The following is a 115,343-nucleotide window of genomic DNA, read 5'->3' as shown; positions in this document are numbered from 1 at the left end:
GTGGTGGTGCACGATGACGCCGGTCTGACCCGCGTCGAAGGCCTCGACGCGCGCACCGTGGCCTTCGACTCTCCCACCCTCGAGGAGGCCGTACGGGGCGCCGGTCACGTCGCCCTCGTCGTGGACGGCTCCCGGTGGACCGAGGACTCCGCCGGCATCCGCCTGCTGCGCGGCTGGCTCGAGGCCCTGCTGACGGTGGCACGGACACTCGACGCCGGCGGCCCCGCCCGCCTCACCCTCGTCACGACCGGCCTCACCGACCCGGACGGCGACGCTCCTTCACCCGGTGCATCGCTTCAGGGCGCGCTGCTCGGCGCCGTCCGCACTCTGCCCAGGGAGAGCACCAAAATCGGCGCCGCGGCCGTCGACCTCGACACGGCCGCAGGGCCCGGCCGGCTCGCCGCCGCCCTGGCCGAACCCTGCTCCGACGCGGTACCGCTCATCGCCCTGCGCGGCGAACGACGCCTGCGCCAGATCTACGCGGACGGCCCCGAGCCTGCCCCGGCCGCCACCGGCACCGCGTTCACCGACGGTGGGACGTACCTCCTGTTCGGTGGCGCCGGAGGCATCGGCGCCGAGGTGGCCCGCCACCTCGCACGGCGGTACGGCGCCCGGCTGCTGCTCGTCGGGCGCTCGACGGCCGGTGAGCGCACCCGAGCCCTGCTCGACGACCTCGCGGACCTCGGGGGAAGCGCCCGCTATCTGAGCGCCGATGTCACCGAACCGGGCTCCGTGGAGCGGGCCCTGGAGGTCTGCCGGTCCGCGTACGGCGAACCGGACGGCATCGTGCACAGCGTCGGATCGATCAGCCCGGCCCACCTTGCCGAGCTGAGCCCCGCCGGCCTCGACCAGGTGCTCGCGCCCAAGGTGTCCGCGGTCCTCGCCCTGCGCCGCGCCCTGCGCAACCGACCGGCGGGCCGGCCCGCCGCGCTCGTCCTGTTCTCCTCCGCCGCCGGACTCCTCGGCAGCGTCGGCGGACTCAACTACGCCGCCGCCAACGCCTTCCTCGACCACTACGCCACCGCCGTCGACGGGGACGCGGGTCTCACCGTGCGCACCTTCGACTGGGGCCTGTGGCACGGCACGGGGCTCGCCCGCCGCTACACCGCACACGTCAAGCGCGAATATCCCGGGATCACCGCATTCGATCCGGAAAGGGGAGTGGCCGCCTTGGAAGCGGGCATGTCCGGCAACCGACCGCAGTCCCTCGTACTGGCCGGTGACCCCGAGCCACTTCGCCCGCTCACCGCGCGGCCGGCAGCCGGCCCGGCCGCGACCCCGCGGGCGCAGGACGCCGCGCACCGGCTCGACCAGTACTCCCGCGCCGCGCTCGCCCACCGGATGACCGTCCTCGGCCTGTCTCCCGAGCTCGCCGCCCGGCCCGGCACCGACACGGAGACGGCGGCCCGACAGCTCGCGGCCGTCCCCGAGCACCGCAGGCTGATCGCCGCCGTCCTCGAACTCCTCACGCAGTACGCCGGATCGGGGCAGCCCGTACCCGAGGCGGCCGACCTGGCCCGCACCCGCGACACACTGCTGGCCGACCACCCGGACCTGGCCGGGCACATCACGCTGCTCGACCGGACACTGGAGTCGTACGGGCCCGTCCTGCGCGGCGAACTTCCCGTCCCCGCCGTTCTGTTCCCCGGCGGCGACCTGAGCGGAGTCACCGCCGTCTACAGCGGCAACCAGCTGTTCGACCCGGTCAACTCCGCCGCCGCCGAGGCCCTCGGCGACGCCGCCATGATGCTTGCCGCACCGCGTGTGCTGGAGATCGGCGCGGGCGTCGGCGGCACCACCGCCTCCGCGCTGGCCGCCCTCGACGCCCGCGGTGTGCGCGGCGCCGCCTACACGTACACCGACGTCTCCCCGGCCTTCCTCCAGTACGGGCGACGCCGCTTCGGCGACCGTGTGCAGCCGCGCCTGCTCGACATCGAGAAGAGTCCCGAGGCGCAGGGCTTCACACCCGCAGCCGTCGACCTGGTGGTCGCGAGCAACGTGATCCACGCGACCCGCGACCTGGCTCGCACGCTCGCCCACGTCGAGCAGCTGCTGGTTCCCGGCGGCCGGCTGCTGCTGGTCGAGATGGTCAACCCGGCCGCCGTCTACACCCTCACCTTCGGTCTGACGGACGGCTGGTGGAGCTACGTCGACACCGACCGGCGCCTCCCGCACGGCCCGCTGCTCGACGTACCGCGTTGGCGGTCCCTGCTCGAGGAGCACGGCTGGAATCTCGCCGAGGTGGACCACGTGCGTGACGCGCCGGGGTGCGTGGCCCTGTTGACGTGCCTGCCGCCCGGCGCCCCCGACGAGCCGGCGGCCGTGGCCGCCGCCACGGCCGCCGAGATCGCCGAGGGGCTGCGCGGCATAGTGCGGGACCTGCTCGGCGGGATCGACACCGATGTTCCCGGCTACCTGCCCTGGCAGGAACTGGGTGTGGACTCGCTGCTCAACATGGAGCTCGTCGAGGCGGTGTCCCGGCGGTACGGGACGGTCGCCGCGACCGTGCTGTTCGAGCACAGGACCGTGGACGAACTGGCCGCCATGCTGGCGGAGCGCGGCACGTCCCTGCTGGAGTCCGCGGCGCGGGCCGGTGCGGCCCGCACAGTCGCCGCGCCGCCGCCGGTTCCGGTCACCGCACCGGCTCCGCCCGCCCCGACGCCCGCTGACGACGACCCGTCCCTGGTGGCACGTCTGCTGAGCCTGGTCGGCGAACTCACCGCCCGCGACGTGGACCTGCTCGATCCGGACACCCCCTTCCCCGGCCTCGGCGTGGACTCGCTCCTCAACGAGGAGTTCTGCGAGCGGCTCCGCGTGATGTTCCCCGGGCGCACCTTCGCGGCGACGCTGCTCTTCGAGCACCCGACCCCGAGGGCGCTCGCCCGCCATCTCGCCCCCACCGCGCCCGTGCGCCACGTATCCGGGCAGCCGGACGGGCAAGTCGAGCCGTATGTGCCGCCGGTACCGAGCCCGGCCACGACCGAGCCGCCGCTGAAATCCGTCCCGCAGGCGAGGGCTGCCGAGGCCGCACCCCCTCCCGCACCCCGCGACCGCGGCACCGAAACCCCGCCCGTCGCCGTCGTCGGCCTGGCCGGACGCTATCCGGGCGCCCAGGACCTCGCCGCCTTCTGGGAGTTGCTGAGCGCCGGGCGCACCCCCGTGCGGGAGGTGCCCGCCGAGCGGTGGGACTGGCGCACCGCCCGCACACTGGGCGGCGGCTACGCCCGCTGGGGCTGCTTCGTCGACGGTACGGACACGTTCGACCCGGAGATGTTCCGGCTCACTCCGCGCGACGCCGCCCTGATGGACCCACAGGAGCGGCTGTTCCTGGAGATCGCCAAGGAGGCCTTCGAGAACGCCGGATACGCCCGGCGCTCCCTCGCCGGCACCGAGGGCGGCCCCCGCGTCGGGGTGTTCGCCGGCGTCACCGCCAACAGCCATCTGCTCGCCCAGCGCGACGCCCGCGCCGCGGGCGCCGACAATCCCGAGTACGCCGTCACGGCAGCCGCGTCCGTCGCCAACCGGGTGTCCCACGTCTTCGACCTCTGCGGCCCGAGCCTCACCGTCGACACCATGTGCTCGTCGTCGTTGACCGCACTGCACCTGGCCTGCCGTGCCCTGGCGGACGACGACGCCGATCTGGCGCTCGCGGGAGGCGTCAACCTCTACCTCCACCCCGACCGGTTCGCCGGCCTGTGCGCGCTCGGTATGCCTTCGCGCGGCGAGCACACCCGGGCGTTCGGCGCGGGCGGCGACGGTTTCGTACCCGGTGAGGGCGCGGGCGCCGTCGTACTCAAGCGACTCGACCGGGCGGAGGCCGACGGCGACACCATCCACGCGGTGATCCGCGGCACCGGACTCAACCACGGTGGCGGCACCGGCGGTTACACCGTCCCCAACCCCCGCGCCCAGGCCGCCCTGATCGGTGCGACGCTGCGCAACGCCGGTGTCGCCCCGTCGGCGGTCGGCTACCTGGAGGCGCACGGCACCGGCACCGATCTGGGCGACCCCATCGAACTGCGCGCCCTGGCCCTGGCGTTCGAGGAATCGGGCTCCGACGGACCGTTGCGCGTCGGTTCGGTCAAGTCCAACATCGGCCACGGCGAGGCGGCCGCCGGAATCGCGGGGCTCACCAAGGCCATCCTCCAGTTGCAGCGCGCCCGCTTCGTGCCGACCCTGCACGCCGAGCAGCTCAATCCGAAGCTCCCGCTCGCCGGCACCGGACTGCGCATCCAGACCGCCGCCGAGTCCTGGGAAGCCGGCGGACAGCCGCGCCGCGCGGCCGTCAGCTCCTTCGGTGCGGGCGGCGCCAACGCCCACGTGGTCCTGGAGGAGTACGCGGCGGGCCCGGCCGCTCCACCGGCCCGCGGCCCGGTCCTGATCCCCGTCGCGGCGCCGGACGCACAGCGGCTGGCCGTCACGGCCCGCGCGCTCGCCGGTGCCGTCGAAACACTGGCGCTCGACGACATCGCCCACACCCTGGCGACCGGCCGGGACCACGGGCCCCACCGGGCTGCCGTGATCGCCCATGATCCGGGCGAACTACGCGCCGCGCTGCGGGCGTTGGCCGAGGGAGCACCCCACCCGGCCCTGGTGACGGAGCCCGTGCCGGCCGGGGCCGACGCGGACGCCCGTGCCTGGGTCGCCGACGGCCGGTACTCCGGCCCCGCCACCGGCAGGCGCGTCCCGCTGCCGGCGACACCGCTCGCCCGGGTGCGCTGCGTGCTGCCCGAGAGCTCCTCGTCCCCGATGCCGCTCACGGACACGGTGACGGTGCCCGCCTCCCGGACGGTGACCGCCCGACTGGGTGGCGCGTCGCGCTGGGTGGCCGATCACGTCGTGGCGGGTGAGCCGCTGCTGCCCGGGGCGTTCCACCCCGAGCTCGCGTACGAGGCTCTGCTCGGTGCGGGCGAGAGTCCGTACCGCGCCGTGCTGCGCGACCTGGTCTGGCCGCAGCCGGCCGCCGGGCTCCCGATGACGGTCGTCACCGTCCTCGACGAGGCGGACGCACGGGGCTCGCGGCGCTTTTGCACATCCGTCGCCGACACCGTGGTCGCCCAGGGCTGGGCCGATCCCCTCGACGACGGCGAGGCGGCGGGCACGGTGCGGCCCGACCTGGTCTACCGGACCGAGGACCTCGACTCCCACCTGGGCGACGAAGGCCAGGACGACTTCTACCGGTCCTTCACGGAGCACGGTTTCGCCTACGGACCGATGTACCGCACCGTGCGTCGGGTCGCCGTCCACGGTGACGACATCACCTCCGAGCTCCGGCTCGCCGAGGGCGAGGACCCGGACGGGCGGCACGTCGTGCACCCGGCGCTGCTCGACGGCGCCTGCCAGACGGCCGCGTACCTGCTGCTCACCGAGGAGACCGGGGCGCCGCGCACGCTGCGCCCGCTCGCGGTGGAGCGGATGACGACACATCAGCCGGCCACCGGTCGCGCCTATGTGCATGCCCGCCGGGTACGGCGCGACGACGTGGCCGGCATCCACATCTTCGACCTGCACCTCATCGATCCGGACAGCGGTGACGTGCTCGTCGACGTGTCGGGCTTCCGGGTCCGCGTGGACGCCGGCCCGCAGCAGGACGCGCCACCGTCCGCACCCACCTGCACGGACGCGGGGACGGACACGCACGCGGACGGCACCACGGAGGCCGGTGCGGACACCCGCGCGCAGACTGGTACGGCCACCGCGGCGGACACCGCCTCCGAGACCACCGAGGCAACGTCTGCCGGGGTGCCCGTCGCCGGGTACCGCCTCGGCTGGCGGCCCGCCCCGGTCGACGCCGCCGCACCGGCCGGCCCACAGCCGGCGCTGTGGGTCGTCGGGGCCGCGACGCCCTGGAGCGAACAGGCGGCCGCCACCCTCTCGTTGGCACAGGCCGGCGACGAGCAGGTGCTCGCGGCCACGGCCGAACGCGCCGGGACGCCGGGAGTGGTCCTGGTCGACCTCACGCGGGGACTGACCGCCGGCGGGCTCGGGTCCGCGCCGCTGACCCCTGACGAGGTCACGGCGCAGTGGACCAGCTTCGCGAGCGGTGCACTGACCGGCGTGTTCGGGCTGCTGCGGGCGTTCGTGCGCAGCAGGGCCCTGGACGCGGCGCAGGTCCTGCTGGTGACGCGGGCCGAGGACGGCGGCGCCGCCGCGCCGTTCGTCCACGCGCTGCACAGCCTGGCGCGCACCGTCGCCGGCGAGACCGGCCGCTTCGTGCTGCGGCTGGCCACGCTCGACGCGGACGGTGCCGACCCGGCCGCCGGCGATCTGGTGGCCGAGGCGCTGCGCGGCGCGGAAGGCGCCGACTGGGTGCGACTGGGACCGCAGGGGCGCCGGGCGGCGGAACTCAGCCCGCTTCCGGCCACGGCACCTGCGGGTGCCGGCACGGCGGTTCCCGCGCTCGACCCCGACGGGACGTATCTGGTCACCGGCGGGCTCGGCGGACTCGGCCGGCATGTCGCGGCCGACATCCTGACCCGCGCACCCGGAGCGCGGCTGATCCTCGTCGGACGGTCGGAGCCCGACGAGGCGGCGCTTGCGGTGTTGCGCCGCACTGGGCACGTCACCTACCGACGCTGCGACGTCGCCGACGCGGACGACGTGGCCCGACTGGCCCGGTGGATGGAGCAGGAGGACGTGACGCTTCGAGGCGTCGTCCACACGGCCGGCGTGCTGCGCGACGGATTCCTGCGCGGCAAGACAGCCGAGGCGGTCCAGGAGGTGTGCCGGGCGAAGATCCTCGGCGCGCTCCGTCTGGACGCGGCACTCGCCGGGCACCCGATGGACTTCTTCGTCCTCGCGTCCTCGCTCGCCGCACTGGTGGGCAACCAGGGACAGTCGGACTACGCCTTCGCCAACGGCTTCCTCGACGGCTTCGCGGCCTGCCGCACGGCGTGGGGACGGGCCGGCCGCACCCTGTCCGTCGGCTGGCCGGTCCTCGAGGACGCCGGCATGGCGCCGCAGCCGGACGTCCTCGCCTACCTTTCCGGGGCGTACGGACTGCACCCGGTCGCCACCCGCACGGCCCTGCGCTCCGTATGGCCGCTGCTCGACCCGCACAAGAGCGCCCCGACGCCGTACGCGGCGCTGGTGGCCGGGGACGTGGCGGCCTGGGACCGAGCGCTCGACGTGCGCGACGCCGCGCCGGCCGCACCCGCAGCGCCCGTCCCTCAGGGGGCGCCCGCCGCGCCGACCGCCTCCGTGCCGGTGTCCGCGCCGACCGCACCCGCGCAGTCCCAGGCCTCGGCCGCCCCCGCCTCGGCCGTCCCCGCACCGCAGTCCGCGCCGGAGCCGCGCGAGGCCGCGCTGCGCTGGATCACCGAGTGCGTCGCCCGCACCGTGGGCCGCCGCCCGGGCGAACTCTCCCCCGGAACGCCCCTTTCCACCTACGGCGTCGACTCCATCGCCCTGATGCGGCTCGGGCGGATCCTGGAGGACGACCTCGGCCGGGTGCCGCTGTCCGTACTCCTGGACAGCATCGACCTGAATGACCTGACGGGCCGTCTGCTCGCCTCCCGTCCCGACCAGTTGGCCGCGCTGGCGGCCGGTTCAGGATCGGTGGAGCAGTCCGCGGCCACCGCCGGATCCACCACCGCCCGGTCCGCGCCGCAGCAGACGGGGCCTGCCGGCGCTCCCGACACGTTCCCCGCCGCTCTGCCCGACCGCCTGCTGGGGATGTGGGCCGCGGACCAGTTGGCCGCGCCGCACGCCCCGTACAACATCTCCCTGTCCTGGCGGCTGCCCGCCGACGCCGGCCGGGAGGCGGTACGCGAAGCCGTCGCCGAACTGGTGCGGCGCCACCCCGTGCTCGGGTGCTCGGTCCGTCCCCTCGACGGAAACCCGGCCTTCGTGCCGGCCGCGGACCAGCCCGCGCTCGACATCCGCGCCGTCGATGCCGACTCCCTGGAACGCGCCGTCACCGAGGAGGCCGACCTCAGGCTGCGGACCTCCACCGAACCCCTGCTGCGGGCCGTGCTCTGGGAGGTGGCCCAGGAGCGCCCTGTCCTGCAGCTGACCACGCATCACATCGCTGTGGACGGACACTCGGCCGATCTGCTGCGCCGCGACGTGACCGCCCTGTGCACGGCACTGTCCCGCGGCACACCGGCGGATCTGCCGGAGCCGGGCTCGTTCGCCGGGGCCCTGCGCCGCGAACGGGGGGCCGCCGTGGCCACCGTGTGGGAGCAGGCCGAGCACTACTGGAAGGCACGGCTGGCCGGAACGGCACCCGCCGGGGTGCTCTTCCCGGGCGGGGGAGAGCGGGCAGGCGCGGCAGGAACCCACCGTGAGTACGGTCTGCCGGGCAGCCTGTCCGACGCGCTCGGCGACATCGCGCGCGCCGCCGCGGTGCCGCGGTTCACCGCACTGCTCGGCGCGTTCGCCCTGACCCTCGCCCGGGCCACCGGCCACCGCTCGATGCTGATGGCCGTCCCCACGTACGGCCGGGGCTCCGCGCAGGACGAGGCCACCGTCGGCTGCTTCGTCAACACCGTCCCGCTGCGGATCGACCTGGATCCCGGTCTTCCCCTGGCCGACTGGCTCCAGGACCTCGGCCACGGGGTGCGCGAGGCACTCGGGCACGCCACGCTGCCCTATCCGCGGTTCGCCGCGCTGGGCCGCGCCGCGTACGGGGAGGAAGGCGTGCCGACCGTCACCCTCGCGTACCAGAACTGGGAGGGCAGCGGCGAGGAGACCACCGACGGCTGGGAACCGGTGCACCGGCGCGGCCAGCAAGGGCACTTCGACCTCGGCCTCGAGGTCACCGAGACCCGTGAGGGTGTCGACATCCTGGCCAACCACCGCACCGCGGTCCTCGACGGCGCCGCCGTCGACCGCATCGTCGACGACCTGCGCCGCACCGTCGACGCACTGGCCCACGACACCGGCACGACCGTCGGCGACGTGCTCGACCCGGCCGCGGGCACGCTCGTGTCGCGCTTCGCCGCGAGCGTGAGCCGCCACCCGGACGCGAACGCCGTCGAGGACCACCACGAGACGCTCACCTACGCCGAGCTCGACGCCCTCTCGGACGCGGTCGCCCACCGGGCCGACAGCGCCGCGGCGCCGGGCGAGCCCGTCGCCGTCCTGATGAACCGCAGCGCGCGGCTGCCCGCCGTGCTCCTCGGCATCCTCAAGAGCGGCCGCCCTTACGTACCGCTGGACGACTCCTACCCGGGCGAGCGGCTGGCGGCGGTGGTCGAAGGAGCCGGCTGCCAGGTGGCGTTCGCCGACCGGGATCTGGCCCCGCTGCTGCCGCGGCGACTGCGCACCATCGACCCGGCCGACGTCCAGGGTGCGCGGGACGCCGCCCGCACCGGCGAGCCCGCCGTACCCTCCGACCTGGCATACCTGATGTTCACCTCCGGCAGCACGGGCAGCCCCAAGGGCGTCGGCGTCACGCACGGCAACGTCGTGCACACCCTGGAGGCCATCGCGGCCACCGTCGGCATCGACCGGCGGGCGCCCGGCAGGCTGCTCGCCGTGACGACCGTGTGCTTCGACATCTCGGTCCTGGAACTGTTCCTGCCGCTGATCCTGGGCGGCACGGTCGTCGTCGCCGAACGGGCCGACGTCGTCGACGCCCGGCGCATGGCCCGGCTCCTCGACACCCGCGAGATCACCGTCATGCAGGCCACACCGGCCGGCTGGCAACTGCTCGTCGACGGCGGCTGGACCGGAGCGCCCGGCCTCACCGCGCTGTGCGGCGGCGAGGCCCTGCCGGGCAACCTGGCCACCGCGCTGACCGCCCGCACCAGTGCCCTGTGGAACGTCTACGGACCCACCGAGACGACGATCTGGTCCACCATCGCCCGTGTCACGGGTGAGGGACCGGTGCACCTGGGCAGGCCGATCGGCGCGACGGAACTGCTCCTCACCGAGGTCGACGGCCACCGGCCCCCTGCGGCGGGGGAGCCGGGCGAGCTGTGGATCGGCGGCCCGAGTGTGGCCCGGGGATACTGGCGCCGGCCCGAGCTGACCGCCGAGCGCTTCACCTCTCACCCGCTGCGCTCCGTCGGCGGCGGACGCTGGTTCCGCACCGGCGACCTGGTGCGCCACGACGCGCAGGGGCGGCTGCTCTTCCTCGGCCGGGCGGACAGTCAGGTCAAGATCCGCGGCCACCGGGTCGAACTGGGCGAGATCGAGGCGGTGTTGAGCGCGCACCCCGCGCTCGCCCGCTGCGTCCTCGCCGTGCACGGCGAAGGCCCCTCGGCCCGGCTCCTGGCGATCGCCGTACCGCCGGCCGGCGCGTCGCTGCCGAACCTGGACGAGCTCCGCGAGTTCGCCTCGGCGACGCTGCCGGCGTGGATGCTTCCCGACCGCCTGGTGGCCGCTCAGGCTCTGCCCCTGACGCCCAACGGCAAGGTCGACCGCAAGGAGGCCGTGCGGCTCGCCGCGCAACGCGCCCTGCCGGACGCCGGAAAGGGGCCGCAGGAGCCTGTCGCCTCGGCGGACCTCCCGGAGCCGTCCGCGGCACCCGCGCCCACGCCCGCCCGGACCGAGGCCGTGCGGGACGAAGTGCTCGCGCTGTGGCGGGAGTTGCTGGAGTCGGACGACATCCCGACCGACCGGAGGTTCTTCGACATAGGCGGGAACTCCCTGCTCCTCGGGCGGCTCTTCGCCCGGCTCGACGAGACCTACCCGGACACCGGCATCGAGCTCGCCGACCTGTTCGCCCGGCCCACCGTCGACGACATCACCGGCCTCGTCGCCGAACGACTCGCCCCCGCCCCGAAGAGCCCCGCAGCGCCCGGCGCCGCACCCGTCCGCCCCTCCCGCCGTGAGCTGCGGCGCGCGTTCCGACTCGGAGACGAACGATGACCCACGACGCCCCGGGAATCGACCCCGACGCCATCGCCATCGTCGGCATGGCCTGCCGGTTCGGGCCCGCGACCTCCGCCGAGCGACTGTGGAAGCTGATCGAGGAGGGGCGGACCGGCATCCACCGCTACACCGACGCCGAGCTGATCGGCTTCGGCCACGACCCCGCCACCGTGACCCGCGAGGAGTTCGTCCCCGCCGGAGTGGTCCTGGAGGACGCCGACGCCTTCGACGCCGAGTTCTTCGGCTACAGCGCCCAGCACGCGGAGTGGCTCGACCCGCAGCAGCGCCTGCTCCTCGAAGTCGCCTGGCACGGCCTGGAGGACGCCGGCTTCGCCCCCGACCGCACCGGGCTGCGCACCGCCGTCTACGGCTCCGTCGGCCAGCCGACCCTGCCCGCCGTGGGCATCACAGAGCTCGACGCGGCCGGAATGATCCGCTTCTCCTCCCTCGACAAGGACTTCGCGGCCAGCCGCGTCTCGTACAAGCTCGGACTCACCGGCCCCAGCCTCGCGGTGCAGACCGCCTGCTCCAGCGCTCTCGTCGGGGTGCACCTGGCCGCGGAGAGCCTGCTCGGCGAGGAGTGCGACCTGGCCGTGGTGGCAGCGGCGTCCCTGCACTTCCCGCAGGCCGGATATCTGGCCGCACCCGGCATGATCCTGTCGCCGACCGGACAGTGCCGTCCCTTCGACGACACCGCCGACGGAACCGTCTTCGGCAACGGCGGCGGGGCCCTGGTGCTGCGCCGGCTCGCCGACGCGGTGCGCGACGGAGACCCGGTGCGCGCCGTGCTGCGCGGCAGCGCCGTCAACAACGACGGCAGCCGCAAGATGGACTACCACGCGCCTTCCCCCGAGGGGCAGGAGGCCGTGATCCGCGAGGCGCTGGCCGTCGCCCGCACCGACCCGCACTCGGTCGGCTACCTGGAGACCCACGGCACCGGCACCCCGCTCGGCGATCCCGTCGAATTCGCGGCTCTGGAACGGGTCTACGGAGGCGAGCGCCCGCACCCGGCGGCCGTCGGCTCGGTCAAGTCCGTGCTCGGCCACCTCAACACCGCAGCCGGTATCGCGGGCATCGCCAAGGCCGTCCTGGCCCTGGAGAACGCCACCGTGCCGCTGCAGACGCCGTTCCACGAGCCCAACCGCGAGCTACGCGGCGCGGGCGGTCTGCGCGTCGCCGACCGCGGCGTCGTCCAGGGTGGCTGGCCCGTCCCGGAAGGGCCCCGGCGCGCCGCCGTCAGCTCCTTCGGCATCGGCGGTACCAACGCGCACGTGGTCCTCGAGGAGGCCCCACCGGTGTCACGACCGCTGCCCGGACAGGGTGACGGCGGCGAACCGGAGTGGATCGTGCTGTCCGCCGACACCGAAACGGCGCTGCGCACCCTCGCCGGTGACCTCGCCGGCGCAGTCACCGGCCTGTCTCTGGCCGACGTGGCGCACACCCTGCACACCGGCCGCAGCCGGCGCCGGGTCCGTGCGGTGCTCGGCGCATCCTGCGTGCAGGAACTCGCCGCATCACTGCGCGAGTTGGCGGACGGCGGACCCCTCGGCACCGGAGCCGATGCGCCCGACGGCTACCGGGACTGGGCGGCGGGCAAGGCAGGACTGCCGGAGCGTGCAGGGGCGGGAGCTCGGCGCGTGCCGCTGCCCGGCTACCCCTTCGCCCGTACGGTCTGGCCGCGCCCCGGCGCCGCGTACACCCGCACCGTGCGCCCCGAACAACCGGTCGCGGCCGACCATGTCGTGGCCGGCAGGCCGGTGTTGCCCGCCGCCGCCCAGCTCGACCTGGCTCTGACCGCCGCCCGCCGCGCCGCACCGGCCACGGTGGGCCTCGCCGACGTCGCCTTCGCGCGGCCGGTGGAGGTCACCGGACCCGTGACGCTGCGCGCCGTCGTCGACGGCGACGCCGTACGCGTCCTGTCCGACACCGCGCACGCCGAGGCGCGCCCGGTCACCGACGCCCCGGCAGCGCCGGAACGCATCGACCCGGCCGCACTGCGCGCCGCGTATCCCGACTCCGCCGAACCGGCCGACCTGTACCGGTACTTCGCCGATCACGGCGTCGTCTACGGGCCCGCCTTCCAGGTACTGCGAGAACTGCGGCACGGCCATGAGGGCGCGCTGGCCCGCGTCGTGACGAGCGCTCCGGCCGCCGGCGACACCCTGTGCCCCTACGTCCTCGACGGCGCGCTGCAGACGGTCATCGGGTGCGTGCTGCGCGAGGACCTGGGCGGCGAGACGTTCATCCCGTTCGCCGTCGACCGGCTGACCCTGCACGCTCCGCTGCCGCCCGAGGCCTGGGTACGGGTCCGGCCGGTCCGCCTCGCCGGCGGCGGGCGGCGGGTGCGCAAGTACGACGTGACGGTCACCGGTCCGGACGGTGTCGCCGTGCTTACGCTGGCCGGTCTGGCGCTGCGCCCCGTCCCGGGGGACGCGTCCGCGGCCGGCACGGCGGCCACCACCTTCCGTGCGGAAGGTGCCGCCGCCGCACCTCTGCTTCCGGACGGGGTGCACCTCTTCACCGCCGAGACCGTCCCCTTCGACGGCGGACACGGCGGGCTCGACCCGCTGGTCGTCATCGGTGAAGCACCCCTGGACGGGGCCGCCGTACGGCTGGCCGACCCCGCGGACACCGAGGAAGCCGCCGCCCTCGCAGGTGAGTTGGTCGCGCGGCTCGGCGAGGACACCCGGCCGCCCGTCGTGGTGTGGCCGCTCACCAGGGCGAGCGCCGGACCGGCAACCGATGCCGTCCGCCTGCTCGCCCTGCTCCGGGCTCTGCTGCGCCCGATGTCCCGGCGCGGAGCCCGGATCGTCGTGCCCTACACCGCCGACCCGGTCGACGACTCCGCGGCTGTCACCGGTCACGGCATCGCCGCGCTCGGCCGCTCGCTCGCCGAGGAGAACCCGCGCTTCGAACTGACCGCCGTGGCCCTGGATCCCGAGTCCGGTCCCGCAGCTCTCACCACCGCCGTACGCGCAGCCGTACGGGCGCCCGTGTCGCGGTGGCTCGGCGTCGACCGCGACGGCGCGCTCACCACGTCCGTACTGCGCGACGCCGAGGCACCCGCACCCGGCAGCACGCCGTTCCGCGCGGGCGGACGCTACTGGATCAACGGCATGGGCGGTCTCGCCACGCACCTCGCCCACCACTTGATCGACACCCGTGCCGCGCACCTCGTCCTCACCGGCCGCTCCGCCGTCGAGGGCGAGCGCGGTGCCGACATCGCCCGGCTCGCCGAATCCGCCGCGCGCAACGGCGGGTCGGTGACGTACCACCGCCTGGACAGTTCCGACCCGCAGGCGGTGCAGCACCTCGCGGACCGACTGCACGCCGAAGGGCCCGTGCACGGTGTCCTGCACTGCGCCGGCACGCTGCGCGACGCGTACGTCCTGCGCAAGGACACCGCCGACGCAGCCGCCGTGATCGCGGCGAAGCTGACCTCGGCCCGTGCGCTCGACGCCGCCACCGCCGACTGGGACCTGGACTTCTTCGTGGCCTACTCGTCGGTCTCCGGCGCTCTCGGCAGCCCCGGTCAGGCCGACTACTCGTTCGCCAACGCCGCCGTGGACGAGCTCGTCGCCCGCCGCGCCCGCCACGTCAAGTCCGGTACGCGTAGCGGCCGTTCGCTCTCTGTGGGCTGGCCCTACTGGGCGGACGGCGGAATGCAGGCGGGCGACGACGCGGAGCAGGCACTCGGTGAACTCGGCATGCGCCCGATGCCGTCCGACACCGGAATCGCCGTCCTTGAAGCACTGCTCGGCGCCCCCGGACACGACGGCGAGGCGAGCGCACCCGTCGTGCTGTGCGGCGATCTGGACCGGCTGCGGGAGTCGTTCCCGCTGCTCACCACCGGACCGGCCACCGCCCCGGCCCCTGCGGCGGCCACCACGGCCCCCGCACCGGTCCCCGCATCCGGCCCCCGCACCGATCTGCTGGAGGCGCGGCTGAGCGCCGTCGTCGCCGAAGCCACTCGGGCCCCGGTCGGTCAGGTCGGCGCGGACCGGTCCTTCGACGACCTCGGTATCGACTCGCTGCTCGCCATCCGTGTGGTCGAACTCCTGGAGCCCGATTTCGGACGGCTCTCCAAAACGCTCCTCTTCGAATGCCGCACCGTCGCCGAACTGGCCGAGCACCTCGCCGATGAGTACCCCGAGCGGTGCGCCGAACTCGTCGGCGTCACCGACACCGCGCCCGAGCCGCCGGCCGAGCCGCCGGCCCCGTCGAGCGCGTCCCGGCGAACCGGCCTCCGCGGCGCGGACGAAGCGCGCCGCGACGCGGGCGGCGACCGGGCAGGACCGCCGGACGCCGCGGGCAGGGACGCCGCGGATCCGGACGCCGGTATCGATCCTCGCGCGGTGGCCATCATCGGTGCCGCCGGACGCTTCCCCGAGGCCGACAGCCTGGACGAGCTGTGGACCAACCTCCTCGCCGGACGCGACAGCATCACCGAAGTGCCGCCGGAACGCTGGGACGCGGAGGCCCTGTACGACGCCGACAAGACCCGCGTGGACCGTACGTACACGAAATGGGGCGGGTTCGTCGCAGGCGTGGAGAACTTCGATGCGCCGCTGTTCAGCATCTCGCCGCGCGAGGCCGGAACCGTCGATCCGCAGTCCCGGCTCTTCCTCGAGTCCTGCTGGGCCGCTCTCGACGACGCCGGGTACACCCCGGACACGCTCGTCACGGCCGAAGACCCTGTGCACCGCAAGGACGTCGGCGTCTTCGTGGGCGCCATGTACGGCGAGTACCAGCTGCACGAGGCCGAGGAGCGGCTGCGCGGCAACCACGTGCTCGCCAACAGCGCCTACTGGTCCATAGCCAACCGCGTCTCGTACTACTTCGACTTCCAAGGCCCGAGCACCGCGGTCGACACCGCCTGCTCGTCCGCGCTCACCTCGATCCACCTCGCGGTCGAGTCACTGCGCGCCGGAAGCTCCAAGGTGGCCATCGCGGGCGGCGTCAACGTAACGATCCATCCCAACAAGTACTTCATGCTCGGCCAGGGCCGGTTCGCCGCCAGCGACGGCCGCTGCCGCAGCTTCGGCGCGGGAGGCGACGGCTATGTGCCGGGCGAGGGCGTCGGGGCGTTCGTCCTCAAGCCGCTCGCCGACGCGGTGCGCGACGGGGACCACGTTCACGGCGTGATCCGGGGAACGTCGGTGAACCACGGCGGCCGGACCAACGGCTACACCGTGCCCAACCCCAGGGCCCAGGCCGACCTCGTCACCAAGGCGCTGCGGGACGCCGGTTTGACCGCCGCCGACCTCGACTATCTCGAGACCCACGGAACCGGCACCTCGCTCGGCGACCCCATCGAGGTGCGCGGGCTGGCCTCCGCGTTCGCGCGGGACGGCATCAAGGGAGCGGGTGACCTGCCCATCGGCTCCGTGAAGTCGAACGTCGGGCACCTGGAATCGGCCGCGGGCGCGGTCGCGCTCGCCAAGGTGCTGCTCCAGATGCGGCACCGGACCCTGGTGCCCTCCCTGCACGCGACCCCCGCCAATCCCGAGATCGACTTCGACCGTGTGCCGTTCAGGGTCCAGCAGGAAGTCGCGCCCTGGACCACCCGAGAGGGCTCGGACGGGACGCTGCGCGCGGGCATCAGCTCCTTCGGTGCCGGAGGGGCCAACGCCCACATCGTCGTCGAGGGCCCGCCGCCGCAGGCGCCCCGCGTCGCCGAGGAGCCGCGGCCCGTGGTGGTGTTCCTGTCCGCGCGTACCGAGACGGCACTGGCGGCGTACGCTGCGGCGCTGCACGGCGAACTGGCCGCCGCGGCGGGCCGGTCCACGCGGATCGAGCTCGCCGACGTCGCGTACACCTTCGCGGCCGGGCGCGCCGACCTGGAGTGCAGGGCGGCCGTGCGGGCGCGGTCGCTGTCGGAACTGCGCTCCGGCCTGGAAGCCGTCGCCGCGGGGCGCCCCCTGCCGTGGCCGGCGACCGACGCCGCCTCCGACGATCTTGTACGGGTATGGCTCGAGGGGGGCCGGATCGACCGGGTCGTGGCATCGGCGGCCGGGCCCCGGGCGCGGCGAGTGCCGCTGCCGCACTATCCCTTCGAACGTGTCCGCTGCTGGTACGACCTGCAGATCGAGCGCCTGCACCGGCAGGGCCTTGGCACGACCGGAGCCGAACCGGCTTCGACGCGTGGTCACTTGCGCGACTTCGGCCGGGATCCGGCCACTGTGTCCGCTGCCGCCGCTCCCCGTACAGCAGCGCCCGCCCCCGAACCCTCGCCCGTCCCCGCACCTGCTCCGCCGCAGCCGTCCGCCCCTTCCAAGCCGCGGTCACAGTCCCCGCGTCGGGCGGCGCCGGTGCCCGCGACGAACACGACCACTTCACTGGAGATGTCATCCATGACGCGTGACCGCAAGATCTCGCTCCGGCCACTGGACACGGAACCCGCGCCTGCACCCGGACCCGCGCCTGCCCCGGCCGCACCCGCACCCGCCCCGGCCGCGGTGGCGCCCGTCCCGCCCGCCCCGGCCCAGAACGCTGCGCGGACCGGCCGGGTGGCCGAGCAGGTCGGTGAGGTCCTCGCCGAGGTGCTCTACATGGAACCGGGCGGCCTCGACCTGGAGCAGACGTTCCAGACACTCGGTGTCGACTCGATCCTCAGTGTGGAGTTCGTGGCCCTCGTCAACGCCCGGTTCGGTACCGACATCAAGGCCACCGAGCTGTACGACCACCCCACGCCGAGCGCCTTTGCGCGCCAGGTCGCCAAGGCCGCGGGGGACGAGCCCGCACAGCCCGCACCGCTGCCCGCACCGCCGGAACTGCCCGCACAGCCGGTCCGGTCGGACGCCCGGCCGGCCCAGGATCCCGCAGTCCAGGCGGCCCCTGCCGGCGGCGAGAGTGGCGCCGCCGTCCTGGAGACCCTGCGCGAGCAGCTCGCCGAGACCTTGTACTGCGACGTCTGGGACATCGACGTCCATGCCACCTTCAACACCCTGGGCCTGGACTCGATCCTCGGCGTCGAGTTCGTCGCCTTCCTCAACAGTGCCTACGGCCTCGACGAGAAGGCCGGTGTGCTCTACGACCACCCGAGCCTGACGGCGCTCGCCACGTACGTCGCGGCCCGACAGGCCCACGGCGCTCCGCAGGCGCCCGCGCCCGCAGTGCCGGCACCCGTAGCTCCCGTCGCGGAAGGGCAGATCAGCGCCGCCGACCTGGAAGCTCTGCTCGGCGCCGTGCGCGGCAACCAGCTCACCATCGAGCAGGCCCTCGCTCTGCTGCCCCAGCATTCCTGAGCACCACAACCGCCCGCCCACGAACGAGGAGCCGCCACCGTGAACGAAGCAGAGATATTCGCCCTCATCCGCGCCCAGCTCATCGAGATCGTGCCCGAGGCCGCCGACGTCGAGATCACCCTCGACCACAGCATGCGCGACCTCGGCGCCAACTCCATCGACCGCATGGACGTCGTGATCACCGTTCAGGACGAACTGGGCATCAAGGTGCCCAACGCGGAACTGACCCGGGCGAACGACCTGCGGTCCCTGGTCGAGCTGTTCAGCGCACACGCGAGCGCACACGCGTGAGCCGTCCACCCGGTGCCGTGGCCGTCACCGCCGCCGCGCTGCTCACTCCGCTCGCCGACGACCTCGACGGCTTCACCGCCGCGCTGCTCGCCGGACGCAGCGCCGTGACGCTGCCGGCCGCGGCGGACGACGGTGCCGAGCCGCTGGCCGTCGCCGCACTCGACGGGTTCACCGTCGCGGGCTGGGCTCAGCGGCATCTGGCGGACGATCCCGAGACGGCCGCCCGGCTGCGGAAGGTCGCCGGGCGTGCCGCGCTGCCGGCGCGTACGGCCGCATGTGTTGCGCTGCGGGCCGTCCGCGACAGCGGCCTCACCCGGGACCAGCTCGCCGAGGGCACCGCGCTGATCGTCGCCGGGAGCAACCTCGCCCTGGCCCATCAGGCCGAGACCGTCATCGGCCACGCCCGCAACCCCGGCCGGCTGCGCGCCTCGTACGCACTCACCCACCTCGACGTGGACGTGGTCGGCACGGTCGGTGAGCTGGCCGGCATCCACGGCGAAGGCTGGACGCTGGGCGGCGCGTCCGCCAGTGGCACTCTCGCGCTCGTCCAGGCCGCCCGCACCATCGCCGCCGGCTGGGCCGACCGCGTGCTCGTCGTCGCCCCGGTCGCCGAACTCTCGCCGGTGGAAGCAGAGTCCTTCCGGCGCAGCAGCGCCATGGCCCACGAGCAGTTCCGGGACGAACCCGCCCGGATGTGCCGCCCGTTCGACCGCGACCGCCAAGGCTTCGTCCGGGGCGAGGCGGCGGCCGCCGTCGTACTCGAGCGGCCCGACGCCGCCCGGGAACGCGGGGCGGAGGTACTGGCCGAGATCATCGGGCACGGGCAGCGTCTCGACGCGCGACGCGGCACCGCACCCGACGCCGCGGGCCAGGCCGCGGCCATGCGTGCGGCCCTGTCGACAGCCGGCCTCACGCCCGACGACATCGACTACGTCAACGCCCACGGCACCGGCTCGGTGCTCGGCGACGAGACCGAAGCGGCCTCTGTCCGCCAGGTGTTCGGCAGCCGCACCAGCTACCGGGTGAACTCCACCAAGCCGCTCACCGGCCACGGTCTCGCCGCCGCGGGGCTGATCGAAGCCGTGGCCGTGATCGGGCAGCTCCGGGCCGGGGCCGTCCACCCCAACCCGAACCTCGAACACGCCATCACGGACCTGCCGTTGGTGGGCCGCACCGCCGAGCCGCGCCCGCTGCGCACCGCCCTCAGCAACAGCTTCGCCTTCGGTGGCATCAACGCCTCTGTCGTCATCCGGGCCCAGCCCTGAAGCAGCCCTGCAGTTACGGAGAAGACCATGAAACAGGTTGGCATCGAAGCCATCAACGCCTACTGCGGTGAGACGTACATCGACGTCCCGGCCCTGTTTGCGGCCCGCGGCCTGGACGACAGCCGGATCGACAATCTGATGATGGCGCGCAAGAGTGTCGCCCTGCACTGCGAGGACGCGGTGTCCTTCGCCGTCAACGCGGCCAAGCCCATCGTCGACGCCCTCAGCGACGAGGAGCGCGACTCCATCGAGCTCCTGATCGTCGGCACCGAGTCCGGCGTCGACTTCGGCAAGTCGTTGGCCACCTACGTCCACGACTACCTGGGACTGTCGCGCAGCTGCCGCCTGTTCGAGACCAAGCAGGCCTGCTACAGCGGCACGGCAGCCCTCCAGATGGCCGCCGCCGTCGTCGGGGCCAGTCCTTTCGACGGGGCCAGGGCGCTGGTCATCAGCAGCGACGTCGCCCGCCCGGTGCCGCACACCTACGTCGAACCCAGCCAGGGCGCGGGTGCCATGGCCATGCTGGTCAGCGACAACCCGGTGGTCGCGGCCTTCGACCACGGCGCCAACGGCCTGCACGCCTACGAGGTCATGGACACCTGCCGCCCCGACCCGGAGCGCGAGGCCGGTGACACGGACCTGTCGCTGCTGACCTACATCGAGTGCCTCAAGGGCTCCTTCACCGACTACGCCGGCAAGGTCGACGGGGCCGACTTCGTGGACTCCTTCGACCTGCTCGCCATGCACACACCGTTCCCCGGCATGGTCAAGGGCGCCCACCGGGCCGCGCTGCGCAAGCTGAAGCGGGGCACGTCCCCGCAGGCGATCGAGGACGACTTCACCACCCGCCTCGGCGCGGCGATCCAGTACCCGCAGCAGGTCGGCAACATCTACGCAGGCACGGTCTTCCTCGCCCTCGCCTCCACCATCGACAACGCCGTCGTCGACCGTGAGCGCCGTGTCGGAGTCTTCTCCTACGGATCCGGCTGCGCCTCCGAGTTCTACAGCGTGGTCATCACCCCGCAGTCGCAGCGCACGGTGCGCGCCATGGGCATCCGTGAGGCGCTGGACGCACGCTACGCGCTGAGCACCGACGAGTACGACGAACTCCTCACGGCCACAGCGGAGTTGAAGTTCGGAACACAGGACTTCAGCTTCGACCTCGACCGTTTCCCACAGATCACCAAGGCACGCTTCGACGGCGGCCGCCGCCTGGTGCTCCAGGGCGTGCGGGACTACCACCGTGAGTACGTGTGGCTGGGAGGCGAGCAGGGATGACCGACGTCACCCTGACCCGGGCCCGCGGAGTCCTCCACGCCCGCCTCGACCGGCCCGAGTTGCGCAACTCCGTCACGCCGGCGCTCCTCGACGCCCTGCACGCGGCCGTCGACAGCGCCGAGGCCGACCCGCACTGCAGGGTCCTGGTGCTGTCCGCCCGCGGCGACGACTTCTGCGCCGGAACCGACCTGTCGGACGGGGTCCCGGCCGAGGTACCGGAGCCGACAGCCGGCGAACTGCCGTACTGGACACTCCTGGAGCGGCTCACCCGCACCCCTGTGGTCACCGTCGCCCTGGTCGACGGCCGCGCGAGCGCGGGCGGCGTCGGCCTCGCGGCAGCCTGCGACCTGGTGATCGCCGGGCCGCGGGCGCGCTTCCGGCTGACCGAGGCGCTCGTCGGCCTCGTGCCTGCCATGGCCCTGCCGTTCGTGGCGCGCAGGACCGGCGAGCAGCGGGCGTTCTCGGCCACGCTGCTCGCCGAGGACCTGGATGCGGCCGCCGCCGCCGACGCGGGACTCGCCGACCGGGCAGCCGAAGACGCCGAACAGGCCCTGCGGCACGTCCTGGTGGGGCTCAGCCGGGTCGACCGCCCCACCGCCGCAGCGCTCAAGGAGTACCGGGCCCGGCTCTCCCCCCGCGACGAGCGGCTCGGCCGCGACGCGGGCCGGGTCTTCCTGGACCGGCTCACCGACCCTGCCGTTCGCCGGCTGATCGGGGAGCGTGCCGCATGAGCGCACCGACCACCGAGACGGCTCCGCCCGTCGTACGGCTGTCCCGGCAGGGGCCCGTCGCCGTCGTCACCATGGACGACCCGGGCGGCCGCAACACGTTCTCGCCCGGCCTGACCGCGGGACTCGTCGAGGCGATGGAGCAGGCCGCCGCACACCCGGACACCAGGGCCGTCGTCGTCGAGGGCAGGCCCGAGCTGTTCTGTGCGGGCGGGACCCAGCGCGAGCTGGTCAACTTCGCCCGGGGCGAGGGGAGTTTCGACACCGACGACTTCTTCCGGGTCTTCGCGCGGTGCCCGCTGCCCGTGATCGCCTCGGTGCAGGGCCATGCCATCGGCGGCGGACTCGTGCTCGCCCTCTACGCCGACTTCGCCGTCTTCAGCGAACGTTCCGTGTACGCGGGCAACTTCATGAAGTACGGCTTCACGCCCGGTATGGGCGCCAGCCATCTCTTCCCGAGCCGGTTCGGCCGTGAGCTGGGGACCGAGATGCTCTTCACCGCCCGCAACTACCGGGGTGCCGAACTGCGTGAGCGTGGCGCCCCGGTCAGGATCGTCCCGCACCAGGACGTGCCGGGCACGGCGCGGGAACTGGCGCGGTCGATGACCGGCGCCCCGCGGGCGTCGATCGAGTTGCTCAAGCGGGAGCTGGCCGTACCGCTGCTGGCCGCGACGGACGAGGCGGTGGCCCGCGAGGCAGACCTGCACCGCACCTCGTTCCGGCTGCCCGAAGTGATGGAACGCATCGTCGGCGCCTACGGCACCGAAGCCCACTGAAGCCCCCACCGGCACGAGCCCCAGGACCGAAGGACGGCATGGACGGCATGGACGCGAAAGAGATCCTGACCCGAGTCAAGGACGGTGTGCTGGACGCCCCGTCCGCCGCAGCGCTGCTGCGGGCCCAGGCCGCCCCCGTGCCGGACCGGACCCCGTCCGCAGGCGTGGACGGTGCCACCGCCGCGGCCCTGCTGAGGGCGGCCGTCGCCGACACCGGCCCCGCGCAGCCCGCCCCGCCCGCGGGGGTGCCCGAGCCGGTCGCCGTCATCGGCTACAGCGCCCGGTTCCCCGGCGCCGACGACGCCGACGGCTTCTGGCAGCGGATCCTGGACGGGGACGACCTCGTCACCGAGGTGCCGGCCGAGCGGTGGCGCATCGAGGACCACTACGACGCCGATCCCGGGGCCGAGGGCAAGTCGGTCTCCAAATGGGGCGCGTTCGTGGACGGGGCCGACCGGTTCGACGCCGACTTCTTCCGGATGACCCCGCGCGAGGCCGAGCTCACCGACCCGCAGGCCAGGCTCTTCCTCCAGGAGGCGTGGCGCGCCCTCGAACACGCGGGCTCGCGCACCGGATCGCTCGCGGGAGCACGGGTCGGCGTGCACGCCGGAGTCATGTTGGGCGACTACCAGGACCTGATCGAGCGGGAGAGCGAGCATCGCCGGCTCGCGCAGGTCATGCAGGGCAACTCCCACTCGCTGCTCGCCGCACGCATCGCCTACCACCTCGACCTGACAGGGCCGGCCATCACCGTCGACACGGCGTGCTCGTCCTCCTTGGTCGCCCTCTACCAGGCCTGCCAGTCGCTGTGGCTCGGCGACGCCGACATGATGCTCGCCGGCGGAGTCACTCTCTACCTCACCGAACTGCCGCACGTCTTCATGAGCCGCGCCGGGATGCTCTCGCCCAGCGGACGCTGCCGCCCCTTCGACGCGTCGGCCGACGGCATCGTCCCCGGCGAGGGATGCGCCGTCGTCGTACTCAAGCTGCTGTCCAAAGCGGTGGCCGACAAGGACCCCGTACACGCGGTGATCCGTGCCGGAGGCCTCAACCAGGACGGCAGGACGAACGGGATCACCGCGCCCAGCGCCGCCTCGCAGGCCAGGCTCATCGGCACCACGCTCGACCGGTTCGGCCTCGACCCGCACGGAATCGACTACGTCGAATGCCACGGCACCGGCACCCCGTTGGGCGACCCCATCGAGATCACCGGGCTCAACGAGGTGTTCGGGCCCGCGGGTCGTCCGGCCGGCAGCGTGCCGATCGGCTCGGTCAAGGGCAACATCGGCCACACGTCGGCCGCGGCGGGCCTCGCCGGGCTGATCAAGGCCATCGGCGTCGTACGCACCGGTCAGGTGCCTCCCTCGCTGCACAGCACGGACGCCACCCTCAACCCGCAGATCCCCTTCGACGACGGCCCGTTCGCCGTGGCCACCGAGCGCGTGACGCTGCCCGCCACGGGACGGCCGCGGCGTGCCTCCGTCAGCTCGTTCGGTTTCAGCGGCACCAACGCGTATGTCGTGGTCGAGCAGCCCCCGCCCGTCCCTGCCACTGCGGCACCCGACAGGCCCGTACTGGTTCCGCTGTCCGGCCGCCGTCCCGGCGCGCTCGCCGACCGGGCGGCCGAACTCGCCGGCTGGCTGCGCTCGTCCGGCGGAGCGGACGCGGCGCTCGCCGACCTCGCGCACACCCTGTCGTGTGCGCGCGACCACCACCCGCACCGGACCGCCCTGCTCGTCGCCGACCGGGAGCAACTCCTCGACTCGCTGGACCGGCTGGCGGCGGGCGGGGACGACCCGCGGCGCGTCGACGCATCCGCCGCAGACGCGCGCGGCACCGGCTCCGACGCCCGGCGGGACGGTGCGGTGCTCCAGCACCGCGTGCTCGACCGGATCAGGGACGAGCCCACCAACCCCGGGCACCTGCGCGAGCTCGCCCGGCTCTACACCGCGGGCCACACCATCGACTTCGCCCGGCTGTGCCCGCCGGGCGGCCCCTGCCGCCGCATCTCCGTGCCGGGCTACGCCTTCGCACGCGACCGCCATTACGTGACGGAGCCGCCCGCCGTGAGCGGCGGCCAGGACACGCCCGCCTCGACCGGCGCCGGCGGGAGCCTCGACGACCTGATCCTGTACGCGCCCGGCTGGCAGGACGCCCCCTTGCCCGCAACGGCCCCCGACCCCGCCCGTGGACCACTGATCGTGCACGACGACGGACGGGGCGATCTGGCCGCTGCGCTGGGCGGTACCGGATTCGACCGGATCGACACGGTGCGTGCGACGGACCCTGACGCCGTCACCCTCGTGGTGCGTCTCGCGTCGGACCCGGATGCCGAGGCAGCGGCGTTCGCAGCTCTGCGCACGGCGCTTTCCGCCTTTCGCACCCAGCGGCTGACCGTGCTCGTCGTCACCGCGGACGCCCTGCGGGCCGATGCGGCGCGGGCCCTCGTGCAGACGCTGCGCCAGGAGAACCCGCGCCTGGACGGACGCGCCCTGCTCGTCAACGACGACGGAGCCGCGGCCGCACCGTACGTCAAGGCCGAACTCGCGGTGCCCCAGGCCGAGTCGGGGCATCTCGCGGACGTGCGCGGCGGGCGCCGCATCCGTCGTGTGCTGCGCGCCGCCGCCCTGCCCGAGCAGTCCTTCGTGCCACGGCACGGCGGTGTGTACCTGGTCACCGGCGGGATGGGCGGTGTGGGGCGGGTGCTGGCTCGCCGGCTCGCCGCGCGCCGGGGCATCCGGGTCGTGGTGTGCGGGCGTACCCCGTGGGACGAGCTGGATCCGGATCTGCGTCCGCCGGCGGACGGGGCCGGGGGTATCCGCTACGTGTGCGCCGACGTCACCGCGCCGGACGGGGCCGCCGGCCTGGTCGCCGGGATCCTCGCCCACGAGGGCGCGCTGCACGGTGTGTTCCACGCGGCGGGTGTGGTCCGTGACGCGTACCTGCTGCGCAAGACGGACCAGGACGTGGCCGCGGTGCTCGCGCCCAAGACGGTCGGTGCCGCCGCGCTCGACGAGGCGACGGCACGACTGCCGCTGGACGTCTTCGCCCTCTTCTCCTCGGTCGCAGCAGTCAGCGGCAACCTCGGCCAGGCCGACTACTCCTACGCCAACGGCGCTCTGGACGCCCTGGCCGAGCACCGCGCGGGACTGGTCGCGGCGGGGGAGCGGCACGGCCGCACCGTGTCGGTGCAGTGGCCGCTGTGGGACGTGCCGGGCATGACGATCCCCGCGCCGGTGCGCGAGGTCGTCGAGGAGCGTGTCGGTATGGTTCCGCTCCCCGCCGAGCAGGGGCTCGACGCCCTGGAACGGCTGCTCGGGCCCGGGGGGCCGGGAGTCGTGTCGGTCTTTCACGGACGGGCGGACGCCTGGCACGACCACCTCACCGAACTGAACCTGTTGCCGGACCGGGAGAGTGCGGCGCCGGCCGTGGCGGATCCCGCGGATGTCGCGTCCGCTGTCGTCCCGTCGCCCACTGAGCCGGCGACCGTAGCGCCGGCAAGTGTCGCCACGTCGGGCGGCGTTGAGCCGGACGGTCTGCTGGAACTGGTCTGCCGGACCGTCGCCGACACGCTCGGGCACGACCCGTCGGCGATCGGACCGCGCACCTCCCTGGAGGCGCTCGGCCTGGACTCGGTGATGATCCGCACGCTGGCGTCGAAGCTGAGTGCTCAGGTGGCCCCCATCGGCCCGGAGATGCTCTTCGGACTGCGCGATCTGACAGAACTGGCGGGCCACCTCGACCGGTTGGCCCCGCACCGAGCACCGGTCGCAGCAGCGCCCGGCCCGGTTGGCGTGTCCGCTCCTGAGCCGGTTGTCTCGTCCGCTCCTGAGCCGGCTGCCATGGCCGTCGAGCCGCCCGTACGTGACTCGGCAGCCGACCGCGGCACCGGGAGCGCCGGGAGCGCACGGGCATCGGAGAGCCGCGCAGACTGCGAGACCCGCGAGAAGCCCGACAACTCCGAGCAGGAGCTCCCCGTGGACCTGCCCGAAGACCTCCGTGACGCCGTCGCCGTGGTCGGGCTCGCCGGGCGCTACCCGGGAGCGGACGACCCCGAAGCGTTCTGGGAGAACCTGCTCGTCGGCAAGGACACCGTCGGCGACCTGCCCACCGACCGGTGGAGCGACGCCGGGGGCGTACGCGCCAGGGGGCACTTCCTCGACCGGGTGGACGCCTTCGACCCCGCCTTCTTCGGTCTGTCCTCGAGGGAGGCCGCCTTCACCGATCCCCAGGAGCGGCTGTTCCTCGAGGTTGCCTGGGAGGCGCTGGAGGACGCCGGACTGACCGGTGTCCGGCTCGAGGCACTGACCGCCGCCGACGGTGAACCGCGCAGCGTCGGCGTCTTCGCGGGCATCACGTCCGCCGACTATCCGCTGCTGGGCGCCGAGCGCTGGGCGGCAGGACAACGGGACATGCCCTCCGGCCACTACTGGTCGCTGCCGAACCGGCTGTCGTATCTCCTGGATCTGCGTGGTCCGAGCCAGCCGGTCGACACCGCCTGCTCGTCCTCACTCGTCGCCCTGCATCAGGCAGTTGAGGCACTGCGCCGCGGTGAGTGTGCGGCCGCACTCGTCGGCGGAGTCAACCTCTATCTGCACCCGTCCCGGTTCCGCATGCTGCGGCAGTCCGGGTTCCTCGCCGAGGACGGCCTGTGCCGCAGCTTCGGCGCGGGCGGTGCCGGGTTCGGGCCCGGTGAGGCGGCGGGGGCCGTCGTCGTCAAACCGTTGGCCCGCGCCGTCGCCGACGGCGACACCGTGCATGCCGTGATCCGCGGCACCGCCGTCGCCCACGGAGGCCGTACCAACGGCTTCACCGCGCCCAGTCCATGGGCCCAGGCCCGGGTGATGCGCCAGGCCCTCGAACGCTCCGGCGTGGATCCGGCCACCGTGAACGTGATCGAGGCCCACGGCACCGGCACGGACCTCGGCGACCCCGTCGAGCTGGCCGGTCTCCAGGAGTCGTACGGCCGAGGCGATGCGGCGGCGACGGCCTGCTCGCTCGGCTCGGTCAAGTCCGCCGTCGGCCACGGGGAGTCGGCCGCGGGCATCACCGCCCTCACCAAGGTGCTGCTGCAGCTGCGGCACGGCACTCTTGCGCCCACTCGGCACGCCGAACCCGTCAACCCCGGCCTTGATATCGCCGGCACCCGCTTCGCTCTGCAGCACGAGGCCGCGTCCTGGCCGCGGTTGAGCGACGCCGCCGGCCGTGAACTGCCGCGCCGTGCGGGCGTCAGCTCGTTCGGTGCGGGCGGAGTCAACGCCCACGTCGTCCTCGAGGAGTATCCGGCGCCGGCCTCCGGCGTCCGTGTCCCGCGACCGCAGGAACGAGCGCAGCTCGTCGTCCTGTCCGCGCCCACCGCCGCCCACCTGGCCGCCACCGCCGCTCGTCTGGCCCATTGGCTGCCCGACGCGGGCACTTCGCTCGCCGATGTGGCCCGCACCCTGCGCGAGGGACGCGCGGTGTACGAGCACCGCCTCGCCGTGGTCGCCGACTCCACCGCCCAACTCGCCACGGAACTGGCCCGGTTCGCGCAGGAGGGCACCGACTCCGTCGTGCTGCGCGCCGGCATCGCGTCCGCGGTCCGTACCCAGGCCCCGGAGACCGACGAGCTGGTGTCCGCGCTGTGGTGGGCGGACCGCCTGGACCGGCTGGCCGATATGTGGGTGACCGGCTGGGACATCGCCTGGACGGAACTCGACCCCGTGGCCGGGCGCATCGTGCCCGTACCGCCGTCGGCGTTCCTCAGGAGCCGGTACTGGCTCGGCGGCCAGGACACCCACACCGGCCAGGACACCCACACCGGTCAGGACACCCACACCGGTCAGGACACCGACATCGGTCAGGACACCCGGATCGATCACGACGCCGGCAGCGAGCCGGTAGCGGCCCCGGCCGCCCCCGTGGCGGGTGAACCCCGGCCCAGCGCACCGACCGCCGTCGTGGACACCACGGCGCCCGGGGCCGAGGGCCGCCGCGACCACCTGCCGTCGAGCCCCGGCGAGCCCCCGGCCGATCCCCGTCTCGCCCACATCGTCACGTTCGTCGCCGAACTGGCCGCCGGGCCCGGTGCGGAGGGGCCCGTCGAAACCGACAGGACCCTCGTCGAACTCGGCGTGGATTCCATCGGCGCGATGAACCTGCGCTTCGAGATCACCGAGCGGTTCGGCGAGACGCTGCCGCTCCAGCTGCTCAGTGAGTTCACCGTCGACGAACTCGTCGCCCACCTGTCCGCCCTGCAGAGCCAGTAGAGGGAACCGGAGACCCCAGTCATGCCGCAGACCGACCCCACCGCCCGGTTCGAACCGTTCCCTCTCACGGAGGTCCAGGAGTCCTTCTACGTGGGCCGCACGCTCGGTGGCGGCACCGGTCCCGGGACCCAGATCCACCTGGAGTTCGAGGCCGACGACTTCGACGCCGACCGTGCGCAGGCCGCCTGGAACGACGTCATCGCGGCCACCGACATGCTGCGGGCCCACGTCCTGCCCGACGCGCGTCAGGTGGTCCGGGAGGAGGTGCCCGTCCACCGGTTCGTCCGGGCCGACCTGACCGCTTGCACGCCCGCCGAACAGGACGCGGAGCTCGCCCGGCTGCGCCGCGAGGCACTGGCCGGATTCGACCCGCACCGCTGGCCGCTCTTCGCGATCCGCGTCGCCCACCTGCCACAGGGCCGTGCCCGGGTGCTGTTCACCGTGGACGAACTGATCGCCGACGGCCCGAGCGTGTCCCTGCTGCTTCAGCAGTGGTACGAGCGGTACGCCCACGGGACCGCCGTCCCCGAGCTCGCTCTGACCTTCCGCGCGTACTGCGCCGCGGGCACGGGCGCCGAGGTGCCCGCGGCCTCCCTGGCGTACTGGCGCGACCAGCTCAGGGACGTCGACCTCGAACGGCCGCTGCCGCTCGGGGACGGCGCCGCGGCCGGGCCGGAACACCGCAGGCTCGCGCTGCGCCTCGAGCCCGACCGCTGGGAGCGGGTGAAGGCCGCGGCCACACAGGCCAAGGCCACACCGACCGCCCTGCTGCTCGCCCTGTGCACGGCCGCCGTGCAGGGCGACGACGCCGCATCGGCACCGCTGCCCGTCGTTCTCACCACGTACAACCGGCATCGCGTGCACCCCGACGTGCCGCGCGTCGTCGGCCCTTTCATCTCCACGTCCGTCTTCGTCGCACCGCCCGCGACGGGGACGTCGGGCGAGCGGCTCGCCCTGGTGCGCGCCCGGCTGTGGAACGACCTGGAGCACGCGGCGGTCAGCGGGGTGCGGGCGCTGCGCGAGCGGGCGCGTGACGAGCCGGGACGACGCGGCCTCGCGGTCCCGATGGTCTTCACCAGCCTCCTCGGCAGCCTGAGCGCCCTGACCGGCGACCCGGACAACTGGGCCGCCCGCGTGGACCTGGAGGCGTCCGCCACGCTCACCCCCGGTGTCCAGCTGGAGAGCTGCGTACAGGAACGCGACGGGGCGCTCCTGGTCTCGTGGGACTTCGCACCGAACGCCGTGGACGAGGCCGGCACCGAGCGCGCCTTCGACGCACTGCGCTCGGCGCTCGAGGGGATCGCACAGGAGGGGACGGCCGCCTTCGCGCTGCCCGCCGCTCTCACCCGGACCCGTACGCACCCTGCCCCTGCCGACGACGCTGCCGCTGCCGACGAGGCGACCGGGGCCCAGGACGGCGATGCCGGCAGTCCTCTCCCGCTCACCGATGTCCAGTCGGCCTATCTCGTCGGCCGGATCGGTGCCCTGGGCGGAGACGCGCAGACACGCGTGTACCAGGAGTTCCTGCTCGAACGGCACGACATCGACGTGCTCGAGCGGGCCTGGAACAGGCTGGTCGCGCACCACCCCATGATGCGGGCCGCCGTCCACGAGGACGGCACGCTCACCGTCGCCCCCACCGCCTCCCCGTATCGCATCGCCCGCCACGACCTGAGCGCGGCCGCCGATCCGGGCGCCGCGCTCGCGGACGTGGCCGCGCGACTGCGCGACACCATGTTCCCGCTGGGCAGCAGCCCGATGTACGCCATCGAGGCCAGCACACTGCCCGACGGAACGGCCGTGCTGCACGTGGTTCTCGACGCGCTGCTCGCCGACGCCCGCAGCTTCGCGCTCCTGTTCAGCCAGCTCTTCGCTCTGCACGACGGCGACGAGAACGTCCTGAGCACACCGGCCGATCCGACCGCCCACCTGCGTTCACTGCCCGAACTGCGGCGCACCGAGGCAGGGGGGCGGGCGCGCGCCGCCTGGCGCGAGAAGTTCGCCGCGATGCCGTCCGGGCCCGGCCTTCCCGAACCCGCACCCGATGCACCGCGCGCCCACCGCAGGGCGCCCCTCGGATCGTGGAGCGCCCTCGCGGAGCGGGCCGCGGCCATCGGCGTCCCGGCCGACCTCGTTCTGTTCACCGCGTACGTCGACGAGTTGCGGGCCGAGCACGGGGCCGATGGCCCGTTCACCGTCACCGTCGTCTCCTGGGACCGCCCCCGCGGCCTCCCGCACGCGGACGCGATGGTCGCCGACTTCACCCAGCTCGCGTGGGTCGTTGTCGACGACACCCTGCCGGACGGCTTCGCCGAGCGTGCCCGGGAGTTGTTCAACCGGGTCCGCGCGGATCTCGAGCGGGCCGAACTGGTCCCGGGGCTCGCCGAGTTGCGCACCCGGGTGTTCCGCTCGGGCGGCGCGCTGCGGCTGCCGGTCGTGTTCACCCGCGTCCCGGAGATCGACCCCGCCCTGCACCCGGACGGCGTGCAGCTGCGCGACAGCCAGTCGCAGACCGCCCAGGTGGCACTCGACCACGTGCCGCTGCTCGTCGGCGACGAACTGGTCGGTCAGTGGGACGCAGCCGACGGCTCGGTCGAACCGGACCGCCTGGACGCGATGTTCGAGCGGTACGCGCGCCGGGTGCGGGAGTTCATCGCGCAGGACGAGGAGCCCGCGTGGAGTGCCACGCCGGCCCCGGGCCTTGCGCTGTCGGGCTCCGCAGGCCCCACGGACACACCCGGCGGCGACGGGCCCGGCACGCTCGTCGAGCTGGTCGAGGCCGCGTTCACCGGTCGTGCCGGCCGTGCCGCCGTCCACCACGCCGGGCAGACCCTCACCTACGGTGAACTCGACCGCGACTCCGCCCGATTGGCCCGTCACCTGCACGCTCTCGGGGTACGCCCCGGTGACCACGTCGCCGTCCACATGGACCGTTCCGAGCGTCTGGTCTCGACGCTCCTCGGCATCGTGCGGGCCGGCGCCGTCTACGTGCCCGTCGACCCGGCCAATCCGCCGGATCGCGTGCGCTACCTCCTCCAGGACAGCGGCGCCCGAGTGGTGGTCGCCGACGAGGCGCTCGCCGCTGTACCCACCGAAGCCGGCGCGGTCGTCGTCTGCCCGGACCGCGAGGCGGACCGGGCCGCACTGCACGCGCTGCCCGGCACGCCGCCGGCCGTGTCGGTAAGCCCCGAAGACCCGGTCTACACGATCTACACCTCCGGTACGACCGGCCGCCCCAAGGGCTGCCGCAACACCCAACAGGGCATCGCCAACCGGCTGTTGTGGATGCAGGACCGCTTCCCGCTCACTCCGGACGACCGGGTCGCGCAGAAGACGCCGTACGGGTTCGACGTCTCGGTGTGGGAGTTCTTCTGGCCGCTCCTGGCGGGCGCGTCCATCGTGGTCGCCAGGCCGGGTGGCCACGTCGACCCGGGCTATCTCGCGGGGCTGCTCCGCGACGAGAAGGTGACCGTCACCCACTTCGTGCCGTCCATGCTCGGCATGTTCCTGCGCCACTCCGGCGCCCCGGAGTGCACCGCACTGCGCAGGGTGTTCGTCAGCGGCGAGGCACTCCCCGTCGCCACGATGCGGCAGTTCTTCGAGGTGCTCGGTTCACCGGGCTCCGCCGACGGCGGCCCCGAGCTGCACAACCTCTACGGGCCGACGGAGGCCGCCGTCGACGTCACGCACTGGGCCTGCCGGCCCGACTGGGACGAACCGACCGTGCCGATCGGAAGGCCCGTCGCGCACACCCGCATCCACGTGGTGGACGACCGGCTGCGCCCGGTGCCCCCCGGCACCCCCGGGGAGATCCTCATCGGCGGCCGGCAGGTCGCGCTCGGCTACCACGGGCGGCCGGAACTGACCGCGCAGAGGTTCGTCGACTCCCCCTTCCCCGACCTCGACCCCTCGCCGCGTCTCTACCGCACCGGGGACCTCGGGATGGTGGCCGAGGACGGAGAGATCCGCTGCCTCGGCCGGATCGACGATCAGTTCAAGCTGCGCGGGCTGCGCATCGAGCCCGAGGAGATCGAACAAGCCCTCGCCGATGTAGCCGGCGTCGCCGAGGCGCGGGTGCTTCCGGTCCACGACGAGGCATCGGGCGAACAGACCCTGGCTGCCGTCTGCGTGGCCCGCGCCGAGGACGGTGCACCCCCGGTGGGGGAGATCCGCCGCGCCCTCGGCGACACGCTGCCCGCCTACCTGATACCGAGCCGCTTCCGCTTCGTGGAGGACCTTCCGTTGACGAGGAACGGCAAACTGGACCGCTCCGGCGCCGCACAGCTCTTCGGCGCGGCACCCGCATCCGTGCCGGTGGACGCACCCGGCAGCAGCGAGCCGGCACCCACCGCGGCGTCCGCGCCCGCACCGGTGTCGGACACCGCACCGGACGCATCCCCCGCCATCGACGCCGAGAAGGTCGCCCGGCGCGCCGCGGAGATCCTCGGGATCGGTCAAGTCGACCTGGAAGCCGACCTGTTCGACCTGGGCGCGACCTCGTTCACCATGATCCGCCTGGCCCAGGAGATCGAGGCGGCAGCAGGGGCACCCGTCCCCGTCGACGTCCTCATCCAGAGCCCCACCGCACGCTCCATCGCGCGGAGCGTCGCCCCGCAGGCCGCGCCGGAGGCGACCGCGCCCGAGGTGACCACCACCGGCGGCCCCGACGTCCGGATCGCCCTCGACCCGGCGGCCAAGGCAGCCTTCAAGGAGGCCCGGGTCGCCGAGCGGGTACTGCCCCCGACGCTGCCCCGCGTCCCCGTCCCGCCGGCCGCCCCCGACGACCCGCTCGCCCTCTTCGACGCCGCCTCGTTCCGCGAGTTCACCGACGCCGGCCTGCCCGCCGACGACCTCCTGGGCCTCCTCGCCACCGTCACCTGGGGCGAGCTCGACGGCCGCGCCAAACGGCGCTACCCGTCCGGCGGCGGCTTCTACCCGGTGCAGACCTATGTGTACGTCGCACCCGGCGCCGTACAGGGCCTCGCCGCGGGCCTGTACTACCTGCACCCGGCCGAGCGCGCCCTGATCGCTCTGGCACCCGAGGCCAGATACGGCACCGACCTGCACGTCCACCACAACCGTGACCTGGTGGCGGGCTCCGGTTTCGGCGTGTTCCTGGTCTCCACCCCGGCCGCCATCGCTCCCGCGTACGGGGAACGCAACGCCACCCGCTTCTCCACCGTCGAGGCCGGGCACATGGCGCAGTTGCTGCTGACCGGAGCCCCCGGGCGGGGGCTCGGGATGTGCGCGGTCGGCGAGATGGACTTCGACGCCGTACGCGGTGACTTCGGCATCCTGGACGACCAGGAGCTGCTGCTGTCCCTGTGGGGCGGAGCCCTCACCGACGAGACCCGCGCCAGGCGCGCCGCGCTCGTCCCCGCGCCGGCGCCTGCTTCCGCCGCCGCCTCTGCCCCGGCCGCTCCGGCCGCCACGTCCGCTCCGGCCGCTACGCCCGCCCCCACGGCGCCCGCCGCCCGGCAGGACGACCAGGCTGTCGCCGTCATCGGCTTCGCCGCCGAACTGCCAGGAGCCCGCACCCTCGACGAACTCGACGACCTCATCACCCGCTCCGCCACGGCCACCGGCCCCACACCGGCCCACCGTTGGGCGCCCCTGGACTCCCATGCCCGGCGGGCCGGCGCGGCGGTCGGCGGCTACCTCGACGACGTACTCGCCGTGGAAGCCGAGGAGTTCGGCATCTCCGAGGCCGAGGGCGTTGCCATCGACCCGCAGGAGCGCCTCCTGCTGTCCGTCGCCCGCCGCTGCTTCGAGGACGCCGCGCTCACCACGGACCGGGTCGAGGGCCGGGTCGGAGTCTTCGTCGGATCCATGTGGCAGGACCACGCGCTGTACGGCGTGGCCGCCCGCGCGGGCCGGCGGGCCGAGGACGGCACCCACGCCACCCGTGGCGGTCTCGCCCACCGCACCTCGCACGCCTTCGGACTCACCGGCCCCAGCCTGCTGATCGACAGCGGCTGCGTGTCCGGCCTCGCAGCGGTCGAGGCCGCCTACCGGGCCGTCGCCGAAGGACGCTGCGAGAGCGCACTCGCGGCCGGATCCAACCTGGTTCTCCACCCCGACCACCTCGACGTCCTGTCCGAGATGGGCCTCATCGCCGAGGACGGCGACTCCTGCGCCTTCACCGACCGGGCCAGCGGCTGGCTGGTCGGCGAAGGCGTGGGTGCCGTCCTGCTCAAACCGCTGGCGCGGGCACTCGCCGACGGGGACCCGGTACACGCCGTGCTGCGGGGCGGTGCGCTCCAGCATTCCGGTACCACCCGGCAGTTCGGCGTCCCGGACCCCGAGCGGCAGGAAGCCGTCATGCGCGCCGCGCTCGACGACGCCGGGCTCCGGCCGGCCGACATCGGCTACGTCGAGGCCGCCGCGGCCGGAGCCGCACTGGCCGACGTCCTCGAATTCTCGGCGCTCGGCCGGCTGTTCGGCGACGGCGGCGACGGCGGTGGTGCGGCTGCCCCGGTTCCGGTCGGTACGGTCAAACCGCACACCGGACACCTGGAAGCGGCCTCCGTATTCGCTCAACTCGGCAAGGTCGTCACCCAGTTCCGTCACAGCGAGGTGTACCGGACGCTGCTCACCTCGGCGGTGAACCCGGGACTCGCCCGCGCCGGAGGAGGCCCGGTCGCGTTGGCCCGCGAAGGCACCGACCGCTGGCGCACCGCCGACGGTGCGCCCCGCCGCGCCCTGGTCAATGGCTTCGCGGGCGGCGGATCGTACGGCAGCCTCGTCGTGGAGGAGCCGCCCGCCGCGCAGCCCGGACCTGACGACCGGGGAACCTGGGCGCTGCCCCTGTCCGCCGATACGCAGGAGAACCTCGCCGCGTTCGCCGACAGCCTCGCCGACGCCTGGGCGCGGGATCCGTCCCTGGGCGCCGGGCGGGTCGCCCGAACACTGCGGGAGGGGCGTGCGGATCGGCCGGTCCGCGCAGGTCTGGTCACCGATGCCGCCGGGGCGGTCACTGCCTTGCGCACCTTGGCCCGGCGCGTGCGCCGACAAGGCGGTGGCGTCGTCGTCGCGTCCGCGGACAGCCCGCGTCGGGAGACGGACACGCTGACGCGGTGGGCGTCCGGGGAGCAGGTCGACTGGCCCCGGAGTACCGCAGCCAGGGCCGCACTCCCGGCCACCCCCCTGACCCGCGTGCGCTATCCGCTTCCGACCGGACCGGCCCCATCGGCCCCGGCCGCCGACAGCCTCTCGGCCCGACTCGGCGCCGTCTGGGGAATCGGCCTCGCGGCCCAGCCACCCACCCAGCCCTCCACCCCGGCGCCCACCCCGGCGCCCACCCCGGCGCCCACCCCGGCGCCCACCCCGGCGCCCACCCCGGCGCCCACCCCGGCGCCCACCCCGGCGCCCGCCTCGGTCGGCGGCCCGGCTCTCGGCCCGGACGGCGACGGCGAGCACGCAGCAACCCAGGAGGTGGCTCCCTTCGACCGGTTGTCCGGGATCGTCGCAGTCGAACTGGGCGCCGACGCCCGGCAGTTGCGCGCCGCACAGAACCTGTTCGAGCTCGGGGCCACCAGCAGGCAGCTGCTGCGTCTGACCGCCCGGATAGCTGCCGACGGTGGCCGCGAACTCCCGCTCGAGGTGCTGTTCAGCGCAGCCGACCTCGGTGAACTCGCCGACCACGCCTTTCCCGTACCCGTGACCGTCTGAGCCGATGGAAGGAAGTGACCACCATGACGCGGATCTTCATGTTCCCCGGCCAGGGCGCGCAGAGCGTCGGCATGGGCCGGGAGCTGTTCGACCGCTTCCCCGCAGCGGAGCAGGAGGCTTCCGATGTGCTCGGATACAGCCTGCGCAGCCTGTGCCTCGAGGACCCCGAGGGCCGGCTCGGCAACACCCTCTACACCCAGCCCGCCCTGTTCGTCGTCAACGCCCTGGCCCACCGGGCCCATCTGGAGGACGGCGGCGAGCGCGCGGACCTCGCCCTCGGGCACAGCCTCGGTGAGTACAACGCCCTGCACGCGGCGGGCGCGTTCGGGTTCGATGCCGGGCTGCGCCTCGTCGCCGCACGGGCCGCGGCGATGGCCGGGGCCACGGGGGGCGGCATGAGCGCCGTCATCGGCATGCCCGAGAGCCGTCTGCGCTTCCTGCTGCTGCGCGCCGGCTTCGGCTCCCTCGACCTGGCCAACCTCAACACCCCCGGTCAGATCGCACTCGCGGGACCGGTCGAGGACCTGGCCGAGGCGGGCCCGATCCTGGAGGACGCGGGCGCCCGGATGGTGCGGCGTCTCGACGTCAGCGGGCCCTTCCACTCGCGTTACATGACACCGGCGGCCGACAGCCTGGAGCGCGTTGTCCGGGCGACCGTCTTCGCTCCCCTCACCTGCCCGGTACTCGCCAACGCCACCGCCCGCCCCTACGAGCAGCACCGCATCGCCGAGACGCTGCTCCAGCAGATCCACCAGCCGGTCCGCTGGTACGAAACCGTCGAGGCGATCCTCAGCGGGCTCTACGGCCCCGAACCCGAGTTCACCGAGATCGGCCCCGGCCGGGTGCTCACCGGCATGCTGCGGCACATCCGGCGCGAGCGGGAGACGGCACTGACCGGGGCAGGTACCCGATGACCGGTGTGCGGCCCGACCACGGCCAGGACACCGTGGGGATCTGGTTCTGCCCCAACGACGGTCTCAGTGAGGCGACCAGCACCCTTCTGGCGGGGCACTGGCTGGACGAGTACGAGCGGGAGACAGCGGACCGGTTCCTGTTCGAGCGTGACCGGCGCCAGTACCTCGTCGCCCACAGCCTGGTGCGGCGCGTGCTGTCCCTGGAGACCGGCATCCCGGAGGCGGAGGCCACGATCTGGCGCTCGACGCGCGGTCGCCCCTTCCTCCAGCAGCCGCCCGACAGCCTGCCGGGCGGCGGGCACGACCTGGACTTCAACCTTTCGCACGCGCACGGCTTCAACGTCGTCGCCGTCGTCCGCGACCGCCGTGTCGGTGTCGACATCGAGCGCAGCGACCGGGGAGGCGACGGCGGCCTGGAGTCGATCGTGGAGTCCTTCGCCGCCGAGGAACGCTCGTACCTGGCCTCCCTGGCCGAGGGCGCCACACGCGACCGGGCCACCCTGCGGCTGTGGACGCTGAAGGAGGCGTATGCCAAGGCCCGCGGACTCGGACTCGGCCTGCCCTTCGACTCGTTCGCCTTCGAACTCGACGACGAACAGGGGGTGCGCGGGTTTCGGCCCCCGGCCGGAGACAGCGCGGACCGCTGGGCGTTCGCCGAACTGACGCCGCGCCGCCAGGCGCTGGTGTCCCTCGCCGTGGAGCGCGGCGCGGACGGCTCCGTGCCGCGGCGGCTCGAGGTGCATGACGGCTTCCCCTGGGGCCGGGCCGCACCGCGCGTGCTGCCGCTTCCCGCACCGCATCGCGAACTGCGTCCGCTGGTGAACGCCGGGTCGCGGACCGAGGAGTACGCATGACGGCTGTTCAGGAACAGACGCGTCCCGTGGTGTCCGCGCAGGATTTCCGGGACGCCATGGCTCAACTGGCCGCGCCGGTCAGCATCGTCACCACCCTCGCCCCGGACGGGCGGCGGCGCGGCTTCACGGCCAGCTCGGTGACCTCCGTATCGCTGGAGCCACCGCTGATCATGGTCGGGATCGCGCTGACCTCCAGTTGCCACGCGACGCTGACCACCAGCGAGGAGTTCGTGGTCAACGTCCTCGGAGAGGAACACCGGTCCGTCGCACGGCGCTTCGCCACGCAGGACGTCGACCGGTTCACCGGCGGCGGCTTCGCGGCATGGCAGGGCACCGGCACGCCCTACCTTCCGGACGCCGCGCTCCTGATCCGGTGCCGCACCGAGCGGATCATCCGCGCCGGTGACCACGACCTGGTGTTCGGGACACCGCGGGAGATCTGCTCAGGCCCCGGAGCGGCCGGCGCCCTGCTGTGGTTCCGGCGCGGCTTTCACACCGCGCGCGAGCACGACGGGTGAACGGCCGGCGCCGGCCCGCAGTACTCGGACCCGGAGCCTGCACGCCTGACAAGTTCGGCACCGACGCCGTCGCATACCGGCGGAGTGACCCGGCCCCTGCACGCCCGAAGACGTGGAGGCCGACAGGTGCGGGCGGCCGGTGTGTGCGCCCGAGGCCCGGACCGGGGTCGACCACCTCCGGTCCGGGCCTCGTTGCGCTGAGTTGCGTGCCCGCCCGTCGCCCACTCGCCATGGCAGCGCTCCGGATGCCGTCCGCGCGGGCACGTGACGTCGGACTGCCTCATCGGCGGTCTCGGACCGGATACGCCTCGGGTGGGCCGGCGCCGCCCGGGTGTGGGGCTCGCAGACAGGCGCTCACTGTCCGGCAGCCGGGTGGGCGACGAGTTGATTGAACCGGCGCATCAACTCCTGCTGTTCCAGGGAGATCCGCTCGATGCGATGCCGTAGCCGGGAGAGCTCGCCGTTCAGGCCGAGTACCGTCGCATCCGTCCCGGTGCCCCCGCTCGCGCCGCCCGGGCGGGACGGCAGCGGCATCTGGAGGACCGGGGCCACATGGTCGTCGGATCCCGGCGCCGCGAGGCCCGGGTCGTGCTGGAGGATCGCGTCCATCCGGCGGCGCAGCACGGGTCCGGGCTCGACCCCCAGTTCGTGCACCAGGCGTTTGCGGGCACGGTCGTAGACGCTCAGTGCCTCCGCCTGGCGGCCGCATCGGTAGAGCGCCACCATCAGCAGGTCGTAGAACCGCTCCCGCATCGGATGATCCGTGGTCAGCTCCTCCAGCTGGCCGATGATCTCGTCGTGCCGGGACGCACGCAGATACGCGTCGTACAGCGTCTCCAGAACGGTCAGCCGATTCTCCTCCAACTGCGCCGCCTCGGCCGCGCAGATGTCGCCGCGCACACTGCCCTCGAGCGCGGGTCCGCGCCACAACGCCAGCGCGCTGCGCAGCAGTTCGGCCGCGCGCTGCGGGTCGGCGGTGGCGGCCCTGCCCTGTGCGGCCAGCTCGTTGAACCGGTCGGCGTCGGTGGTGCATGTCGTGTTCCGGCCCAGACGCAGCACATAGCCGAGCGATCGGGTCACGATCCACTCGTGGTGCTGCTCGCCCGACCCCGGTTCCGGCTGGGGCAGGAGTCGGCGCAGTCGGGCCACATGGGCCTGCAGTGCGTTGGTGGCGTTGGCGGGCGGGTGTTCGCCCCACAGTTCGTCGATCAGCCGGTGGACGGACACGACCTGTCCCGACTTCACCACGAGTGCACCCAGCAAGGCGCGTTGTTTGGCGCCCGTCGGAAGGATCCTCAGGCCGGTTCGCTCGTCCTGGATCTCCACGGGACCGAGAATGCGGAACTGCATCTCTCCCTCGTTTCTTCCTCGCGCGCGACGTGTCACGCGGCACGCGTCACTCGAACCGGTCCGGGGCGGTGAACCCCAGGGGGAACGTGGGCTCATTCGTCTGGACGAGGCCGGCGACCGCTTCGCCGATCCCCGTGGAGTGCTTGAAGCCGTGATTGCTGCATCCGCCCGCGGCCATCGTCCGAACGCCGCGCGGGGCGGGCCGACACCGGGCGCTCGCCCGCGGGACACTCGGCCCTGCGACGGCGATGGAGACGACGGCGTCCGTGCGGGGCCGGGTCACGCGCGGCTCACCGCCGCGGACAGGGCGGCGTTCGCGTCCCGGGCGACCATGTCGAGCAGCCGGCGCGGATCGCTCTGGAAGTAGAAGTGTCCGCCCTCGGACAACCGCAGCCCCTGGAAGCGCTCGGTGTGCTGCTCCCATGCGGCCAGTCGTTCGACGGGCACGACGACGTCCCCCACGCCGCCGTACACGGCGACCGGCACGGTCAGTGCGGGTGTGCCCGGCAGCGGGCGCCAACTCTCCACGAGTTTCAGGTCGTTACGGATCGCCGGGGCGAACATCTCCCAGAGGTCCGCATCCTGCAGCACCTCGACGGGGGTGCCGCCCATCGCGGCGAGGTGGAGCCGCAGTTCGTCGTCGGGCAGGGCGTGACGGCGGGTGTCCTCGCCCCGCGGACGCGGCGCGCCGCGCGCCGACAGGCCCAGCCACACGGGCTGTTGACGCCCCTCGGCAGCCAGACGCTGGGTCATCTCGTAGGCGACGAGCGCGCCCATGCTGTGCCCGAAGAAGGCGAACGGGCCGGTCATGTCGGCGGCCAGCTCGCGCAGAAAGAAGCCGGCCAGCTCACGGGCGTCGTCGATCGGTGGCTGACCGGTCAGCCGGCCGCGGCCGGGCGCGTCCATGAGCCGGACGTCCCAGTGCGCGGGCAACCGGTCCGGCCAGTCGCGGTACAACAGATGAGATCCGCCCGCGTGATGGAAGACGAACAGGCGCAGAGACTGCTGCATGGCGAACCCCTCTCAGGCGGCCGCGGCGACGACGTCACCGGCGAGGACAGGGGCGCAGACGGGGGGGACGTCGGCGGCGGACAGCTCCATGGCGCGCGTGGTGCGCCGGCGTGGCTGATGAGCCGGGGTGAGTCGCGGGCTCGGACGGACGCCCGAGTCGTGCCGGCCGCGGATCGCGGCGGCCCCTGCGCCTACGCCGTCCGGAGCGCCGACCGGCATCGTGTGGTCGTCCGGCGTTTGGTCGCAGGCGGCGTCGAGGCGGCCGTGCGAGAGGTCGTCGAGGGGTGCGGGAGGCGCGGCGATCGACACGGGACGGGCGGATGACTCGACGCCCGCGCCGGACACCTGGCGTAGCCGGCGGGTGCGCCCCGATGCTGCGGCCGGGAACACGACCGGGTCGGGTACGGAGCCGCCGGGGGCGGAGCCGGACGGCTCGCGGGGCTGGACGTGTTCGAAGTCCAGCGCCTCGGCAGGCTCGACCGGACGCGGACTCTCGTCGTCGTGGATGCTCGCACTCTTCTCCGGAGCGACTACCGGGAAGAAGTTCACGCCGAATTTCATGGGGGCTCCGTCTGGTGGTCCGATTTCCGGCTTACGGGAGAGCACGAACAGCTCTTCGGGTACCGGACCATAGACGGATCGGGAAGATCACGCAGTGGACGCGACTGCCTCTCGAGGGGTTGTGGGAGCAGCCTCGAGGGCCTCGAGCCCGCAACCACCCACGGGCGCCGCCTCCTTCAGGCGGCGGGGGCGTTGTCGGCGGGGTGCGAAACCAGCTCCCACCAGTGGTTGAGCGTGGGCTTCGCCATCAGCTCGGGAAAACCCACCTCGATCCCGCGCTGGTGCCACGCGGCTATCAGCTGAAGGGTGTTGATCGAATCCAGTCCGTAATTGATCAGATCCTCTTCGTCGTCCGGCAGTTCCGACGGCTCCAACTGCATGGCGCGGGCAGTCATCTGACGCAGCATCTGCCGGGTCAACGGGTCCGCTTCCGTCGGCACATCATGCTCTGCACGGGTATCCATGGAAGGGAAAGTAATAGCGCACAGGATTTCGCGGAAGGCGATGTCGAGTGCCCGACGGAATGGGTCAGGGCCCCGTCAGCGGCGTGTCAGAAACAGCCGGAGAAGAATCCCGCAAAAGCCCGCGAACACCTCGTGAAGAGCCCGCGAACGGTCCTGTAAACCGTGGAGAGCCGCGGGGGAGACGCGCGTGAAGGCCCGCGAGGGGAACTCTCACAGCGTCATGATGCCCGACGCACCCGTCGCCCGCGAGGCGCCCATGGGCCGTGCCATTGCGGTCAAGTGCGCCTCCGGCGGCCTTCGAGGCGGTCACGACAGGGTCGAGACCACCATGGGTTGCCATGGGCGCAGAAGCGCCGTGCCGTCACCGACACCACCGGAGGTCCGACGTCCGCGGCGCCCCGAAAATCCTGACCGCTCGGCCCACGGGGCCGCTTCCTGATCAGGAAAGTGAGGAACTGGACATGTCCTCCGAGCGAGTGCACCGCACGACGCACGAGGAGACGGTGGCCGCGCCCGTGGGTGTGGTCTACGGTCTGGTCTCCGACGCTGTCAGGGGTCCGCTGTACTTCCCGCCCAGTGTGCATGTGGAGCCGCTGGAGTCCGACGGCGTGTACGAGCGGCTGCGCATGTGGGCCACCGTCAACGGCCAGGTCGAGTCGTGGACGTCGCGCCGGACTCTGGACCCGCAGACCTGGCGCGTCGAGTTCCGCCATGAGCTGCCTGCCACCCCTGTCCAGTCCATGGGCGGCAGCTGGATCATGGAGCCGGCCGGAGCCGGCCGGACGCGACTGGCGCTGCTGCACGACTTCACCGTCGCCGACGACGACGTGGACCGGGCGGCATGGGTCCGGCGGGGCATCGACACCAACAGCCGCGCCGAGCTGGCCAGTCTGCGCAGGCTCGCCGAGTGCTGGCCCCGCTTCGACGAGCTGGTGCTGTCGTTCGAGCAGTCGGTCCGGGTCCACGGCCCGGCCGAACTGGCCTACGACTTCCTCTACCGGATCGGCGACTGGCCCGAGTCGGTGCCGCACGTCACCCGGGTCGACTTCACCGAGGACGCGCCGGGCGTCCAGATCATGTCGACGCAGACCCGTACCGCCGACGGCTCCTCGCACACGACCGAATCCGTCCGGGTCTGCTTCCCGCACGCCGGACGCATCGTCCACAAGCAGACGGCGACGCCGCGTCTGGTGTCGGCGCACAGCGGCGCATGGGACGTCGTACCCGACGAGACGGGCGCCACGGTCATCGCCCAGCACACAGTCGTGCTGAACGAGGAGCACATCACCGAGGAGCTCGGCGAGGACGCGGACACGGCAACGGCCCGCCGGTACGTCAGGGACGCCCTGGGCCGCACCAGCACCGCGATGCTCGACCTCGCCAAGGAACATGCCGAGAGCGCGGTCACCGTCCTGTGACCGGGACAGTGACGCCACGGGTACCCGCTGCCGCCGGGGCGGTGCCGCACGCTCCGGCCGGGCGAGTGGCCGACACCGCACCGCTCGACGGGGCCCGGCGCGCCGCCAGGACCGAGCGCCTCCTCGGCGACCCCGCCGACCCGCGCAACCCGCACGGCTATCGCGCCCTGCTCGACGCCGACGACCGGCGCCGGATTCCGGAGGCCACCGAGAAGCTGCTCACCGACACCGGCCTGGCCGCCGAGTTCGTCCCCCGCGAGCTCGGCGGCAGGCTCGCCCGCCCCGACGTGCTCGCGCGCGTCCTGCGGCCGCTGTTCCGGCGCGACGTGGGACTCGGCTTCGGCTACGGGGTGACGTCCCTGTTCGCCGCGTCGGCCGTGTGGGCGGCCGGCGACGACGCGCAACGCGCCCGTACCGCCCGGACGTTGCTCGACGCCGGCGGCGGTGGCGTCGCGATCCTGCACCACGAGTTCGCCCACGCGAACGCTCATATGCGGGACGGGTTCACCGCGCGCTCCACTCCCGGCGGCGGCTTCGTGCTCGGCGGGCGCAAGGACGTCGTCGTCAACGCCGACCGTGCGCGCGCGTTCGTCATGTACGCCCGTACGGCGGCATCCGACGGCCCGGAGAGCCACTCGGTACTGCTGCTCGACGGCGAGCGGCTTCCACCGGGCGGCATGCGCCGGCTGCAGCGGATCCCCACCGCCGGGATGTGGGGCAGCCGCTTCTCCGGAGTGGAGTTCACCGACTGCCAGGTGCCCGCCGACACGTTGGTCGGAGAAGTCGGTGAGGGCGTGTCCCTCGCACTGCGCACCTTCATGGTCAACCGGTGTCTGATTCCCGGCACCGTGGTCGCCGGCGCGGACAGTGCGCTGCGGCTCGCGGTACGGGCCGCCACCACGGGCCGTACCGCCGGACAGCCGGCCCGCCGTCACGAGAGGGTGCTCGCCGGTGTCTTCGCGGACCTGCTGGCCTGCGACAGCATGGCCGTCACCGGGCTGCGTGCGCTGAGCCTGCTGCCCGACAGCGCCCATCTGATGGCCGCGGCAGCCAAGTTGACCGTGCCGGACCTGCTGCGCGAGAACCTGGAGGAACTGGCCACCGTCCTCGGGTACCACGGTTACGACCGGAGCCCGCTCTACGGCGGCTTCCAGAAACTCGTCCGCGACCTGCCCCTCGCCGGACTGGGACACACCGGCAGCGCGGCCTGCCAGGCGGTGCTGATACCCCGGCTGCGCACGCTCGCCAGGACGTCGTGGCTGCGCACCGAGGAACCCACCGCACGGCTCTTCCAATTGTCCGCACCCGTACCGGCGCTCGACTACCGCAGACTGTCCCTGTCGGGCACCGACGACGCGCTGACCGCGGCCCTGGTCGGCGCCTGCGAGCGCCTCGCGCCGCTGCGGTCGGCCGGCCCGGTCTGGTCGGCACTGGCCGGCCTCGCCGACACCTTCGTCCAGGAGTTGCGCGCCCTGCGCGAACAGTGCGCCGCGTTCCCGGACTCCGTGCACGCCACGCTCACCGACTCGCGCGCCTGCGCACTCGCCGACCGGTACGCCCTGATGCTCGCTGCGGCCGCGTGCCTGGGCGTGTGGGAAGGCCAGGACGGCATGGACACCTTCCTGGGGCAGCCGGCCTGGGTGCTGCTCGCCCTGTCCCGGATCGGCCGCAGGATCGGCCTGCCGGTGCCCGAACTGCCCGACGGTGTCGCGGAGTCCGTCCTGTCGGAAGTGCTGCTGCGCTTTCGTGAGGGCCGCAGTTTCGACGTGTACGACGAGCGGATCTCGGGCTGAGGGCCGCCCCGGTACCGGCAGGTCCCGGACTCAGGAGAAGGAGAATCTATGGAACAGCCGGGGACCGGGGAGCCCATCCACGTCCGGCCCACCGGACCGTGGCGCCGGGTGCAGGAGCAACTGACGGCCCACGGCAACGCGGTGGTGTACGCGACCTGGGGCGAGTGGCTGCCGACGGCGCTCACCCACCCCCGGCTGCGCCGGCTGCTCGGCAGGGACTGGGCGCGCTACCGCCGGACGGCCGACCCCACGGTCCGCTACCGCTTCGTCGCCGCGCGCCTGCTGCTCAAGTACACGGCGGCGGCCGTGCTGCGGACCGACGCGGAGTCGCTCGACCTCTCCTACCGGCTGGGCGGACGCCCGTACTTGCGCGGCTTCGACCAGATCGACATGAGTCTCACCCACACCGGCGATCTGATGGCTGTCGGGCTCAGCAGGGAGGGCCGGATCGGGGTCGACGCCGAGCCCGCCGACCGCCGGATACGTTTCAATCTGCTGCGGACCCAGATGTGCACGCCGACCGAGGCGGCGGAGCTGGCACCGCTGGCGGAGCGTGAACAGGCCGCCGAGATGCTGCGTCTGTGGACGCTCAAGGAGTCCTACACCAAGGCACTCGGGCAGGGCATGCGCCTGGACTTCACGGAGTTCGGATTCGAGCTGGGCACCGGCCGCCTCCTGACACCCGACGGCACCCCCGCCTCACGCGGCGAATGGACCTTCGCCACGCACCGGGTACTCGGCCGCTACCTCCTCAGCGCCGCCTGCCGTGACGAGGGGCTCGACTCGGCGCACGACACGTCGGTGTCCACCATGCTCGACCCGCGCTTCGCGGCGGTCATGGCGGATCCCGTGTGACCCACCCCGGCCCCCCGGGGAACGGCTGTGGATCCGGAAGCGCTAGCCCGGCCCTTGAGGCCCGGTGGAGGGACCACGGCAGTCTGCCCTGCGCCGGATAGCGTGCTTGACGTCCACGAGTGCGTGACACAAGTGCGTAAGGGGGCGCGTCATGCCGGAAGCGGCGATCAGCTTCGCACCGTCCGCCAAGCTGCGGGTGCTGCCCGGCGGCGCCGCGGCGTCCACGCCAGGCGGGGTACGGATCTTCCTGGTGGGGGCCGATGCCCTCGCACGTGCGGGGGTGGTGTCACTGCTCGGCAGCCATGACGACATCACGTTGATCGGCGACGAGGACCCGGGCCCCCGCGCCGTGGCGGCGCTGCGCACGCACCGCCCCGACGTGCTCGTCCTGCACGGCCTGCGGGACGCACGTGAGGTCGCGGCGCTCCTGGAGGACGTCGACCCGCAGCTGCCCGTGCTCACCGTGGGGGGCTGTGAACCCGACGCCCGCACCGCGCCCGCCCTGCACGGCCACCTGCCCGCCACCACGACCGCGCGGCAGCTCGCCGCCGCCGTGGCGCTGGCCGCGGCCGGCTACGCCCTTACCCGCAGTCCGCTGCCGGCCGTGCCCGGCCCGCCCGCCCGCCCGCGGGCCACCACCCGCGTGTCCGACGTGCGGCCGGACGCGCTGACAGGCCGTGAGGGGCAGGTCCTCGACCTGGTGGCGCGCGGGCTGTCCAACACGGAGATAGCGGGTTCGCTGACGCTGTCCGAGCACACCGTCAAGACCCACGTGCAGAACCTGCTGCACAAACTCCACCTGCGCAACCGCGTCCAGGTGGCGATCTACGCCTTCGAGACCGGCCTGCGCTGACACGCCTCGCATCAGGTCCGGGTCAGCGTGCCGTCAACCCGCCGCGTGAGGCTGAGCCGGTACTCCGCTCCGCCGAACAGCAGCGGACGGTCTGGACTTTTGGGGGAAGAGTGCCTGTTCCCGTTCCCGCTTTTGACGACGCGCGGCTGCCGCTGACGGCGGCCCAGCTCGGCATCTGGTTCGCCCAGGCCGGCGCCCCGCGCAGCCCCGTCTACAACACCGGTGAGTACGTCGAACTCACCGGCCCGCTGGACGCGGACCGCTTCGAGGAGGCGCTGCGCGATGTCGTGGCCCGCACCGACACGCTGCGGCTGCGGTTCCACACCGACGCCGACGGGACGGTCACGCAGAGCATCGACCCCGCCCCCTCCTTCACCGTCCACCGGGTCGACGTCAGCCGCGCCGGCGATCCGGAGGCCGCCGCCGACGCCTGGATGCGGGACGTCATGGCCCGCCCCCTCGACGTCACCAGCGGCCGACCCCTCTTCACCCAGGCGCTGTTCACCCTGGCCGAGGACCGCCACCGCTGGTTCAGCCACGTCCACCACCTGCTCCTGGACGGCTACGGGTTCCGGCTCGTCGCCGAGCAGGTCGCCCGCTCCTACATCGAGGGGCCCACCGAGGGATCCACCGAAGCCGACGGCTCCATACGGGAGTTGGTCGAGGCCGAGGCCGCTTGGGCCGCCTCGCCCGCCCACGACCGGGCCCGCGCCTACTGGCTCGCCGCCCCGCGCGCCACGCCAGTGACCCTGGCCGGGGCCACCGCGCCGGCCGTCCCGCACGCACGGCGGCACACCGCCTTCGTCGGCCGCGACGTGCTGGCCGGCCTCGACACCGTCGCCCGGGCCGCCGAGACGGGCTGGCCGGTCGTGGTGCCCGCCGCCGTCGCCGCGTATCTGCAGTGGCTGACCGGAGAGTCCGCCGTCACCCTCGGCATGCCCGTCACCGCGCGCGCCACCGCGGCCGCCCGCCGCACCCCCGGCTCCGTCGCCAACGTCCCCCCGCTGTACGCCGAGCCGCGCCCCACCGCCCCGCTCGCCGAGCTGGTGGCCGATGTCCGTGACGCGCTCGCCTCCGTGCTGCGGCACCAGCGCTACCCGTACGACCAGGTGCGCCGCGACCTCGCTCTGGTCGGCGAACGCAGCTACGGGCCCATCGTCAACGTGATGCCCTACCAGCGGGCCCTGGACTTCGGCGAGGTCACCGCGGCGGTGCACCCGGTTTCCACGGGCCCCGTCGACGACCTGAAGTTCTCCGTGTACGAGGAGCCGGGGGACACCGGCCTGCGGATCGACGTCGAGGCCAACCCCGACCTGTACGGCGAGGCCGAGACCGCCACACACCTGGAGCGTTTCACCCGGTTCCTGCGCGTGCTGGCCACCGCCGACCCCGACCTGCCGCTGGCCCGCCTGCACGCGGAGCCGTCGGCGCCCGATACGGAGCGGACACCCGAGGCAGCACCGGACCCGGCCGCGGAACGACCGGCCACCACCGGCACCCTCCATGCCCTGTTCGCGGCCCGGGCCGCCGCCGCCCCCGACGCCCTGGCCGTCAGCCATGAGGGCGACCACCTCACGTACGCCGAACTCGACGCCCGCGCCAATCGCCTGGCCCACCGCCTCGTCGCGGCCGGCGCCGGCCCCGGGCAGCTCGTCGCCCTCGCCCTGCCCCGCTCCCTCGATCTGGTCGTCGCGCTCCTCGCCGTCCTGAAATCCGGCGCCGCGTACCTGCCACTCGACCCCGACTACCCGGCCGACCGGCGTGCCTGGATGCTCCAGGACGCGCGGCCCGTCCTCGTCCTCGGCCCCGAGGAGATGAGCGAGGACCTGAGTGCCCACCCGGACACCGATCCGGGCGCGGCGACGGACGCCGCGCACCCCGCGTACGTCATCTACACCTCAGGCTCGACCGGCCGCCCCAAGGGCGTCGTGGTCCCGCACTCCAACGTGCTGCGGCTGTTCTCCGCCACGCGGCCCTGGCTGGACCTCGGAGCCGACGACGTGTGGACCCTGTTCCACTCCTACGCCTTCGACTTCTCCGTCTGGGAGATCTGGGGAGCCCTGCTGCACGGCGGCCGCCTCGTCGTCGTCCCGTACACGGTCAGCCGGTCGCCCGGCGACTTCCTCGACCTGATCGCCCGCGAACGGGTCACCGTCCTCAGCCAGACGCCGACCGCCTTCCACCAGCTCGACACCGCGGACCGTGCCCGCGGATCCGGCGCACCCGCACTCGACCTGCGCTACGTGGTGTTCGGCGGCGAGGCACTGGAGCCCGCACGCCTGGCCGACTGGTACGCGCGCCGCGGCGCCGACGCCGCTCAGCTGGTCAACATGTACGGCATCACCGAGACGACGGTGCACGTCACCTGCGCGCTCCTCGGCCCGGAACACGCCGTACCCGGAGCACGCTCGCTCGTCGGCGGCCCCCTCACCGACCTGCGCACCCGCGTCCTCGACTCCGCCCTGCGACCCGTCCCTGCGGGGTTCACCGGCGAGCTGTACGTGTCGGGAGCCGGTCTCGCCCGCGGCTACCTGAAACGCCCCGACCTGACCGCCGAACGCTTCGTAGCGGACCCCTACGGACCGCCTGGCACCCGGATGTACCGCACCGGTGACCTGGTGCGACCGCACGACGACGGCACCTTCGACTACCTGGGCCGCAGCGACCACCAGGTGAAGATCCGCGGGTTCCGTATCGAGCTCGGCGAGATCGAGTCCGTGCTCGTCACGCACCCGGACGTCGCCGAGGCCGCCGTCGTGGTCCGCGAGGACCGGCAGGGCGACAAGCGGCTGGCCGCCTACGTCGTGCCGGTCACCGGCCGTGACCCCGAGCCGTCCGACTGGCGGCGGCTGCTCGCCGCGACGCTGCCCGCCCACTGCGTCCCGGCCTCCTTCACCCCGCTGAAGGCCCTGCCGTTGACCGCCAACGGGAAGCTCGACCGGGCCGCGCTGCCCACGCCCGATGCCGCACCTGCCGTGGACCACCCCGTCGACCCACCCGAGCCCGCCGCGAGCCCCGAGGAAGAGGCGCTGCGCCGGATCTTCGCCGACGTCCTCGACGCCGGAGACAGCGCCCGAATAGGCGGCGACAGCGACTTCTTCAACCTCGGCGGACACTCGCTGCTCGCCGGACGGCTCATCGCCGTGGTGCGCGACACGCTCGGCGCCGAAATCACGATCCAGGACCTGTTCGAGGCCCCGACCCCGGCCGGCCTCGCCGCACGGGTGGCCGGGGCCGCACAAGCCGACCGGCCCCCGCTGCGGCCCGCCCCGCACTCCGCCGAGCCACCCATGTCGTTCGCACAGCACCGGATGTGGGTCCTGCGGGAGGTCGAGGGAGAGGCGCCCACCTACAACCTGCCGATCGCCCTGCGGATCAGCGGCGCCCTCGACCGGACCGCCCTGCGCGAGGCACTGCACGACCTGGTCGCCCGGCACGCGATCCTGCGGACCGTCTACCCGCACGGCGAGCACGGCGCCACGACCCGGCTGCTGCCGCCCGACGAGGCCCTGCCCCCGGTCACCGAGACCCGCACCGAACCGGACCGGCTGCACAGCGACCTCACCGCCGCCGCCCGCACCCCGTTCGCCCTCGACTCCCAACCGCCCCTGCGCGCCCACCTGTTCACGCTCCCCGGCGGCGAGGACTACGTACTGCTGCTGATGATGCACCACGTGGCCGGCGACGGCTGGTCCCTGCGCCCGCTGCTCGGCGACCTGTCCACCGCCTACGCGGCCCGAATCGACGGACGCGCCCCCGACTTCCCGCCGCTGGAGGTCGGCTACGCCGACTTCGCCGTCTGGCAGCGCGACCTGCTCGGTGACGAGCGTGATCCTGACAGTCTCGCCGGACGTCAACTCGCCTACTGGGAAAGGGTATTGGCCGGGGCTCCCGACCAACTGGAGCTGTTCGCGGACCGTCCGCGCCCGCCGGTGGCCGAACACCGGGGCGGCTCGATCCCCTTCGACATCCCGCCCGCACTGCACGCCCGCCTCGACGCGTTCGCCCGTACGCACGGATCCACCTGCCACATGGTGCTCCAGGCCGCGCTGGCCGCGCTGCTCACCCGCCTGGGGGCGGGCACCGACATCTCCATCGGCTGCCCCACCGCCTCACGCCCCGTCCCCGCCCTCGACGACCTGGTGGGCTTCTTCGTCAACCCCGTCGTGCTGCGCACCGACACCTCGGGCGACCCGACCTTCGCCGAACTGCTCTCCCGGGTGCGTACCGCCGCCGTGGCCGCGTACGCCCACCAGGACGTGCCCTTCGACCGCGTCGTGGAACGACTCCAGCCCGAACGCTCGGCCGCCCGCCATCCGCTGTTCCAAGTGGTCCTCTCCTACCAGGACTTCGAGGCGACGGCCGAGCTCGGGGGTCTCGACGTCCACCGCGAGACGGTCGACCTCCAGGTCGCCAAGTTCGACCTCACCTTCAATCTGGTCGAGCACCGCACGAGCGCCGGGGAGACCACCGGAATCGACGGCGACCTCGAGTACGACGTCGCGCTCTACGACCGGTCGACCGCGCAGAGGGTCGTACACCGGCTCCTCATGCTGCTGGACGCCGCCGTCACCGCCCCGGACGAGCCCGTGGGTGCCCACCACCTCCTCGACGACGCCGAGAGCGCCCTGCTCGCCCAGGGGAACGACACGGCACACGCCGTCCCCGCCACCGGGCTCGCCGAGCAGTTCGCCGCACAGGCCGCCCGCACGCCGGACGCCGTCGCCGTCGTCGGGGACGACGGCACCCGCCTCACCTACGCCGAGCTCGACCTGCGTGCGGGCCGGCTCGCACGCCACCTCGCCGCGTCCGGCGTCGTCCGGGAGTCGGCCGTCGCCGTCCTCCAGGAACGCTCGGCCGACCTGGTCGTGTCGCTGCTCGCCGTGGTGCGCGCGGGCGGCTTCTACGTGCCGCTCAACACCCGCTACCCGGCCTCCCGGATGAGCCTGATCACCCGCGACGTCGGCGCACGAGTCCTGCTGACCGACCGCGTCACCGACGCCGAGCACGCCTGCGCCTCCTGGGCGGGCGACGCCCGGGTGCTGGTCGTCGACGCGACACCCGACGAGGGCGATCCGCTGCCCGTCGTCCCCGTCCACCCGCACCAGCTCGCCTACGCCATGTACACCTCGGGCTCCACCGGCAACCCCAAGGGCGTCGCCATCACCCACGGCGACGTCACCGTCCTCGCCGCCGACCGGTGCTGGCGCACCGGCAACCAGGAGCGCGTACTGCTCCACTCCCCGTACTCCTTCGACACCTCCCAGTACGAGCTGTGGGTGCCCCTGCTGTCCGGCGGTGCCGTCGTCGTCGCACCCCCCGGAGACCTGGACACCCGGGCCCTGCAGCGGGCGATCGTGGACGGCGGGGTCACCGGCATGTGGCTCACCTCCGGCCTGTTCAACCTGCTGGCCGAGGAGTCACCGGACTGCTTCACGGGCGTACGCGAGGTGTGGACCGGCGGTGACGTCGTCTCCCCGGCCGCCGTCGGCCGGGTGCTGGCCGTCTCCCCGAACACGATGATCGTCGACGGGTACGGGCCCACCGAGGCCACCACGTTCGCCACCCATCACTTCATGGCGGCGCCCTGGGAGCAGGAGACCACCGTCCCCATCGGCACCCCGCTCGACAACACCGCATGCCACGTGCTCGACGACCGGCTGCGGCCCGTGGTCCCCGGAGTGACCGGTGAGCTCTACATCGGCGGCGCACGGCTCGCCCGCGGCTACCTGAGACGCCCCGACGCCACCGCCGAGCGGTTCGTCGCCGACCCGTTCGCGCCGCAGAGCGGCGCCCGGATGTACCGCACCGGCGATCTGGTGCGCCGCCGCCCCGACGGCATCCTGGAGTTCCTCGGACGGGCCGACCAGCAGGTCAAGGTCCGTGGGTTCCGCATCGAGCTCGGCGAGATCGAGTCCGTGCTCGGCGCCCACCCGCGGGTGGCCCAGTCCGCCGTCCTGGTGCGCGAGGACCGGCCCGGAGACAAGCGGCTCGTCGCCTACGTGGTCGCCGCACCCGGCACCGACGTCGACGCCGCCGTGCTGCGCCCGCACGTCGCGGCGGCACTGCCCGACTACATGGTGCCGGCGGCGTTCGTCGCCCTCGGCGCACTGCCGCTCACCCCCAACGGCAAACTGGACCGCCGGGCCCTGCCCGCCCCCGACTTCGGCGCGGCCGGATCCGACGGGCGCGCCGCGCGCACACCCCGCGAGGAACTGCTCACGACGCTCTTCGCCGAGGTGCTCGGCATCGACACCGTCTCGATCGACGACGGCTTCTTCGACCGCGGCGGCGACAGCATCATGGTCATCCAGCTCGTCGGCATGGCCCGCCGGGCCGGACTGTCCCTGACCGCCAAGCAGATCTTCGAGCACAAGACGGTCGCCGAGCTCGCCACCGTCGCCGAGACCCTCGCCGACGAGCCTGCCCCCGCGGGGAAGGACGGCCCGCAGCCGGAGGCGACCGGGGAGGTGCCGCTCACCCCGATCATGCACTGGCTTCGCGAACGGGGCGGCCCCGTCGAGGCGTTCAGCCAGTCGATGGTGGTCACGGTGCCCCCGGACCTGGGCGAGGAGCGGCTCGTCGCCGCGCTGCAGACCCTCATCGACCACCACGACGTACTGCGCGCGGTGTTCTCACGCGACGGCGACGCCTGGTCGATGCGGATCGACGCACCCCGCGCCGGACACGCCGAGGACTGGGTGCGCCGCGTGGACGCCACCGGCCTCGACGACACGCGACTGCGGGCGCTGGCCGCCGAGGAGGCCGCGGCCGCCCGCTCGCATCTCGACCCGTTCGCCGGCCGCAACGGCCGTGCCGTCTGGCTCGATGCCGGCCCCCACCGGCCCGGCCGGCTGCTGCTGACCCTCCACCACTTGGTCGTCGACGGCGTCTCCTGGCGCATCCTGCTGCCCGACCTGAAGGTGGCCTGGGAGGCCACCGCACCCGGCGCCACCGCAACGCTGCAGCCGGTGGGCACCTCCTTCAGGGCCTGGGCGCAGTACCTCGCCGACGAGGCCGAGCGGCCCGAGCGGATCGCCGAACTCGCCCTGTGGACACGGACCTTGGCTGCCGAGTCCGCGCCGGTGACCAGGCAGGCACTCGACCCCGAACAGGACACCGCCGCCACCGCGCGCAGCCTGAGCCTCAGCCTGGACGCCGCGACCACCGATGCACTGCTCACCACCGTCACGTCCACGTTCAACGGCCGCGTCGACGACGTCCTGCTCACCGCGTTCGCGCTCGCCGTCGCCGACTGGCGCAGCCGCCGCGGCCTCGGTGACGCGGACGCCGTCCTCCTCGACCTCGAAGGGCACGGCCGAGAGCCCGGCGCCGGCGGCGGCGAACTCGACCGCACCGTCGGCTGGTTCACCAGCATGTATCCCGTGCGCCTGACCCCCGGCCCGCTCGACCGTGCCGACGCCCTCGCGGGCGGACCCGCCGCCGGGAAGGCGGTGAAGCGGATCAAGGAGCAGCTGCGCGAGATCCCCGACGGCGGCATCGGCCACGGCCTGCTCCGTCACCTCGACGCCCGCACCGGCCGCAGCCTGGCCGCGCTCGCACCGCACGGCACACCCGCCCTCGGGTTCAACTATCTGGGCCGGTTCCGGAGCGAGGCTGACGGACTGTGGGCCGCCGCCCCCGACGCCGAATCGATCGGCGACGGTACCGACGGCGCGCTGCCGCTGGCGCACTCCGTCGAGGTCAACTCCTTCACCCGGGACGACACCGCAGGTCCCACGCTGCAGGCCGTGTGGACCTGGGCGGGCCGCCTCCTCGACGAGACGGACGTACGCGAACTCGGCGAGAGCTGGTTCGGCGCCCTCAAGGCCCTCGTCACTCATGCGATGCGCCCCGACGCGGGCGGCATCACCCCCTCCGACCTGTCTCTGGTCTCGCTCAGCCAGGACCAGATCGACCAGCTCGAAGCCGCCTGGAAGGTTTCCCGATGACGCAGTCCGGACTCGCCGACGTCCTGCCCCTGTCCCCGCTCCAGGAAGGCCTGCTCTTCCAGGTCAGTTACGGCGCCGAGACCGAGGGCACCGACGTCTACTCCATCCAGATGGTCTTCGAACTGCAGGGTCCGCTCGACGAGAGCGGCCTGCAGGCGGCGGTCCGCACGCTGCTGCGGCGCCATCCCAATCTGCGCGCGGGATTCTGGCAGCAGGACGTGGAGCGGCCCGTCCAGTTCGTGCCCCACGAGGTGCCGCTGCCCTGGCAGACCCGCGACCTCACCGGCCTCGGTGACCAGGAGCGCGAGCGCGCCGTCGCCGCGTACATCGCCGACGACCGTGCCCGGCGCTTCGACCCGGGCGCTCCGCCGCTGATCCGCTTCGGGCTCCTGGCCCTCGGCCCGGAGCACCACAAGCTCGTCCTGACCACCCACCACCTGCTCCTCGACGGCTGGTCGATGCCGCTGCTGGTACGGGAACTGTTCACGCTGTACGAGCAGTCCGGCGACGACGTCGGGATGCCGCCGGTTGCCCCGTACCGCGCCTACCTGGGCTGGCTCGCCGGGCGCGACGACGAGGCGGCCCGTGCCGCGTGGCGAGCGGCCTTCGCGGACCTGGAAGGACCGAGCCTGATCGCGGGCTCCGGGGCCGGCCGGGGTGCGGCGGGCGCGTCCGCGCTGCCCGGCCAGATCTGGCACGAGATCGATGCCGCCACCACCACGCGGCTCACCACCCTCGCGCGCTCCCGCAATGTCACCCTCAACACCCTCGTGCAGGCCGCCTGGGCACTGCTCCTCGGCCAGGAACTGGGCCGCGACGACGTCGTCTTCGGCGCCACGGTCGCCCACCGCCCGCCGGAGATACCCGGCATCGAGTCGACCATCGGCATGTTCATCAACACCCTGCCGGTCCGCGTCCGGGTACGGCCCGGCGACAGCCTCACCGAGCTGCTCGCCCGCGTCCAGCAGGAGCAGGCCGCTCTCATCGAGCACCGCCACCTCTCGCTCACCGAGGTGCAGGCGGCGGCGGGCAGCGGTGAACTCTTCGACACCGTGGTGGTGTTCGAGAACTATCCGCTCGACCCCGCCGTACTGCGCGCCGAGGCCCGTGGCCTGCGCCTCACCGACTTCGAGGTCGGCGACGCCACCCACTACCCGCTCAGTCTGCTCGCCATCCCCGGCGACACCATCAACTTCCGACTCGACCACCGGGGCGACGTCCTGGACGGGCCGGCCGCGCACATGATGCTCGGGCGTTTGGACGTACTCCTTCGCGGCATCGCCGAGCACGGCGGCGACCTGCCCGTCGGCCGCCTCGCTCTGCTCGGCGACGGGGACCGCCGGCGCGTCATCGAGGAGTTCAACGCGACCGGGGACCCGGCGACCGAGCACACCCTCGCCGCGCTGTTCGAGGAACAGGCCGCCCGGACCCCCCACACCACCGCGATCGTCGTGGGCGGCGACTCACTGACGTACGCCGAACTCAACGCCCGCGCCAACCGACTCGCCCACCACCTGGCCGCACGGGGCGCCGGCCCCGAGGCGACCGTCGCGCTGCACCTGCCGCGCTCCCTCGACCTGTATGTGGCGCTGCTCGCCGTGTGCAAGTCCGGTGCCGCCTACCTGCCGGTGGACGTCCAACTCCCGGCCGAACGCATCGCCTTGATGATCGAGGACGCCTGCCCGGCGATCGTGCTCGACCGGCTGCCCGAGGACCTGTCCGGTTATCCGGACACGGACCTCACCGACGCGGACCGGACCGCGCCGCTGCTGCCCGAGCATCCCGCCTACGTCATCTACACCTCCGGGTCCACCGGCACCCCGAAGGCCGTCGTCATGCCGGGCAGCGCCCTGGGAAACCTGCTGTCCTGGGACGACCGCGAGCCGGCGGCCGAAACCGGCACCGTCGTCGCGCAGTTCACCACCATCGGGTTCGACGTGGCCACCCAGGAGATCCTCGGCACGCTGCTGCGCGGCGGGACCCTCGCGGTCCCCGACGAGGAGGTGCGGCGCAGCGCGGAGCAGTTCACCGCCTGGCTCGACGAACACGGCGTCGCCGAACTGTATGCGCCCGACCTCGTGATCCAGGCGGTCGTCGAGGCAGCGGCAGAACAGGGCCGCACCCTGCCCGCCCTGCGCCACATCGCTCAGGCCGGCGAAGCCCTGGCACTCGGCCCCGCCCTGCACGATTTCGTCACCGCCGTGCCCGGCCGGACGCTGCACAACCACTACGGGCCCGCGGAGACACATGTCATGACCGGCACCGCGGTGCCCGGCGACTCGGCGGCCTGGGGCGAGCCCGCCCCGATCGGGCGCCCCATCCCGGGCGCCCGTGTGTATGTCCTGGATGGTGCGCTGCGTCCGGTCCCGCCGGGTGTGAACGGCGAGTTGTACCTGGCCGGGGCGGGTGTCGCGCGCGGTTACCTCGGCCGGTCCGGTCTGACGGCGGAGCGGTTCGTCGCCGATCCGTTCGGCGCGCCGGGTGCGCGCATGTACCGCACGGGCGACCTGGGCCGGTGGCGGCCGGACGGGCTGCTCGAGTTCGCGGGCCGCAGCGACCACCAGGTGAAGATCCGCGGGTTCCGTATCGAGCCCGGTGAGGTCGAGGCGGCGCTCACCGCGCATCCGCACATCGCCACCGCCGCCGTCCTCGCCCGCGAAGACCGGCCGGGCGACAAGCGGCTCGTCGCCTACGTCGTCCCGGCCCACCAGCCGGGAACCAGGCCGGACACCGCCGCCCTGCGTGCCCAACTCGCCCTGTCGCTACCGGACTTCATGATCCCGGCCGCCATCGTCGTACTGGACGCGCTGCCCCTCACCCCCAACGGCAAGCTCGACCGGGCCGCGCTGCCCGCGCCCCGGACGACGACGGTCCGACGCGGCCCGCGCTCACCCCGCGAGGAGATGCTGTGCACCCTCTTCGCATCCGTCCTGAAGGTCCCGCAGGTCGGCATCGACGACAACTTCTTCGACCTGGGCGGCCACTCGCTGCTCGCCACCCGCCTGATCAGCCGCATACGCAGCGTCCTTGGCGCCGAGGTCTCGCTGCGCGATCTGTTCGACGCCCCGACCGTCGCGGGCCTGGGCGAACGCCTCGACCCGGCCTTTGGCACCCGCCCCGCTCTGGCCCCCGCCGAGCGTCCCGAGCGGCTCCCGTTGTCGTACGCCCAGCGCCGGCTGTGGTTCCTCGGCCGCCTCGACGGGCCCAACTCCACCTACAACATCCCGCTGGCGCTGCGACTTCGAGGCGGCCTGGACCGGGCCGCGCTGCGTGCCGCCCTCGCCGACCTGACCGCCCGACACGAGACACTGCGCACCGTCTACCCGAGCCACGAGGGTGAGCCCTACCAGCACATCCTGGGCCCGGCCGAGGCCGTCCCCACCCTTGAGGTGCTGCCCGCCGAGGAGGCCACACTGGCCGAACGGCTCTCCGCCGCCGCCGCGCAGCCCTACGACGTCACCTGTGAACTCCCGCTGAGGGCAACGCTGTTCGAGACCGGCGAGCGCGAACACGTACTGCTCCTGCTGCTGCACCACATAGCGGGCGACGGCTGGTCGCTCGCCCCGCTCAGCCGTGATCTCGGCCGCGCCTACACCGCGCGCCGCGCCGGGCACGCGCCCGACTGGGCCCCCGTGCCGGTCCAGTACGCCGACTACACCCTGTGGCAGCGTGAGCTGCTCGGCGACGCGGACGACGGCGGCGGCCTGTACGGCGACCAACTCGCCCACTGGCGCACGGCGTTGGCCGGATCACCGGCGCACCTCGAACTGCCGGCCGACCATCCGCGGCCCGCCGTCGCCGACCACCGCGGCGAGACCGTTCCCTTCGACATCCCGCCCGCACTGCACGAGAAGCTGACCGAACTCGCCAAGACCTCGGACAGCAGCCTGTTCATGGTGCTGCAGGCCGCGTTCGCGGCGCTGCTGACGCGGCACGGTGCGGGCACCGACATTCCGGTCGGCAGCCCGATCGCGGGGCGTACCGATGACGCGCTCGACGACCTGGTCGGCTTCTTCGTCAACACGCTGGTGCTGCGTACCGACACCTCGGGCGACCCGACGTTCCGTGAACTCCTGGACCGTGTCCGGCAGTTCGACCTCGCCGCGTACACGCATCAGGACCTTCCGTTCGAGAAGCTCGTCGAGGAGCTCAATCCGGAGCGCACCCTCGCCCGCAACCCCCTCTTCCAGGTCGTGCTCGCCCTGCAGTCCATGCCTGCCGCCGGCCTCGACATGGACGGCATTCAGGTCGCCACCGAGCCGGTACGCGTCGGCTTCGCCAAGTTCGACCTCGGCCTCGCCGTCGTCGAGGATCACGCCGCCGACGGGTCCCGCGCCGGCATCAGGGGCGACTGGGAGTTCAGCACCGAGCTCTTCGAGCGGGCCACGGTGGTGGGCCTCGGCGAGCGGCTGGTGCGCCTCCTGGAGGCCGTGGCCGACGACCCGCAGCGCACCATCGGATCCATCGATCTGCTCGGCCCCGCCGAACGGCACCGCCTGCTCGTCGACCTCAACCTCTCCAAGGACGGCCCGGCCCGGCCCGGGCGGACCCTCACCGCGCTGTTCGAGGACCAGGCCGCCCGCACCCCCGACGCGACCGCCCTGGTCATGGGGTCCCAGTCGCTCTCGTACGCCCAAGCGGACGCCCGGGCCAACCGGCTCGCCCGCCACCTCGTCGAGCAGGGCGCGGGACCGGAGCGCATCGTCGCCGTCCAACTGCCCCGCTCCCTCGACCTGATCACCGCGCTGCTCGCCGTGTGGAAGTCCGGAGCCGCCTACCTCCCCATCGACCCGGACTACCCCGCCGACCGCATCACGCACATGCGCGACGACGCCCGGCCGGCGCTCGTCCTCGACGCGCTGCCGCAGGACCTCACCGGGTATCCGGACACAGCCCTCACCGACGCCGACCGGCTGAGCCCGCTGTTGCCCGAGCACCCCGCGTACGTCATCTACACCTCCGGATCCACCGGCCTGCCCAAGGGCGTCGTGGTGCCGCACGGCGCCGCCGCGACGACGATCCCCGCACAGGCCGCGGCCTTCGGGCTCGGTCCGCGCAGCCGGGTCCTCAACTTCGCCTCGATCAGCTTCGACGCCGCCCTGTGGGAGCTGACCTCGGCCCTGCTCACCGGCGCCGCACTGGTCCTCGGCACTCCCGACGAGCTGTTGCCCGGCCCCGGTCTGGCGCATCTCGTGCGCGAGCAGGGCGTCACGCTCGTCGCCCTGCCGCCGAGCGCCCTTCCCGCCCTGCCCGAGGGCGCACTGCCGCCCGGCACCGACCTGATCGTCGCGGGTGACACCACCGCTCCCGATCAGACGGCCCGCTTCGCCCCCGGCCGGCGCATGGTCAACGCCTACGGACTCACCGAGACGACCGTGTGCGCCACCATGAGCGCACCCCTCGCCGGAGCCGTCGTCCCTCCGATCGGCCGCCCCGTCGACGGCGCGCGGGTGTATGTGCTCGACTCCCGGCTGCGGCCCGTGCCACCCGGTGTCACAGGCGAGATGTACGTCGCCGGCGCCGGACTCGCCCGCGGCTACCTGGGCCGCCAGGAGCTGACTGCCGAACGCTTCGTACCCGATCCGCACGCGCTCCTGTTCGGTGAGACCGGCGCCCGCATGTACCGCACCGGCGACCTCGCCCGGCTGCGGGCCGACGGCCAGCTCGAGTTCGCCGGGCGCGCCGATCAGCAGCTCAAGATCCGCGGCTTCCGTATCGAGCCCGGAGAGGTGGAGGCGGCGCTCACCGCGCACCCGTCCGTCGCCGCCGCCGCGGTCGTCGCCCGCGAGGACGAGCCCGGGGACAAGCGCCTCGTCGCCTACCTGGAGCGTGCCACGCACCACGGCCCGCACGACGGTGCCCTCGACACCGAACAGGTCGGCAGGTGGCAGGAGACGTACGAGCAGCTCTACGAGGCCGAGCCCGGTGGCGTCTTCGGAGAGGACTTCTCCGGCTGGAACAGCAGCTACACCGGCGAGGCGATTCCGCTCGACGAGATGCGCGAGTGGCGGACCGCGACCGTCGACCGGGTCCTCGCGCTGGAGCCGCGCCGCGTCCTGGAGATCGGCTGCGGCACGGGCCTGGTCCTGTCCCAGGTGGCCCCGCACGTCGAGGAGTACTGGGGCACGGACCTGTCGGCCGGTGTCGTCGCGCAGCTGCGGGCCCACCTGGACGCCCGGCCCGACCTGAAGACGAAGGTCACCGTCCGCGCCCAGGCGGCGCACGAGGCGCAGGGCCTGCCCGAGGGCCGGTTCGACACCATCGTCGTCAACTCGGTGGTCCAGTACTTCCCGAACGCCGACTACCTCGCCGAGGTACTGCGCACCGCCGCCCGACTGCTCGCCCCGGGCGGCACCGTCCTCCTCGGAGACCTCCGCAATCTGCGCACCCTGCGCACCTTCCGCACCGCGGTCGAACTACGCAGGGCCGGTGCCTTCGCCGACCCCGCGGCCGTACGGCGCGCCGTCGAGCAGTCCCTGGTCACCGAGAAGGAACTCCTCCTCGACCCCGACTTCTTCACGGACTTCGCGGCGCGGGACCCGCTGTTCACCTCGGCGGACATCACCCTGCGCGGCGGCGCCCACCACAACGAGATGAGCCGCCACCGCTACGACGTCACCCTGCGCACCGCACCGGTGCCCGAGGCGCCAGGGCGCACCCTGCGCTGGAACGTCGACGTGCACGGCGTCGACGACATCGCCGAGGCACTGCGTGACCGTCCGGTGCGTATCGCCGGGATACCCAACGCCCGTCTGCTGCGGGAGACTTCCGCGCTCGCCGCCCTCACCGCGGGCAGCGCTGCCGACGCCGCCGGGCTCCTCGACGGGCCCTTGCCCGCCGGGGCCGTCGACCCCGACGCGGTGACCGGCCTCGGCGCGGTGGCCACCTGGGGCGCGCAGGACGACACCTTCGACGCGTACGCCGGTGACGGCTGCGCCCGCGCCGCACGCCGCAGCGGCAGCCCGCTCGCCAACGATCCCGCCCGCGGCCACGAGGACTCCCGGCTCATCGGCGAGCTGCGCGACCTCGTCGCCGAACGGCTCCCCGCGCACATGGCCCCCGCCGCCTACGTCACGCTCGACGCCCTGCCGCTGACGGCCAACGGCAAGCTCGACCGGGACGCGCTCCCCGCCCCCGACCAGGGCGCCGAGGCCACCGGCCAGGCACCGCGCACCCGCCGTGAGGAGATCCTGTCCACCCTGTTCGCCGAAGTGCTCGGACTGCCGCAGGTCGGCGTCGACCGCAGCTTCTTCGACCTGGGCGGCCACTCGCTCCTCGCGACCCGGCTGCTCAGCCGCATCCGCACCGTCCTCGGCGTCGAACTCGCCGTCCGTGACCTGTTCCAGGCACCGACCGTCGCCGCGCTCGCGACACGTGCCGAGGACCGCAACGACGCCCGCCCGCCGCTGACCGCAGGCACCCGTCCGGACGCGATGCCGCTGTCCTTCGCCCAGTACCGACTGTGGTTCCTGCACCGCATGGAAGGCCCGAGCGCCACCTACAACATCCCGATGAGCCTGCGTCTGACCGGCGACCTCGACCAGGACGCCCTGCGGGCAGCCCTCACCGACCTGACGCGGCGGCACGAAACGCTGCGCACGGTCTACCCGGAGCACGCCGGCGTGCCACACCAACAGGTCCTTCACGAAGCCACCCCCTGCTTCGAGACCGTGTCCACCACCACCGAACGCCTCGACGCCGAACTGACCGCGGCCGCCCGCCACGGCTTCGACCTGGCCGGTGAACTCCCGCTGCGCGCCACCTTGTTCCGCCTCGGCGAGCGCGAACACGTCCTGCTGCTCCTGATGCACCACATCGCGGGAGACGGCTGGTCCTGGCCGCCGCTCGCCCGGGACCTCAGCGAGGCCTACGCCGCGCGCTGCGCGGGACACGCCCCCGCGTTCGCGCCGCTGCCGGTCCAGTACGCCGACTACACCCTGTGGCAGAGCGAACTGCTCGGTGACGAACACGATCCCGACAGCCGCTACGGGCGCCAACTCGCCTACTGGACGGACCGGCTCGACGGCATCACCGGGGAACTGGAACTGCCCACCGACCGGCCGCGGCCGGCCGTCGCCACACACCGGGGCGACAGCGTGCCGTTCCGGATCACGCCCGAGTTGCACCAGCGCCTGGCGGCACTCGCCGGTACGAGCCGGGCGAGCCTGTTCATGGTGTTGCAGGCGGCGTTCGCGGGGTTGTTGACGCGGCATGGTGCGGGCACGGATATTCCGGTCGGCAGTCCGATCGCGGGGCGCACGGACGAGGCGCTCGACGATCTGGTCGGTTTCTTCGTCAACACGCTGGTGCTGCGTACCGACACCTCGGGTGATCCGACGTTCCGTGAACTCCTGGAGCGAGTGAGGGAATCCGACCTCGCCGCGTACGCCAACCAGGACGTGCCCTTCGAGAAGCTCGTGGAGCGGCTGCGTCCGCAGCGCTCCCTCGCCCGGCACCCCCTGTTCCAGGTCATGCTCGCCTTCCAGAACAGCGGCGATGCCCGCCTCGCCCTGCCCGGCCTGGACGCCGAGGCGCTGCCTGTGGGCGTCGGAGTCGCCAAGTTCGACCTGCACCTGAGCATGGTCGAACTGCGGGCGGGCGACGGAGGCCCGGGGGGCATCCAGGCCGCCCTGGAATACAGCACGGACCTGTTCGACCGGTCGACCGCCGAAGCGCTCGTCGACCGGTTCGAGCGACTCCTCGATGCCGTCGCCGACGATCCCGACACCACCGTCAGCGGCGTGGAACTCCTGCACCCCGCCGAACGCCGCCGCATCCTGGACGACTGGAACAAGACCGACGGAACGGAGAACGGCACCGATGCACGCGTCCCCGACCTTCTCGAACGCCAAGTGGCGCGTACGCCGGATGCTGTGGCGCTGGTGCACGGCGATGAGTCGCTGACCTACGGGCAGTTCAACGCCCGGGCCAACCGGCTGGCGCGCCACCTCGTGGCACGCGGCGCGGGACCCGAGCAGATCGTGGCCCTGCGGATGGAGCGCTGCACCGACCTGTACGTGGCGATGGCCGCTGTCCTCAAGGCCGGCGCCGCCTACCTTCCCGTCGACCTGTCCTACCCGGCCGAACGCATCGCCTTGATGATCGAGGACGCCTGCCCGGCGATCGTGCTCGACCGGCTGCCCGAGGACCTGTCCGGTTATCCGGACACGGACCTCACCGACGCGGACCGGACCGCGCCGCTGCTGCCCGAGCATCCCGCCTACGTCATCTACACCTCCGGGTCCACGGGCACCCCGAAGGCCGTCGTCATGCCGGGCAGCGGCCTGGTCAATCTGCTGACCTGGCACGGCCGCCGCTTCCCCGGCGGACAGGGCGTGCGCACCGCCCAGTTCACCGCGATCGGATTCGACTTCTCCGTCCAGGAGATCTTCTCCCCGCTCGTCATGGGCAAGGCCCTCGTCGTGCCGTCCGAGGAGGTCCGCCGCAGCGCCGAGTTGCTCACCGAGTGGCTCGACACACAGCAGGTCTGCGAGCTGTTCGCACCGAACCTGGTCGTCGAGGCGGTAGCCGAGGCCGCTGCCGAAGCAGGCCGCACCCTGCCTCACCTCACCGACATCCTCCAGGGCGGCGAAGCCCTCACCCCGTCCGAGCGGATGCGCGCCTTCGCCGCCGCAGTCCCCGGCCGGCGCCTGCACAACGTGTACGGACCGGCCGAGACCCACGCCGTCACCACCCACACACTGCCCGCCGACCCGGCCGCCTGGCCGCCCGTCGGCCCCATCGGCCGCCCCGTCGACCACGACCGTGTGTATGTCCTGGATGGTGCGCTGCGTCCGGTCCCGCCGGGTGTGAACGGCGAGTTGTACCTGGCCGGGGCGGGTATCGCGCGCGGTTACCTCGGCCGGTCCGGTCTGACGGCGGAGCGGTTCGTCGCCGATCCGTTCGGCGCGCCGGGTGCGCGCATGTACCGCACGGGTGACCTGGGCCGGTGGCGGCCGGACGGGCTGCTCGAGTTCGCGGGCCGCAGCGACCACCAGGTCAAGGTCCGCGGGTTCCGTATCGAGCCCGGTGAGGTCGAGGCGGCGCTCACCGCGCATCCGCACATCGCCACCGCCGCCGTCCTCGCCCGCCAAGACCGGCTCGTGGCCTACGTCGTCACCCGTGAGGGCGCCGACCTCGACGACGTACGCGCCCGACTGGCCGCGCGACTGCCGGACTTCATGGTCCCCTCCGCGTACACCGTCCTGGAGGCGCTGCCGCTCACGGCGAACGGCAAACTCGACCGGGCGGCGCTGCCCTCCCCGGACCCCACCCGGACTGCGGGGCGCGCCCCGGGCACCGCGCGCGAGGAGATCCTCTGCGGCCTGTTCGCCGAAGTCCTCGGTACCCCGCAGGTCTGCGTCGACGACAACTTCTTCGACCTGGGCGGCCACTCGCTGCTCGCGACCCGGCTGCTCAGCCGCATCCGTACGGCCCTGGGCGTCGAGGTCTCGCTGCGCGACCTGTTCGAGGGACCCACCGTGGCCCGCCTCGACGAAGTCGTAGGCGCCGCCGAACTCGGCAGCCGCCCGGCACTGCGCCCCGTGCGGCGCCCGGCACACCTGCCGCTTTCCCCCGCCCAGCGCCGGCTGTGGTTCCTCGGCCGCCTCACCGGCGGCGACCCCGGCTACAACATGCCCGTGGGCCTGCGCCTGACCGGGGACCTCGACACCGAGGCGCTCACCGCGGCCCTGGCCGACGTCAGCGACCGCCACGAGACGCTGCGCACCGTCTTCCCCGAGGGCGAGGACGGCACCCCCCGCCAGCACATCCTCGCCCCGGCCGACGCACGCCCCGCCCTGCACCGGCTGGACACCACCGAGGACGCGCTCGCCACCGAACTGGCCGCCGCCGCCCGGCACTCCTTCGACCTCACCTGCGATCTGCCGCTCAGGACCACCCTGTTCCGCCTCGGCGAGCGCGAGCATGTCCTGCTGCTCCTGATGCACCACATCGCGGGTGACGGCTGGTCGCTCGCCCCGCTCACCCGCGACCTGGTCACCGCCTACGGGGCCCGCTCAGCGGGTCGAACACCCGCGTTCGCGCCGCTGCCGGTCCAGTACGCCGACTACACCCTGTGGCAGCGCGAGGTCCTCGGCGACGAGGGTGACCCGACCGGCATCGCCGCCCGGCAGAGCGCGTACTGGAAGCAGACGCTGGCCAAACTCCCCGACGAACTGCAACTGCCCACGGACCGCCCCCGCCCCACCGTTCCCGCACACCGCGGCGAGGCCGTCTTCCACGCACTCGACGGCGACCTGCACCGGCGGCTCCTGCGACTTGCCCGCTCCAGCGGTGCGAGCCTGTTCATGGTGTTGCAGGCGGCGTTCGCGGGGTTGTTGACGCGGCATGGTGCGGGCACGGATATTCCGGTCGGCAGTCCGATCGCGGGGCGCACGGACGAGGCGCTCGACGATCTGGTCGGCTTCTTCGTCAACACGCTGGTGCTGCGTACCGACACCTCGGGTGATCCGACGTTCCGTGAACTCCTGGACCGGGTCAGGGAATCCGACCTCGCCGCGTACGCCAACCAGGACGTGCCCTTCGACAAACTCGTCGAGGAACTGAGCCCCGGTCGCTCGCCCGCACGACACCCGCTCTTCCAGGTCCTGCTCGCCCTCCAGAACACCCCTGAGGCCGTCCTGGAACTGCCCGGGCTCACCGCCGTGCCCGAGGTCGTCGCGCTCGGCGCCGCCAAGTTCGACCTGACCCTCAACCTGGCCGAACGGCACGGCACGAGCGGCGAACCGCAGGGCATCGACGCCGTGCTCGAATACAACACCGACCTGTTCGACAAGGCCACCGCACAGGCGCTCACGGACCGCTTCGCCGCCTTCCTGCGGTACGTCGCCGACGCCCCCGGCACCACCGTCGCCGAGGTGCCGATCCTCGGCGACGACGAACGGGACCTGGTGCTGACCGGCTGGAACGCCACCACCCACCACCCCGGCAGGGCCGCCGCCGACGCTTGTCTGCCGCAGCGCGTCGCCGAGCGCGCGGCCCGCACCCCCGACGCCGTCGCCGTCACCGAACCCGGCGGCACCACCCTCACCTACGCTCAACTCGAGGCGCGGGCGAATCGGTTGGCACACGGACTGATCGTCGCGGGCATCCGGCCCGAGACACCGGTCGCCGTCCTCCAGGAACGTTCCGCACACCTCGTCGTCGCCACCCTCGCCGTCCTCAAGGCGGGCGGCGTGTATGTGCCGCTGCACACCGGCTACCCCGAGGACCGGATGCGGCACGTCCTCACGGACACCGGTGCGGCCCTGCTGCTCACCGACGACCACCACGCACCGACCGCCGCCCGCCTGGGCACCCGGACCCTCACCGTCGACGCCGATCCATTCCCCGAGGAGCCGACGACCAGCCCCGAAGTCACGCTGCTGCCCGACCAGTTGGCGTACATCATGTACACCTCCGGTTCCACGGGAGTGCCCAAGGGCATCGGTATCACCCATCGCGACGCCATCGCCCTGGCGGTGGACCGCTGCTGGGAGACCACCGCCGATTCCCGGGTCCTCATGCACTCCCCGTACGCCTTCGACATCTCCACCTACGAGCTGTGGAGCCCCCTGATCGCGGGCGGCCGCATCGTCGTCGCCCCCCGTGGGGACATCGACGCGCACCTGCTGCGCCGCATCCTGCCCGGGCAGGGTGTCACCTCGCTGCTGCTGACCGCCGGCCTGTTCGGTGCCGTCGCCGACGAGGCCCCCGAGGTCTTCGACGGGGTCAAGGACGTGTGGACCGGCGGCGACGTGGTCCCGCCCACCGCAGTGCGCCGGGTTCTCGAAGCCTGCCCCGGCACCACCGTCAAGGCGCTCTACGGGCCCACCGAGATCACCCTCGGCTGCACCTGGCACCGCTTCACCGAGGCGGCGCAGGTGCCCGCCGCCGTGCCGATCGGCAGCCCCCTGGACGAGACCCGGGCCTACGTCCTCGACGAGCGGCTGCGGCCGGTGCCGCCCGGCGTACCCGGCGAGCTCTACATCGCCGGCGCCGGACTCGCCCGTGGCTACCTGGCCCAGGCCGCCCGTACCGCCGAGCGCTTCACGGCCGATCCCTACGCCGGACTCTTCGACGACGACGGCGGCCGCATGTACCGCACCGGAGACATCGCCCGGCACAGCGCCCACGGAATCCTGGAGTTCCTCGGCCGCGCCGATCAGCAGGTGAAGATCCGGGGCTTCCGCATCGAACCGGGCGAGATCGAGACCGCGCTCGCCGAACACCCGGGGGTCACCCGCGCCGCCGTGGTCGCCCGCCCGCGCGGCGAGGACCGCGTGCTGGTCGCCTACGTCGTGGGCCCGGACGTCCGGCCAGGCGAACTCCGGGCCGAACTGGACCAGTTGCTGCCCGACTACATGGTCCCGGCCGCGTTCGTGCCGATGTCCGCCCTGCCGGTCACCCCCAACGGCAAGCTCGACCGCGCGGCCCTTCCCGAACCCGAGTGGGGCGGCGGCACCGGACGGCTGCCACGCGGGCCGCGCGAGGAACTGCTGTGCGGCCTGTTCGCGGAGATCCTGGAGGCCGAGCGGGTCGGCATCGACGACAACTTCTTCGAACTGGGTGGACACTCCATGCTGGCCACCCGGCTGGTCGGCCGCATCAGGGCGCAGCTCGGAGCCGAGATAGGTGTCCGCACCCTCTTCGAGGCACCCACCGTCGCCGCGCTCACCGCCCGTATCGACGGAAGCTCGACCACCCCGCACGACCCGTTCGGCGTGGTGCTCCCGCTGCGCGCCACGGGCAGCGGCACCCCGCTGTTCTGTGTCCACCCGGCCGGAGGCTTCGGCTGGATCTACTCCGGGCTGCTGCCCCACATAGACCGCGAGCAGCCGCTGTACGCGCTGCAGGCACGCGGACTGACCCGCACCGAGCCGCTGCCCCCGGACATCGACACCATGGCCCGCGACTACGCGGAGCAGATCCGCAAGACGGTGCCGGAGGGCCCGTACGAGATCCTCGGCTGGTCCTTCGGCGGACTTCTCGCCCAAGCCGTGGCCACCCGCCTGCAGGACGAGGGCGCCGAAGTGAGCTTGCTCGCCGTGCTGGACAGCTACCCCGACGCCTACGACGCCTACGACGGCACCGAGCAAGAGGTCGGCGAGGAACAGGTCCTCGCGATCCTGCTCAGCTCCGCGGGTGTCGACCGGGCCGCGACGTTCGGCGACGCGCCCCTGGAGCGGGGCGCCGTACTCGAGCAGCTGGCGCAGACCGGCAGCGCGCTGGCGCATCTCGACGACGCGTCGGTGGGCCGGATGGTCACCGTCTTCCTCAACAACACGCAGCTCATCAGGGACTTCCGGCCGCAGCCGTTCGCCGGCGACATGGTCTTCTTCGGCGCGGCAGTCGCACCCGCCGGCCCCGCACTCACCCCGGACAGCTGGCACCCCTTCGTGGCCGGCCGGATCGAGACGCACTACCTGGACACCGACCACGCCGGGATGGCCGGGCCCGAGGTCCTGGGCCGGATCGCCCGTGCCCTCGCGGACCGCCGTGCCCTGCGGGACTCCCACTAGAACGATCGGAGACACACCGATGCGCACACCCACCTTCGCGGACTCCGCCCCCGGGGACACCGCCGCGGGCCCCGCGCTGCTGTTGCGGTCCGGCCCGGGCCACCCACCCGTCCTCAGCGGCGACTTCGACCGGGACCGCAGCGCCGTCACCGCCCATCTCGAGTCCGCTGTGCGGTCCGTCGACGCGATGCCGCCCCGCACCGAACGCACCGCCGCCGAGCAGCGGGTCGCGGCGGCCCTGCACGACGCGGCCGACACCCTGCGCCGCCGGTTCCTCGCCTCGTACGCCGACCGGATCTACGCCGAACTCACCGACGGCCTCACCCGCAGCCCGCGCCTCGAGGAACTGACCGAGTCGGCGGCCGCGTACTTCCCGGGCCTGGTGCCCACCCGTGACCGCCTCGAGGCGGAAGCACGGCACTCGCAGCGCACCAAGGAAGGCTGGGAGGTCGCCGTCGGCCTCTTCTTCCAGGCCGTACTGAACGCCCCCACCGCGGGCAACCACCTGCTGCGCTCCATGCTGCGCCCCACCGCCCGCGCCCGCGCCGCGCTCCTCGACTACCAACTCACCGGGCACGCCGACCTGGGCATCGCCACCGTCACCCGGCAAGACGGCATCGCCCAACTCGAACTGCGCAACACCGAGTTCCTCAACGCCGAGGACGACGCCGCCACCGAAGCGCTGGAGACCGGCACCGATCTGGTCCTGCTCGACCCGGCCAGCCACGTCGGCGTGCTGCGCGGCGCGCCGCAGACCCACCCCGCCTACGCGGGCCGCCGGGTCTTCAGTGCCGGCATCAACCTGACGCATCTCTACAACGGCGACATCTCGCTGCTGGGCTTCCTGCTGCGCCGCGAGGCCGGCTACATCGCCAAGTTCGTGCGCGGTCTGTGCCTGGACGACTCGGCGGGCGAGGGCTGGTGGCCGGACGCCGACAAGCCGTGGGTCGCGGCCGTCGACGCCTTCGCCATCGGCGGCGGTATGCAGATCCTGCCGACCATGGACCGGGTCGTCGCGGCCGACGACTCCTGGTTCAGCCTGCCGGCCATGGAGGAGGGCCTGGTCCCCGGCGTCGCCAATATGCGCCTGCTGCACCTGACCGGCTCCCGGCTCTCGCGCCGCCTCATCTTCTGGGGCCGGAAACTGCGGGCGACCGACCCCGAGGCATCCCTCTTCGTCGACGAGACGGTGCCGGCGGACGCCATGGACGGGGCCGTGCGCGCGGCCGCAGGGCACCTCGACCAGCCGGCCGTGGGAGCCAACCGGCGCATGCTCAACCTGGTGGAGGAGCCCATCGACCTGTTCCGCCGCTACCTGGCCCAGTACGCCTACGAGCAGGCCAGGCAGCTGCACAGCCCGGGGCTGATCACCACCCTGGAGAACACCTGGGTCAACCGGAGCCGAGGCGCATCGGGGGCCACCGCGAGCCAGGGGTGACGGTATGCGGCGGGGCGCCCGCACCGATCACGCAGCCATGGCCCGCAGATATGCCGTACCCCGTGGATGCCCGCACCCGCGGCACCGTCCCCGGCGGCCGCTTCCCCGTGTCCCACGAGCCGGCCGGTGCCCGCCCTGCGGGGCCCCGCAGGGCGGCCTCGTCAGCGCCATGTCAGCTCCGTGTCGGTCCGCCCGGCCAGCCTGGATGGGGACCATCCCGACCGCTGTCCCACCACGCCTAGTACAAGGAACCGGGAGACCGTCATGAGCAACCCCTTCGAGGACCCCGAAGGCACGTATCTCGTCCTGGTCAACCACGAGGGCCAGTACTCGCTGTGGCCGTCCTTCGCCGAGGTCCCCGCCGGATGGAGCATCGCCCTGCCGGCCACCGACCGCGAGAGCGCGCTCGGTCACATCAGCGAGAACTGGACCGACATGCGGCCCAAGAGCCTGGTGGCCGCCATGGACGAGGCCGCCACATGAACACTGCGGCGCTGCTCGAATCCCCCCGGGCCAAACCCCTGTTGGCCACCGCCGACCTGCATGCCAGCCTCACCGATCCCGCACTGACCTCGATGACGCTGCTCAACGAGATCACCGGCAACTACCCCGAGGCCGTGTCGTTCGCCGCCGGCCGCCCCTACGAGGGCCACTACCGGACCGACGCGGTGCACCGGCACCTGCGGCGGTTCACCCGGTACCTGGAACAGGAGCGCGGTCTCAGCGCGGAGCAGGTACGCCGGAGCCTGTTCCAGTACGGCCCCACCAAGGGGATCATCAACGACCTGATCGCCCGGCAGCTCCGGACGGACGAAGGGATCACGGCGGACCCGCAGGCGGTGCTCGTCACCACCGGCTGCCAGGAGGCCATGGTCCTGCTGCTGCGGGCGCTGCGCCGCGACGCACGCGACGTCGTGCTCGCCGCCGCGCCGACCTATGTCGGATTCACCGGTGCCGCCCGTCTCACCGAGACAGCCGTCCACCTGGTGCCCGAGGGCGCCGGCGGGCTCGACGCCGACGACATGGCGCGCACCATCACCCGGGCCCGCGCCGACGGCCTGAACCCGCGGGCCTGTTACATCGTCCCGGACTTCGCCAACCCCGGCGGCTCCCGGATGTCGCTGGACGACCGCAGGCGCCTGCTCCGCGTCGCCGAGGAGCAGGACATCCTGCTGATCGAGGACAACCCGTACTCGATGTTCCACGACGGCCAGGGCAGGCTGCCCACCCTCAAGTCCCTGGACACCAGCGGACACGTCGTCTACATCGGCTCGTACTCCAAGACCGCCTATCCCGGCGCCCGTATCGGATACGTCGTCGCCGACCAGGAAGTCACCCAGGGCGGCCTGTTCACGGACCAACTCGCCAAGCTCAAAAGCATGTTCACGCTCAACACCTCGTCACTCGCGCAGGCGGCGATCGGCGGGCTGCTGCTCGAGCACGACTGCAGCATGGAGCAGGCCTGCGCCCGCGAGGCCGCCGTCTACCGCCGCAATCTGCGCACCCTGCTCGACGGTCTCGCCGCGCGCTTCGGACCGAACGGGGGCAACGGGGTGAGCTGGAACGTGCCCACGGGCGGCCTCTTCGCCGTCGTCACCGTGCCGTTCATCGCCGACGAGGAGGCACTGGAGGACTCCGCCCGCAACTTCGGCCTGCTGTGGACGCCGATGTACCACTTCTACGCGGGGACCGGGGGACTGCGTCAACTCCGGCTGTCCTACTCGGTACTCAACCCCCGCGACATCACCATCGGTCTGGACCGCCTCGCGGCCCTGGTCGAGGCCCGCTCGGGCAGCAGCTGACCACGTTCCGCGGCACCGCGCGCGGCCGCCGCCACGCGTCGCACGCGCCGCGCGTCGACGACGCGGCGGTGAGCACCACACCCGGGCCCGGACCGTGCGGATCACCGGGCAGCGGCGCCGGACGAACCAAGCCTCGGATTCCGACTCGGGAGACACCTGATGACCATGCTCCAACGCTCAGGAGCGCAGATCGCCGCGACCGCCGGCCCAGAGGCGGCCGAGGCGGGCACCGTCCCCCTGACCGAGGAGCAGCTCGGACTGCTGCTCCAGCACCGGGCAGACCCGCAGAACTCGCCCTACAACGTGCCGCTCGCCATCGATCTGCGCGGCCCTCTGGACGACACCGGCCTCGAAGCCGCGCTCGCCCGTGTCGTCGCCCGCCATCCGCTGCTGTCCGCGCGTGTCCGCGACGACGACACCGGCAGCGGTGACGGGCGGCCGTACCTCGAGGTCGATCCGGTGCGTGCCCCCCGACTCGAGCGCCGTACGGCCGCTCCGCAGACCGGACCCGAGCAGGCGGCCGCGCTCCTCGCCGAGGCACGCACGGAGCTCGATCTGGAACGTGACGGTGTGCTGCGCGCCGTGCTGTTCGCACACGGGCCCGAACACCACACCCTGCTGCTCGTCGTGCACCACCTCGTCGTCGACGGAGAGTCCACAGGTCTGCTCCTCGCCGATCTGCTCGGCGCGTACGAGTACGGAGAGGTGCCCGGCGCCGCCCCCGCCCCGTTCGGCGACTACGTCGCCGCCCGCACCCAGGAGTCCGCGCAGGACACCGCGGCCGAGGAGTACTGGCGCGGCCGGCTCGACGGCGCCGACCTCAACATCGACTTCCCGCTGGACACCCACAGCCCGGACACCCACAGCCCGGACTCCCGAGGTGCCGGCACTCCGCGCGAGGCGACGGTGCCGCTGGACCTGGACGCCGAACTGTGGGGCGAGATCACCACGTTCTCCCGCGAGCGCCGGGCCGGTGGCGCCGCCGTACTGCTCGCCGCCTACCTCTTGGCCCTGGGCACCTACAGCCGGCAGCAGGCGCCCACCGTCGGCGTCCCGCTGGGTGCCCGCACCGACCCGCGCTTCGACCGCACGGTCGGCTACTTCGTGCGCACCCTCCTGGTGCGGGCCCCCGACCAGGACCCCGGCCGGACCGCGGCGGCCTTCGTCACCGGAGTGCAGACGGAACTCGCCCGTGCCGTCGACCACTCCCGCCTGCCGTTCCCCCGCATCGCCAAGCTCATTGCGGGGGGCGCCACCACCGACCCGTTCAACTGCACCTTCGTCCTGCACAGTTGGGCCGCACCGGACGCTGCCGCGGACGAGGGCATCGACCTGCGTGGCGGGCTGCGCGCCCACTGGCGCCAGGACGTGTGCACGCCCGGCCTCGGCCTGCTCACTCTGGAGCTGTACGAGGGCGGGGGCACGCTGCGCGGACGACTCAAGTACGACGCCGCCCGCATCGAGGCGGCGACCGCCGAGGCGTTCACCGAGCACATCGCGCAGCTCGCCCGACAGCTGGTGCGCCGGCCGGACGGTCCCGTCACCGAACTCGACGGGATCGGGCCGCGTGCCCGCACCACGCTCGACTTCCTCAACGCCACCGACCGCCCCTTCGAGGACACGGACATCGACACCCTGATCCGTGGCGTGGCACGGACCCGTCCGGACGCGGTCGCCGTCGAGTTCGGCGACCGCCGCTGGACCCGCCGGGAACTGGACGCACGTATCGAGGGATACGCCGCCGGTCTCGCGGCCCGCGGTGTGCGCGCGGGCGACCGGGTCGGCGTCATGCTGCCCCGCAGCGACGAGGCCGTCGCCGTGATGCTCGGGATCCTGCGCGCCGGCGCCGCGTACGTGCCGCTGGACGCCGCCCACCCCGAGGCGCGGCGCCGCCACATCGTCGACAGCAGCGGGATGCGGCTCGCGATCGTGGCCCCCGACATCGCGGCGGCCTGCCCGGCGGACCTCGACCAGGTTCAGCCGGCCGATCTGCCCCGCTCCGGCGCGGCGCCCACGCCGGGCCCCACGCCCGCCGACGCGCTGCACGTCCTGTACACGTCCGGTTCGACCGGCACCCCCAAGGGGGTCCAGCTCAGCCACCGCGCCCTGGTCACCGACGCCCTCGCCGCCGTACGGCACTTCGGCATCGGCCCGGACGACGCGATGCTGCTCAAAGCACCCTTCACCTTCGACGTCGGCGCCCACGAGATGCTCGTACCGCTCGTGGCGGGAGCCCGTCTGGTCGTGGCGCCGCCGGACGCCGAACGCGACCCTGACCTGCTGGCCGAGACCCTGGAACAGCACGGCGTCACCCTGCTGCACGCAGTCCCCTCACAGCTGCGCCTGCTGCTGGAAGCCGAGGGATTCACGGCCAACCGCACTCTGCGGACGGTCGTTTCGACCGGCGAGTCCCTCCCCAACGAACTGCGTGTCGCCTTCGAGGCAGCGCACCCGGCCCGGCTGCACAACGCCTACGGGCCGACCGAGACGTCCTACTCCACGGTCTTCTCCTGGGGCCGTGGCGACAGCTCCTTCTGGACGCGCCGCGGTGACGTGCCTATCGGAGTGCCCTTCGACAACATCCGCTGCCATGTGCTCGACGCATCGCTGCGTGAAGTGCCTCCGGGCGCCCCGGGCGAACTGTGGATCGGGGGCGGCACGGTGTCCGACGGCTACGTCGGTGACCCGGAACGCACCGCGGAGCGCTACCGCACCCTCGAACTGGGCGGGCGCAGCGAGACCGTGTACGGCACCGGCGACCTGGTCCGGCTTCTGCCGGGCGGCGTCCTCGCCCACCTGGGCCGCATCGACGACCAGGTGAAGATCAACGGAAACCGCGTCGAACTCGGCGAGGTCCGTGCGGCGTTGATGTCGCTGCCGGCCGTCACGGACGCCTCGGTCCAGGTGTCCCGCCACGCCCGGGGCAGCCTGCAGATCGTGGCCCATGTGGTGACACGGGACGAGCCGGCCCGTCTGCGCGCGGCTCTCGGGCCGTTGCTGCCAGCTCACATGGTCCCCGCGATCTTCCACCTGGTTCCCAGGATCCCCGTCCTGCCGAACGGGAAGACCGACCGCCGGGCCCTGGACCAGCTGGTGGCAGGTGGTGGCCAGGTCACCGAAACCGTGGCCGCACCGCCAAAGCAGGCCGAAGCGGCGGATCAGGGCCGAGCGGCCGAGGTGACCGAGGCGGCGGACCAGAAGGCCGCCGTACCCTCGACTTCCGTACCGGGACCGGCTGTCCGGAGCTCACTGCCCGCCGTGCGCAGCGTCTGGACGGAGCTGCTGGGGGAGACGGGCGACGACGCGCAGTTCTTCGAGGCCGGGGGCGACTCCATCCTCGCCATGCAGATGGTCTCCCGGCTGCGCCGCGCGGGCTTCACCCTCGCCATGCGCGAGATCTACCGCCACCCGGTGCTGGCCGACCTCGCCGCGCACCTGGACGCCGGCACCACTCCACCGGCCGACGCCGTATCCGCGCCCACGCCCGGTGCGCCGGCCGCCGCGGCCCGGGGTGGTGACGTGTCGCCGCTCGCACCGGTGCAGTCCTGGTTCTTCCGGCACATCAAGACGGATCTGCATCAGTGGAACCAGTCGGTGCTCCTGGAACTCAACGCCCCGGTCGACCCCACCGTGCTGCGACTCGCCCTGCAGGCCGTCGTCGCCGCGCATCCCGCGCTGAGCGCACGTTTCACGGCGGACGCGCACGGCGACTTCGCCGAGGGGCGGATGGCCGCGGACGCGCCGTTCGCCGCCTACGACCCCCGTGACGTCCTGCGTGAACGCGACATCGCCGACGACACCGAACTCGACGAGGCCCTGGAAGAGGTGGAGCGAAGTCTCGACCCCCTCAAGGGAGTTCACGTCCGCGCCCTGCTCGCCCACGACAGCCGGCAGCCCGAGAGCCACGGCCTGCTGCTCCTCGTCGTCCACCACCTGGTCGTCGACGGCGTCTCCTGGCGGATCCTCCTCGAGGACCTGGAGCACGCGCTGGCTTCCCTGGCCGGCGGTGCGCTGCCCTCCCTGCCCCAGGAGGCGTGCCGGTACGAGGAGTGGGTGGCCTCTCTTCCCGCGGTCGCCGAACGCGAGGGTGAGGCCGGCTACTGGCGTGCCCTGGCCGCAGCGAGGGGCGGGATACAGAGTCTGCTGCTCACCCTGCCGGCACCCGATGAGCGGGATATCCGCCGGGTCGAGTTCTCCCTCGACCCCGAAGCAACCACTCGGCTGATCGGCCCGCTGCCGCGCCGGCTCGGTCTCCAGGTCCACCAGGTGATGACCGGTGCGTTCGCCCACGCCCTCGCCCGGTGGCGCGGTACGCGGCAGGTGACCTTCGATGTGGAGACCCACGGCCGGCACGGGCGCGACGATCTGTTCCGCACGGTGGGATGGTTCACCTCCATCCACCCGGTGGTCCTGGCCGCCGACCGCGCTCTGGACCCGGAGCACTGGCTCGCCCAGGTCGCCGACGACCTGACCGCCGTACCGGACGGCGGCGTCGGCTTCGGTGCCTGCCGTGAGTTCTCCTCCGATCCCGGTCTGCGTACCGCGCTGCGCGACCTGCCGGCCGCGCTGGCCTGCTTCAACTACTACGGCCAGGCGGACCAGTTGACCGCGAACGGCGGCTTCACCATGTCCGGCCGCCCCATTCCCCGTGAACACTCGGCACGCTGCGAGCGGGTCTACGGCATCGAGGTGTACGGCATCGTCCACGGCGGCCGGCTGCGTATGGGACTCACCTGGGTGCCCAGCCCCGCGGACGGTGTCGACGAGAGCGCTGTCGAGGCGCTCGTGGACCAGATGAGCTGGGTGCTCGCGACGCTCGCGGGCACGGACCCGGACGCGGTGTCCGCGGCCGAGATCACGGCCCCCGGCGCACCGGCCGCCCCGGCGCGCCCGAACGGTCGGCCCGGTGCCCGCGAACTGCCGGTGCCCGGCGGCGCGGACGTCCCGGCCGACAGGCAGGAGCGGGTGCCCGTGACACCCCAGCAGAACGGCCTGCTCCTCGACGCGCTGGCCCACTCCGGCAGTGGCCGCTATGTGGAGCAGCTGTTCTGGCGCTGGCACGGCCCGCTGGACACCGACCGGTTCAAGGCGGCCTGGCAATCCGTGTTCGACCGCGAGACCGTGCTGCGGGCGGCGTTCGAATGGGAGGAAGCGCCGTGCCTGGTCCTGCACGACGAGGTCACCGCGGAGGTCGTCCGCCACCCGGCCGGCTCCGTCGACTGGGACGAGCTGAAGGAGCAGGACCGGCTGCGCGGCTTCGACCTGCGCGAGCCGGGACTGCTGCGGGCGACCCTCCTCGACGACGAGGGCGTCGTGGGTGCGGATCACGGCGGCGAAGCGGACGGCGCCCCGTCGACCCGTGTCCTGGTCACCTTCCACCACGTGCTTCTGGACGGCTGGAGCGTGTCCGTGCTGCTGCAGGAGTTCTACCGGGCCTACTTCACCGACGGCGTCCTGGCCGGCGACGAGCGGCGTCCCGACATCCGTGACTACTCCCGCTGGCTGGCCGAGCAGGACACGGCCCCGGCTCGGGACTTCTGGTCGGCGGCGGTACCGGCCACCACACCGCTCGTACGGCCCGCCCAGGATGGCCCACCGACCGGCCAGAGCGGCTGGGGCCGCGCGGAGGTACGGCTCAGCCGTGCGGAGGCCGACCGGCTGCGGGTCTGGGCGGCCGGCCACGCGACCACCGAGTCCAGTGCCCTGCAGGCGGTATGGGCCATGCTGTTGTACCGGGCGGGCGGGGGAGAGGACACGGCGCCCGTCGGGTTCGGAGTCACCGTGTCCGGCCGCGGTATCGCCCTCGACTCCGTCGAGCGGCTTCCCGGCCTGCTGATGAACTCGCTGCCCATGACCATCGAGGTCGATCCGGCGCACACCGTCCCCGAGCTGCTCACCGAACTGCGCGACCACGCCCTCGACATGGCCGCGTACGAGTGGGTTTCGACCGGTCAGATCCACGAGTGGAGCGGACGCAGGGCGGACGAGAAGCTCGTCGAGAGCCTGATCGTCTTCGAGAACTACCCGCGCTCCTCCGAGGAACTGGACACCACGCTCGCCGAGCACGGCATCCGCGTCGGCCTCCCCGAGGCGGCCGGGTCCCAGACCGCCTTCCCCGTCACCCTCCTCGCCTTCCGTGACGTGGACGGCAGCCTGGTCCTGACCGCGGTACACGACCGAGGCCGGATCGCCGCGGCCGACACCGCCATGCTCGTCGACCAGTGCGCCCGGCTGCTGCGCGAGCTGCCCGACACCGCCGACGGTCCGACGACCGTCGGCGACATCCTCACCCGCCTGCCCGCGGCGGACCAGCCGCGGATGGCGGTCCGTGCGGAGCCCGCGACCGACTCCGCGGGCGCCGAAGTCACCTGGCCCGATGGACCGCAGACCCAGGTGGTGCAAGAGGCCTGGCGGGCCGTCTTCGCCGCCGACGTCACCGACCCGGGTGTGCACTTCTTCGAGGCGGGCGGTCACTCGCTCCTGGCGATGCGGCTGCTGCGGGAGATCAACGTGCGCTCCGGCCGCACCGTGCGTCTCGACGAACTCCTCAGCCATCCCAGGGCCGGTGAGCTCGCCCACCTGCTCACCCAGGAGCCGGCGGACGCCGACAGCACCGGTTCCGGCGACGTCCTGGTACCGCTGCGTCCCGCCACGGATCCCGGCGCCGGCACCATCTACCTCGTGCACCCGCCCGGGGGCCAAGTCGCCTGCTACGCGCAGCTCGCCCACTCGTACGAGGGCCCCGAGGCCCTGGTCGGCATCCGCGACCCACGGGTCAACGACCCGGAGCCGGAGCACCGGACGGCCGAGCAACTCGCCGAGCACTACCTCCAGGCACTGCGCCGCCTTCTGGACGCAGGTGAACGGATCGTCCTGGGCGGATTCTCCGGAGGCGGTGTCATCGCCTACGAGATGGCCCGGCAGATCGCCGCGGAGGGCTACCGCCCACCGCTGGTCGTGATGGTCGACGCGGGCGCCCCGGACGGCGAGCTCACCGATGCCGACGCCGACGGCTCCTTCGCCAACCAACTGCGCGCCGTCGCGGAAGGCCGTACCCCGGCCCCGGACGCGGAAGGCCCCGGCGCGGGTCCCGCGGACACCGCCGCCGGGGCGGAGCCGGCCTCCGGCATCACCGACCCGGACAGCTCCGCCGGCTACCTGACCGAGCTCGCCCAGATCGCCGACTGGCTGCGCAACGACGGCGGCGGTGACCCGGTCGCGCTCATGCGCGACAGCGTCGAGGCGGTGCAGCGCTATCTGCCCGGTCCGTACGCGGGGCCGGTGGCCGTGCTGCGAGCCGGAGACGCCGGATTCGGCCGCGGCACCGACTACGACGAGAGCGACCGCTTCCACGCACGGGCCGGACTGGGCTGGGAGGACCACGTCGAGGATCTGGCCATCCGTGTCGTCCCGGGCAACCACGTGACGATGCTGACCGGAACCAACGTGCGCGGGCTCGCCCGGATCCTGGCATCGGCCGTCCGACACTGACGGCGATCGCACCGAGCATCGAGGAGACCACCAGACATGACCACCCCTCGCCGGCGCATCACCCTCGCCGGCATCATCGACGGCCCGGGCGGCCACGTCGCCGCCTGGCGTCATCCCTCCACCCAGGCGGACGCCCAACTCGACTTCGAGGCCCACAAGAAGAACGCCAGGACCCTGGAACGCGGGCTGTTCGACGCGGTGTTCATCGCCGACATCGTCGCTGTGTGGGGCACCCGGCTCGATTCGCTGTGCCGTACGTCGCGCACCGAGCACTTCGAGCCGCTGACACTGCTCGCCGCGTACGCCGCCGCCACGGAACACATCGGCCTGTGCGCCACCGCGACGACCACGTACAACGAACCGGCCCACGTCGCCCGCCGGTTCGCGTCCCTCGACCATCTCAGCGGCGGGCGGGCCGGCTGGAACGTCGTCACCTCCGCCGCTCCCTGGGAGTCCGCGAACTTCGGCTTTCCCGAGCACCTCGAGCACGGCCTGCGCTATCAGCGGGCCGAGGAGTTCATCGACGTCGTCAAGCAGCTCTGGGACAGCGGCGAGCGTCCGATCGCCCACCACGGCACGCACTTCGCCGTCGAAGGGCCGCTGGACATCGCCCGCCCGCCGCAGGGCCGACCGGTGATCATCCAAGCCGGATCCTCGCCCGTGGGGCGGGAGTTCGCCGCCCGTCACGCCGAGGTGATCTTCACCCGGCACAACACGCTCCCCGACGCCCAGGACTTCTACAGCGACCTGAAGAAGCGGGTGTCCGGCCAGGGACGCGATCCGGACAAGGTCCTCGTCTGGCCGACCCTCGCACCGATCGTCGCCGCCACCGAGGCCGAGGCACGGCAGCGCCTGCAGGAGCTCCAGGACCTCACCCACGACCATGTCGCGCTGCGGACCCTGCAGGACTTCCTCGGTGGCATCGACCTGAGCGCGCACCCGATCGACGGCCCGGTGCCCGACATCCCGTACACCAATCAGTCCCAGTCGACGACCGAGCGCCTGGTGGGGCTCGCCCGGCGCGAGAACCTGTCCATCCGGGAGCTCGCCCTGCGGCTGATGGGCGACATAGTCGTCGGTACGCCCGAGCAGCTCGCCGATCACATGGAGAGCTGGTTCACCGGACGCGGAGCCGACGGCTTCAACATCGACTTCCCGTACCTGCCGGGCTCCGCCGACGACTTCGTCGACCACGTGATCCCCGAGCTGCAGCGCCGAGGCCTGTACCGGTCGTCGTACGAGGGCAGCACGCTGCGCGAGAACCTCGGCCTGGACACCCCGGGTCAGCCGGCGGCCGTCCTCACCGCAAAAGGAGCGACCGCATGAGCGCCCCCGCACTCGTCGGCCGGGTCACCACGAACGGCGCCGACACCACACTCGACGGGCTCACCGCCGTGGCGCGGGCCGCGGAGGCCGCGGGCCTCGACGCACTGCTCCTGGACGACACCGGGGCGGCGGGCCGACAGTCCCGCTTCGAGACGACGACCCTGGTCGCCGCGCTCGCCGCCCGTACCGAGCACATCGGACTGATCGTCTCGCCGTTCCCCGCCGACCAGGCGCCCTACCACGTGGCCCGGATCGTCGCCTCCCTGGACCACCTCGGCCGGGGCCGCATCGGCTGGCTCGCGGGCACCGCCGACGACGAGGGCCGGACGGCCGAGACGATCGAGATCGCCCGCGGCCTGTGGGACAGCTTCGACGACGACGCCTACGTCCACGACCGCGCCGACGGTCTGTACTGGCGGCTGGACACCATCCACCGACTCGACCACCACGGGCGCCACTTCGACGTGGCCGGCCCGCTCAACGTCGCCCGCCCGCCACAGGGCCACCCGGTCGTCGCGGTGCACGGCCCCGCGCTCGCCGCGGACGCCGACCTCGTCCTGCTCGATGACCCGCGGGATGTGCCCGGAGTACGGGCCGAGGCGCCCGGTGCCCGGATTCTCGTCGGCTTGCCGGGCGAGGCCGATGCCGGAGCGCTGCCGGCCGCGTCGGACGCCGACGGGATCGTCGTCACGCTGGAGGGTGCGCATGACCCGTTTCTCACCAGGTGCGCCCCCGCGGGGGGCCGCACCGACGGCACGTTCGTTACTCTGCGTGAGCGGCTGGGGCTGGAGCGCCCGGCGAGCCGGTATGCCGTCGGCGGAGTGTGAGGGCGCCCCGAGTGTCCGAGCGTCCGAGCGTCCGAGCCCGGGAAGTTCTCCCACGTCCGGTGCTGGGGTGGTGCCGGACGGGGAGGACAGGTCTCCTGTGGGGGAGAGGCCGTGCAATTCGGATCGAGAGGTGTGCGTTGACAACTCCTGCGCGTCACCATACGGTGTATAACGGTTCTGTTGTCTTCGATAGGAGTGGGACGTTGCTCGTCTGAGGTCCTGAGGCACTCTCGCGTCACGCAGCTCATGCCGCTCGTTCGGCACTGCGTGCGTTGTGTGCGACCTCGACGTCACGTGCCGTCTTCGCCCGGTGATCCCCTTCCAGGGACACCGGCCCGGAATCCGAGCACCTCCCCCCGTCGCTGTCGCGCCCGTCCGGTGCCTCGAACGCGTTGTCCTTTTACACGTTCGCATCGAGCCATCGCGAGGCCCCCATGACAACCCAACCGAACTTCTCTGGTGCCGCTGCCATCACCTGCGCCGGCCTCACCTACGCATGGCCCGACGGCACTCCGGTCTTCGACGATCTCCAGGTCGCCTTCGGGGCGGGACGGACCGGCCTGATCGGACTCAACGGGTCGGGCAAATCGACCCTCCTGAAGCTCATCGCGGGAGACCTGACGCCGGCCTCCGGCTCCGTCCGGGTGTCCGGAGAGGTCGGGTACCTGCCGCAGAACATCACACTCGACACAGCCCTACGGGTCGACGTGGCGCTCGGTATCGCGCACACGCGTGCGGCGTTGCACGCCATCGAGGCGGGCGACGCGAGCGAGGAGCACTTCACGGCGGTGGGCGACGACTGGGACGTAGAGGAACGGGCGGTGGCCACACTGTCGAGCCTCGGTCTCGGACACATCGGCCTCGATCGCACGATCGGCGAGGTCTCCGGCGGTGAGTCGGTGTTGCTCCGCCTGGCCGCGCTGCTCCTGAGCCGCCCCGATGTGCTGCTCCTGGACGAACCCACCAACAACCTCGACCTGCGCGCCCGCCGGCGCCTGTACGCGGCGGTCGAGGCATGGTCGGGCGTGATGGTCGTGGTGAGTCACGACCGTGAGCTCCTGGAGCGGGTGGAGCAGATCGCCGACCTGCGCGCCGGCGAGATCACCTGGTACGGGGGCAACCTGTCCGCGTACGAGGAGGCTTTGGCCGCCGAACAGGAGGCGGCCCAGCGGATGGTCCGGGTCGCCGAGTCGGATCTGAAGAAGCAGAAGCGCGAACTGGCCGATGCCCAGGTGAAGTTGGCCCGGCGCAAGCGCTACGGCCAGAAGATGTGGGACACCAAGCGTGAGCCCAAGGTGGTCATGGGCGAGCGCAAACGGCAGGCACAGGTGTCCGCCGGCAAGCATCGCATCATGCACGAGGAGCGGTTCGCGGAGGCCAAGGAGCGCCTCGACGAGGCGGTGGACGCGGTACGTGACGACGAGGAGATCCATGTCGACCTGCCGTACACGGCGGTGCCGCCCGGCCGGACCGTACTGACCCTGCGGAACCTGCAACTCGCCTACGGGGCGCGGGTGGAGGGCGAGTTCGAACTCCGTGGGCCCGAGCGGATCGCGCTGGTCGGCCGCAACGGAGCGGGCAAGACCACGCTTCTGCGCACGATCACCGGGGAGCTGGAGGCCATGGAGGGCGACGCCGTCACCCATGTTCCGCTGCGATTCCTGCCGCAGCGACTCGACGTCCTCGACGAGGAGTTGAGCGTCGCGGAGAACGTCGCGCGGTTCGCACCCCAGGCGACCAACAACCGCATCCGCTCCCGCCTCGCCCGCTTCCTGTTCAAGGGGGCGAAGGCCGACCAGCAGGCGGCGACGCTGTCGGGCGGGGAACGCTTCCGTGCGACGCTCGCCGCACTGATGCTCGCCGAGCCGGCCCCGCAGCTCCTGATGCTCGACGAGCCGACGAACAATCTGGACATGGCCAGCGTGCGGCAGCTGACATCGGCATTGGCCTCCTACGAGGGCGCGTTGATCGTGGCCAGCCACGACGTGCCCTTCCTGGAATCCATCGGCATCACCCGCTGGGTCCTGCTCGAGGGGCAACTGCGCGACACCACGCCGGAGGAGGTGTACGGCGGAGAGCTGACTCCCTGAGCGACCGCCGGCCGCGATACGGCCCGCAGGCCGAAACACCGGTCGGCGGCCCCGCTCAGCCTGTGCCGTCGGCCATACAGGCCGTGAGCGTGCCGCCGTCGACGGGGTCGATCAGCAGGAAGGATCCCGTACGGCGGCACTCGGCGTACAGATCGAGTGCGAGCGGCTCGGCGGTACGCACCACAACCCGGCCGATGTCGTTCGCCGTCAACTGCCCGGGGTCCGCGTGCTGGGAGAGATCGTCCAGGGTGAGCCGCGAGGGGATCGCGTCGACGACCGCCTTGACCGTACGAGAGGTGTGCTTGAGCAGCACCCGTTGGCCCACGGTGAGGGGCTGGTCGGCCACATGGCAGACGACGGCGGCCACGTTCCTGGTGACCGTGGGCGCCGTGCCGGTCGGAGCGATCAGGTCGCCGCGTGAGATGTCGATGTCGTCACGGAGCCGCAGGGTCACCGACTGCGGCGCCCAGGCGGTGTCCACAGGCTCACCGAGCAGGTCGATCGCCTCGACGGTGCTGGTGCGGCCCGTGGGCAGCACCGCCACCGGATCACCGACGCGGATGATGCCGGAGGTGATCTGCCCGGCGTAGCCACGGTAGTCACGGTGCTCGGCGCTCCGGGGCCGGATCACGTACTGCACCGGGAGCCGTGCGGGTCCCTCGCCCGGGCGACCGCCGACGGCGACGCTCTCCAGGTGCTGCAGGACGGTCGGGCCGTCGTACCAGTCCATGGTCGCCGAGGGTTCCACGACGTTGTCGCCGGTGAGCGCGGAGACCGGGATGGAGGTGATCTCCGGGATGCCCAACTCGTCTGCGTAGGCGGTGAATTCCTTCGCCGGCGCCTCGAAGGCCGGCTCCGCGTAGTCGACGAGGTCCATCTTGTTGACCGCGAGGACGACGTGCGGGACGCGCAGCAGGGCGGCGAGGGCGGCGTGCCGGCGGGTCTGCTCGACGACGCCGTTGCGGGCGTCGACCAGGATGACCGTCAGTTCGGCGGTGGAGGCGCCGGTGACCATGTTCCGGGTGTACTGCACATGGCCGGGGGTGTCGGCGAGGATGAAGCGGCGGCGTGGCGTGGCGAAGTAGCGGTAGGCCACGTCGATGGTGATGCCCTGCTCGCGCTCGGCGCGCAGCCCGTCGGTCAGCAACGCCAGGTCGGGCGTCTCCTGGCCGCGGTCGCGCGAGACGTGCGCGACGGCCTCGAGCTGGTCGGCGAGGACGGACTTGGAATCATGCAACAGCCGCCCGACCAGGGTGGACTTGCCGTCGTCCACGGATCCGGCGGTGGCGAAACGCAGTGTGTCGATCGACATCTCTAGAAGTACCCCTCACGCTTGCGGTCCTCCATCGCGGCCTCGGACAACCTGTCGTCGGCGCGGGTCGCGCCGCGCTCGGTGAGCCGGGACGCCGCGATCTCCTTGACGACCTTCTCGACGGTGTCGGCGTCGGAGTCGACGGCGCCGGTGCAGGACATGTCGCCGACGGTGCGGTAGCGGACCTGACGCTTCTCGACTGTCTCGCCGTCCCCCGGACCGCCCCATTCGCCGGCGGTCAGCCACATGCCGCCCCGCGCGAACACCTCACGCCGGTGCGCGAAGTAGAGCTCCGGCAGCTCGATCTCCTCACGGGCGATGTACTGCCACACGTCCAGCTCGGTCCAGTTGGACAGCGGGAAGACCCGTACGTGTTCGCCCGGTGCGTGCCGGCCGTTGTACAGCTGCCACAGCTCGGGGCGCTGGCGGCGCGGGTCCCACTGGGAGAACTCGTCGCGCAGCGAGAAGACCCGCTCTTTGGCGCGTGCCTTCTCCTCGTCGCGCCGTCCGCCGCCGAAGACCGCGTCGAACCTCTCCTGCTGGATCTTCTCCGTCAACGGAACCGTCTGCAGCGGGTTGCGGGTGCCGTCGGGCCGTTCACGCAGCGCACCGCGGTCGATGTAGTCCTGCACCGAGGCCACGTGCAGGCGCAGCCCGTGCCGGGCCACCACCCGGTCGCGGTACTCGAGGACCTCGGGGAAGTTGTGCCCGGTGTCCACATGCAGCAGGCCGAAGGGCAACGGGGCGGGCGTGAACGACTTCAGCGCCAGGTGCAGCATGAGAATCGAGTCCTTGCCGCCGGAGAACAGGATCACCGGCCGCTCGAACTCACCCGCCACCTCGCGGAAGATGTGCACCACCTCGGACTCCAGCGCGTCCAGATGACTCAGGGCGCGGGGAACGTCGCGGAGCGGCTTGCGGGGGACGTGCCTGGGGCGGCCACCGCGTTGCGGGGCGGCCCCGGGGGCTGCGGCCATCGTCATGCCAGTCCCCTTTCGGCCAGCAGCGCGTGCAGCTGCGCCGCGCACTCCCGCACGTCGCGGGTGTGTGTCTCGAGCCGCAGGTCAGGCGTCTGTGGTTCCTCGTAGGGATCGTCCACCCCGGTCAGGCCGGAGATCTCCCCGGACGCCTGCCGGGCGTAGAGCCCTTTCACGTCGCGTGCGGCACATACCTCGACCGGTGCGGCGACGTGGACCTCCAGGTAGTGGGTGCCGCTGCGCTCATGGCGCTCGCGGACGGCTTCCCGGCCGGTCGCGTAGGGCGCGATCACCGACACCAGGGTGGTGACGCCGTTGCGGGCCAGCACCTCGGCCATCAGGCCGAGGCGCTGGACGGAGGCGTTGCGGTCGGCGCGGCTGAAGCCCAGGTCCGCGCAGAGGGACGACCGCATCTCATCACCGTCCAGTACCTCGACACGACGTCCTTCGGCACGCAGCCTCCCGGCCAGTGCGCGGGCGAGGGTGGTCTTGCCGGCGCTGGGCAGGCCGGTCAGCCACACCGTCGACCCCGGCCGGCAGGTGCATATCGGCCCCTGCTCCGACGGGCCCTCACCGATCGAGATCGCCTCGGCCGGTGCGGCGTTGATCACGCCGGTTCGCCCGTGGGCGGCAGCCGGCTCGGGGCGAAGGTCGGTGTGCGGCTTCGCCGTTGACCCTGGGCGCCGGCGGTTCATGACACCACCTCCTGCATGTCGAGGCTGGTGGACGGCGGGAAGGTCATGGCCGCCACGCGGCCGCGGTGGCGGATGGTGAGAGAGGCGTGTACCTCGACGCCGTTGTCCGTGGTGTAGATGTGCGGGATGTCGGCGGGCCAGTGGGCGTGGGTGCCGGCCGGGACGACGATCGGCTTCTGGGCCGGCCCCACTCGGGCGCTGCCCGCGAAGACGGTCAAGTGCTCGGTGACGCCGCGCTGGTGCGGAGGGGAGACCTGCGTGATGCCCGGCCGGATCCGGATGCGGTACAGCTCCGATGTGACCCCGTGGTCGGAGAAGGTCTCCAGGAGCGTGGCGGAGATCGCGGTGCCGTGGATCTCTTCGGGGCGCTCGGTCGGGTCGGGGTCGGCGAGCAGTACGGCCAGCGGGAGGTTGAGCTGCGTGGATATGGCGTAGAGGGTCTCGAGGGTGGGATTGCGGGTCCCGGTTTCCAGGCCCGACAAGGTCGCCTTGCCGATCGACGCGCGCTGGGCCAGTTCCGACAGCGACAGACCGTGCAACCGTCGTAGTTTTCGGACGCGCTGTCCGACCTCAACGGCGAATAGTTTGGCCATTTTCTCTACATTCCTTTCCGTTCCGAAAAAGGAACCTCAATGCCTTGCGCTCGGCGTTCCGGAATCGGAACGATAAGTCGTCTTGACAGAGAACTCGGCGGCGTGTTCACCTATTGAAAGTGAGATGAAACCTCCTAGCATAAGGTGGGTCATGGCTCAGCAGGTATTGGATTTCGCGCTTTCTGCCACTGAAATCGAGCAGTTCAACGAGAATGGATTCATCGGTCCGTTCGACGTGTACGACCCGGACGAGATGGAGAGCAGTCTGCGGGCGCTGCGGCCCAAACTGATCAACACGAAGACGGCGATCTACCAGCAGAGCGGGGCCGTCTCCGGCACCACCAACCTGGCCAACTACGACCGTCACCTGGACGTCGACTTCCTGGCCGACCACATCACGCGGCCGCAGATCGTGGGGCCGGTGTCGAGCCTGCTCGGCCCCGACGCGCTCTGCTGGCGTTCCGAGTTCTTCCCGAAGTACCCGGGGGACGAGGGGACCGACTGGCACCAGGCAGACAACTTCTCCAACGTCGCGGGCTCGAAGTACCCCCAGATCGTGTGGCCCGAGGACGCGGAGTTCGGCGGCACCATCACCGTCTGGACCGCTTTCACCGACGCCACCGTGGAAAACGGCTGCCTGCAGTTCATCCCGGGCTCGCACAAGACGATGAACTACGACGAGTCCAAGGTGATGGAATACGACGCGGATTCCATCAACAAGAAGGACAAGGACGGAGTCAGGCGCGGCTTCTTCGGCTACGACTACCGGCAGCTCCAGAAGGACCCGAATTGGAGTCCGGACGAGTCCAACGCCGTGTCGATGGAGATGCGGAAAGGCCAGTGCATCGTCTTCTGGTCGACGCTCATGCACGCATCGCACCCGCACAGCGGTCTGACCGACCAGATGCGGCTCGGTTTCGCGGCGCGCTATCTGCCGACGTCCGTCCGCGTCTACCCGTACTCCGACGCGCTCGTGGAGTTCGGAGGCGAGGCCAGTCTGGAGAAGTTCGGCAACGTCCTGGTCTCCGGCCAGGACGGGTACGGACACAACCGTTTCGTCGACCGGACCGTCACCGGTCGTCCCTTCGTCACGCGTTAGGAGGCCGTCTCGATGGCCAGCACAGAGATCGAGTCCTGGGTCGTGGACACCTGCCGGGAGCTGGGACTTCTGGTGGGGAGCCCTGGCGACGACTTCTTCGGCGGGGGCGGCAACTCGTTGACCGCGGTACGGCTCATCGCGCAGGCCGAGGAGCGTTTCGGCGAGGACTGCCTGTCGCCCGACGACCTCTTCGAGCGCAGCACGATGAAGGAGATCGCCGCGACGATCCAGGCGACCCGGGACCGTTCCCGGGTCCTGGGCTGACGGAGTTGCGGCATGGACAGGCTGACCGGTGACGATGTGGCGCTCGCCGTGCATCGGCGGATCAATCGCACCGCCGCGCCCTATCCCGACGACCGGGGCGTCAAGGAGCTGTTCGAGGAGGTTGCCGCCCGCTTGCCGGAAGCCACCGCGCTCGTCCACCGGGACCGGGTGATCACGTACCGCGACCTGAACCGGGCGGCGAACGGGATCGCGGCGCGATTGCAGCGGCGCGGTGTGGCCGCCGGCGCCGCCGTCGTGATCGGTGTCGCCCGCTCGCCCGAGCTGATCGCCGCGATACTCGGCGTCCTCAAGTGCGGCGGCCACTACGTCCCGGTGGACCTCGCGTGGCCGACGGAGCGCCTGCGCTCCGTCCTCACGCAGACCGGCGCCGCCCACCTGGTCACCGACGTGCCCGAAGCGGTAGCCGGTCGATTCCCCGGCCTCGACGTCCTCTCGCCGGACGCCCCGCCGGTCGAAGCGGATCCCGTGCTGCGTACGCGGCCGGACGATCTCGCCTACGTCAATTTCACCTCTGGCTCCACCGGCCGGCCCAAGGGCGTGCCGATCCGGCACCGGAGCATCGCCCGCCTGGTCTTCAACGCCCCCTACGCCAGGCTCGGTGAGCGTTCCAGGATCCTCCAGCTCGCCCCGGTGTACTTCGACGCGGCGACGTTCGAGATCTGGGGCGCCCTGCTGCACGGCGGGACGTGCGTGCTCTATCCGTCGCAGCGGATTCGCCTGTCGGAGCTCAGGAGAACCGTCGCCTCGCACGGCGTGACCGTGATCTTCCTGACCACCGCGCTGTTCAACACGGTGGTGGACGAAGGACCGGCCGCCCTCGACCAGGCCGAAACCGTCCTGACCGGAGGCGAGTTGCACTCGATGCGGCACCTGCGCACGGCGGTGGCCCGCTACGGGCCGGGCAAGGTCGTCAATGTGTACGGCCCCACCGAGTGCACGACGTTCGCCACGTACCACCCGCTCGAGCTGAGCCGGCTGCCGGAGTCCGTGGGGGACCTCCCGATCGGCCGCCCCCTGCAGAACACCCGCCTGTACGTGGTGGACGGCGATGCCCTGTGCCCGCCCGGCCGGGTCGGCGAGATCTGCCTGGCCGGGCCGGGACTGTCGCCCGGTTACCTCGACGCGCGCGACGCGGACCGGGGCCACTTCGTGGACCGTGAGATCGGCGGAGTGCCCGAACGGCTGTACCGCACCGGCGATCGCGGGCGTCTGCTTCCGGACGGCGAGGTCGTCTTCGAAGGGCGGCTCGACGACCAGGTGAAGATCAACGGATTCCGGATCGAACTGAGTGAGGTGGCCCATCATCTCGACCTGCACCCCGGTGTGCGGCTCAGCCACGTGGTGGTCGGTGAGAACGGCGCCGGTGACAAGGCGCTGACCGCGTTCGTGGTCCCGCACGAGGAGCGGTGCACGGCGCGGGAGATCACGGATTTCCTCGGCGACCATCTGCCGGGCTACATGATTCCGACGGCGATCCACTTCCGTGACTCCCTCCCCTTGTCCGGCAACGGAAAAGTGGACCGGCGGGCCCTGCTGACGGAGCACGCCATGGGCGGTGCGCGATGAACCGCGCCTCCTGGGAGACCTCCCGGCACGAGGAGTTCCGCACGCGGGTGCGTGATGTCCTGCGGAACGTGGTCCTCCCGCACGCCGACCGGTGGGAGGAGCAGGGCCACCCGGACCCGTCCGCGTGGAAGCTCCTCGCGGAGGAAGGACTCCTCGCTCGCGGCCACCGGGGCGAGGCGTTCCTGGAGAGCGCGATCCTCCTCGAGGAGCTGGGCCGCACCGGATACGCGGGCGTCCGCGCCGGCGTGGGCGTGCACGCCTACATGGCCACCTCGTATCTCGACATGTTCGGGACGCCTGCGCAGAAGGAGGCGTACCTGGAGCCGGCCCGGCGGGGCGAACGCCTCGCGGCCCTCGCCATCACCGAAGCGGAAGCGGGTTCGGACCTCAGCCGGCTCGGGACCCGCGCGCGCCGCCGCGACGGCGGCGGGCTGCTGGTCGACGGCGAGAAGCTCTATGTCGCCAACGGCACCCAGGCGTCGTTCTTCGTCACGCTCGTGCGGACACGGGACGACACGGCGACCGCGCACGGACTGACCGGTGCGAGCCTCCTGCTGATCGACGCCGACAGCCCGGGCGTGCACCGCACCGGACAACGGATGCTCGGCTGGCGTTCCGCCGACATCAGCAAGGTCGTCTTCGAGGACGTCGTCGTACCCGAGGACCGTGTACTGGGCCGCTGGGATCGTGCGCTGATGCACGTGGTCCAGGGCCTGGATTTCGAGCGCCTGGCCGCCGGTCTCCTCGCCGTCGGCGGTGTCGCCCACTGCCTGGAGCTGCTGAACGCGCACATACGCCGCCGCCGGGTCAAGAACATGCCGCTGTACGGGCATCAGGCCGTCCGCCACGCGTTCGCCGAGCTCACGGCCGACCACGAACTGGTCACCCAGTACGGCCGGCACGCGGCCCTGCTGCACAGCCGCGGTGAGTTGGACAGCCGGACGGCCACCGTGCTCAAGCTCAAGGCGACCGAACTCGCGGTGCAGGCTGCTCACGTCTGTCTCCAATTCCATGGGGCGCAAGGGTGCCTGGACGAGTCCACAGCGGCCCGGCTCTACCGCGACGCCTCCGCGGGCACGATCGCGGCCGGTGCCAGCGAGCTGCTACGCGATCTGGTGTGAGGCGCCGACCGGCGCCGGCCGGTCGGCGAACCGCGCTTCCGTGAACCTGGCCGCCCGGCCGATCGAGGTGGCGACCTGGGCCCGCGAGCCGACGCCGAGTTTCTTGAAGATCCGGCCGAGATGGGTCTCCACGGTCTTGTGACTGAGCCGCAGCGCACGGGCGATCTGCTGATTCGTACAACCGTCGCTGACCAGCACCGAGATCTCCCGCTCGCGGCTGCTCAACTTGGCCAGTCGCGCGTCGGCCGACTGCGCGGGCGCGTTCGTGGCCAGGTCGGCCGCGTGGTCCTGGTATCCGTGTGCCCCGCGTCCCTGCAGCAGGAGCTGTGCCTCGTCGAGCTGGCCGCGTGCCACGTCGGAGTCGATGCCGGCCCAGGCGGCCGCGACGGCCAGGTGAGCGCGGACCGCGTCGAGCGGCCGGCCGGCCCGGGTCAGTGTGACCACCGCACTGGAAGCGAAGACGGCGGCCCTGAGCGGATCGGTGACCCGGTGGTGGTGTGCGCGGGCCAACAGCGCCAGGCCCGTCGCACCCGGCAACCGCATGCGGCCGGCGGCCTCTTCGGCCGCCGTGGCCCAGCGCCCCGCTTCGGTCGCCGAACCGCGACGCTCCCCCTCCAGCCGGGCGAGGACCTCGGCGACGGCCGGAACCATCGAGACGACGGGGAACGACGCGGCGCGCCGTACCGTCCCCGTCGACAGAAGCTCCTTGCACAGCTCCTGGTCGCCCGTGTCGAAGGTCGTCTCGAGCAGCGACAGACGTACCCGGTCCGACCACGGCTCGCGCCACGACTCCGCCCGCCGTGCGGCCTCGCGCGCCGTGTGCCGGGCAGTCGTCCGGTCGCCGCTGATCCACGCCGCCCGGGCCAGTCCGGCACCGGCCTCGGCCAACAGGCAGTCGCTCCCGATCCGGGCTGCGGCGCGCATCGCCCGGTGACCCGACTCGATCGCCCGGTCGATGCGCCCGAGCCGCAGCCGGACTTCGGCGAGCCCGGTGGCGAACTGCGTCACCAGGTAGTCGAGTTCATGTGCCGAGGCGATGCCGAGACCCCGTTCGAAGTGTCGTGCGGCCTCCGCGTCCCGCTCGCACCGTGCCAGGGACCTGGCCAGCCAGTACAGGATGTCGAGCCGGCCGATGAGCGTGGCGTCGTCGAGGTCGTCGAGCAGGCCGGCCACCTCGCCGAGCCGCAGGGCGGCCTGTGCGGTGCGGCCCGCGTCCGCGTCGTGGGCGCCGAGCAGGGCCCAGGCGTATCCCCGGGCCAGCGGATCGGCCAGGCCGGTCGCCCAGTGCACCGCGGGCGGTTCGCCGCCGGGCAGCGGGCTTCCGCGCTCCAGTGCTGCCGCGAGCCGGGCCAGGTCGACCAGCGCGAGCGCCTCGGGTTCGTCGGCCACCTCAGGTCGCACTGCTTCCAGGAGCGACTGAGCGAGGGCGTATCTGCCCAGCAGGCGCTGAGCGCGAGCCCGCCATTCGGCCGCCTCGGCCCGCAGGACGAGCGGCACTTCGGCGCCGGGTGACGAGGTCCGGTCCAGGACGTCGAGGGCCTCGCTCGGCCTTCCCGCGACGACCAGGGCCTTGCCGGTGCGCACCCGCTGCTCGCAGAGCAGGGTCGCGTCCCCGACGGCCGCGCCGGCTTCGCGCGGCAGCAGCCCCGAGCGGACCCGGTCGGCCACCGGCTTCCGGTGCGGCACCGGCCCGGCATGAGTGTGGATGCACGGGGCGGGCAGCCGGACGAGCCCGGTGGCCGCTGTGTGCGCGGCGAGCCGCCACTGCTCACCGGTGCTGTGATACGCCGTGGCCCCCAGCAGGGCGTGCCGGAACCGGTAGTGGTCCGCCAACTCACCGGGCTGCACGATGTCCTCGCGCAGCAGCTCCGCCACGGCGTCCGCGAGGCGATCGGCGGGCAACGCGCTGATGGACCGCATCTCCTGGAGGGTGAACGCGTCGCCGAGTACCGCTGCGGACTGCGCGGCGAGCCAGCCGTCGTCGGACACGGCGCGGAACTCTTCCAGGAAGCGGGTGAATGGGGTCAGCCCCGGCGCGTCCGGCGCGGTTCCTCCGTACGAACGGGGGGCGGCCGCCAGAGCAAGGAGCAGCCCCGGGTTGCCGTTCGCCCGGCCGAGCAAGGCCCTGCGCAAGGGCCGTGGCGTCTCGCCGGGCAGCAGCGCGTCGAGCTCCTGGCCGGGCAGCGGGCCGAGTTCGATCCGGTGGGAGCCGGCCACGGAGGCCAGCAGTCCGCGCAGGCGCAGCGGCGACTGACGGTCGCGATGGGCGACCACGATGACCAGCCGGGCGTCGGGCGGCCTGCGCACCAGACTCTCCAGCAGTTCCAGCGAGGCCGGGTCCGCCCAGTGCACGTTGTCCAGCGCCAGCACCAGGCCGCTCGACCCCGTCAGCCCGCGGACCGCCTGCCGCAGTGCCGATCCCACCAGCCCCGTCGGAACGGGGGACTGGAGCGGCTCGGACGGAGGCAGGTCCGCCGGGTCCAGCGCGGGGAACAGCCGGCCGAGAACGCGCCGACTGGCGATCGGCACGCACTGGAGAACCGTCTCGGCGCGTTCGGAGAGAATCTCGTCGAATGCGTCGGAGAAGAGCTGATAAGGCGCGGCGGTCGCGGCGGGACCCGCCGCGGCGTGCGCGACGGACCAGCCCTGCTTTCTGGCGTCATCGAGTATCCGGTGCAGCAACCGGGTCTTTCCGATCCAGGGCTGTCCCAGAATTTCCACAACGGCGGACGGAGAACCCTCGGGGTCGAATAAGTGCGCCGCATCAGCCGACGTGGAACGCCCGACCGGTGCCGGCCGTGGAATTGCTCCGTCACCGTCCATGGACGGTGATCTCCTCCTGTGACGGGTGAGTCGTCGCGTCCGGCGATTGATTTTCGCCCGCCATCGCGCGGCGCAGGCTCAACGGCCGCATGTCGGTCCAGTGCGCCTCGATGTATTCCAGGCACTGCTCTTTGGGAGTCGGCTCGAGGACGGCTCGCCAGCCGGACGGTATCGCCTTTCCCTCGGGCCAGATCGAGTACTGCTCTTCGTCGTTGATGACAACGACATGGTGCTCGAAGCTGTCGGTAGACACACTCATCTCCCTACATGACCTTTGTCTGGTGGCAACTGCAGGCGTGGGCTGTCGATCTGCCCGTTGAGCCGATGGTCCGGAATCCTATTAGCCGCGACTCAAGACGGACTTGGGAAATAGGCTCGATGGCTCGAGACGGCGCGGCAGGCGAGTCGAGAAAGCGGTCAAAAAATCTCCGACGTCATGTTTGCGTGCAGGTCGAATCGTTGGGAAAGCCGTCGGACGCCCCCGGCTCCGTGCACCTCTCGGCCCTGCCCGGTGAGTGCGTGTCCGAGCTCGGTGGCGATCTCGGGGACACGGGCGAGGAGGTAGAAGTGGCCGCCCGGATGGACGGACAGGGTGACAGGAGCGGTGGTGACGGCGGACCACGCCCGGGCGTCGGCGGGGGGAACGCGGGGATCGTCGACTCCCGTCATGGCGATGACCGGGCAGGTGAGCAGCGGAGCCGGGGCGGCGCGGTAGGTCTCCACGGCCTGGAAGTCGGCGCGCAGCGCGGGCAGGGCCAGCTTCAGGAGACCGGGATGCTCCGGGGGAAGGCCGTCGGCGCCGTTCAGACGCTCCACTTCGGCGAGTATCGCGGCGTCGCCGAGGTGGTGGAACGACGGGCCGGGGGGCAGGAACGGGCCGCGGCGGGCGGAGGCGACGAGGAGGGAGACGGGGCGCCCGTCGGCCTCCAGCCTGCGGGCCAGCTCGAAGGCGACGACGGCGCCCATGCTGTGGCCGAACAGTGCCAGAGGCGTGGTGTCCTCTGGGTCCAGCAGGCCGAAGAGCGCGTCGGCGAGCGGCGCGATGGACCGGGCCGCGGGCTCTCGGCGCCGGTCCTGACGGCCGGGGTACTGCACGGCCAGGACGTTCAACTCCGGTGACAGGGCATCGGAGAACGGGAGGTAGAAGCCGGCCGAGCCGCCCGCGTGCGGAACACACAGCAGGCGCGGTGCCCGCGGACGCGCGGGGCGGAACTGCCGGACCCACAGGCCGCGTTCGGTCAGCGTGGCGGTGGTCATCGGCTCAGGGCGGACTCGGTCAGGGCACGGCGGTAGAAGAGCTGCGCGTCGTCCTCGTCGAGCAGACCGGACGCGCCGTGCAGCTGGAGGGCCTCCGTCGTGGTGTCGACGGCCAACTCACGGGCCAGACGCAGCGCGTGGGCGGGCTCGTCCTCGCGGTGGACGAGGCTGCGCACGGCCTCGAGCCGGGCGGACAGCGCCGCCAGCCGGAAGGCGGGGGACTGGTGCGCGCCGAGCGGCCGGCCGAACACCGTCCTGCGGCGGACGTGCTCGGTGGCGAGGTCGAGTGCGCCGCGGCTCAGGCCGGCCAGGTAGGCGGCCTGAGCGGAGCGGATCCGGTCTCTGAGGGCTCCGGGATCGGCGAGCCGGCCGGACAGCACCGAGGGCACGCCGGCGTCCACGTCGACGCTGAAGAGCCCGCCGCGGCCGAGGTCCGCGTGCTCCGAGAGCCTGACACCCGGACGGTCGAACTCGACGACGGTGAACTCGGCCCCGTCGACGGTGATCAAGAGGTCGGCCTGGTCCGCACAGCGGACGAAGCGCCGGTCGGGCCCGGCGATCGCCGCCGCGAGGTCGCCGCACCGCATCCCGTCGAGCAGCTGCTCCGCCGGAGGCGAGCCGGGCAGCGCGGCCAGGGCCGCGACGGCCGCCACGGTGTCGAGGTACGGCCCGCGGTAGAGGGTTTCGCCGAGGAGCTCGGCGACAGGCAGCACGGCGTACTTCTCGTGCAGCGCGCCGGCCTCGGACAGTGCCGCCCACACCGCGCCCTGGGCGGTCGCCGCCTCCGCGGACAGCGGGCGTTCTCCGAGCCTGCGCAGTACGGGCCGCAGTTCGGGCGAGAAGATGTCGGTCAGCGGGGCGGCGGTGGTCGTCACAGCAGCTCCAGGTGAGAGGTCGCGATGGCGCGCAGCATCACCTCGGAGGTCCCCGAGGCGAGGGTGAGCGTCGGGGCGTAGCGCAAGGCCCGCTCGACGCGGCCGAGGTCCGGCGCGTCGGGGTCCTGGTTGGTCAACAGGCCCTCCCGGCCGCGCAGTTCGAGACCGAACCGGGCCACCTCGCGGGCCTGCTCGGTGACGTACCACTTCGACATCGCGGCCAGGACCGGATCGGCGTGACCGGCGTCCAGGCCGGCCACCATCCGCCAGGCAAGGGCATGTCCGGCCGTCAGCCGCGCGTCGAGCTCGGTGTACCGCTCCCGCAGTGCGTCGGGCACCGCGTCGGCCACCGAGTCGAGCCAGTGGCGGATCTTGGCGTGGAAGTCGACGCCGGTCCGCTCCAGCACGAGAAGCTCGCTGATCAGCCGCCAGCCGTCGTCCACCTCGCCGAGGACGTCGTCTCGCGTCAGCCGGACCCCGTCGATGGAGATCTCACAGAAGGCGTCGTCGGTTAGGTTCGACAGCGTGCGGATGGTCACGCCGGGGGAGCGCAGCGGCAGCAGGAAGAGCCCGATCCCGGGCATCGGCCCCGGCACCGTGACCGCCGCGCACAGGGCCGTATCGGCGAAGCCGGACTTCTGGTTGAACACCTTGGTGCCGTAGAGCCGCCAGGCGCCGTCGCCGTCCGGCTCGGCCCTGGTGGTCATCCGTCCGAGGTCGGAGCCCGCCTGCGGTTCGGTGAACAGTACGGTGGCGATCTGCTCGCCTCGCGCCAACGCCGGGAGCAGCCGCGTGCGTTGGGCGTCGGTGCCGCTGTCGAGGACGAAGCGCCCCACGATGTCGACGCTCAGCACATGTGCGTCGTCCGGCACTGAGGCGAGGATCATCTCCTCGGTGACCACGGCGGACTCATGGTGCCCGAGCCCGAGACCGCCGTACTGTTCGGGCCAGCTCGGCGCGAGCCAGCCGCGCTCGCCGAGCAGCCGGTAGGTCTCGAGCAGTCCGGGCTCGTCCCCGGGGGGAAGCCGCCGGATCCGGTCGACCTCGTCCTGGACGCGGGGCGAGCGCAGCAGCGCGCGCACGTCCGCGCGGAAGGAGCGCTGCGCGGGTGTCGGGCGGATGCCGGGCGCGTCGGCGACGGGCAGGCTCGTCGTGTTCACCGCACCTCCCGCGCCAGCAGCGGACCGAGCGTTCGGCCCAACTGAGCCACCTGCGGAGGCCGCATCATCCCGTAGTGGTCGCCCGGTGTGTGGTGCCCGATCACCGGCCCACTGGTCCAAGGCATCCAGTCCTCGACGGTGGAGGCCGGGGTGGTCCCGGCGTGTACCAGGTCGATCTGTCCGTCGTAACGCTCCGGCCGCCATACCGCCGCCGTCGAGATGATCACGCGGAATACCTCCATCCGGCGCCTCATCAGGGCAGCGGATCCGGGCGGCACCAGGCCCTCGTCCACCAGCGCGCCGATGATCCGGTCGGCCTGTGCCTTCTCGTCGAGCCCGGACAGCTCCGCGGCCGACCACTCCTCGGGTGGTTCGAGACCGGCCGTCAGTGCGAGGTTCTCGGCGAACATGGCGCGCAGCAGCGCCGCATCCGGTGCCTCGTCCAGCATGGTCGGCTGCTGGGTGTCGAGCATCGCGAGCAGCGTGACGTGCCGGCCCCGCGCGCGCAGCCGCACGGCGGTGGCGTGGGCGAGCCCACCGCCGACCGACCAGCCGACGAGCCGGTAGGGACCCTCGGGCGCCACCTCGCACACGGCGTCGGCGTAGGCATCCGCCATCTCGGCCACGGACCCGGGAAGGTCGCCCTCGTCCAGGCCCGGCACCGAGATTCCGTAGTACGGGATGCCGGCCGGAAGCTCACGGCACAGGGCCGCGTACGCCAACGACGATCCGCTGCTCGCGTGGAAGAAGAAGACCGGGGTGACTCCAGGGTCTCCGGGCAGCAGCGGAACCACGAGATCCGCCTGCGCGACGGTGGCCGCGTCCGGCCGATCGGAACGCTTCGCGGCCAGGGCGTCCTCTGCCGCGGCCACCAGGGCGCCCAGGGTGGGACGGCTGAGGAACTCGCCGAGACTCAGGTCGGTCCCGGTCCATTCCCGGATCTCGACCACGAGCGCCGCCGCCTGGAGCGACCCGCCGCCGAGGGCGAAGAAGTCGTCGTCCGCCCGCACGTGGTCCACACCCAGCCTCTCGCGCCACAGCTCGGAGACCGACTGCCCCAGCGCGGTCCTCAGTTCGGACGCGGGCCGCGGCTCGGCAGTGGGGAGCGGCTCGGCGTCGTCCGGTGTCCCGGCGAGCGTGACACCGGGGACCGGCCCTTGCAGCGCGAGGGCACTCACCGCAGTGCCGGGCGCCGTCACCATGTGCTCCAGCACGGTCCGCAGGTCGGCCAGGAGACTGTCGATGCGTGCACGGTCGAACAGCTCGGTCGAGTACTCGGCGTTCAGTACGAGGGCGTTCTCGGAGGTCCGGGCGGCGCTGAGGGTGAGATCGAAACGCGAGGTGCCGAGCGGTACGTCGCACGACTCCACCCGCAGGTCGCCGAGTGTGAACTCCTCGACCGGGGCCTCGCTCGTCACCAGCGCGACCTGGAACAGCGGGTTGCGGGCGCCGGAGCGCGCGGGCCGGCGCCGGGCCACCACCTGGTCGAACGGCAGCTCCTGGTGGCGGTAGGCGTCCGTGACGGTGTCGGCGGTGCGCTCGAGCAGAACGTCCAGCGACGGGTCTCCCGCGCTGGACGTGCGCAGCGCGACCGTATTGGTGAAGAAGCCGATCAGCGACTCGAGTTCGGGCCTGATCCGGCCGGCGAAGACGGTGCCGATCGTGATGTCGGTGCTCTCGGTCCAGCGCGTCAGCAGCGCGTTCAGAGCGGTGGCGAGCACGGTGAGCAGCGGGCCGTCGTGCACCGCGGTCAGCTTTTCGGCCAGGTGGGGTGGCAATGTCACCCCGGTGATCGTCTCGCCGGCCCAGGTCGGCCGGTGCGGGCGCGGCCGGTCTGCGGGCAGCACCGTGGGTACGGCTCCCGCCAACTGCCGCGCCCAGTAGTCCGCCTGCCGCTCGCCCACGGGCCCGGCGATCCGGTCGCGCTGCCAGGCGGCGTAGTCCGTGTACTGCACGTCCGGGGCCGGCGGGCGGGCGCCGGACTCACCGGGATCGGTGGCGTAGTCCCGGCTGAGTTCGCCGACGAGCAGGGGTATCGACCAGTCGTCCACGACGGCGTGGTGCAGGATCAGAGCGAAGACGTGGTCGTCGGGGGCGAACCGGTACAGGCGGGCCCGCAGCGGGGCGGCCGCGGTGAGGTCGAACGGCTGCCGGGCCGCCTGCGCGACGTGCTCGTACACCGCCCGCTCCCGCCCTGACGCGTCGAGTCCTGACAGGTCCTCCAGCGGCAGCGGCACCGAGGCGGGCGGGTCCTCGACGATCTGCTGGTCCCGGGCGAACCTGGTGCGCAGCACCGCGTGCCGGGCGACCAGAGCGGTGAGCGCCCGACCGAGGGCGGATACGTCCAGCGGGCCGCGCAGCCGCAGCACCACGGGCGTGTGGTAGATCGCCTGATGCTCCATCAGCTGGTCGAGGAACCACATGCGCTGCTGCGCGTACGACATGGGGGCGACCGTGTCCGGCGGCAGCGGGGGGACGGGCCCGGGCATGCCGCCCCGTCGACGCGCAGGTCCCTCGGCGCGGAGGCGGGCGAGCAACTCGGCACGCCGCTCGGGGGACAGCGTGGCGAGGCGCTCGCGCAGATCGGTGTCCATCAATGGTCCTCCAGATCGTCGAGCAGCTCGGCCAGCAGGTCCTCGTCGGCCGCGGCCAGTTCCTCGCTGTCTATGAGTGCCGCCAGACCGGCGATGGTCGAGGCGCGGAAGAAGGCGCGCAGTTCCAGGCTGACTCCGAAGGCGTCGCGTACCCGTGACGTGATCTGGGTGATCCGCAGCGAGTTGCCGCCGAGGGAGAAGAAGTCGTCGTGCACCCCGAGGTCCTCGGTGCCGAGGATCTCGCTCCAGATCTCGGCGAGCCGAGTCTCCGTCGGCGTGCGCGGTTCGGACCGTTCGGGCGTGGACGGGCGGTCGGGGTCGGGCAGCTTCGCGTGGTCGATCTTCCCGTTGGCGTTCAGCGGGAAGCCGTCGAGGGTGACGAACGAGGAGGGGACCACGCCGGCGGGCAGCCGCGCCGCGAGCTCTGCGCGCAAGGCTGTCGTGTCGGGGGCGGCACCGTCCGTCGTCACGACGTGGGCGACGAGGGCACCGTCCCGCAGCGTCACCAGGGCCTGCCTGATCCCCGGCTGATCGGTGAGAACCGCCTCGATCTCGCCGGGCTCGATGCGCAGGCCGCGCAGCTTGAGCTGGCGGTCCACCCGGCCGTGGAAGGTGAGGACGCCGTCGGGGCGGCGGATCGCGAGATCACCCGTGCGGTAGACCCGGCTGCCCGGCGGGCCGAAGGGGTCGGGAAGGAACTTCTCGGCGGTCAGCCCCGGGCGGCCGAGATAGCCGCGGGCCACGCCCGTCCCGCCGATGTAGAGCTCACCGGGTACTCCGTCGGGCGCCAGATCGCCGCGTTCGTCCATGACGTAGGCCCGGTAGCCGGCGAGCGGCAGACCGATCGGCGGAGGCCCGTCCAGCACATCGGGGACGAGATGGTCGATGCAGGCCACGGTCGCCTCGGTGGGTCCATAGGCGTTGTGGAACTCCCGGCCGGGGATGTTCCACCGGTTGACCAGGTCGCCGGGGTAGGGCTCGAGGCCCACGAACAGGGCCCGCAGGTCGGGGAAGGAGCCGGCGTCGAGCTCGGCGAGGATCGACGGAGGCAGGTCGGTCACCGTGACCGCCGTGCGGCGCATCAATTCCGCGAGGCGGTCCAGGTCGTGCAGCACCTCGACCGGTGCCTGCACGAGCGCCGCGCCGCTGGTGAGCGCAGAGAAGAAGTCGAAGATGCTGACGTCGAAGGCGGGGTTGGCGAACTGGAGCACTCGGTCGCCGGGCGCGAGCTGGAAGGTCTCGACGATGCCGAGCACGAATTCGACGACGTGCCGGTGCTCCACCACCACACCCTTGGGACGGCCCGTCGAGCCCGAGGTGTAGATGACATACGCGGCGGAAGCAGGGTCGATGACCGGCGCGGGAGCGTGGCCGTCCGCGTGAGCGGCGTCGTCGGTGTCCTCGGCGTCCTCGGCGTCCTCGGCGTCCAGCAGGACGCGAGACACGCCCGCCGGCAGGAGCCCGGCGACCTCGCGCACGGTCACGACGGTCCGGCAGTCCGCGTCGTCGAGCATCCACGCGATCCGGTCCGCCGGATAGCCCGGGTCGAGCGGCAGATACGCCGCGCCCGCCTTGAGCACCCCGAGCAGCGCCGCGGGCAGATCGGGGCCCCGCGGCAGCAGCACGCCGACGATGCCGCCGGCGTCGGTGAGCCGCCGGGCCAACCGGTCGGCCCGGGCGTTCAGTTCGCCGTAGGAGACGGTGGCACCCTCGAAGACGCAGGCCGGTGCAGCGGGGTCGGCGTCGGCGCACTCCTCGAAGAGCTGGTGGAGCAGCCGGCCGCGAGCACCGGGCGCGGCCGGCCCAGTGCTGTGGCGCAGCGCGCGGGACCGCTGGCCGGGGTCGAGCAGGTCGAGGCGGGACAGCGGGACGGCGGGGTCGGCGCACACCTGGTCGAGCACGGCGGCGTACTGCGTCAGCAGCCGCTCGATCCGGTCCCCGTCGAAGAGGTCGGTGGCGTACTCGGCCCAGAGGTCGAGGCCCTCACCCGGAACCTCGGTGACCTGCACGGCGAGATCGAACCGGGCGGTCCCCTGCCCGACGGGCTCGTGGGCGACCCGCAGACCGCCCGCCCCGCCGCTGCCGGCCGTCGCGTTCTGGAGGGTGAAGGAGACCTGGAAGAGCGGGTTGCGGCTGGCGTCCCGCTCGGGGTGGAGCTCCCGGACGAGCCGGTCGAAGCCGAGTCCCTGGTGGAGATGGGCGCCGAGGACGGTCTGCCTGGTCCGGGAGACCAGCTCGCTGAAGGCCGGGTCACCGGAGGTGTCCGTGCGCAGCACCAGCGTGTTGGCGAAGAAGCCGATGAGCGGCTCGATGTCGGGGTGGTCGCGCCCGGAGAACACCGAGCCCACGGCCACGTCCTCGGCACCGGTGTAGCAGGTGAGTAGCGCGTTGAAGCCGGCCAACAGCACACTGAGCAGCGTCGCCTGCTCGGCGCGCGCCAGCTCGGTGAGGCGTGTGCGCAGCCCTTCGGGCAGCCGTAGCACAGTGGTCGCGCCGCGGAAGCTCTGCTCGGCCGGGCGCGGCCGGTCGGTGGGCAGGTCCAGGGTCGGCAGGTCCGTGAGGCGCTCGCGCCAGTAGGCGAGCAGCCGCTCGGTCGCGTCGGCCGACGCCCGCTCCCGTTCCCAGGCCGCGAAGTCCGCGTACTGGACCGGTAGTTGAGGCAGTGCGGGCTCGGTACCGGCGACCGCGGCGGAGTAACAGGCCGTCAGTTCCGAGACCAGGATGGCGGTGGACCAGCCGTCGGTCGCGATGTGGTGGATGCACAGGACCAGCAGGTGCTCCGTGGGCGCGAGCCGGATCAGCCGGGCACGCAACAGCGGCCCCGACGCCAGGTCGAAGGCACCGGTGGCCACTTCGTGCGCGAGGGCACGGGCCTCCTCCTCGGCGTCCGGCCGTCCCGTCAGATCGGTCAGCGCGATGTCCACGCGGTCCGGGGCCGGATCGATGATCTGGTGGGGCACGCCGTGCTCTTCGCTGTAGCGGGTGCGCAGGCTCTCGTGCCGGCCGACGACGAGGGTGAGCGCCGCGACCAGCTTCTCGTGGTCGAGCTCCCCGTACAGGCGCAGCCCCAGCGGTGAGTTGTAGACGGGCTGCCCCGGCGTCCACTTGTCGAGGAACCAGAGCCGCTGGCCGGCGAAGGACAGGGGCAGCGGACGGTCGCGCGGCACGGGGGACAGCCGCGCCGTGGCGTTCCGGCGCGCGCCCAGCTCCTTCAGCAGACGCTTGGCCTCGGTGACCTCGCCGGTGGTCGTGCGAGTGGTGCGGGCACGTGCCTGGATCGGCCCGCCGGCTTCGAACCTCGGCATGCGGCATCTCCTCTGCGCAGACTCCTGGTGCCTGGCAACTGTGGCGCGCGCGGTGCGGGGCGGCTATCGGGACTTCTCCCGACTGGTCGGTCCGGGCCCCGATCCCCGAGCGTGACTCGGGAGTTTCTCGAAGCGCTGGGGCGCGAAGTGAGGTGGTGCACCGGTGCTGACCCGAAGGCAACCGCAGGCGGACCCGCGCCCGGCACGGCAGGACGGTGACTTCCGGCGCCTGTGGGCCGGGGACGTCGTGTCGCAACTCGGCTCGCAGATCACGCTCTTCGTGCTGCCCTACATGGCAGTGACCACCCTGCACGCCTCGGCCGATCAGGTCGGCCTGCTCCAGGCGCTCTACACACTGGCGTTCCTGCTGGTGCCGCTGCCCGCCGGAGTGTGGCTGGAGAACCGGGCCAGGCGGCCGGTGCTCATCTGGATGTGCCTGATCAGCGCCGGTCTCGTCCTCTCGGTCCCGATCGTGGACGCCGTCGGCTCGCTCAGCCTGGCCCACCTCTACGCCGTCGCCCTGATGGGCGGCGCGGGGGCCGTCATCTCGGACATCGCCAAGGTCTCCCTGGTGCCCCAGCTCGTCGGCCCCGACAAACTGGCCTCGGCCAACAGCCGGCTCAACGTGGGCCTCGCCGTGGGCGGCACCGCGGGCCCCGGGCTCGCCGGCTGGCTGACCGCGCTGGTCGGTGCGTCGAACGCACTCGTCCTCGACGGGTGTTCCTACCTCTGGTGCGCGCTGATGACCAGCCGGCTGCTGCACCGCGAACCCCCGCCGCCGGCCGACCGCCCCGCCCGCAACCTGCCCAAGGAGGTACGGGAGGGACTGCACACCGTCTTCCGAACGCCCTCGGTGCGCAACATCGCCGTGCACGCGGCACTCAACAACGCCGGCGCCCAACTCCTGAACGTCGTCCTCGTCATCCACCTCGTACGGGACCGCGGATACGGCAGCGCCGCCTACGGCCTCGTCCTGGTGTGCGGCGGCGTCGGCGCCGTCGTCGGCACCCTGGCCGCACCCCGGCTCATCCGGACGTTCGGGTACGGCCGGGCCATGCTCGGCGTGCTCGCGATCTCGGTGAACGCGTTCTGGATCCTGCCCCTGGTGGACGGTTCGCGCACGGTCGTGGTGACGTCGTTCGCACTGGCCCTGGGCATCACCTCGGTGGGCACGGGCGTCGGAGGCGTCGTGAGTGTGACGGTGCGACAGCTCCTGACGCCCCCGCGCCTCCATTCCCGGATGAACGCCAGCTATCGCATGGTCACCTACGGCACCGTCCCGGTGGGTGCTCTGCTGGGCGGCCTGCTCGTGGAGCGGATCGGTGCGCAGGCGACGCTGTGGATCCTTCCGTTCGTGTTCACCGCGGCCGTGCTGCCCCTGGTGCACCGGACGGTGCGTTCACTCGGCAAGACCCCTGATCACGTGGAGCACGACCTAGTGGAGGCCGAGGGATGAGACTCATCGACCGGATCGCGGCCCACGCCGCGGCGGACCCGCACGCGGCCGCGATCCTGGACGAGGGCGGTGCCCTCTCGTACGCGGAGTTGTGGGCGGAGTCGGGCCGGACCGCGGCCCGGCTCACCGAAGCAGGTATCGGGCCGGGCAGCCGGGTCGCCCTCGCCGCCGGACGGAGCGCCGGACACATCGTGGCGGCACTGGGCGTCTGGCGCGCGGGCGCCGCGATCGTCCCCCTCGACCCCGGCGCAGCCCCGCTGCGGCGGGAGCAGATGCTGCGCGCCACGGCTCCGGCCGCCACGATCGCAGACGACCAGACCGTGGAGCGGCACGGCGGACCGGGACCCGACGACACCGCGCCCCTGGGCCTCGGCCGCAGCACCGACGACGGCTACTACGTGTTCACCTCGGGGTCCACCGGTCGGCCGAAGGGCATCGCCATGCCCCGCGCCGCGCTCGACAATCTGCTGGACTGGCAGCTTCCCGAACTGGGTGAACGCCCGCACCGCAGGGTCGCGTGGTTCGCCTCGGTCGCCTTCGACGTCTCGCTGCAGGAGATCACCTGCACGCTCGCATCGGGCGGGACGCTCGCCGTGGTGCCCGAGGAGATCCGCGCCAACCCGGACGCGTTCCTCGCCTGGCTCGTCGAGACCCGGATCGAGGTGCTCCACCTGCCCTACGTCGCACTGCAGATGCTCGCCGCACAGGCCGCCACGAGCCCGCTCGTGCCACGTCTGCGACTCACCGAGGTGATCACCGCGGGGGAGACACTCAAGTGCAGCCCGGACATCGTGCGCATGTTCCTGCGCCTGCCGAGCACCCGGCTGACCAACCAGTACGGCCCGTCGGAGAGCTACATCATCACCCGCTACGCGCTGCCCGGAGACCCGGCCCAGTGGCCCGCGCTCCCGCCGCTCGGCACCGCCGTCCCGGGAGTGCGGGTGACACTGCGGGACGCCACGGGGCCGAGGTCGAGCCGGGCGAGCAGGGCGAGTTGTGCGTCGGCGGGATCATCATGCGCGGCTACGTGGGCGAGAACGCGGCCGAAGCGAGCGCGCGCGCCCTCACCGACGGGTACTACCGCACGGGCGACTTCGCGAGCGAACGCGCGGGGCTTCTCCGGTTCGCCGGGCGCAAGGACCAGCAGGTCAAGATCGACGGCCATCGGGTCGAGCTCCAGGGGGTCGAGAGCATGCTGCTCGAACACCCCCGGGTGAAGGAGGCGGTGTGCCTCGTCACCGGTCAGGAGTCCCTCGAGCGTTCCCTGGCCGCGGTCGTCGTGGGCGGTGCGGAGCAGTCGGAGCTGCGCTCGTTCCTGAGCGCCCGGGTGCACCCGTCGATGGTGCCGCGGCGCTTCGTCATGGTGGACGCCCTGCCACTGACCTCCACGGGCAAGGCCGACCGGCCGGCCACCGCGCGGCTACTCGAGCCCGGCCGGGTGTAGCCGGCGCCGGTGCAAGGACTCGTAGAACGGCAGGTGGTGCCGGAGATAGGAGGACAGCACCGGGTCGGTCGCCAGGTCCGTCCCGTACTCGCGCGGCGTCGTGCGAAAGCCGGCCGACGCGCTGGCGTCGGCGTGCCAACGGGAGGTGCGGTGCCACTCGTCGCGCTCTCCGGGCCGCCAGTTCAGCGCGTCGGGCAAAAACGGAATGCCGACGGCGGCGCAGTACGCCGCGACCAGGCCCGGGGCGTCAGCCACCAGGTCGGACGAGTCGAAGACCACCGGCGGCCCCGAACTCCGCTCGGCGACCGCCTGATAGATCTCGAACTGGGCCTCCGCGCCGATCTGGTGGAGCCGCACCTCAGGGTTGAGCGCGTGGTAGGACGCGATGGTCTGCGCGGGGTGGCGGATGATGAACGTGTGGGTGGCGTCGCGGCCGAGGAAGGCCTCGTCGTCGAGGAGCGCGGGATAGCGCTCGTCGGTCGTGTCCTTGAAGAAGACCGGCTCGGACCGGGACAGCTCCCGGATCGCCGAGGTCAGTTCCGACTCCTTCCTGACCGTCAGGTCGCCGACCTCCACGCTGCCGAACTCGGCCAGGTTGGAGAAGGGTTCGTGCAGGACGTGGAAGTCACCGCGTTCGGTCATCATCCGGAAGAACGCCGTGGAGCGACTGCGCGGCATGCCCCACAGTGCGATGACGCGCGGCCGGTCGTCAGCGTCGTGCCACCTGGTCACCGTCGCCCTCACCCCTTCACCGTCTCGGCTGTCGAGCCCCGCAGTCTGGCACGGAACGGCGCCCTGTCCGAGGCGTTGCCGCTCTCGGCCGGGTAGGGGAACTCCCCGACTGTCCGGCCCCCGTACCGGCTGCGAACCTCGAACCAGCTCTGAGGGATCGTCCGACTCGACGGGAACAGTGTGGTGTCGCATGAACGCGCTACGGGTGTGGTCGAAGGCGGACGAGGTCCGGATGTGGCTGCTCTGCCTGCCTCCCGGTGGCGGTGACGCACGACTGTTCAGAAACTGGCCCGCGCACCTTCCCGAGAGCATGGGAGTGGCGGCGCTCGAACTGCCCGGCCACGGCGGCCGGCAGGGCGAACCGTGGGCCGCGAGCATCGAGGCCGCCGTCGGGGAATTCGCCGACGCCGCGGCACCGCTGCTCGAACGGCCGGTGATGTTCTACGGGCACAGCATGGGGGCGGTCCTCGCCCTCGATCTGGCCCACGAACTGCGCTCCCGGCAAGGCATTGAGCCGCTGGCGCTGATCGCCGCCGCCAGCGGGCCGCTGAAGCGGCAAATCCGGCAGACCCCCTCCGACGCCGGAGACGAAGAACTGGTGCGATGGCTGCGCACCCTCGGCGGCACGCCCGAGGAACTGCTCGCCGACCCGGAGTACCTCGCCGAGCTGCTGCCGGTACTGCGCGCCGACCTCGGCCTCCTCGAACGCCGGACGCGGCGAGCGCCGCCGCCGCTCGGCTGCCCGATCCACGTCTACCTCGGCGAACACGACCCGATGGTCGACGGCACTGCGGCGCAGCGCGGCTGGGCCGCGCACACGACGCGTGAACAGCCGCCCCGCAGCTTCCCGGGTGGCCACTTCTTCGTTCAGGAATCCGCCGAACGCGTGCTGGCAGCACTGGCCGAGGACGCGGATGCGGCGGTCGGCGGCCGGCTCCTTCGGTCCCGATGAGCATGTCGGACGCACGGCCGCAAGGCCGATTGGGAGGAACAGGCATGGGCAAGGCGGATTCGTCCGGAGGACGTGACACGGCCGGCGGCACGGCGACGGTGACGGCCGGACCGGAGGGGAAGCCCGCTCTCGAGGGGCTGTCGGCGGAGCGCCGGTCGCTGCTCACGCTGGAGCTCGCCCGGCGTAAGGCGGCGGCACTCAAGCCGCGGCCGCTGCCCCGCGATGGCGCCGAGCCGCGCTTCCCGCTCTCCTACGCACAGGAGCGGCTCTGGTTCCTCGCCCAGGCCGACCCGGGTTCGACCGCGTATGTGATGTCCGGCGCGCTGCGCCTTCGCGGCGCACTCGACCGGACGGCGCTCAGCGCGGCCCTCGACGAGATCGTGCGCCGCCACGAGGTGCTCCGCACCACCTTCCCCGACCAGGACGGCCTGCCCGAGCAGCGCGTCGGACCTCCCCGGCCCGTGCCGCTTCCCGTGGTGGACGCCGACGACGAGGACACGCTCGCCGCGTGCCGGGCCGAGGCCACCACACCTTTCGACCTCGCGTCCGACCTCATGGTGCGCGCCCGGCTGCTTCGCCTGTCCGACGACCACCACGTGCTCGTCCTCGGCCTGCACCACATCGCCGCCGACGGCTGGTCGCTCGGCGTCCTGCTGCACGAGCTCGGTGTCCTCTACGACACCTACCGGCGCGGGCAGGACTCGCCGCTGCCGGAACTCGACATCCAGTACGCCGACTACGCCGTCTGGCAGCGAGACTGGCTCGCCACCGGTCCGCTGGACGAGCAGATCGCCTACTGGCGCGAGCGCCTCGACGACGCCCCGGTGCTGGAGCTGCCCGCGGACACCGCACCCAGCGCGGCACGCACCTGGCACGGAGCGTCCGAACCGTTCTCCTTCCCGCCGCACCTGTGGAAGGCCGTGGTCTCCTTCGCCGAGGAACGCGGGACGACCCCGTACATGGTCCTGGTCGCCGCGTTCGCCGTCGTACTCGCCCGGTGGAGCGGCCAGAGGGACGTCGTGATCGGCTCGCCGGTCGCCGGGCGGGCCCACCCCGAACTGGAGCCGCTGACCGGGTTCTTCGTCAACACCCTGCCGCTGCGGGTGGGCGTGCCGGGCACGTCCACGTTCACTTCACTGCTCGGCGAGGTCAAGCAGTCCTGCACCGAGGCGTACGCCCATCAGGACGTCCCCTTCGGCAAGTTGGTCCAGGCCCTGCGGCCGGACCGCTCCCTGGGCCCCGTGCCGCTGGTGCAGGTGATGCTCGCACTGCGTGACGTACCGGGACAGCGGCCCGCACTCGCCGGCCTCGACGTGGAGGAACTGGACCTGGCGAGCAGCCAGGACGCCAGCAAGTTCGACCTGGTGCTCGACCTGGTCCCGGAGCCCGACGGCCAGTTGCGCAGCCGGGTCGAATACAGCACCGACCTCTTCGAGGCCGACACCGCGGGCCGTATCGCCGACGCGTTCGTCCGGGTGATCGAGACCGCGCTGGCCGGCCCGGACCAACCGGTCGACCGACTGCCCCTGCTGTCCGCGGACGAACGGGGGCGCCTCGTCGGCGAGTTGTCCGGCGCCGGCGACGCGAGCGCCGCCGACGAAGCGGGCTGCCTGCACACCCTCATCGACGCGACGGCGGACGCCGGGCCCGATGCCCCGGCGGTCGAGTGCGGCGACACCGTGCTCACCTACCGCGAGCTGACCGAGCGCGCCGACCGGCTCGCGCACCGGCTGCGTTCGCTGGGCGCGGGTCCCGAACACGTCGTCGGGATCAGCCTTCCGCGCTCGGCCGACATGGTGGTGGCCGTGCTCGGGGTGCTCAAGTCGGGCGCCGGATACATGCCGCTCGACCCCGGCTACCCGCAGAGCCGCGTCGAGTTGATGGTCCGCGACTCGGGCGTCTCGCTGATCATCACCGACCACACGGTGGCCGACACCGGCCGGCTGCACGCATCCGACGACGCGGACACCGGCCCCGAACTGGTGCTCATGGACGACATCGGCGCCGACGGCCCGCGGGCGGCCCGGCCCGGCCCGGTGCACCCGCGCACGCTGGCCTACGTCATCTACACCTCCGGCTCCACCGGCGTGCCCAAGGGCTCGGCCAACGAACACGGCGGCGTGGTCAACACCCTGACCGGACTGAACCGCACCCTCGGTCTCGGCCCCGCGGACCGGATGCTCGCGGTGTCCAGCCTCAACTACGACATGTCGGTCTACGAGATACTCGGCAGCCTGCTCGCGGGCGCCTGTGTGGTCGTCCCGCCGGACGACCTCGAGGTCACCGACCCGGTGCGGCTGCGCCAGCTGCTCATCGACGCCCAGGTCACCGCGTGGAGTTCCGCGCCGGCACTGCTCGAACTGCTGGTCAACCACGCGCACGGCGGCCCCGGTCTCGACGGAGCCGCGCTGCGCCTGGCCGCCCTCGGCGGCGACCGGCCGCCCTCCGCGCTCGCCGACCGGCTCGGTGAACTCCTGCCGGATCTGCGGCTGTACAACCTCGCCGGCATGACGGAGGTCTCGTACTGCTCGACCTACCACCTCGTGCGCCGGCCCGAGCCGGTCCCCGGCACCATCCCCTGGGGCCGCCCGCTGCCCAACCAGCACCTGTACGTCCTGGACGCGCACGGTGAACCCGTCCCCGTGGGCGTGCGCGGCGAGCTCTTCATCGGCGGCGCCGGTGTGCGCCGCGGATACTGGCGACGGCCGGGCCTGTCGGCCGAGCGGTTCATCCCCGACCCGTTCGACCCCACCTCCTCGGGGCGGCTCTACCGCACCGGGGACGCCGCCCGCTGGCGCACCTCGGGTGAGCTGGAGTTCCTGGGCAGGCTCGACCACCAGGTGAAGCTGCGCGGACTGCGGATCGAGCCGGGTGAGATCGAGGCCGCGCTCACCTCCCACGAGGACGTCAAGCGCTGCGCCGTCCTCCTGCGCGGCGAGGGCGCCGACCGGCGTCTGGTGGCCTACCTGACCACCCGGGGCCCACTGCCACCGAGCGTCGGAGAACTGCGCCAGTACCTGCTCGACCGCGTACCCGACCACATGGTGCCCTCGGCGTTCGTCCTCATGGACGAGTTCCCGCTCCAGCCGAGCGGCAAGCTCGACCGGACCGCGCTGCCGGACCCGGCCGCGATCCGGCCCGAACTGTCCGGCGGCTACACCGAGCCCGCCGATGCCCTGGAGAAGGTCCTCGCCGGAATCTGGGCCGAGGTACTCGAACTCGACCGGGTGGGGGTGAGCGACGACTTCTTCGACCTCGGCGGTCACTCGCTGCTCGTGACACAGGTGGTCTCCCGGATCCGCGACCTGTTCCGGGTGGACTTCCCGATCCGCGGCTTCCTCACGGCGGGCACCGTCCGCGCGCTGGCCGGCCGGCTGCGCTCCGCGGCAGCCGAGGCGGGATCGGACGCCGACCATGTCGCGGAGCTGATCCTCCAGGTAAGCGGCATGGACGCCGACCAGGTGACCAGGAGGCTCGGCGCATGACTCTCTCCGACGCCGCCGGGTTCCGCCCCGGGAGCATGGCCCCCGACCAACTCCGCCTGCTGGAACGCCTGCTGGCCGAACAGGACTCCGCACCCGCGCCGCGCCCGGAGATACGGCCGAACGCCGTGGACCGCGCGCACGCCGAGCCGTCCTCCGCCCAGCACCGCATCTGGTTCTTCGACCGACTCCAGCCCGGCTCCGCGCTCTACACCATCACCGGCGTCGCCGAACTGCGCGGCGCCCTCGATCCCGAGGTGCTCTCCCGCTGCCTGACCGAGGTCGTACGCCGGCACGAGACGCTGCGCACCACCTTCCACGGTGACGGCGACGAACTGTTCACCCGGGTCGAGCCGGTGGCACCCGTACCGCTGGAGTTCGCCGACCTGTCCGCGCTGCCGGAGGCCACCCGGCAGCACGCGGTGCGCGAGAGGCTCGACGCCGAGGCCCTGCGCCCCTTCGACCTCTCCGGTGACCTGATGCTGCGCGCAGGGCTGCTGCGCCTCGCCCCCGACCTGCACCTGTTGCAGCTGTCGATGCACCACATCGCCGCCGACGGCTGGTCGCTCGGTGTGCTGCTGCGCGAACTGGGCGCGCTCTACCCGGCCTTCTCACAGGGCGAGCCCTCGCCGCTGCCCGAACCCGCCGTGCAGTACGCCGACTACGCGGCCTGGCTCAACGAGCGCATGCGCGAGCCCGGCCACGAGGAGGCGCTGCACGCCTGGGTCGACCGCCTCGAGGGAGCCTCCGCCCTGGACCTGCCCACGGATCGCCCGCGGCGGGAATCGGGATCCTTCGTGGGCGGCCAGGTGCCGCTGACCCTGTCCGCCGATCTGATGGCCCGGATCAAGCAACTGGCCGACCAGGAACGGGCGACGCCCTACATGGTGCTCGTGGCGGCCCTCACCGCCCTGCTCGGCAGATGGAGCGGCGGCCGCGAGGACGTCGTCCTGGGCTGCGCCGTCGCCGGCCGCAACCGCAGTGAGATCGAGCCGCTCATCGGCTTCTTCGTGAACACCCTCCCGCTGCGCCTGGATCTCGGCGGACAGCCCTCGTTGCGCACTCTGGTGGGCCGGGCGCGAACCGCCTGCCTGGACGGCTACGCCGGCCAGGACGTTCCCTTCGAGCAGATCGTCGAGCGGCTTCAGCCGGACCGGGAACCGGGCGCCCGGGTGCCACTGGTACGACACATGCTCGTGCTGCACAACAGCCCGCGTCCCAAGCTGAACCTGCCCGGCCTCGAGGTCGAGGTGCTCCCCCTGGACACCGGCACCGCCAAGTTCGAGATCCAGATCGAACTGACCCCCACCGAGGACGGCGGTCTCGGCGGCTGGCTCGAATACGCTACGGACCTGTTCGACGAGGCCACGGCGGCCCGGCTGACCGAAGGCCTGCTGGCGTTGCTCGACGACGGTGTCGAACGGCCGGACGCCCCCGCCGACGAGCTGCGGATGCTGTCCGGCACCGACCGGCAGACCGTCCTTGCACAGTGGAGCGGATCGGCGGCGGCTCCGGCCGGCTCCGGCCTGCTCCACCAGCTGTTCGAAAGCGCCGCGGACCGGGCACCGGAAGCGGTCGCCCTGGTCGACGGCGCGCTCACACTGACCTACGCGGAGCTGGAGGCGCGCGCCAACCGCCTGGCACACCATCTGATCGCCCGGGACGTACACGTCGACGATGTCGTGGGCGTACAACTCTCCCGCTCGGCCGACGCCGTCGTCGCGATGCTCGCGGTGCTCAAGGCCGGCGCCGCCTACCTGCCGCTCGATCCCGCGCATCCGCCGCAACGACTGGCGGAACTCGCCCAGGACGCGGGCGCCCGCCTCGTGATCACCGAGACCACCGGCGATCCGTCGGCTCCCGCCACCCGTCCCGCCGTCGCCGTCCCACCGGGCGCGAGTGCGTACGTGCTCTACACCTCCGGCTCGACCGGCCGGCCCAAGGGCGTGACCAACGAGCACGCGGCGGTCGCCAACCGGATCCTGTGGATGCAGGAGGCCTACGGCCTGCAGCCCGGGGAAGCGGTACTGCACAAGACTCCGCTCGGCTTCGATGTCTCCGGGTGGGAGTGGCTCTGGCCGCTGGCCGTCGGCGCGCGCATCGTCGTGGCGGGCGACGACGGCCGCCGCGACCCGCGCGTCATCGCCCACCTGATCCGCGAACACGCGGTCACCACCTGCCACTTCGTCCCCTCCATGCTGCGCGCCTTCCTCGACGGGCCCGCCGCGGACTGCGCGGGCGTACTGCGCCGGGTCGTGTGCAGCGGCGAGGAACTCCCGCCCGCGACCGCGCGCCGATTCATGAACGCGCTGCCCGGCACCCGGCTGTACAACCTCTACGGGCCCACCGAGGCCGCCATCGACGTGACGGCCTGGCAGGTGCCGAGGCCCCTCGCACCGGAGCACGAGGCACGCCTGCCCATCGGCACCCCGATCGCCGGTGCCCGGCTCTACGTCCTCGACGCCCACTTCGAACCGGTGCCACCGGGAGCGGCCGGCGACCTGTACATCGGCGGAATCCCGCTCGCCCGCGGCTACCGGGGCAGGCCCGGCCTGACCGCCGAGAAATTCCTGCCCGACCCGTTCACGCCGGGCGGACGGCTCTACCGCACCGGTGACCGGGCACGGTGGGGCGCCGACGGCACGATCGACTACCTCGGACGGGCCGACCATCAGCTCAAGGTCCGCGGCCAGCGGATCGAGCCGGGCGAGATCGAGGCCGTCCTCGGCGCGCACCCGGCCGTCGAACGGGCCGTCGTCCTGCCGTACCGCGACGCGGAGGGAGACCTTCAGCTCGCGGCCTACGCCGGCCTCGGACCCCACGAGGAGAGTGCGGCCCAGCCGGAGGACAACAGCGATCACGCCGACCGCTGGCGCACGGTCTTCGACGACACCTACCAGGCATCCACCCCCTCAGCGGACGCGATCGACCTCGCCGGATGGAACGACTCCGCCACCGGAGAGCCCATCCCGGAGGAGGAGATGCGCGTCTGGGTCGACGAGACCGTGGACAGGATCACCGCGCTGCGGCCGTCGAACGTGCTCGAGATCGGCTGCGGCACCGGACAGTTCCTCCTTCGGCTCGCCCCGCACTGCGCGCGATACGTCGGAACCGAAATCTCGCCCGAGGCCCTCACCCGGCTCGCCGCGCACCTGGACACGGACACGAACGTGGAGCTGTCGCAACAGCCGGCCGACGACTTCACCAAATTCGCCGAGGGCGAGTTCGACACGATCATCCTCAACTCGGTC

The 115,343-nt window shown here is 72.6% G+C and carries 51 protein-coding genes (2 of these 51 running past the window's edge); 35 read left to right on the top strand and 16 right to left on the bottom strand.

The features are described from left to right. The 12 genes in view from DSC45_RS24255 to DSC45_RS24200 are tightly spaced (at most 47 nt apart) and all read left to right on the top strand, a layout consistent with a single transcriptional unit that may run on beyond the window. Window positions 1-10,818: the 3' portion of a non-ribosomal peptide synthetase gene (locus DSC45_RS24255; RefSeq protein ID WP_119294054.1), read on the top strand. 4,638 nt of this gene lie to the left of the window's left edge; the window shows 10,818 of its 15,456 coding nt (coding positions 4,639-15,456); its start codon lies beyond the left edge, outside the window; the stop codon is at window positions 10,816-10,818. Next, window positions 10,815-18,068: a beta-ketoacyl synthase N-terminal-like domain-containing protein gene (locus DSC45_RS24250; RefSeq protein ID WP_119294053.1), complete on the top strand. Its 7,254-nt coding sequence runs from the start codon at window positions 10,815-10,817 to the stop codon at window positions 18,066-18,068. The genes DSC45_RS24255 and DSC45_RS24250 overlap by 4 nt, the downstream gene beginning before the upstream one ends. Window positions 18,069-18,107: 39 nt before the next feature. After that, on the top strand, window positions 18,108-18,359 hold the full coding sequence (locus tag DSC45_RS24245) for a phosphopantetheine-binding protein (protein ID WP_119294052.1): 252 nt from the start codon (window positions 18,108-18,110) through the stop codon (window positions 18,357-18,359). Next, window positions 18,356-19,624 carry a beta-ketoacyl synthase N-terminal-like domain-containing protein gene (locus tag DSC45_RS24240; RefSeq protein WP_119294051.1) on the top strand — a complete coding sequence of 423 codons (1,269 nt, stop codon included), beginning with the start codon at window positions 18,356-18,358 and terminating at the stop codon, window positions 19,622-19,624. Before DSC45_RS24245 ends, DSC45_RS24240 begins: the two co-directional genes overlap by 4 nt. A 27-nt stretch (window positions 19,625-19,651) precedes the next feature. Continuing rightward, window positions 19,652-20,902, top strand: a complete 1,251-nt coding sequence (locus tag DSC45_RS24235; RefSeq protein WP_119294050.1) for a hydroxymethylglutaryl-CoA synthase family protein — start codon at window positions 19,652-19,654, stop codon at window positions 20,900-20,902. Beyond that, the gene (locus DSC45_RS24230; protein ID WP_119294049.1) at window positions 20,899-21,633 is read left to right on the top strand and encodes an enoyl-CoA hydratase/isomerase family protein; all 735 of its coding nucleotides are present in this window, start codon (window positions 20,899-20,901) and stop codon (window positions 21,631-21,633) included. The genes DSC45_RS24235 and DSC45_RS24230 overlap by 4 nt, the downstream gene beginning before the upstream one ends. After that, window positions 21,630-22,406: a polyketide synthase gene (locus DSC45_RS24225; RefSeq protein ID WP_119294048.1), complete on the top strand. Its 777-nt coding sequence runs from the start codon at window positions 21,630-21,632 to the stop codon at window positions 22,404-22,406. The genes DSC45_RS24230 and DSC45_RS24225 overlap by 4 nt, the downstream gene beginning before the upstream one ends. 47 nt (window positions 22,407-22,453) lie before the next feature. Further along, the gene (locus DSC45_RS24220) at window positions 22,454-28,654 is read left to right on the top strand and encodes an SDR family NAD(P)-dependent oxidoreductase (RefSeq protein ID WP_162929334.1); all 6,201 of its coding nucleotides are present in this window, start codon (window positions 22,454-22,456) and stop codon (window positions 28,652-28,654) included. Between the two features lie 21 nt (window positions 28,655-28,675). Next, a complete protein-coding gene (locus DSC45_RS24215; RefSeq protein WP_119294046.1) occupies window positions 28,676-36,325 on the top strand; it encodes a non-ribosomal peptide synthetase in 7,650 nt (2,549 codons plus the stop codon). Between the two features lie 23 nt (window positions 36,326-36,348). Next, entirely contained in the window at window positions 36,349-37,239 is an 891-nt protein-coding gene (gene fabD / locus DSC45_RS24210) for an ACP S-malonyltransferase (RefSeq protein WP_119294045.1), read from the top strand. Further along, the gene (locus tag DSC45_RS24205) at window positions 37,236-38,093 is read left to right on the top strand and encodes a 4'-phosphopantetheinyl transferase family protein (RefSeq protein WP_119294044.1); all 858 of its coding nucleotides are present in this window, start codon (window positions 37,236-37,238) and stop codon (window positions 38,091-38,093) included. Before fabD ends, DSC45_RS24205 begins: the two co-directional genes overlap by 4 nt. Beyond that, on the top strand, window positions 38,090-38,611 hold the full coding sequence (locus DSC45_RS24200; protein ID WP_119294043.1) for a flavin reductase family protein: 522 nt from the start codon (window positions 38,090-38,092) through the stop codon (window positions 38,609-38,611). The genes DSC45_RS24205 and DSC45_RS24200 overlap by 4 nt, the downstream gene beginning before the upstream one ends. Window positions 38,612-38,965: 354 nt before the next feature. On the opposite strand, the gene DSC45_RS24195 is transcribed toward DSC45_RS24200, so the two are convergent. From DSC45_RS24195 to DSC45_RS24175, 4 genes are all read right to left on the bottom strand, one after another. Then, window positions 38,966-39,961 (bottom strand): AfsR/SARP family transcriptional regulator, encoded by a 996-nt coding sequence (locus tag DSC45_RS24195; RefSeq protein ID WP_119294042.1) that lies wholly within the window; start codon window positions 39,959-39,961, stop codon window positions 38,966-38,968. Window positions 39,962-40,240: 279 nt separating this feature from the next. Continuing rightward, on the bottom strand, window positions 40,241-40,972 hold the full coding sequence (locus tag DSC45_RS24185; protein ID WP_119294041.1) for a thioesterase II family protein: 732 nt from the start codon (window positions 40,970-40,972) through the stop codon (window positions 40,241-40,243). 12 nt (window positions 40,973-40,984) lie between these two features. Continuing rightward, window positions 40,985-41,533, bottom strand: coding sequence for an LLM class flavin-dependent oxidoreductase (locus tag DSC45_RS36130; protein ID WP_205571411.1), 549 nt, complete (start codon window positions 41,531-41,533; stop codon window positions 40,985-40,987). A 176-nt stretch (window positions 41,534-41,709) separates the two neighbouring features. After that, window positions 41,710-41,997: a phosphopantetheine-binding protein gene (locus DSC45_RS24175; protein ID WP_119294040.1), complete on the bottom strand. Its 288-nt coding sequence runs from the start codon at window positions 41,995-41,997 to the stop codon at window positions 41,710-41,712. A gap of 461 nt (window positions 41,998-42,458) precedes the next feature. Between DSC45_RS24175 and DSC45_RS24170 the strand changes: the two genes are divergently transcribed. From DSC45_RS24170 to DSC45_RS24110, 13 genes are all read left to right on the top strand, one after another. Continuing rightward, window positions 42,459-43,415, top strand: a complete 957-nt coding sequence (locus DSC45_RS24170) for an aromatase/cyclase (protein ID WP_119294039.1) — start codon at window positions 42,459-42,461, stop codon at window positions 43,413-43,415. A 65-nt stretch (window positions 43,416-43,480) separates the two neighbouring features. Continuing rightward, complete coding sequence (locus DSC45_RS24165; RefSeq protein ID WP_240434815.1) at window positions 43,481-45,208, top strand: acyl-CoA dehydrogenase family protein; 1,728 nt, start codon at window positions 43,481-43,483, stop codon at window positions 45,206-45,208. A gap of 48 nt (window positions 45,209-45,256) precedes the next feature. Continuing rightward, on the top strand, window positions 45,257-46,063 hold the full coding sequence (locus tag DSC45_RS24160) for a 4'-phosphopantetheinyl transferase family protein (protein ID WP_119294037.1): 807 nt from the start codon (window positions 45,257-45,259) through the stop codon (window positions 46,061-46,063). 151 nt (window positions 46,064-46,214) lie between these two features. Further along, window positions 46,215-46,916 carry a response regulator transcription factor gene (locus tag DSC45_RS24155; protein ID WP_119294036.1) on the top strand — a complete coding sequence of 234 codons (702 nt, stop codon included), beginning with the start codon at window positions 46,215-46,217 and terminating at the stop codon, window positions 46,914-46,916. Window positions 46,917-47,026: 110 nt separating this feature from the next. Next, the gene (locus tag DSC45_RS24150; protein ID WP_119294035.1) at window positions 47,027-54,868 is read left to right on the top strand and encodes a non-ribosomal peptide synthetase; all 7,842 of its coding nucleotides are present in this window, start codon (window positions 47,027-47,029) and stop codon (window positions 54,866-54,868) included. Further along, entirely contained in the window at window positions 54,865-69,390 is a 14,526-nt protein-coding gene (locus DSC45_RS24145) for a non-ribosomal peptide synthetase (RefSeq protein WP_119294034.1), read from the top strand. Before DSC45_RS24150 ends, DSC45_RS24145 begins: the two co-directional genes overlap by 4 nt. A 19-nt stretch (window positions 69,391-69,409) precedes the next feature. Continuing rightward, complete coding sequence (locus DSC45_RS24140; protein WP_119294033.1) at window positions 69,410-70,828, top strand: enoyl-CoA hydratase/isomerase family protein; 1,419 nt, start codon at window positions 69,410-69,412, stop codon at window positions 70,826-70,828. Between the two features lie 264 nt (window positions 70,829-71,092). Further along, a complete protein-coding gene (locus DSC45_RS24135) occupies window positions 71,093-71,311 on the top strand; it encodes an MbtH family protein (protein ID WP_119294032.1) in 219 nt (72 codons plus the stop codon). Beyond that, window positions 71,308-72,630 (top strand): aminotransferase-like domain-containing protein, encoded by a 1,323-nt coding sequence (locus DSC45_RS24130; protein ID WP_119294031.1) that lies wholly within the window; start codon window positions 71,308-71,310, stop codon window positions 72,628-72,630. Before DSC45_RS24135 ends, DSC45_RS24130 begins: the two co-directional genes overlap by 4 nt. Before the next feature lie 159 nt (window positions 72,631-72,789). Next, window positions 72,790-80,121: a non-ribosomal peptide synthetase gene (locus DSC45_RS24125; protein ID WP_119294030.1), complete on the top strand. Its 7,332-nt coding sequence runs from the start codon at window positions 72,790-72,792 to the stop codon at window positions 80,119-80,121. A gap of 36 nt (window positions 80,122-80,157) precedes the next feature. Next, window positions 80,158-81,447 (top strand): LLM class flavin-dependent oxidoreductase, encoded by a 1,290-nt coding sequence (locus tag DSC45_RS24120; protein ID WP_119294029.1) that lies wholly within the window; start codon window positions 80,158-80,160, stop codon window positions 81,445-81,447. Then, window positions 81,444-82,274, top strand: coding sequence for an LLM class flavin-dependent oxidoreductase (locus tag DSC45_RS24115; RefSeq protein ID WP_119294028.1), 831 nt, complete (start codon window positions 81,444-81,446; stop codon window positions 82,272-82,274). Before DSC45_RS24120 ends, DSC45_RS24115 begins: the two co-directional genes overlap by 4 nt. A gap of 434 nt (window positions 82,275-82,708) precedes the next feature. Further along, window positions 82,709-84,364: an ABC-F family ATP-binding cassette domain-containing protein gene (locus tag DSC45_RS24110; RefSeq protein WP_119294027.1), complete on the top strand. Its 1,656-nt coding sequence runs from the start codon at window positions 82,709-82,711 to the stop codon at window positions 84,362-84,364. Between the two features lie 55 nt (window positions 84,365-84,419). Here the strand turns inward: DSC45_RS24110 and DSC45_RS24105 are convergent, their stop codons facing one another. The 4 genes from DSC45_RS24105 to DSC45_RS24090 all read right to left on the bottom strand — a co-directional run bounded on the left by DSC45_RS24105 (window position 84,420) and on the right by DSC45_RS24090 (window position 87,941). Continuing rightward, complete coding sequence (locus DSC45_RS24105; protein ID WP_119294026.1) at window positions 84,420-85,676, bottom strand: sulfate adenylyltransferase subunit 1; 1,257 nt, start codon at window positions 85,674-85,676, stop codon at window positions 84,420-84,422. 2 nt (window positions 85,677-85,678) lie between these two features. Further along, the gene (gene cysD, locus DSC45_RS24100) at window positions 85,679-86,659 is read right to left on the bottom strand and encodes a sulfate adenylyltransferase subunit CysD (protein WP_240434814.1); all 981 of its coding nucleotides are present in this window, start codon (window positions 86,657-86,659) and stop codon (window positions 85,679-85,681) included. Continuing rightward, entirely contained in the window at window positions 86,656-87,201 is a 546-nt protein-coding gene (cysC, locus tag DSC45_RS24095) for an adenylyl-sulfate kinase (RefSeq protein ID WP_240434821.1), read from the bottom strand. The genes cysD and cysC overlap by 4 nt, the downstream gene beginning before the upstream one ends. A 143-nt stretch (window positions 87,202-87,344) precedes the next feature. Beyond that, window positions 87,345-87,941, bottom strand: coding sequence for a helix-turn-helix domain-containing protein (locus DSC45_RS24090; protein ID WP_119294024.1), 597 nt, complete (start codon window positions 87,939-87,941; stop codon window positions 87,345-87,347). A 151-nt stretch (window positions 87,942-88,092) separates the two neighbouring features. On the opposite strand from DSC45_RS24090, the gene DSC45_RS24085 reads away from it, so the two are divergent. Genes DSC45_RS24085 through DSC45_RS24070 form a run of 4 tightly spaced genes read left to right on the top strand, consistent with a single transcriptional unit; the run spans window position 88,093 to window position 92,012 of the window. Next, window positions 88,093-89,040, top strand: coding sequence for a chlorinating enzyme (locus DSC45_RS24085; protein WP_119294023.1), 948 nt, complete (start codon window positions 88,093-88,095; stop codon window positions 89,038-89,040). Window positions 89,041-89,052: 12 nt separating this feature from the next. Then, on the top strand, window positions 89,053-89,304 hold the full coding sequence (locus DSC45_RS24080) for a phosphopantetheine-binding protein (protein ID WP_119294022.1): 252 nt from the start codon (window positions 89,053-89,055) through the stop codon (window positions 89,302-89,304). Between the two features lie 12 nt (window positions 89,305-89,316). Further along, a complete protein-coding gene (locus DSC45_RS24075) occupies window positions 89,317-90,891 on the top strand; it encodes an amino acid adenylation domain-containing protein (RefSeq protein WP_119294021.1) in 1,575 nt (524 codons plus the stop codon). After that, complete coding sequence (locus DSC45_RS24070) at window positions 90,888-92,012, top strand: acyl-CoA dehydrogenase family protein (protein ID WP_119294020.1); 1,125 nt, start codon at window positions 90,888-90,890, stop codon at window positions 92,010-92,012. The genes DSC45_RS24075 and DSC45_RS24070 overlap by 4 nt, the downstream gene beginning before the upstream one ends. Here DSC45_RS24070 and DSC45_RS24065 read toward each other — a convergent pair. From DSC45_RS24065 to DSC45_RS24035, 7 genes are all read right to left on the bottom strand, one after another. Continuing rightward, on the bottom strand, window positions 91,995-94,835 hold the full coding sequence (locus tag DSC45_RS24065; protein WP_119294019.1) for a LuxR C-terminal-related transcriptional regulator: 2,841 nt from the start codon (window positions 94,833-94,835) through the stop codon (window positions 91,995-91,997). The two genes, DSC45_RS24070 and DSC45_RS24065, sit on opposite strands and share 18 nt — an antisense overlap. Then, the gene (locus DSC45_RS24060; protein WP_119294018.1) at window positions 94,825-95,094 is read right to left on the bottom strand and encodes an MbtH family protein; all 270 of its coding nucleotides are present in this window, start codon (window positions 95,092-95,094) and stop codon (window positions 94,825-94,827) included. Before DSC45_RS24060 ends, DSC45_RS24065 begins: the two co-directional genes overlap by 11 nt. 158 nt (window positions 95,095-95,252) lie before the next feature. Next, window positions 95,253-96,092, bottom strand: a complete 840-nt coding sequence (locus tag DSC45_RS24055; protein WP_119294017.1) for a thioesterase II family protein — start codon at window positions 96,090-96,092, stop codon at window positions 95,253-95,255. Then, the gene (locus tag DSC45_RS24050; protein WP_119294016.1) at window positions 96,089-96,967 is read right to left on the bottom strand and encodes an acyl-CoA dehydrogenase family protein; all 879 of its coding nucleotides are present in this window, start codon (window positions 96,965-96,967) and stop codon (window positions 96,089-96,091) included. Before DSC45_RS24050 ends, DSC45_RS24055 begins: the two co-directional genes overlap by 4 nt. Beyond that, window positions 96,964-98,127 (bottom strand): acyl-CoA dehydrogenase family protein, encoded by a 1,164-nt coding sequence (locus tag DSC45_RS24045; RefSeq protein ID WP_162929332.1) that lies wholly within the window; start codon window positions 98,125-98,127, stop codon window positions 96,964-96,966. Before DSC45_RS24045 ends, DSC45_RS24050 begins: the two co-directional genes overlap by 4 nt. Continuing rightward, complete coding sequence (locus tag DSC45_RS24040) at window positions 98,124-100,721, bottom strand: condensation domain-containing protein (RefSeq protein ID WP_119294014.1); 2,598 nt, start codon at window positions 100,719-100,721, stop codon at window positions 98,124-98,126. Before DSC45_RS24040 ends, DSC45_RS24045 begins: the two co-directional genes overlap by 4 nt. Continuing rightward, window positions 100,721-104,026 carry a non-ribosomal peptide synthetase gene (locus tag DSC45_RS24035; RefSeq protein WP_119294013.1) on the bottom strand — a complete coding sequence of 1,102 codons (3,306 nt, stop codon included), beginning with the start codon at window positions 104,024-104,026 and terminating at the stop codon, window positions 100,721-100,723. The genes DSC45_RS24040 and DSC45_RS24035 overlap by 1 nt, the downstream gene beginning before the upstream one ends. Window positions 104,027-104,189: 163 nt before the next feature. On the opposite strand from DSC45_RS24035, the gene DSC45_RS24030 reads away from it, so the two are divergent. The 3 genes from DSC45_RS24030 to DSC45_RS36555 are packed head-to-tail and all read left to right on the top strand — an operon-like array spanning window position 104,190 to window position 106,926. Next, window positions 104,190-105,482, top strand: coding sequence for an MFS transporter (locus DSC45_RS24030; protein ID WP_119294012.1), 1,293 nt, complete (start codon window positions 104,190-104,192; stop codon window positions 105,480-105,482). Beyond that, a complete protein-coding gene (locus DSC45_RS36560) occupies window positions 105,479-106,699 on the top strand; it encodes an AMP-binding protein (protein WP_119294011.1) in 1,221 nt (406 codons plus the stop codon). Before DSC45_RS24030 ends, DSC45_RS36560 begins: the two co-directional genes overlap by 4 nt. Further along, window positions 106,675-106,926, top strand: coding sequence for an AMP-binding enzyme (locus DSC45_RS36555; protein WP_240434813.1), 252 nt, complete (start codon window positions 106,675-106,677; stop codon window positions 106,924-106,926). Before DSC45_RS36560 ends, DSC45_RS36555 begins: the two co-directional genes overlap by 25 nt. On the opposite strand, the gene DSC45_RS24015 is transcribed toward DSC45_RS36555, so the two are convergent. After that, window positions 106,903-107,658, bottom strand: coding sequence for a sulfotransferase-like domain-containing protein (locus DSC45_RS24015; RefSeq protein ID WP_240434812.1), 756 nt, complete (start codon window positions 107,656-107,658; stop codon window positions 106,903-106,905). The two genes, DSC45_RS36555 and DSC45_RS24015, sit on opposite strands and share 24 nt — an antisense overlap. A gap of 190 nt (window positions 107,659-107,848) precedes the next feature. On the opposite strand from DSC45_RS24015, the gene DSC45_RS24010 reads away from it, so the two are divergent. The 3 genes in view from DSC45_RS24010 to DSC45_RS24000 are tightly spaced (at most 44 nt apart) and all read left to right on the top strand, a layout consistent with a single transcriptional unit that may run on beyond the window. Further along, the gene (locus DSC45_RS24010) at window positions 107,849-108,610 is read left to right on the top strand and encodes a thioesterase II family protein (RefSeq protein ID WP_162929330.1); all 762 of its coding nucleotides are present in this window, start codon (window positions 107,849-107,851) and stop codon (window positions 108,608-108,610) included. 44 nt (window positions 108,611-108,654) lie between these two features. Next, entirely contained in the window at window positions 108,655-112,095 is a 3,441-nt protein-coding gene (locus tag DSC45_RS24005) for a non-ribosomal peptide synthetase (protein WP_119294007.1), read from the top strand. Beyond that, window positions 112,092-115,343, top strand: partial view of a non-ribosomal peptide synthetase gene (locus DSC45_RS24000; RefSeq protein WP_119294006.1) — the 5' portion only. The gene runs 1,230 nt beyond the window's last position; 3,252 of the gene's 4,482 nt are visible here — the first part of the coding sequence; the start codon lies at window positions 112,092-112,094; the stop codon falls past the right edge of the window. The genes DSC45_RS24005 and DSC45_RS24000 overlap by 4 nt, the downstream gene beginning before the upstream one ends.

It is taken from the genome of Streptomyces sp. YIM 130001 (assembly GCF_003574445.1).
GTDB lineage: Bacteria > Actinomycetota > Actinomycetes > Streptomycetales > Streptomycetaceae > Streptomyces.
This window is presented reverse-complemented; position numbering and strand designations above follow the sequence as displayed.

Excerpts from the sequence above, each read along its gene's own strand:
- DSC45_RS24040 (WP_119294014.1), bottom strand. The coding sequence starts at position 100,721 with ATGGACACCGATCTGCGCGAGCGCCTCGCCACGCTGTCCCCCGAGCGG.
- DSC45_RS24035 (WP_119294013.1), bottom strand. The coding sequence starts at position 104,026 with ATGCCGAGGTTCGAAGCCGGCGGGCCGATCCAGGCACGTGCCCGCACC.
- DSC45_RS24170 (WP_119294039.1), top strand. The coding sequence starts at position 42,459 with ATGTCCTCCGAGCGAGTGCACCGCACGACGCACGAGGAGACGGTGGCC.
- DSC45_RS24010 (WP_162929330.1), top strand. The coding sequence starts at position 107,849 with ATGAACGCGCTACGGGTGTGGTCGAAGGCGGACGAGGTCCGGATGTGG.
- DSC45_RS24005 (WP_119294007.1), top strand. The coding sequence starts at position 108,655 with ATGGGCAAGGCGGATTCGTCCGGAGGACGTGACACGGCCGGCGGCACG.
- DSC45_RS24105 (WP_119294026.1), bottom strand. The coding sequence starts at position 85,676 with ATGTCGATCGACACACTGCGTTTCGCCACCGCCGGATCCGTGGACGAC.
- DSC45_RS24185 (WP_119294041.1), bottom strand. The coding sequence starts at position 40,972 with ATGCAGCAGTCTCTGCGCCTGTTCGTCTTCCATCACGCGGGCGGATCT.
- DSC45_RS24055 (WP_119294017.1), bottom strand. The coding sequence starts at position 96,092 with ATGACCACCGCCACGCTGACCGAACGCGGCCTGTGGGTCCGGCAGTTC.
- DSC45_RS24080 (WP_119294022.1), top strand. The coding sequence starts at position 89,053 with ATGGCCAGCACAGAGATCGAGTCCTGGGTCGTGGACACCTGCCGGGAG.
- cysD (WP_240434814.1), bottom strand. The coding sequence starts at position 86,659 with ATGACGATGGCCGCAGCCCCCGGGGCCGCCCCGCAACGCGGTGGCCGC.
- DSC45_RS24200 (WP_119294043.1), top strand. The coding sequence starts at position 38,090 with ATGACGGCTGTTCAGGAACAGACGCGTCCCGTGGTGTCCGCGCAGGAT.
- DSC45_RS24205 (WP_119294044.1), top strand. The coding sequence starts at position 37,236 with ATGACCGGTGTGCGGCCCGACCACGGCCAGGACACCGTGGGGATCTGG.
- DSC45_RS24085 (WP_119294023.1), top strand. The coding sequence starts at position 88,093 with ATGGCTCAGCAGGTATTGGATTTCGCGCTTTCTGCCACTGAAATCGAG.
- DSC45_RS24110 (WP_119294027.1), top strand. The coding sequence starts at position 82,709 with ATGACAACCCAACCGAACTTCTCTGGTGCCGCTGCCATCACCTGCGCC.
- DSC45_RS24215 (WP_119294046.1), top strand. The coding sequence starts at position 28,676 with ATGCCGCAGACCGACCCCACCGCCCGGTTCGAACCGTTCCCTCTCACG.
- DSC45_RS24090 (WP_119294024.1), bottom strand. The coding sequence starts at position 87,941 with ATGGCCAAACTATTCGCCGTTGAGGTCGGACAGCGCGTCCGAAAACTA.
- DSC45_RS24160 (WP_119294037.1), top strand. The coding sequence starts at position 45,257 with ATGGAACAGCCGGGGACCGGGGAGCCCATCCACGTCCGGCCCACCGGA.
- DSC45_RS24120 (WP_119294029.1), top strand. The coding sequence starts at position 80,158 with ATGACCACCCCTCGCCGGCGCATCACCCTCGCCGGCATCATCGACGGC.
- DSC45_RS24235 (WP_119294050.1), top strand. The coding sequence starts at position 19,652 with ATGAAACAGGTTGGCATCGAAGCCATCAACGCCTACTGCGGTGAGACG.
- DSC45_RS24060 (WP_119294018.1), bottom strand. The coding sequence starts at position 95,094 with ATGAGTGTGTCTACCGACAGCTTCGAGCACCATGTCGTTGTCATCAAC.
- DSC45_RS24140 (WP_119294033.1), top strand. The coding sequence starts at position 69,410 with ATGCGCACACCCACCTTCGCGGACTCCGCCCCCGGGGACACCGCCGCG.
- DSC45_RS24070 (WP_119294020.1), top strand. The coding sequence starts at position 90,888 with ATGAACCGCGCCTCCTGGGAGACCTCCCGGCACGAGGAGTTCCGCACG.
- DSC45_RS24145 (WP_119294034.1), top strand. The coding sequence starts at position 54,865 with ATGACGCAGTCCGGACTCGCCGACGTCCTGCCCCTGTCCCCGCTCCAG.
- DSC45_RS24220 (WP_162929334.1), top strand. The coding sequence starts at position 22,454 with ATGGACGCGAAAGAGATCCTGACCCGAGTCAAGGACGGTGTGCTGGAC.
- DSC45_RS24250 (WP_119294053.1), top strand. The coding sequence starts at position 10,815 with ATGACCCACGACGCCCCGGGAATCGACCCCGACGCCATCGCCATCGTC.
- DSC45_RS24155 (WP_119294036.1), top strand. The coding sequence starts at position 46,215 with ATGCCGGAAGCGGCGATCAGCTTCGCACCGTCCGCCAAGCTGCGGGTG.
- DSC45_RS24130 (WP_119294031.1), top strand. The coding sequence starts at position 71,308 with ATGAACACTGCGGCGCTGCTCGAATCCCCCCGGGCCAAACCCCTGTTG.
- DSC45_RS24230 (WP_119294049.1), top strand. The coding sequence starts at position 20,899 with ATGACCGACGTCACCCTGACCCGGGCCCGCGGAGTCCTCCACGCCCGC.
- DSC45_RS36130 (WP_205571411.1), bottom strand. The coding sequence starts at position 41,533 with ATGAAATTCGGCGTGAACTTCTTCCCGGTAGTCGCTCCGGAGAAGAGT.
- DSC45_RS24135 (WP_119294032.1), top strand. The coding sequence starts at position 71,093 with ATGAGCAACCCCTTCGAGGACCCCGAAGGCACGTATCTCGTCCTGGTC.
- DSC45_RS24175 (WP_119294040.1), bottom strand. The coding sequence starts at position 41,997 with ATGGATACCCGTGCAGAGCATGATGTGCCGACGGAAGCGGACCCGTTG.
- DSC45_RS36560 (WP_119294011.1), top strand. The coding sequence starts at position 105,479 with ATGAGACTCATCGACCGGATCGCGGCCCACGCCGCGGCGGACCCGCAC.
- DSC45_RS24115 (WP_119294028.1), top strand. The coding sequence starts at position 81,444 with ATGAGCGCCCCCGCACTCGTCGGCCGGGTCACCACGAACGGCGCCGAC.
- DSC45_RS36555 (WP_240434813.1), top strand. The coding sequence starts at position 106,675 with ATGCTGCTCGAACACCCCCGGGTGAAGGAGGCGGTGTGCCTCGTCACC.
- DSC45_RS24065 (WP_119294019.1), bottom strand. The coding sequence starts at position 94,835 with ATGGACGGTGACGGAGCAATTCCACGGCCGGCACCGGTCGGGCGTTCC.
- fabD (WP_119294045.1), top strand. The coding sequence starts at position 36,349 with ATGACGCGGATCTTCATGTTCCCCGGCCAGGGCGCGCAGAGCGTCGGC.
- DSC45_RS24125 (WP_119294030.1), top strand. The coding sequence starts at position 72,790 with ATGACCATGCTCCAACGCTCAGGAGCGCAGATCGCCGCGACCGCCGGC.
- DSC45_RS24225 (WP_119294048.1), top strand. The coding sequence starts at position 21,630 with ATGAGCGCACCGACCACCGAGACGGCTCCGCCCGTCGTACGGCTGTCC.
- DSC45_RS24195 (WP_119294042.1), bottom strand. The coding sequence starts at position 39,961 with ATGCAGTTCCGCATTCTCGGTCCCGTGGAGATCCAGGACGAGCGAACC.
- DSC45_RS24075 (WP_119294021.1), top strand. The coding sequence starts at position 89,317 with ATGGACAGGCTGACCGGTGACGATGTGGCGCTCGCCGTGCATCGGCGG.